Genomic DNA, 110,081 nt, shown 5'->3' on the forward strand with positions numbered 1-110,081 from the left:
TGTCGTAGAGCTGGTCGACTTGTGGATCGCCGCTGTCGCGGAAATAGCCGTTCGCATGGCCCAGAACGAGTGCCTCGCGGAATGTGCAGCCGGGCTGCCATGCCGGCTTCAAGGCCGGCAGCGTATCCTGGATCTTGCGGTTGGCGAAAACGAACCTGTCGTCGCGATCGTAGATGATCACGGCGGCCGGCAAGGATTCCAGCACGCTGGCGAGATGCTTGCGCGCATCCTGCGCTTCCGTCTCGCGGCGCTTCATTTCGGAAATATCGAACAGGAAGCCGGCAACATAGTTGCGGCCGCTGGCCATGCCGACGCGGCTCTTCCTGACGATACGCGATCGGCTGGCGCCATCGACCTCGAAATTCTCTTCCACTTCGTACGGCCGCCCGGTCGCAAGGACCTCACCTTCGCTCTGCTCGAAAAGCGCGACAGCGTTCGCCGGGAGGAAATCGCCGCCGGGTTTGCCGAGCATGGCTTGCGGCGTCTGGCCAAACAGAGCCGCGAACGCCTCGTTGACGAAGACGAAGCGCAGATGGTCGTCCTTGACGAAGATCGGATCCTTGACGGCGTTGATCACCGCCTCCGCCAGCCGCGCTTTCTCCAGCGCGTCGGCAAGTTCGGCCTCCCGGTTCTTCATGTCGGTGACGTCGACATAGGAGATCAGCCGCTTGCCGCCGGCCAGCGGCGCCATCGACGATATCAGCGTGCGGCCGTCATTGCGCGGGAACTGCCGCGCCGCGGCGATCCCGGCCCTGATTTCCGCCTCGCGCTCGGCGATATGCCGCTGCCATGATGCATCGTCGGCACCAAACGGATCGATGTCGCGGCTGGCGTCCATCAGATCGCGGAAGCTGCAGCCGATCTCGGCGCGCCGGGCGTCGATCTGCCAGAAATCATAGAAAGCACGGTTGATGATCTCGGTGCGCATATCGGCGTCGAGGACGAGGACACCGATCGGCATCTGGTCGACCATGGTGCGGAGACTGGCGAAGGTCTCGGCGATCTTGGCGTTCGCGCTTTTGATCTCCGCATCGCGTTGCTTGATCTCGGTGACCTCATAATAGGTCAACAGCCGCTTGCCGCCTGACAGCGCCGTCACCGAGAACATCATCGTCCTGCCGTTGGCATGGACAAATTCGCGCGGCGCGACGGATCCGGCGCGAATCTCCTCGAGACGAGTGGCAAGGTAGCGCTGCCATTGCCGTTCGTCGATGTCGCCATAGATGCCGCTGCGGCGGTTGAGCTCCATCAACAGGCTGAACGGAGCGCCGACGCCGACAGCGCCGTCCGGAATCCTCGAGAGGTCGCGATAGGCCTTGTTGACGATCAGCGTGTCGAGCCTGGCGTCGAGGAGCACGACGCCCATCTGCATGGCGTCCATCGTCCGCTCGAGGTCGGCCAGATGCTGGTCGGGCTCGCCGTCGGCCGATGGTTCCGGCCCCGGACCCTTGAAGGCGCCGGCCAATGCCGTGACGTTGCGGCCGATTCCGCGATAGCCGGCAAATCTTCCTTCGTCGTCGAACTTCGGAAAGCCTGATGTCAAGACCCAGCGACAGTCGGCGCTGCCACCCTTGAGTTCGTAGACGAAGTCGCGAAAAGGCCGGTGCGCCTGCAGATCCTCCAAATGCGCGGCGCCACTACGATCGCCGTTCAGGACCTGATTGAGGAAGTCGAAGCGGAACCGGCCAAGCACGTTTGCCGGATCGATGCCGGTGGCTGCCTGGTAATTTTGCGAGAGCCAGGAGAAGCGCAGTTCGGCGTCGGTCTCCCAGACCCAGTCGGAACCGGCTTCGACGAGTTGGCGAAGCGCATCGTTCGAATCCATGCAAGAGGCGGACGATGATGCATCGTCGCCATGCGCTGTGGATCTGCGAGGCGCGCGCTTGCCGCGCGCGCTGATTGTTTCGTTCGCTTCCGCCATGCCGTCCCCACCCCGAAAACCAAGGCCGAACCCTCCTCCGCGGTTCGTCGGCAAAATGTGCCCGAGAAGCATTAAGGATCCGCTAACCTTAACGGTCAGTTAGCTTCATTCCGCCCGGTTGTCGGCGGGGTCGAACCCGCTATATAAGCAACGGCAGGGGTATTGCTGATGCTTGGACGGATTGTGCCTTTTTTCATGGGGCTGGCGCTGCTTTTCGGCGGCGGTTGCTCGCGCAGTTATGACGGCACGGTCGTCATCCCGAGGCCGCTCGATGTCCGGCGCTTCTGGGACCGGCCGCCACCGAATGTCGACTACGGCCAATCCGAGGTCGAAAACGGCGCTTTTCCGGTGGCGCCGCAGCCGCCCCGGCGTTTTTCCGAGCGCAAGGTAAGCCATGCCGCACCGAAACGGCACCAGACGAGGTTGCCTGCGTCGGCGTCCCTATCGGCGCCGGCGAAGTCGCTGACCTGCAGGAACGTCAGCGAGCCTGGCAAGAGAGCTCGCATGGTCTGCGATTAGATTGGAGCTTGGTCCTAAAAGCGGGATTCGGTCAAAAAACACGATCCGCGGATAGCTCGGCGAACGGGCTTTCACAGGGAAGCAGCGCCTTTTTTCGGCTCCTTCGCTCCGAGCTTGTCGAGTGCAAGACGAACCTGACGCAGATCTTCCTGCCAACCGTCATCGTCGTCCATTGGACCCTCCGAGGCAGCCCGCTGCAACCCACGCGCCTCGGATTCGATCTCGCGCAGTTCGGCGATTTTCTGTTCGGTGGTCAGCGAGTCGTCTTCGACGATCTCCAGCACCCGCATTTCCCTGAACGTAGCCATGGCGTTCCTCCCGGCTGATGTCGATCACAACGCCGTGAGCGCCCCTCTGTTCCAGACGGATCGCGCAGCCGCATAGCAGCAGGCACGCCGCCGCCGGTGATCGCAAATCGGGGAAGACCGGCGATCATTCGGCCGGGAAAAATGCCGGGCCGACCAAGCGCACCGGCCGCTCGCCGGCCTCGATCGAAAGGTGCTGGGCGGCACCTGGGGCTTCGGCATCGATCCCGGGGACGGCCGCAACCGTGCCGAGATCCGGCTTCGCCGTCGGCAACGGAATAATGGCGTTGCGCATGTTGGCGGGCGTCACGGTCCTGGCTCGCAGTTCGGTGACCCGCTGGTAGTAGCGCTTGACGTCGCATGCCTTGAAATTCGCATCATCGCGATATCTGAAGGCTGCCGGCAGCTCGGTATAGGGTTTGCGCGTGTCGAGCGCGGTCATCTGGTCGGTTTCGAGGCTGGCGTCGTTCAACGTGTAGAGGTCGACGCCGGGGTCATCGCAGATGTAACGGCATTGATCGACCGTCTCCTTCAGATCGCCGCTGGCGGCGAATTGCGACTTTGGCGCCGGGAAGAAATATCCGTCCGACAGACGCACGCAAAACAGCATCGCATTGCCGGCGAACGTGGTGCTCGCCGATTGGGTGCTGGGCGCGGCGCGCACAGGCCGTTGCTTTGCCGAAGGCGCACAGCCAAGCGCGACGAGGCGCGCCTGCAGGCCCGCTGTGTCGCGGCCCGAATTCCCAGCGGCAGCAATCCGGCGCTGCACATCCGAGCGGCTCCTGGCGAGATCGGCGCAAGCGTTGAAGAGACCACCAAGCGAACTCTTCGCCGTGCACTGGCGCTGTCTCTCGATAGTCTGGATGGCTGCAAGTTGCCGGCGCAACTGGGCAAGCTCCGGGCTCGCCCCGCCGCTGCGGCCAGCCGAAAGCAACTGGCTTCTGATCGCGCCGCAGCTGTCCGCGTAGGACGAAAGCGTACCGAACAAAACTGCCGCCAGCGAAATAAATGCGATCACCATGGAAGGCCAGAAACGGATCATCGGGACAACTTGGTCCTTTTTGCGGAGAACCCGGAATTTAGAGTTCATGACTTCAGCAAGCTTCGGCTACATGAGTAGTTCCTAATAATCTAAAGAATTTCGACATGAATGACCTATTGTCTATTGCACTACGTCACCTCATGTAAATTCGATATTACATTTTTATTTCAAGATTGAGACGAAACTCGAAAGAAAGCGCAAGCCGACCATCGCCGAGGACCTGCAGCGCGACGGACCGAGATCAATGCGCCATTATCGCCATGCGTTCGAAACCTTTGCCCGGTCTTCCGCGTTGAAGGACCAAAAGGAGAACGCAGATGTCGATCCACTTCACCGTCTCCGACCTGACAAGAAACCTGTTTCACTCGCTGGGGCTGGACCAGCGCGCGCCAAGGCCACTCAATCCCGAGCAAAGCCTGTTGCTGGAATGCTATCTGGCCGGCCAGGTTCCTGAATCAGCCTGGAGCGACTACGTCTTCGAGACGCCCGATCTTGCCCGGCATGCCGAGGCCAGGCGCAGTCACCACTGACCCGACAACGAGGCTTACTTGGGAGAGGCGAATTGCAACGTAAACACGTTGCCAGCGATCCCTTGCGCCAGCTTCGCCGAGAAAGTCAGGGGCAGGCAATTCCGCAGGGCCGCTGTCGCGGCATCGACAAATGTTTTTTTCGCCTTGGCATCGCCATTCACCTTGATGGCCGTCGGCCTCGGCGGGCCGATCAGCGTCCCATCCCGCTTGAAGCTGAAGCTCAAGGTGACGCTGGCGGTCCCGGCGTCCGCCGGCGGTGTCCAGCATGCCTGGATCGCTGCCCCGACATCGTCCATCGTGTTGAGTTCGGCTGCACTCGAAGCATGGACAACGGCCGCCAGCATCACGCCCGCAACCGCAATCCGTCTCGCAACGCTTTTCATCGCCAGCCCTCGTCTCATGCCTGACCGACAATCCATGCCGGACTGCCGAGATGGATGGTAGGGCCAACGCCGGCAATGACAATATCTCTCGAAAAAAGTTGACGCCAAAAAAGCGACACTGGACGAGGCCTGCGTGCCAGATCGCACTTGGCGATGGCGTGCAAAAGCAAAAGGCCGGCATTGCGCCGACCTTTCCTATCGCTACGACGTTCTGCGCCAGTACATCCGTGGTCGCGGGCCGAAAGCGAATTGCCTGCAGTAGACAGGGCTTTGGTTAACGTATCCTTAACCTCAGGCCTTGGCCTGCGACTTCACATGGGCGATGTAGCCGCGCACATCGCCGGCCGGCTCGCTATAGGCCTTGCCGAGCGTCTTCTCGATCGCCGCCACATAGTCCTTCGCCCACTTGGGCAAGGCATAGTCGACGACGGCCAGGAATTCGAGCGTCGCCGCCAGGCGGATATCGGCGATCGAAGGATGCTTGCCGCCGATGAACGGCTTGCCGTCCCTGAAGAAGCTGTGAAACACTTCGAGCGGCTCGGCGATCGCCGCCATCGCCGCCTTCTGGGCCTCCGACTTCCTGTCGGGGTGCGCGTCGCTGTGGCCGACCTCGCCGGCATATTGTGGGAAGCCGAGCGCCGGATAGGTGGCGCGCGCCACATAAGGGTAGAGCGTACCGATCAGGTAGAACATGGCACTGTCGACCATCGCCCGCTTGGCCGGCGCCTTCGGATAGAATTTCTCCAGCCCGTGCTTGTTGGCGAGATACTGCATGATGGCGCAGCTTTCCCACAACACGCCTCTAGGGAGGCCCTTGTCCTCGATCATCGGTGTCAAATGGGCGGGATTTCGCGCCATGAACTCCGGCGAACGGGTGTGGCCCCAGGCATCGGTCTCGGCATGGTCGAAACCGGCCGCGCGCGCAAACACCCGCACGGTCATGTTGTTGACGCTGGGCTTCAGCATGCTGAGCTTCAACGCCGGCTTCTTGGCCGGCTTGGCCTTGGGCGCGGCTTTTGCCGTCGCCTTCACCGCAGGCTTGGCGGCCGCCTTGGCTTCTGGCTTTGCCGCAGCTTTCGCGGCCGGCTTGGCGGCAGCTTTGGCCGCGGATTTCCCGGCAGTCTTCGTCGCTGTCTTGGCCATCTTGTTCCTCCCTCTGGTCTGTTCAGTATGGGTTCTTCGGCGCCCGATCGTCCGACAAGGTGGCGCGGGAACGTTCGACGAGCGCCTGGATCGCATCGGCGAGATGCACTTCGGCGATGTTGTAGTCGCCGCGCGCGACCCGCAGCCTGTGCGCTTCCATCAGCACATCGGCGTGGGTGAAGCCCGCTGGCGGTTCGAAGCGGTAGGACGCCAGTTCGATCAGCAGGCCGAGCGGATCCTCGAAATAGATCGAATCCATGAAACCGCGATCCTTGACGCCGCTGTGCTTGATGCCGCGCTCGTCAAGCCGGGAGACCGCCTGCAGGAAGGTGACGCGCGACACCGAAAAGGCGATGTGGTGGACACAGCCCGGATCGGTCGGCGTGCGCCGCTTCTCCGGTGTGCGGCTCTCGTCGGTGAAGATGGTGATCAGCCGGCCGTCGCCGGGATCGAAATAGAGATGGCTTTCCCTCGGCTTGTCGAGGTTGGGCTGTTCGAAGATGAACGGCATGCCGAGCACGCCTTCCCAGAAATCGATAGAGGTCTGGCGCCCGGCGCCGACCAGCGTGATGTGGTGGACGCCCTGAGATTGCAGCTTCTGCATTGGCCTTCCTCCCCACGGCATCAACTGGTCGGCGAATCTGCCCGGCATCCGGCGTTCTGTGCGCCGCTGGAACCGTGCCTCAGGATCCGTGACGTGATGCTAATGCAAACAGCCCCACGGCGCCAGAAGCGACGAACGCAGCGACGCAACGGATAAGCCGGATGATTGAGAGTGCGCCGTCCGCATTTCCGATGCCGGACATCGGAAGGGCGTACACGTTACGCTTTTGGAGGCTGAGGGTCGACGATCCGGCCGACGGCCGACCGAATTGAGGTACCGACTTACGAGCCGCTGCTGTTGACCGTAGTGCCGACGTTCGTGAAGATCCCGTTGAGCGAATTGCCAACCGCCCCGGCGCCGGTGATGATCGCGAGCGCGATAAGAGCCGCGATCAAGCCATACTCGATCGCGGTCGCGCCAGACTCGTCCCAAGCGAAACGGCAGGCTATTTTCTTCATGTCAACCTCCTACAGCTAATAAAGCGACAACTAATATATCGCCGTGAGTTGCGGGGGCGTTAAGGTTCTCGGTTTCGGGTCCGTTAACGTTTACCAGACGAATGAAATGAAGGCCTGAGTGGTTGGTGCCACTGGGATTTTCAAGGCTGCGGCTACCTGTGCAGATCTGGTTTCCCAAACGCCACAGTATCGAGGTCGTCGACTTCAGAACGAAATCGACGGCATCCTGCAAATTTGTCGAAAAACTTGGTACGCCCAAGGGGAATCGAACCCCTGTTCCCGCCGTGAGAGGGCGGTGTCCTGACCGCTAGACGATGGGCGCGTTCAAGAACCGGCGATATAGGCTGAGCGCTGGGAAAAAGCAACTGGGGTTAGGCCGCTTTCCCTTGCCGGGGAAAAGCCGGCCGTCAGCCTATCGTTTTGGTTCGATCAGATCCCAGAGATTCCCATGCAGATCGGCGAAAACCGCCACCGTGCCATAGGGCTCGAAGCGCGGTGCTTCGCGGAATTCGACGCCCTTCTCCAGCATCGCCGCATGGTCGCGGGCAAAGTCGTCGGTTTCCAGGAACAGGAAGACACGCCCGCCGGTCTGGTTGCCGATGCTCCGCCTTTGCGCCTCGTCGGACGCTTCCGCCAGAAGCAGCCTGGCGCCCTGCCCGTTGGCCGGCGCGACCGTGATCCAGCGCTTGCCGCCGCCGAGATCGACATCTTCGACGAGCAGGAAGCCCAGCCGCTCGACATACCAGGCAATCGCCTCGTCATAATTGGCGACGACCAGGGCGACCGTGGCGATGCGGCGATGCTCGGCGAACCCGCTCATGCCTGAGGCTTGCTCATTGGCCTGCTGCCGTTCATCGTTGCGGCTCGGTCACTTGTTGCGGATCGCAAAGCGGCCGATCAGGCGTCGCTCGGTGATGTCGTAGACGAAGATCGTGCGGCTGCCGTCGGCAAGCTCGGCGTCGATCGAGACACGATTGCCGGACAGCGACTGGCTGACCACCGTGGCGCCGACCGGCAGCACGATGTCGCCGTTGACCGGTTCGCCGGCGGGTGTCTGGATATCGCCGGCCAGCGGCGGGTTCGCCGGCGGTGCATTGCGCGCTTTGTAGACAAGGGCGCCGATCACCACCATAAGGGCGAGGAACAGCAGGCCGAGATTGATCCCGACGAAGCGGACGAGTTTCCTGCGCACCTTTTCGACCTCGGGGTCGAGCGGCTTATCCTGGTCTTCTTCGGCGATCGGGCTGGCCATGGCAAAACAGTTCCGGAACGGTTTTTCAATGAGCGCTCATAGCGAAGAGGCCCCTGAATTGATAGAGGCGGAACCGACAGTGCTGGTGGCGGGCGCGGATGCGGCCGGCCTGCGCCTCGACCAGTGGCTGGCCGCAAGCCTTGGCCCGGACATGTCACGCAGCCGCGTGCAGATGCTGATCAGGCAGGGCGCGGTCTCGGTCGACGGCAAGCCCGTCGACGAGACCAAGCGCAAGATGGCGCCGGGCGAGAGCGTGTCGGTTACCATGCCGGAGCCGGAGCCGGCGGAGCCGCAGGGCGAGAACATCGCACTCGATGTACTCTATGAGGACGACGAACTGATCGTCATCAACAAGCCGGCCGGGCTTGTCGTGCACCCCGGAGCGGGCAACTGGACCGGCACACTGGTCAATGCGCTGATCCATCATTGCGGCGACAGCCTTTCAGGAATCGGGGGTGTGCGCCGGCCGGGCATCGTCCACCGCCTCGACAAGGAGACCAGCGGCGTCATGGTCGTCGCCAAGACCGACCGCGCCCACAAGTCACTGTCCGAGGCTTTCGCCGATCACGGCCTGACCGGCGACTTGGAGCGTGCCTATCTGGCGCTGGTCTGGGGCATACCGCAGAGGCCGACCGGAAGGGTCGACGCGCCGCTCGGCCGCGCCGCCGACCGCGTGCGCCGTGCCGTGGTGCCGGAAGGACGCGACGACGCCCGCCATGCGGTCACCCACTTCACCGTGCAGGAGCGCTTCGGCGAGAGCCAACAGGAGTTCGCCACGGCCAGCCTGGTCGAATGCCGGCTGGAGACCGGCCGCACCCACCAGATCCGTGTCCACATGGCGCATATCGGCCATCCGGTGATCGGCGACCCCGATTACGGCCAAGCCTTCCGCACCAAGGCCAACCGGCTGCCCGAACCGCTGAAAAGCCAGGTCAAGGCATTTCCCCGGCAGGCTTTGCATGCCTGGCTCCTTGCATTTCGCCATCCCACTACCCATCTAACGATGAGGTTCGAGGCGCCGTTACCGAGGGACATGGAGGAACTCGTCGGCGGCTTCCGCAAGCTCTGAACCCGTCACCGACAAGCCATCAAAAAACCTGACTGACATTGTTCACTTCACCGTGACACACTGTTTCGTGTTGAACAAATGCCTGTCTTTTCTGGTTTTGTTCCTGTATAAGATCTGATGTCGCGGGCGAGCCTTTTGGTGCTCGCGTCACATGCCCGCCGCGTTTCGGGGGCATCACTCCAATAGAGAGGGGGCGCTATCATGGCCCAGTCACTACCCAGTATCGTTTCCGGCGAAGGCGGCCTCAGCCGCTACCTGGAAGAAATCCGCCGCTTTCCCATGCTGCAGCCGCAGGAAGAGTACATGCTCGCCAAGCGTTACGCCGAGCATGAAGACACCTCCGCTGCGCACAAGCTCGTCACCAGCCACCTCAGGCTCGTCGCCAAGATCGCCATGGGCTATCGCGGCTATGGCCTGCCGATCGGCGAAGTGATCTCGGAAGGCAATGTCGGCCTGATGCAGGCCGTCAAGAAATTCGAACCCGAGCGCGGCTTCCGCCTCGCGACCTACGCCATGTGGTGGATCAAGGCCTCGATCCAGGAGTACATCCTGCGCTCGTGGAGCCTGGTCAAGATGGGCACGACCGCCAACCAGAAGCGCCTGTTCTTCAACCTGCGCAAGGTGAAGGGCAAGATCCAGGCGCTCGACGACGGCGACTTGAAGCCCGACCAGATCACCGAGATCGCCACAAGGCTGAACGTTTCCGAAGCCGAAGTGGTGTCGATGAACCGCCGCCTGTCCGGCGACGCCTCGCTCAACGCCCCGATCCGGGCCAGCGAAGGCGAATCCGGCGAATGGCAGGACTGGCTGGTCGACGACCACGAAAGCCAGGAAGAGATGCTGATCGAGCAGGACGAGCTGGAAAACCGGCGCGGCATGCTGTCGGGCGCTCTTGCCGTGCTCAACGAGCGCGAGCGGCGCATCTTCGAGGCCCGTCGCCTCGCCGAAGAGCCGCTGACGCTGGAAGAGCTGTCGTCCGAGTTCGACATCAGCCGCGAGCGCGTGCGCCAGATCGAGGTGCGCGCCTTCGAGAAGGTGCAGGACGCGGTCAAGGCCGCCGCCAAGCGCCAGACCCAGGCGCTGCGCACGATTGAGGCGCAGCCGGCGGCGTAAGGTTAGCTAAGGCAACAAAAAATCAAGGCGGCGCCAGGAAACCTGGCGCCGCCTTTTTTGTGGCTGATTGGGAGTTGGCGAACGGGGGCGACAGCCAATCTCCCCCGCAAGGGTCGAGATTGGCAGCTTCACCAACGGCCCCTCAAAGCCCGTCCAGCGGAAACTTCAGGTACCGCCGGCCATTGGCTTCGGGTTCGGGCAGCCTCCCGCCATTCATGTTGACCTGCAGCGCATGCAGGATCAGCCGCGGCATCGGCAGCGTCCTGTCGCGCGCCTCGCGCAGGGCGACGAACTCGGCCTCGCTGCAGGCGGCGGCAAGATGGATGTTGGTAGCCTTCTGTATGGCGACCGTGCTTTCCCACAAAGGTTCGCGGCCGCCGGCCTGATAGTCATGGCCGACGAACACCCGCGTCTCGTCCGGCAACGCCAATATGTCCTGGATCGAGCGCCAGAGCCGCGCGGCACTGCCGCCGGGAAAGTCCGTCCTCGCCGTGCCGCTGTCGGGCATGAACAGCGTGTCGTGGATGAAGGCGGCATCGCCGATCACATAGGTGATGGAGGCCAGCGTGTGTCCGGGCGAGAACAGCACCTTGACCGGAAGGGTACCCACTTGGAAGGTTTCGCCTTCTCTAAACAGCCTGTCCCACTGCGAACCGTCGGCGGGAAAATCCGGCCAGTTGTAGATCGCTTTCCACAGTTTCTGGACCTCGATGACCCTGTCGCCGATCGCCGTCGGCGCGCCGGTCTTCTCTCTCAAGTAATGCGCCGCCGAGAAATGGTCGGCATGCGGATGGGTGTCGAGGATCCATTCGACGCTCAGTCCCTGCTCGCTGACGAAGTCGAGCATGACATCGGCATTCGTCGTTGCCGTAGCACCGGATTTCTCGTCGAAATCAAGGATCGGATCGATGATGGCGCATCGCTTCGTCGCCTGGTCGGCGACGACATACTGGATGGCGCCGGTCGGCTTGTCATAGAAGCCGCTGACCTGCGGCCTGGCCAAAGCTACGTCCAATTCCGGCTTCCCCAACTCTCGGTCGCCAGGAATGATTTTCTCTGACGACACCCGAGAGGAGCATGGTTGTCCGCTCGGGTGAGCCAGTCAAGTATCCTTTCGCTCGCGGCGACAGGAAAGCCAAAAACTGTTCCGAGCGGTCAGGCCGACGGCTGCTTGGTCTTCCGCAGATACGGCAGGATGGTCTCATAAGCGCCGAAGCGTTTGATTGCATCCTCGTTGGAAACGGCCGCGGTGATGATCACGTCCTCGCCCTGCTTCCAGTTCGCCGGCGTCGCCACTTGATGCTTGGCGGTGAGCTGCATGGAATCGACCGCGCGCAGGATCTCATCGAAATTGCGCCCCGTGGTCATCGGGTAGGTCAGCACCAGTTTGATCTTCTTGTCCGGTCCGATGACGTAGACCGAGCGCACTGTGGCGTTGTCGGCGGGCGTGCGGCCCTCCGACGTCTCGCCGGCACCGCCCGGCAGCATGTCGTAGAGCTTGGCGACCTTGAGGTCCTTGTCGCCGATCAGCGGATAGTTCACCGAATGACCGGTCGCCGTCTTGATGTCGTCCTGCCACTTGCCGTGACTTTCGACCGGATCGACCGAAATGCCGATGATCTTGACGTTGCGCTTCTTGAACTCGCCTTCGAGCCCCGCCATCGTGCCAAGCTCGGTCGTGCAGACCGGCGTGAAATTCTTCGGGTGACTGAACAGGATCGCCCAACCGTCGCCGATCCAGTCATGGAATTTGATCGTCCCTTGCGTGGTCTCGGCGGTAAAATCCGGCGCAATGTCGTTGATACGAAGGCTCATGGTACATCTCCCCTGTAAACGGAACCGTCGGCAGCGAGGAACGGCACGCGGCAACCCACGCCACCATCAAGCTGTCCCGCCCGGCATCGTTGCATCTTAGCGCAAAAATCGTGGCTGCAAGATAATATGAAACTCTTGTCGGCGGGAGGCGAGCATTTTTATGCTGCCGAATGCGCGGCGCGCGGATGAGAGCCTGGGGCTGGACAGGAAAGGTTCTGTCTCAGCTCTTGTTGACCGCCAGCGTCACAGTCAGGTCTTCCATGCGCTGTGCCAGCGCGCCGAGCGCATTGGTGAGCACGCTATCGCTCTTGTCGGCCTTGGTCAGAGCCTCGTCGCGGGTCTTGCGCAAGGTCAGCACTTCGCTTTCCATGCCCTTGACGCGTTTCTGCAACTCCGAGAGTTCATCCATCACCATGATGCCGGCCATAACGGTCAGCCGCTGATCGCCGATCTCGCCGAACGAGTCCTTCAGGTGTGAAACATAGCGGTCGAAGCGTTCGGCAAGGTCGATCAGATGCTCTTCCTGGCCCTCGTCGCAGGCCATGCGATACTGCTTGCCGTCGATTGAAACCGTGACCTGTGCCATCGGGCCAGCTCCTATCTGTCCAACACGGCGCGGATGGTTTCCATGGCAGTCACCAAACGTCGCGAGACTTCCTTGTTGGCATCTTCCAGCCGTTCGGCGCGCGCTTCGGAATTATCGAGTTCCTGCGCCAGCCGCGAGCGATCGGCATTCATCCGCTGCACCTCGGCCTCGGCTTCGGAGTAGTCGCGTTCATGCCCGAGCTTGGCCGCGACGGCGTTTTCCAGCCCCTCGATGGCCTTGCCCAGCCTCGCGATGACTTCCTTGAGTGTGGCTTCCCCGGTCATGGCCTTCGTCCTGTGCCCTGCCCATCACCGAATCGTTCACGTTCAGAACGCGTTATCCCTGAAACATTAGGCACCGGGTGAAGGCAACGTCAACAAAGCTCTCGCGACTGTCCCCCGCTAACGCTAATGTAGGTCCGCCGCCGGCATCACAAGACCGGCAAATGTGCACCCGATTTGTTGACTAAAAGCCCGCGCCTGCTATGTGTCGCGCACCCTTTTCAAGGGCTCTCCCAAGCCCCCAAACCCCCACTTCTGGAGGAACCATGACGTCGCGTGAACAACATGACCGGATGGCCAATGCGATCCGCTTTCTCTCCATGGACGCCGTCGAGAAGGCAAATTCCGGCCATCCAGGCCTGCCAATGGGCTGCGCCGATATCGCCACGGTGCTGTTCACGCGCTTCCTGAAATATGATCCCAAGGCCCCGCACTGGGCCGACCGCGACCGTTTCATCCTGTCGGCCGGCCATGGCTCGATGCTGCTCTATTCGCTGCTGCATCTGACCGGCTACGAAGACATGACCCTCGACCAGATCAAGCACTTCCGTCAGTTGGGCTCGAAGACCGCCGGCCATCCCGAATACGGCCATGCCGCTGGCATAGAGACGACGACGGGGCCGCTCGGCCAGGGTCTCGCCAATTCGGTCGGCTTCGCGCTCGGCGAGCGCATCATGAACGCAGCCTTCGGTAACGATCTCGTCGATCATTACACCTATGTCCTGGCCGGCGACGGCTGCCTGATGGAAGGTGTTTCCCAGGAAGCCATCGCGCTTGCCGGCCATCTCAAGCTCAACAAGCTGATCGTCTTCTGGGACAACAACGACATCTCGATCGACGGTCCGGTCTCGCTGTCCGACAACACCGATCAGGTGGCCCGCTTCCAGGCCTCCGGCTGGAATGCCAGCCACATCGACGGCACCGATCCGGAAGCCATCGCCTATGCCATCGAAGCCGCCCGCCATTCCGACAAGCCGACCATGATCGCCTGCAAGACGACCATCGGCTTCGGCGCGCCGACCAAGGCCGGCACCAACAAGGCGCACGGCTCCCCTCTGGGCGCCGACGAGATCGCCGGCGCGCGCAAGTTCTTCAATTGGGATTCGCCGCCCTTCGAGATTCCGGCCGACATCCTCGACGCCTGGCGCACCGCCGGCAAGGCCGGCGTCAAGGCGCGTACAGACTGGGAAGGCCGCCTGGCCAAGGCCGATGCCAAGCTGAAGGCTGAGTTCGAGCGCCGCATCAGCGGCAAGCTGCCGTCCAATTTCGACGCGGTCATTGCCGATTACAAGAAGAAGCTGTCGGCCGACAAGCCGAAGGTCGCCACCCGCAAATCGTCCGAGATGGCGCTGGAAGTCATCAACGGCGCCTTGCCCGAGACCATCGGCGGCTCCGCCGACCTGACCGGCTCCAACAACACCAAGACCAGCCAGACCAAGAACATCACCTCGGACGACTATGGCCAGCGCTATGTCCACTACGGCATCCGGGAGCACGGCATGGCGGCTGCGATCAACGGCCTGACGCTGCATGGCGGCCTCATCGCCTATGGCGGCACCTTCATGTGCTTTTCCGACTATGCCCGGCCGTCGATGCGGCTGGCATCGCTGATGGGCATCCGCTCGATCTTCGTCATGACCCATGATTCCATCGGTCTGGGCGAAGACGGCCCGACCCACCAGCCGGTCGAGCATCTGGCCGCATTGCGCGCCATTCCCAACCACAATGTCTTCCGCCCGGCCGACGCCGTCGAAACCGCCGAATGCTGGCAGATCGCCCTTGAGTCGGAAAAGACGCCGTCGACGTTGGCGCTGACACGCCAGAACCTGCCGACGGTACGCGACGAATTCGTTGCCAGGAACCTGAGCAGCCAGGGTGCCTATGAGCTGGCTGCCGCCAGCAGTGAAGCGGCGGTGACGATCTTCGCCACCGGCTCCGAGGTCGAGATCGCGCTCGGCGCGCGCGACCTGCTGGAAAAGCACGGCCATCCCACCCGCGTCGTCTCGGTGCCCTGCTTCGAACTGTTCGACCAGCAGAGCGACGACTACCGCAAGAAAACGATCGGCAACGCGCCGATCAAGATGGCGATCGAGGCCGGCATACGCCAGGGTTGGGATCATCTGATCGGCTCCGACGGCATCTTCGTCGGCATGACAGGCTTCGGCGCCTCGGGCACGATCGAGCAACTCTATCCGCATTTCGGCATTACCGCCGAAGCCGCGGCCAAGGCGGCGGAAGCCCGCCTGCATACAAAGTAGGTTCAAGGTTCGGCGAAATCGCGATAAGGCGGTTTCGCCGGGCTGACCCAACTTAATCGATTTAAATCCACGTCGCTGCGGCTGGATTCTTTCTGCTTCCGCCGCTATGAAACTGCGGACCCCTCGTCCGCCCTCCAACTCCCAGGGAGAGAATTATGACCGTCAGAGTTGCCATCAACGGATTTGGCCGCATCGGCCGCAACATCCTGCGCGCCATCCATGAATCCGGCCGCAAGGACATCGACGTCGTCGCCGTCAACGACCTCGGCCCGGTCGAGACCAATGCGCATCTGTTGCGCTATGACAGCGTGCATGGCCGCTTCCCGCATGAAGTCTCGGTTTCCGGCGATCAGATCACCGTCGGCAAGGAAACGTTCAAGGTCACCGCGATCAAGGATCCGACGCAGCTACCGTGGAAGGAACTCGGCATCGACATCGCGCTCGAATGCACCGGCATCTTCACCGCCCGTGACAAGGCAGCGGCACACCTGACCGCCGGCGCCAAGCGCGTCATCGTTTCGGCCCCTGCCGAAGGCGCCGACCTCACCGTCGTCTACGGCATCAACCACGACCAGTTGACCAAGGATCATATCGTCATCTCGAATGCCTCCTGCACCACCAACTGCCTGGCGCCGCTGGCAGCCGTGCTGCATGAGACGGTCGGCATCGAAAAAGGCATGATGACGACGATCCATTCCTACACCGGCGACCAGCCGACGCTGGACACCATGCACAAGGATCTCTACCGCGCCCGCGCCGCTGCCCTGTCGCAGATCCCGACCTCGACGGGTGCCGCCAAGGCGATCGGGCTGGTGCTGCCCGACCTCAAGGGCAAGCTCGACGGCATCTCGATCCGCGTGCCGACCCCGAACGTCTCGGTCGTCGACTTCAAGTTCATCGCCAAGCGGTCGACCACGGTGCAGGAGATCAACGACGCGGTGATCGCCGCCTCCAACGGCAAGCTCAAGGGCATTCTCGGCGTCACCCATCATCCGAACGTGTCGATCGACTTCAACCACGATCCGCGCTCCTCGATCATGGCGCTCGACCAGACCAAGGTGATGGACGGCAACTTCGTGTCGGTGCTGTCCTGGTACGACAATGAATGGGGTTTCTCCAACCGCATGGGCGACACATCGGTCGCCTTCGGCAAGACCATCGCCTGATCACAAGCTCTCTTTTCGAGACTTGGAACGCCCGGCTTTGCCCGGGCGTTTTTCATGAGCGCAGCTTGCGCCTTCCCAATTTGTGTCCTGCGCGCCAAAACATCCGAAAATCAGCGGCATAGGCCAAAAAGCCACCCTGCCGCCTTGCACTGGTCACGTCTTCGCCCCACTCTCTCGCAAAGCAGGAGACAGACGAATTTGAGGGGCTGATTTCAGGATGGAGCATGCGATCTATCTCGTCACGCTGGTCGGCACAGCGCTTGTCGTCGCCGCCGCGTTTTCGAGCCTGATCGCCTTCCGCTTCGGCGCTCCTCTTCTGCTCCTGTTTCTCTGCATTGGCCTCGCCACCGGCACCGACGGACTCGGCATCCAGTTCGACAACGCCCGCATCGCTTATTTTGCCGGCTCACTGGCGCTGGCCGTCATCCTGTTCGATTCCGGTTTCGGCACGCCGCTCAACGCCTTGCGGCAGGCTGCGGGCCCGGCTTTGTCGCTGGCGACCTTCGGCGTGCTTGTCACCACCGGCCTGTTCGGCGTCGCCGCCCATTATCTGCTCGATCTCACCTGGCTGGAATCCTTCCTGCTCGGGGCTGCCGTAGCCTCCACCGATGCGGCGGCCGTGTTCTTCCTGCTGCGCGCCGGCGAGATCAATCTGCGCGAACGCGTGCGCTCGACGCTCGAGGTGGAATCCGGCACCAACGACCCGATCGCCATCTTCCTGACCATCACGCTGGTAGAGATCATCGCCGCCCACGCCAACCCCGAAACCAATGTCCTGGTCACCAGCCTGTTCCTCGGCTTCCTCCTCAACATGGGCCTTGGCGCTGTCGTCGGCGTGCTCGGCGGCCTCGCCATCGTGCGCCTCGTCGACCGGCTCAATCTCGACCACGGCCTGCTGCCGATCTTCGTGCTGACCTTGTCGCTGATGGTGTTTGCAGCCGCCGGCGCCATTGGCGGCTCGGGCTTCCTGGCGGTCTATATCGCCGGCCTCATCTCGGGCAATTCCGATATCCGCGCCGTCACCATCCTCAAGCGCTTCCAGGACGGCATGTCATGGCTGGCACAGATCATCATGTTCCTCATCCTCGGCCTGTTCGCGACGCCGTCGCAGTTCCCGGCGATCATGGTGCCGGCGGTGCTGCTCGGCCTGTTCCTGATGTTCATCGCCCGTCCGATCGCGGTCTGGCTCTGCCTGATCCCGTTCCGTCTGCCGCGCCCCGAGGTCGCCTTCGTCTCCTGGGTCGGCCTGCGCGGCGCGGTGTCGATCCTGCTCGCCATCACCCCGCTGCTGGGCGGGCTGGAAAACGGCCGTGTCATCTTCAACACCGCCTTCATCATCGTACTCGTGTCGCTGGTCATCCAGGGCTGGACAGTCGGACCGCTGGCGCGCCGCCTCGGTCTGATCGTGCCGGCACGGCTCGGACCGCTGGACAAGGTCGAGCTGGAACTGCCGGGCTCGGCCCATCACGAGCTTCTTGCCTATCGCGTTGCACACGGCAGCCCGGTGGCGCGCGGCGAGCGCATCCCACGCTGGGCGCGACCCTCGCTGGTGTTGCGCGACGGCCGCTCGATGCGCTTCCAGGACATGGGCCGGCTCGCCGCCGGCGACCAGGTCTACATTTTCGTGCCGGACCGCTATCCGCGCCTGCTCGACAAGCTGTTCGCGAGCCGTGCAGTGGTCGATCCCGAGGATGCCGATTTCTTCGGTGCCTTCGCCGTCGACCCCGCGCGCTCCGCCGCTGAACTGGAAGCGGCCTATACGCCAGGCCTGACCGAAGCGGAGCAAAAGCTCACCGTTGGCGCGCTGGTCACGGCGCGGCTCGGCGGCCATGCCGAATACGCCGACCGCGTCCTGCTCGGCCCGATAGAACTGATCGTCCGCGACGTCGACGACAAGGGCAAGATCATAGGCCTCGGCCTCTCGTTCGAGCCGACCGCGCCGGTGGCGCGGGTGCCGGTCTTCCTCAGCGCCGGCGAAATCGGCGATCGTCTTTCCGCCTTCATCCGCAACTGGCGCAAGCCGACCGAGACGCAGGAGGCCGAGGCGCGGGCGGACGAAAAGCAGGCCCCGGAGCCAGCGCCGGAAAAGGCAGCAACCGAAAGCTGACAAACCCGCTATTGAGCGCTGCCATTCATCCGCCCCGCCGGTGCAAGATCGTGCCCACTTCAAAATTTCGGTTCGAGCGCGCCCTAAGCCTTGCATCGACACCGATGCGGGGTATGGTCCCCCGGTTTTTCGCGAAAGGAACCCCGCATGGCCGCCTTCAAGACACTCGACGATATCGGCAACATCAGCGGCAAGCGTGTGCTGGTGCGCGTCGACCTCAACGTGCCTGTCACTGAGGGCAAAGTCACCGACACCACCCGCATCGAACGCATCGCGCCGACCATCGCCGAGCTGTCAGGCAAGGGTGCCAAGGTCATCCTGCTCGCCCATTTCGGCCGACCCAAGGATGGCCCCTCGCCCGAATTCTCGCTGGAACCGATCGCCAAGGCGACAGCCGACGTGCTCGGCCGCCCCGTCGGTTTCGCCTCGGATTGCGTCGGCGACACGGCCGGAAGCGCTGTCGCCGCCATGAACAAGGGCGACGTGCTGCTGCTCGAAAACACCCGCTTCTACAAGGCCGAGGAGAAGAACGATCCGGCCTTCACGGAAAAACTCGCCGCCAATGGCGATATCTTCGTCAACGACGCCTTCTCGGCCGCGCACCGCGCGCATTCTTCGACGGAGGGGCTGGCGCATCTGTTGCCGGCTTTTGCCGGCCGCACCATGCAAGCCGAGCTTGAGGCGCTGGAGAAGGGCCTGGGAAAACCGGTTCGTCCGGTCGTCGCCATTGTCGGCGGCGCCAAAGTCTCGACCAAGATCGATCTGTTGATGAACCTGGTGAAGAAGGTCGATGCCCTCGTCATCGGTGGCGGGATGGCCAACACCTTTCTTGCCGCGCGTGGCACCAATGTCGGCAAATCGCTGTGCGAGCATGATCTCGCCGCGACCGCCAAGCAGATCATGATCGAGGCGGCCGAGGCCGGCTGCGCCATCATCCTGCCGGTCGACGGCGTCGTCGCCAAGGAGTTCAAGGCGGGCGCGGAATGCGAGACCGTCGCCATATCGGACGTGCCGGCCGACGGCATGATCCTCGATGTCGGCGCCAAAACCGTGACGGCCATCGGCGAATGGATCGACCGCGCCGCGACACTGGTCTGGAACGGCCCGCTCGGCGCCTTCGAGATCGCGCCCTTCGATCATGCGACGGTGGCAGCTGCCAAGCACGCGGCGTCGCGCACCAAGGAAGGCAAGCTGGTCTCGGTCGCCGGCGGTGGCGATACGGTGGCGGCGCTCAACCATGCCGGTGTCGCCGACGACTTCACCTATGTCTCGACCGCCGGCGGCGCTTTCCTGGAATGGATGGAAGGCAAGCCGCTGCCCGGTGTCGATGTGCTGAAGCGCTGAGGCTCCGCGGCGATCAACACTCGGAGAGCAAACAAGGCTGCCCGAGGCTTTCAATCGATTCGAGCTTTCCGATGCCATTCCTTTGGCGGTAGACTTCCGTTAAGCGCGGAACAACCGTTTCAGGAGAAGCAACAATGAGCGAACGTCTCGAAGACATTGCCGCCGCGATCGTCGCCGATGGCAAGGGCCTGCTGGCCGCCGACGAAAGTTCGGGCACCATCAAGAAGCGCTTCGACGTCATCGGCGTCGAATCGACAGCCGACAGCCGCCGCGACTACCGCGAGATGATGTTCCGCACCAGGGAAGCGATGACCCGCTACATCTCCGGCGTCATCCTCTATGACGAGACGATCCGCCAGAAGGCCGCCGACGGCACGCCGCTGGTCGACATCATCAAGGCGGCCGGCGCCATCCCCGGCATCAAGGTCGACGCCGGCGCCAAGCCGCTGGCCGGGTTTCCCGGCGAGACCATCACCGAAGGCCTCGATGGCCTGCGCGAGCGCCTTGCCGATTACTACAAGCTCGGCGCCCGCTTCGCCAAATGGCGCGCGGTGATCGACATCGATATCGCCAAAGGCGTGCCTTCGGGGACCTCGATCGGCTCGAACGCGCACGCACTCGCCCGCTATGCAGCCCTTTGCCAGGAGGCCGGCATTGTGCCGATCGTCGAACCGGAAGTGCTGATGGATGGCGCCCACGATATCGACACCTGCTACGACATCTCGAAGGCAACGCTGATCAAGCTTTATGACGAGCTCCATGCGGCGCGCGTCGTGCTGGAAGGCACCATCCTGAAACCGAACATGGTGCTGGCCGGCAGGAAGTCGGGCAAGGTGAGCAGCCCCGAAGAAGTCGCCGAAAAGACCATAAAACTGTTCCGCGAAACCGTGCCGGCAGCGGTGCCGGGCATTGCCTTCCTCTCCGGCGGCCAGGAGGACGAGGAGGCGACCGCCAACCTCAACGCCATCAACGCCATCGGGCCGCACCCGTGGAAGCTGACCTTCTCCTATGGCCGCGCACTGCAGGCCGCGCCACAGAAAGCCTGGAGCGGCAAGGCCTCGAACGTTGCCGCCGGCCAGGCCGCCTTCACCCATCGCGCCCACATGAACCATCTGGCAGCGCTCGGAAAATGGAAGGCGAGCCTGGAACAGGCCGCCTGATCACAGTCCTTTCTTCCTCCTTCGAACCCGGGCCGATGCGCCCGGGTTTTTTTGTTTGTGACTTGCCGGGCTTGGGGCGGAGCCTCTCCGTCCTTATTTCCTCTCGGGCGATGTCGGGTTGTGCTCATCCCGAACGTCCTTGGAATGACACTTCAGGGAGAGGTTCATGCATCGCAACAAGATCGTTTCGCGCGAAGACTGGTTCCAGGCGCACAAGGCGCATCTGGCGCGCGAGAAGGAACTGACGCGGCTCCGCGAGCGGATAGCGGCTGAGCGACGTGAATTGCCCTGGCTGAAGATCCGGAAGGACTATGTCTTCGAAACCGGGCAAGGGCCGAAGAGACTGGCCGACCTGTTTGCCGGCAACAGCCAGCTGATCGTCTATCACTTCATGTTCGGGCCGGGCTGCGTCAGTCATTGCGAGGGCTGCTCATTCCTTGCAGATCATATCGACGGCGCCAATCAGCATCTGCGGCATCACGACGTGTCGCTGGTCGTGGTTTCGCGCGCTCCACTGGCGGAACTTCTGCCTTACAAGCAGCGCATGGGCTGGAAGTTCGACTGGGTGTCGTCCTATGCCTCGGATTTCAACTTCGACATGCAGGTCTCCTTCACCGACAAGCAGATCGCCGCGGGCGACACCACCTACAATTTCGAGACCCGTCCACGAACATCGAAGGAGCTTCCCGGCACCAGCGTTTTCTACCGGGACGAGGCCGGCGACATCTTCCTCACCTTCATGTCGCGCGCCCGCGGCGGCGAGGCGCAGATCGGCGCCTACAACTATCTCGACATGACGCCGAAGGGCCGCAACGAGAACGGCCCCTATCACGGACTGATGGATTGGGTGCGGCTGCACGATGAATATCAGGGCAAGCAAGCGGGGCAGGCGAGTTGCTGCGATTGAAGAGCGTTCCCGTCGACCAAAACATGCGCTAAGGCTGCCGCTGATCGTTTAACGGTACTGCCATGCGCTTCCCGTCCCTACTCACCTGGCTCGCCTTCCCGGTCTATATCTGGCAAGGCCTCGGCGTGCGACGCCGCACCACGCGCATGCTGCCGGCGCAAGGGCCGGTCATGCACGAAATATCAGGCAAGGCGCCTGATATTTCGCTTCTGGTGCTGGGCGATTCGTCCGCCGCGTCGGTCGGCATAGGCAATTCGGAACATGGGCTTGCCGCGCAACTCGCCGTGCTGATTTCACAAAGCACAGGCCGCACCGTGCGCTGGCGGGCGGCCGGCTTTAATTCGGCAACGTCGGGCCAGATACGCGACCATGTCCTGCCCAATCTGTCGGCCGAACCGTGGACGCATATCGTGTTGGCCATCGGCACCAACGACACCAAGAATTTTCACTCCGTGCCGCGCTTCAAGAAGGAGTTCGGCGGCCTGCTCTACGGCCTGCGCGCCAAATGGCCGGAAGCACGCGTGGTGTGGTCGCCGGTGCTGGAGTTCACGCGGGCTCCGGCCATGCCGCCGCTGCTCGGAAAAATCCTTGAGATTCGCGCCACCGACATGAACCGGATGGGCGAACGCCTTTGCCTGGAGCGCGGCGCGGTGCCGGCGCCGCGCCTGCCGATCACCAATCCGGAAGCCGGCTTTGCCTCGGACGGCTTTCACGCCTCGGAAGCAGGCTACCGGGCCTGGGCCGAGCATCTGGTTGGCCCGGTGCTTGGCAATTGAGCACCGACGACAAGTGCCGTCCTACGTCAAATGCCCGAGCACGGCCGCCAGTGAAATCGCAGCCATGGCGAGCAGTGCCAGCTTCCAGAAATCGCCGCGTCGCTTGAGGCCTGGCCAGCCAAGCGGCTTGATCAGTTGAATGACCATGAAACCGACGATGACAAGGGCGAGGAATTTCGTCATGCCGCCTTTGACCAGCAACGCGCCCGGCTGTCAAAGCACGTCGTTCATTGCCTGAGAAAGAACGACGCCGCGATCCTGGGTCAGAACGCGGCGCCCGCCTGCGGCTGGCAAACGATCTACTTCAGCGGCTTGAGGCCAGCCTCGATCGAAGCGCGCTTCGGTTCGAGGAATGGCGGCAGAGCAAGACTTTCCCCCAGTGTTTCCAGCGGCTCGTCGGCGGTGAAGCCCGGCCCGTCGGTGGCGATCTCGAACAGGATGCCGTTCGGCTCGCGGAAATAGAGCGAGCGGAAGTAATAGCGCTCGACCTCGCCGCTCGACGGCAGGCGGAATTCGGCCAGCCGCGCCGTCCATTGATGCAGCGTCTCCTGGTCCGGCGCCCTGAAGGCGACATGGTGAACCGCACCGGCGCCTTGCCGTGCCGGCGCCAGTCCCGGCTGCACCAGGACATGCAGCTCCGCCGCCGGCCCGCCCTCGCCCATTTCGAAGACGTGAACCTGCCCCTCCGGCGACACATAGTCGCGCGCCTTGCGCATGTTCATCACCTTGGTCACCACCGCCTCGGTGTTGGTGATGTCGGGAACGCTGATGACGATCGGCCCGAGCCCGCGTATCTGGTGCTCGACCGGTACCGGGCTTTGCGCCCAGGGATGGCTGCCGCCCTTGCCGCCATCGCTGACCAGGCGCAGACGCTGGCCCTCGGGATCTTCGAAGTCCAATGACGCATAACCGCCGGTGTCGGCGATCTCTCCTGTTGCCAGGCCTTCGTCGGTCAAGTGTTGCTTCCACCAGGCAAGGCTCTCCCGACTGCCGACCCTGAGGCTGGTCCGCACGATGCTGTGCGTGCCGCGCCGCTCGCGGCCGACCGGCCAGTCGAAGAAGGTAAGGTCGGTGCCAGGCGTCGCTTCGCCGTCGGCATAGAAAAGGTGGTAGGCCGAGGTGTCGTCCTGGTTTACGGTCTTCTTGACCAGCCGCAGACCCAGCACCTTGGTGTAGAAATGAAGATTGCCGGGCGCGTTCGCGGTGATGGCGGTCAGATGGTGGATACCTGTCAGTTGCAAGCTCATCGTCGTCTCCCTGCTGTTGGGGAAGAATTTTCTCCCTCCATATCAGACCTGCGGTCACCCCGCTGAAGGCCTCGTATTCCGACAGTCCGTCGCCGGAAGCTGAACAGCGGCGCCGAAAACTACGCCGTCGCTATGAACAATCGGAAGCCGCAAACCTGCCTTGAGATACCGGTCGATGCGGCGAAAAACGATGCCTTGCCCTGCGGCGCGCGCACTGTCCGGAACTATTGTTCGCGCCCTGCCATCCTCCTGACAGACTGCTGTCAGGAGGGGTATGCGATAGTGCCTCTACACAGAGAGAGGAGACTAGCCATGAACGGTTATACCATTCTGCGCGGCATGCAGCACTATGTCGGCAAGATCCGCACGATGCGCAACGAGATCCGCACTCAGCGGTTCATGAACTCGCTGCCGGCGGACATTCGCAAGGATATCGGCTGGCCGGACATGTATGCGGATCGTGGCCCTCGCGGCAATTAAAGCCAATTTTTCGACCCGGCGATTGGATGTCGGCGCGTCAACGCCCAGATAACAGGTCCGGTGCGTGAGGATGGGAGCGAGCTTATGCCCGAACAGAAGACGATCGGCTTCCTTTTCATCGAAGGTTTTGCCGACTGGGAGTATGGGCTGCTGGCGGCCTCGGCGGTCGAATGGTTCGGCGCCCGTGCCATGTCGCTGACGCCTGATGGCAAGCAGGTGACTGGCATTAGTGGCTTTCGGCTGATCCCCGATCGCTCAACAGGCGCCAGCGAGAATGCCGATCTCGATGCCATTGCCATCATTGGTTCCGACCAGTGGACGAGCAAGGCACAGCCTGATGTAGGCAACCTGCTTGCCGCCATTGCATCGCGCGGCGGTGTGGTCGGCGGCATCTGCGCCGGCACGCTGGCGCTGGCCCGCGCCGGCCTGTTCGAGAAGGCCAAGCATACCAGCAATGGCCGCGAGTGGATCAAGGGTCATGAAACCGGTTATGCCGGTGCCGAGAACTACCAGGATGTGCCGCATGCCGTAGCCGACGGCAAAATTGTTTCCGCGCCGGGCTCGGCGCCGGGCACCTTCGCGCTCGCCTTTCTGAAGACGCTCTACCCCGAAAGAGGCAGCGATCTCGCGCGGATGCGGACACTGTTTGCCAAGGAGTATGCTGAAGGCTCCTGACAGTATGCTGTCAGGAGTGCCGTGCAATGGTGCCAGCTTCGGACACCACGCATTGGCGTCAAAGGACGATCGATGAAGAGTTGGAAAGACAGACTGAGCACACCTGGCATCAACGGCGTGAAGCCGACGCCGCGCACGATGGCCGATGTCATCGAAGGACAGCCTATGCTGGTGCCGACGGCGCGCCAGGTCGATGATTTCATCCGCTCGATTCCCGAAGGCATCGACATGGATGTGCGTGCGCTGCGTACAGCACTTGCCGTCGAGCATGGCGCCGAAGTGACATGCCCGGTCACCATAGGCTATCATCTGCGCACTGTTGCCGAAGCCGCCAACGAGGACCTTCAGCGCGGCATGGCGCTGAGTGACGTGGCACCGTTCTGGCGCGTGCTCGATGCGAAAACACCGACGACGAAGAAACTGTCCTTCGGCGCGGAGTTCGTCGCCGCGCAGCGCAAGCGCGAAGGGCTGAAACCATGAGGCACGCCGCCCAAAAGTGTTCTGCGGTTTTGGGATAACGGCATGCGCGAAAACACGATGCCGTGCCGTCCAAAAGTGGACATCAGTTTTGGGCGACATGCATAGAGACAACGCCGAGGGACCATACGATGCGCCGCGCCGACAGGCTCTTCCAAATCGTGCAGCATCTGCGCGGTGGCCGATTGGTCACCGCCCAGAAGCTCGGCACGTGGCTCGAGGTTTCCGAGCGAACCATCTATCGCGACATTGCCGATTTGCAGTCGACCGGAGTGCCGATCGACGGCGAAGCCGGCGTTGGCTACATGATGAGGGAGGGGTTCGACCTTCCGCCGCTGATGTTCACGCGTGACGAAATCGTCGCGCTGGTCGCCGGCGCCCGCATGGTGCGTGCCTTTGGCGGTGCCGCCATGGCGAGGGCCGCAGACGAGGCGCTGGTCAAGATCGGCGCCGTATTGCCCGATGCCGAGAAAGACCGCATCGCCCGCACCGAGATCCACACACCGATGTGGGTGGTCAGCGACGCTGCCCGCGAGGCGATCGACCTGATCGAGCGCGCGGTCGAAAAACGCCAGGTGCTGACCATCGACTATTCCGACGAGGCCGGCCGCGGCACAGCCCGCGATATCCGCCCGCTCGGCCTGTGGTTTTGGGGCAAGGTGTGGACCCTGGTCGCCTGGTGCGAGATGCGCGACGATTTCCGCGCCTTCCGCATCGATCGCATTGCCTCCGTGGTCATCGCCGGCCGCATCTTCAAGCCGGAACGCGGCAAGCAGCTCGCCGACTTCTACCGCGCGGTGGAGCGCAGCGAGGATTACGGCATGGCGCCGGACCGCGCGGCGCGAAGCTGAGTTGTTGACCACATAAAAAAGCCCGCTCGAAGCGGGCTTTTTTTTGGAATGTCAGACAACCTCACTCGTCGTCGTCATTGTCCGTGTTCTTCGACTTCAAGGCCGAGAGCTTGGCGAACACGGCATTGGCGTCGAGTTCGGCATCCTCGTCTTTCGGCTTTTCGGGAGCCGGCACCAGCCGCTCGGTCAGGGCCGCCGGCAGCAGCGTGTCGCCGACCGGCTGCGCCTGTTCGCGGCCGCGCGAGGCGCGATTGACTTCCATGTCGAGGTCGATCTGCGAGGCGAGGCCCAGCGTCACCGGGTCCATCGGCTGTAGATTGGCCGAATTCCAGTGCTTGCGCTCACGGATCTGCTCGATCGTGGACTTGGTGGTGCCGACGAGGCGCGAGATCTGCGCGTCCTTGAGCTCGGGATGGTTGCGCACCAGCCACAGAATCGCGTTCGGCCGGTCCTGGCGCTTCGACAGCGGCGTGTAGCGCGGACCCTTGCGCTTGGATTCAGGCACCCGCACCTTGGGATCCGAAAGCTTCAGGCGCTGGTTCGAATCCTTCTCGGCACGGGCGATCTCGTCGCGGGTCAGCTGTCCGGTCATGATCGGGTCCATGCCCTTGATGCCTTGCGCCGATTCACCGTCGGCGATTGCCTTGACCTCGAGCGGGTGCAGCCCGCAGAACTGCGCGATCTGCTCGAAGGAAAGTGCGGTATTGTCGACCAGCCAGACAGCGGTCGCCTTGGGCATCAGCAGCGTATTGGCCATTTTACAAATCCTTCTCGTTCGCCCGCGTTCCCGCGCGGGCGGTGGTTTAGAGCCACCAAAATGGGAAATTCGCGGTCTGTATAACCGCTCTCGGGTCGTTTCGCAACGTTTTTGGAGCCAAAGACCGCACCGCGTGCGCTGCGCGCTCAAGACCGCCGGATCGCCCGGAGCGCGACCGCCCCTTGTTCGACGGACGGCGCAAAAAATCGCGCGTCGGCTTTCCGGCCTGCCGGTTATCGGCCCGACAGCTCCACCTACCCCAGGTCGAATGCCTCGAAACGGTAGCGGCCAGTTGTCATCCAGGTTCAGTAGAACGGCGAATATGGCTCCAGTCCCGCTCGCGTGAAGATGGAAATGGGGTGATCAATTCGCGCGACAACGCCCGCCCCCAAATTGATGCCCGTTCCGTCGCAGACACTAAAGACTTTCGACCGCGTTCCGATCAGCACATGGACCGGTTTCCCCGCCTGGACGGGGTATGTACTGTTGTGGATGAAAAGGACCCCGCTCGCTTGTAGCGTGTCGTGCGCATTGCCGTTGCTGCTCGAAATTTCGACGTAGTCGCGACCCGCGAATGAATTGTTCGTCCAGATGCCGACAACTCCTTCCACCGAGAGCCAACCATTCGCCCAGCCGTCGGCATCGCGAGGATAGTATTGTCTGAACAGGCGATAGGTCACGCGGTCCGATAGCCAAAAAACCGTCACGTAGCCGTCCATGTCCGGCACATAGGTGAACCAGATACCGGTCTCGCTCGTGGCGCGCAGGCTATCCGAATCGTATGGGTCCAGATTGTTGGCGCTGACGAAATCCATCGAGAGCGGTACCGGATCGGTCACGGCATGATCGTAGAGTTGGGTGAGCGTCCACCGTCCATTATAGTTGAACCACTTGTCGAAGTAGGTTCCTCGATCGACCGTGTTCAGGTCGATCCTCTGCAATTCCCCCCGTTCGACCGGACCAAAAGGAACTGGCCCCAGGTCCGGTATATCGAGGCGTGGTATCATAACCGTGCTGGTCGTGGTCGTTGCGACAATCTGCCTAGATCGAGCAAGGATCCTGTTTTGCCAACCGCCGATCGCACGTTCCGCGCAATCAGGTCCGCCCGATAGTCTCGCCAATAGTGCCCGGACCGGATCTTTTCGAACGCGACCATCTCTTCGATCAGATGGTCGACGTCTTTGGCGGAACGTCTTGTCTTGGAAAGGAAAGCATTCTGCTTGCCAAGCAATTTCTCTCGCGCCTTGGCCTCGCCTTCCAGAAGGTCCGTGTCGAATGGCAGTTTACATCCCTGCGTTGGGACAAAACCGCTTTCATGCTTGGTGTGGAAATCGACCTTTGACCTGACCATGTGACCTCCAGCAGTTTCTTGCCATTACCGTGGTGACGGTGCGCTTTTGCTGCTCGCCACCTGTTGCCGTCAGAACTTCACGGCGAGATCGACCTTTGCGCCCTGGTCGACCGTGCCGCCGCCGAATTGGCCGGTATAGGCCAGGCCCAGCGTCGCGTTGGCCGACATGTTGAAGTCGAGCCCAGCCTCGACGACCGCGCTGTCCCTGGCGATCGGCACGCCGGCGATGGTGAAGGCGTCGCCGCCGGCGAAGGCGAAGCTGGAGGTCGGCGTGACATCGCCGAAGGCATGACGCCAGCCGAGCATGCCGCGCGCGGTGACGTTCATGCCGCCAAACGCGAAGTCCGAGGAACCGCGCAGGCCGAGCGTGGTGAAGGTCGCATCGGTGGACGTACCGGCGCTGGTCAGTGCCGCATCGCCACCGTCTTCGGTGAAGCCGTCGGTATGGACGCTGACATAGGCCAGGTTGGCGAACGGTTCGAACCTGAATTGTCCGGCATCGGCCTTGTAGGCGAGTTCGCCGAAGACCTGCGCGGTGCCGGCATCGTAGTCGGCCGACAACCCATCCGTGAAGCCGTTGAAAGCAACCGAGCGTTTGGTCGAAAGACTGCTCCAGGAGTAGGCAGCGCCGGTGCGGAAAGCGATGGCGCCCCAGTTGGTGCCGCCATAGAGGCCGAGGTGATAGCTGTCGCTCTTGCCGGAGGAGTTTCGGTCGTCGGCATCGAAGCTCGAATGGCTGTAGCCACCGAGCAAACCGACACGCCAGCCGCCCACCAGCGTGTCGGCGCCCGCCAGCAGGCCCCCCGTCGAACGATCGAAGGCAGCGGCATTGCCGTCGGAGTCCGTGCTGCCCCAGGAACCAAAAGCCTGGCCCCAGACGGCAAAACGGTCGGTGTCGGCGGCGACCATTTCGGGGCCGCCTTCGCCATAGGCCATGACCGGCAATGCGGCCGCGCCAACATCGCCGAAAGCGGCGCGGATGCGGCTGGTCGCTGCGTCGCGGACGAAGCGGCTGTCCTCGACCAGCATGCCCTTGGCCGAGGCGTGGATTTCCCCCGAAAGCTGGTCGAAGGCTGCCTGGGCTTCGGCGTCGGTGGCTAGACCGGCAACGGCATTGAACACAGCCCCACCGGTCAGGCTGTCCAGCCCTTCACCGGTGGCAATCTGGTTCGGCGTCAGCCCGGCATCGGCGAAGTCGCGCACCTTGGTCACGTCGAGATAGGCGTTGTTGGCATCATAGGTGTCGGTCACAGACAGGAATGGAGTGCTGGTGACACCGGTCACACTATTGAACGTACCGGTCAGCCCGCCATTCGCCGTCAGCACTGTGTAGGTGCCGATAGCAAGGCCGCCGACACGCACCCCTAGAATCGCATCCGTGATATCGGCAGTTCCCGTGGTTGTGAATTTATCCGCGCTGGCACCGCTGACGTCGACGGCCAGCACCGAGCCGGCGGCGAAGGCCGCATTGCCACCAGTCTGCTCGGTGATGTCGCCAGCCACGTCATTCATCATGCTCAACTGGCCCTTGTTGGTGAAACTGGCCAAGCCGTTGAACGTCGTCGTCACGGCGACGGTTGCGCCGAGGTTGGCGGCATAAATGTTGTTGCCGATATTGTTGACCAACGTGCCGCCGCTGAACGCGTTGCTGCCGCCGGCGGTGGCCCAATTGCCACCGTTGGTGACGACATTGCCCACTGCTGCGCCCAGCTTGACCGTGCCGATCAGGGTCCCATTGTTGTTGAAGGCCACCGGGCCGCCCGATGCATCGATTGCCAGCGCCGCGGAGGTTTGCGCGTTGTTGCGCACCAGACCGCTGGTGGTGATGGAAATCGCCTGGCCCGCGGACGACACCGCCTTGATCGCGGCGTCGCCGCCTTCGACCGTACCTGTCGCCGTGATGGTGGTGGCGCCGGTTCCCCTGTTATCGGCATTGATACCGTTTTCGTGGCCGTTGACTGCCGTGACGTCGATCGTCAGGCCGCCCGTCGCGGTGGCGGCGTTGAAGGCGTATATGCCGTCGGTGCCTATTCCGGTCACCATGCCGGTCGCCGTCACGCCGGTGGCTCCGTTGCCGCTGTTGTAGGCGCGGATACCATTGGTCCCGCCGGTGACTGCCACGGCGTTCACTGTCAGGCCCGTACCCGTGGTATAGACATCGATGCCGTTGTCGACCGTTCCAGTCACCGTACCCGTCGCGGTCACGCTGGTGGCACCGGTCCCGTTGTTCTGGGCATAGATGCCGGCGAAGCCACCATTGACTGCCGCCGCACTCACCGTCAGTCCGGCCCCGTCTGTGTAGGCATCGATGCCGTTGTTGCTTGCCCCAGTCACCAAGCCCGTCGCCGTAACGCTGGTGAAGCCTGTGCCGTTGTTGGTGACGGCGATGCCGCCCTTGCCGCTAACCGCCGCGGCACTCACCGTCAGGTCGGTCGCCGTGGTGCCGTTGGTGGCATAAATACCGTCTTCGCTTGAGCCGGCTACGGCAGCCATCGTGGCTATGATGCTGGTGGCGCCGCTGCCGTCGTTCGAGGCAAAGATGCCGTACCGGCCGCCGGTCACCTTGCCGTAGGCGGTGACATTCAGATCGCTGCCAGCAGGGACGGTCGGGCCTGAAAAGGTCACGGTACCATTCAGAATCGTATTGACGACATCGAGTTGTTGTCCGCCATTGACGGCATGGATGCCGTCGCCGGTGCCGCCAGTCACGTCGCCATTGGCGGTGATGTTCAGGGCTGCGGTCGCCCCCTGGTTGATCGCGGAAATGCCGACATTGGTGCCGCTCACTTTTCCGGTGGTGACGTCGGCATCCGAGCCTAGCGAATAGACGACGACGCCATAGCCATTGGCGCCGGTCGCCGTGATATCGCCGGTGGCGTTGACGGCGGTGGCGCCGTCGCCGGTATTGATGGCGGCGAGGCCGATCAGGGCGCCGGTCAAGGCACCATTGGTATCGATGGTCACCGCGCCACCCGGGTTCGCTCCGTAATGGGGAGGTGCCACCTGTGGAACCAGCGACACGACGCCAAGGCCGATGCCCGTCGTCGAGCTTAGCGCCGAAGAATTGGCATCGGTGTAGCTGACCGCGCCGCTGCCCAGTATGCCGAGCGCGAAGGGATCGCTGGTGGTAACGCTGAACCCCGGATCGGTGGTGACCGAAGGGTTGGCCGGAGCAAGGGCAAGGGCGATGAAGTCGCCCAGGTCGAGCGGCAAGCCGATCGTGGTGGGTACGATCTGGCCGGTGGTGTTGACGCCGGAGCAGACATAGTTGGGTGGCGCCGCCGGCGTGCAGGCGGCGTCGGCATTTTGGCCCAAGCCGAGCAGCGTCGCCCCGGCCATCGCCGTGCTGACCAGCAAGCGGTTGCGATAGCGACGATTGCGATCGTTGAGATTCATGTAGTGCCCCAGCCCCGATCCCGACAGATCGCCCTCGGCGGGAGCCGAAGCGATCGTCAGTGTTTCCTGCCAATGGCTGATCGAATGCCGCCGGCTTTCCTAGTCGTCAAATGACGACGGTCCGCCGCTTTGTGCCGCCAATGACCGCTTGCGGTGGCCGGACTGTTACATCGAGGATACACATTCCATTCGACTAATTTACCGGCGAGTGGGGCGACAAGCCGCACGAAAACCCGTCGGCCCGAGCTACCTTGCACAGCCAGCCATGTTGCCCCTTGCACAACATGGCCGGCAGCAGCAAAGAGCCGGCTTTCGAGCTTGATCCGAAGGATCAGCTTGTCGGCGCCGACGGTCCGCCTCTAGCCCGCGCCAACTGGCCGAGCCGACCATGACAGCGGTCTCGCCACGAAGCGCAGAAGGCACGATTAATCGAGGAGCCGATTTGGCTTGCCACCATCCATCTTGCTTTTGTGGATACGCTCCAGAATTGCGCGGGCAGCCTCGGCTCGCTCCTTCGGCCGCCCGGTCAGAAGCTGGCCTCCCAGTGAAGCCGGCATCTCCATCTCGCAATCCCAGACCGTCCATGCGTTGGTCGGGTCGAGTATGCAAATGTACCTCTGGAGCCTTTTTTCATCGGTCAACTCAGGTGCTCCCGACATCGAGGCTACGCACAGGACTTGGCAGGACCAGCGCATGAACACTCCACACGCTACGGCTTGACCGGTTTGGTCTCTTTCTTCGGCTGTACGGCCATCGACGGCCCCTCCGGCGGCGGGCCGGCGGCGTCCGGCTTCGACTGCTCTGCCACCGGCGTGTCGGGCGCTTGCGGGCCACCTGATGTCAGGTTGACGGACACGCCGTAGATCTTCCACTGCCGGTCAGTTGGCTCGAACATAAGCTCGAAATTGACCTGCAAGGGCACCGACGGGAAGAAGCCAGCCATATGCAGCATACCGTTCGGCTCGATCTGAGGCAGCAAGGTCAGCTGCGGCTCGAGCACCGCGACGGCACCGAAGTCGAGTGCCTGCTTGCGCTGGTTGGCGAAGATGTCGCCGAGCCCTGCCGCACTGTTGGCCTGGAAATTCGGCGAGCCGAGATCGCGCAAAACGGTGTAGTTACCGGTCTTGTTGGCTTGGTCGAGCGCCAAAAGCGCACCGCGGATCAGGATCAGCACCCCATTGCGGTCGATACCGGCAGGCCGCGCCGTCTTTTGCCCCACCCGCTTTTCCTTGGCTTGCGCATGCGCGGGCTGCGCAGGCACCGCGGCGGCCATCAGCGCGATGGCCAATGCGGCGAAAAAACCGCGGGCGCCCGAAGTCCGCCAACCGGGCGCCCGCCACTGCAACGGCACGGAATGCTGAAGCCCCAAACCCCGCATCATCCCGGCCGCGTCAGTTCAGTGTCCATGAGGCTCCAACGCTGACGCCGACATCGCCACGGCCGGTGGTTGCCGATACGGCGGCGTTCATGCGGAACTCCTCGCTGGTGTTGTAGCCAAGGCCGAGCGCCAGCCCCGATTGCCCTTTGAAATGACCGAAGCCGCCAGCCAGCGACAGTTTGCCGGGCCTGTCGTCGTAGCGCAGCCCCGCTGTCGCCAACGCCAGCGCGGTGCCGGCACGCGCTTCCGTGCGGGTTTCGCTGATCTCGCCGCCCAGGTTCTGGAAGCCGGACTCCAACGCACCGACGCGGCCGTCGAGAGCCGCGATGTTGTTTGGCAGGTCGTTCAACGCTGCGATATCAAAGGTGGATGTCGCCAGATTGCCGGCACCGTCCGTAGTCACCAGATGCGTGACGCCAACCTGCTCAGCCCTGCTGGCATCCGAGGCAACACCCGAAAGCGTATAGGTGTTCGTGGCACTGCCGAGCTTAACCTGGTTCGTGCGGTCGGTCACAATACCCTGGCCGATGGCGACGGAATTGTCGAGATTGGCCTTCGCACCGCTGCCCAACGCCAAGGCATTCGAGGCATTGGCCGCGGCGCCAGCTCCGACCGCCGTCGAATTCACCTGCCCATCGGCGGAGATGCCCGCCGAGGCGCCGCTGCCCAGGGCGGTGTTTGCCCTGTTCTGGAAGCCGTTTATTGAAGTTCCGCCGGTAATGGCCTGCGCTCCAACAGCGGTGTTGTTGTCTCCATAAGCCGATGCGGAATAGCCATTCGAAACCGAGTAATCGCCCAGTGCCTTGCTGCTCATTCCGGTAGCCGTTGCCCCTCCCTCGCCGGTGGATCCCTTCGCCTGGCTGTCGTAGCCTGTAGCCGTTGAACCGTAGCCCAGGGCCTTGCTCGCCGAACCGGTCGCAGTCGCATAGAGCGACGTGGCCTGGGCGCCCTGTCCCGTCGCGGTGGCATCAGGGCCCGACGCTATTGCGTGGTAGCCCGTGGCGGTGGACTGCGAACTCGTTGCTTCCGCATAAGCGCCTGTCGCCGTTGAAAGTCGGCCTGTCGCCTTGGAACTTGCACCGAACGCGCTGGAACCCAGCCCATTGGCCGTTGCGAAAGTCCCCACTGCGGTCGATATGTCCCCCTCAGCCTTGGCCAAGGTTCCGACAGCCGTAGCAAAGCCAAAGGTGGGGCTCGCCGGATCAGGCGGATTGGCGCTGGCCTGGGAGCCACACGCTAAGCTGTTCGGTCCGGAAGAGGTCGCACCACCATCGGTGCCGTCGTCTATCAGACAGCGATACTGCGCAAAGCCGCTGCCGGTCGTCAGCAGCAGCATTGTCCCCGCAAGCGCTAGTGACAGGCGAATTTTCAAAGAGAAAACCAACATCCACCCCCGAGAATGACGCCGCGGGGTTGCCTTGCACCAGACTTGATGCCTCTCCAGCCACCCCACAACGATTGTTTCGGCTCAGCGTTGGAAGAGATCCAACGAGCAATAAGCCGAACCTGACAATGGCGAGGCATCCCGAACAGTCGTCATATGACGACTGTTCGTCGCTTTGTCGGGTGGTTACGACCTTGTTGAACGAGGCTGTGACTCCAAAACCACAGATTAGTTTCTTCTAATACTTCGCGGGCTTGACCTGGAACCACTACAACTTGGCTGCACAGCGTCACAACTTGCGCGAGACGATCCGCATGTTTAGGCTTTCTCCCCAACGACAATCCTTGAACGCCGGAAGGGTCAATGGCTGACGTCAGCATCGAAGCGGTCTCCGCAGTGGTCGGCAAGGTCTATGAGGCCGCCTATGACCAGGGCCGCTGGCTCGATGCGGTCAACGGCCTGCGCGATCTGTTCGGCGGCTCGCGCTCCTGCATCGTGCGCATCAGCCCACAGACCTTTGACGCTGTTGCAACCGATTTCGATCCGGAGTTCACCTCGCCAAAGGGCATCGAAGCCCTGCTGCGCGATCCGCTCGCTGCCGCATCGGCCGCCTTGCCCCTTGGAGAGGTCAGTCGGTGGCCCCTGACGGAGGAGGTGGCGGCGTTCCGCCGCCGCGAACTCTGGCAGGACTGGCTGCGGCCGCGCGACATGTATCACGGCCTCGTCTCCAACCTGCTCTCGTCGAACGACTCGCACTGGATGCTCAGCATCGATCGCGGCCCAGGGCAGGAAGCCTTCGGCGCCGAAGACATCGACCTGTTGCGCAAGATCGTGCCGCACATGCGGCGCGCCGGACAGATCGGCCAGCAGTTGGAGAAAACGTCGGCCCTGGCGTCGGCGTTTTCGCATCTGCCATTCGGCGTGTTTCTGATCAACGGCCATCAGCAGATCGCACAGATGAACGGGGCCGCCGAAGCGATGTTGTCGCGGCCCGACAGTCCGTTGCGATTAAGGGATGGCACAATCGCGGCCGCCAGTGCCGAGGATACGCAGGAGCTGGAGCGGCTGGTTGCCGACGCCTGCTCGCTGCATGACGGGGTCATACCGGGCGTCGGCGGTACACTGCTGGTGCCGTCCGATCGCCGGCAATCCGACCTGGCGCGACTGGTGCTGTCGGTGGCGCCGTTCGTCGATGCCCGTGCCTATGGCCTGGCGTCCGAACGTTGCGCGGTGGTCATGGTGACGGAGGTCGCCCGCCGTATTCCCGACGGCTTCGAGTTGTATGTCCGCGAGCTATTCGACCTGACGCCGGCCGAAGCCCGCCTGGCGACGGAACTGGCATCGGGACGCTCGCTGAAGGAGGTCGCGGCAGCGTCCAACATCACGGTAAAGACCGGCCGCACCTATCTCGAACGTATCTTCGCCAAGACCGAAACCCGCCAGCAGAGTGAACTGGTGGCGCTGCTCAAGAGCACCGAACCGCTCACCGGGCGCAGGTAGCAACCTGGTTTTTGGAACCCGACAGTCGGCATATGCCGACTGTCGGAGGCAAAGCATTCCGTGCAAGTTCCGCCCTCGATTGCAGCGGCCCGCCTTGAGGCGGCGGGCCGCTGCCGATGCGGGGAAAGTCGATGTTCGAAACCGGACACGCCGTGGTGGCGGGGTTGCTTCCGTTCGCCATTTCCTATGCGCTGGTGGCAATGCTGCCCGGCGCCAACTTCGCCGTCGTCACGCAGGCCGCGCTAACCGCTTCGCGCGCCACGGCTCTGTCTGCCGCCGCCGGTGTTGCCTTGGGCGCGAGTTCGCTGGCGACCATCGTCGCGACTGGCGCCGGAGCGTTGCCGTCAGGGGGCTTTGCACACCAGATGGCCGCCAGCCTCTACGGTGCAATGCTGGTCTTCATCGGTTGGAATTCGATGCGGCGGGCGCTGTCGATCAAGGTTGGCTTCGACGTGCCGAAGCCCGTTCCAATCACGCGATACTTTCGGCTGGGCTTTGTCACGGCAGTGGCAAACCCTGCCACCGCATTGTTCTTCGCGTCCTCCACACTGAACTTGGATGCGCGCGGGGCAATGCACCTATCCTTGGCTGTGCTGGTTTTTGCCATTGCCATCGCCTGGTTTGGCCTTCTCGGCCTTTGTATTTCCCAACCGGTCGCCCAGCGATTTTACGCACGTTTTCGAAAGCATGCAGACATCGTATTGGGAGGAACTCTGGTGGCGCTCGGCTTCTCCGCATTTGGACATTGAGCGACAGGTGTATGCGCCCACTTGTCAGCCGCGGTTGGGCAGCTCCACGTTCTTCAGCAACGCCACGAGCTGGCTTTGCTGGCGGGTTCCGGTCTTGGCGAAAATCCGTTCGAGATAGGTGCGGCCGGTTTTCACGGTGATGTTGGAACGCGCCGCCGCCTCCTTCAACGGCCGCCCTTGCGAAAGGGCGGCCGCCAGCCGCGCTTCGGCGGGCGTCAGGTCGAACAGGCCGGCAAGCAGGGTTGGCGAAGGCACCATGGAACTGGCGCTCACCGCCGTCGCGGCGATCAGGATGTCGCCCCCCGAAAAGATATCATGCGCCGAACGGAGCAGCGGCAGGACATGGACGATGATCGACTGCCTGTCTTGTCGCGCGGGTACCGGGATTGATCGGACCGAGGGTTCGATCTCGCTGCGCACGGCGGCGATGGCTTGCTGAAACAAAAGGTCTGCTTGCACATCGCCAATCGCCATGCTGCCGAAGGCGACCGGCAGGAACATCGCGGGCATGGCCTCAAGCAGCGGGTTGGTGGCCAGCACGCGTCCATTGGATGAAAGGACAGCAGCCGGCAGTCCCATTCTTTCCATTGCCGCAACTGTTCCTTGCGCGCGCTCAAGCCCGAGCCTCGCCGCAATCAGGCTGGCACGCGCCAGATGCGGCCGCAGCGCGTTCATTCGCGCGAGATCGTCTGCCGAAGGACGATCGTTGTCGCGCCAGCGCTCGGTCGAAAACAGTGCCATTTCCCCCGTCGGCATGACGATGAACGAACCAATCTGTCCGCCAATCCCCAGCGGCCGGGTGCGATCGAGGCGCAGGTGATTGCTTGCCAGAGCTCCGGCGGGGAAATAATCGGCGTCGTAGACAAAAGCCGAAGGCGGGGTCATCGAGAAGAGGAGTTGCACCTCCTCGCTCTTCTGCCATCCATTGGCAGCGTCGAAAGCCTCCAGCACTGGCGAGATCAAATCGGTCGCGATGAATTTTGGCGGGGCTCGGTCATCGAACAGGACAAGCGAGGCGGCAGCCGAGTTGGACTCGCTGCTCAACTGCTCCAGGACGTCGCGCCACATCTCCGGCACGAATGCAGCCTCGTAGATGCGGTCGGCCAGATCGGAAGTCACTTGTGCCTCGTTGGCTGCGCTACCAACTCCGCGTTCTTCACCAAGGCGGCAAGCTGGCTTTGCTGGCGGGTTCCTGTCTTGGCGAATATCCGCTCAAGATAGGTGCAGCCGGTTTTCACGGTGATGGTCAGATCGGACGCCGCATCCTTCAACGGCCGCGGTTCTGCATCAGCGACAATCAGTTGGAACTCTCCGCAGGCGGAACCGGTCGTGCCGGGCCAGAGCTCGGGAACGAAAGCCGCCTCGTAAATCGCTTCGATCAGGCCGCCGCTCATCGGAACGGCTCCGCGCTCTTCAACAAGGCGACAAGCTGGCTTTGTTGCCGTGTCCCGGTCTTGGCGAAGATCCGTTCGAGATAGGTGCGGCTGGTTTTGACGGTGACGTTGGAGCTTGCCGCTGCCTCCTTCAACGGCCGCCCTTGCGCAAGGGAGGCCGCCAGCCGCGCCTCTGCGGGCGTCAGGTCGAACAGGCCGGCAAGCAGGCTTGGCGACGGCACGGTGGCGCTGGCGCTCATCGCCGTCGCCGCAACCAGAATGTCAGCCCCGGAAAAGATCTCATGCGCGGCACGGCGCAGCGGCAGGAGATGAATGACCAGCGCCGGTTGGCCCTCCCTGGCTGGAATGGGGATGGAACGCACGACCCGATCTTGCAAATTGTGCGTAATGGCTTGCCGGAAAAGCTCATTCGCGGACACGTCGGCAAGTGCCATGCCGCCATGTGCGGCGGCGATGAAAACGGATGGCATGTTTTCCAGCAGCACATTGGCCGTCAGCACGCGTCCCGATGCAGTCATTACCGCCGCCGGCAGACCAAGGGCCTCGAGAGCCGAGACGCTCGCTTTGGCCTGCTCCATGCCCAGCCGCGCCGATACCAGGCCGGCACGCGAAAAGTGCGGGCGAAGCTGGTCGAGCCTGTCGATCGACGTCTGATCGTAGGTGCCGTCCCGCGTCCAGCGTTGAAAGACAAATGTAACCAGTTCGCCGCTCGGCATGGCAACCGCCGAACAGATATGAGCGCCGATACCTGCCGCCCTCAATTGTATCCGTACCGGATCATGCTCGAGCTCGTCGGCAGTCAGAAAATCTTCGACCTGCACGAAACTCGCCGGTTGCAGGCTGCACATGCGCTGAATCGCATCGGAGAATTTCCAGCTGTCGCCGGCAATGAATTCATCGAACAGGGAGCGGACGGTTTCAAGGGAATTGCCATGCCCGGGAGACTCGTCACTCAACCGGCCGCGAACGGGGGAGCCGTCGCTGAACAGGAAGATCGCGCCGTCAGCCGAACTCGAAAGCTCGCTGGCCGCTTCGAGCGCACCCGCCCATAAATCCGGCACGAACGCGGCCTCGTAGATCCTGTCCGTAAGATCATCGAACATGAGAGCGCACAGTCCTTTCAGAGTCAGCGTCTTGCCGGCTCGGATCGTCAACGCGCTCCCACACGCCAACCGATACCCGCAGGATCAAAATGCCATGCTGAAAGCTGAGGTCAACCTCAGATTGCTGTCGAGCCGCATGCAGTTGCCGGCCCCAAAACGACAAAACCCGCCGGACTGGGTCCAGCGGGCTCGGAACCGCGACAAAAGTCGTCTGGTGCGGCTCTGGCTTCCACGGCTTGGTCCGCCGGAGCGGACCAGACGTGGCTTTAGATAGCCCTGCGGGCGATCTTTTCGATGTCGGCGCGGTTGATGCCGAGATCGCTGAGCTGACGTGCGTTGAGACGGTTCAGTTCGCGGACGGTCTCGGTGTACATACGCCAGTTACGGAAAGCGCGGATCGGGTTCATGGTAGTCCTCCAAATTGATGTTCGTTTCGATGGTGCTCAAATAGGCGTCATCGATGAGGACTTGAATGGCTGATTTTGCATAGCAATGATGCAAATGCTGCATTGCAGCATTAAGCTTCTGTTCATCTTGTAGGCAGCGAGGCGCTGACCTCGCTCGCTGTCAGCCGACGTCGAGCACGATCTTGCCGATGTGTTCGCCGTCCTCCATCCGCTCATGCGCCCGCCAGGCTTCGCTGAGCGGGAAGATCATGTCCATGACAGGAGCAACCTTGCGCGTGCCGAGCAACGGCCACACCTGCGCTTCCAGCGCCGCCGCGATCGCCGCCTTGAACTCGACGGTGCGCGGCCTCAGCGTCGACCCGGTGTGGGTAAGCCGCTTGACCATGATTTTCGAAAAATCCGCGCTTGCGACAGCGCCGGCCTGCACGGCGATCTGGACGATCCGACCCTCGACCGCAGCGGCCTCATAGTTGCGCGCCACATAGTCGCCGCCGACCATGTCGAGGATGACGTTGGCGCCCTTGCCGTCCGTTGCCTCCTTGACCGCGGCGACGAAATCCGCCTCGCGATAGTTGATCGCCCGGTCTGCGCCGAGCTTCAGGCAGGCGTCGCATTTCTCCTTGCTGCCGGCGGTGGTGATGACATAGGCGCCGAAGGCCGAGGCAAGCTGGATCGCCGTCGCGCCGATGCCGGACGAGCCGCCATGGACGAGCAGCGTCTCGCCTTTCTTGAGGCCGCCACGCTCGAACACATTGTGCCAGACGGTGAAGTAGTTTTCCGGCACCGCCGCGGCTTCGGTATGGGTGAAGCCGGCGGGCAACGGCAGCACGCTCCCGGCATGCACCTTGACATATTCGGCATAGCCGCCGCCGGGCGTCAGCGCGCAGACGCGGTCGCCGATGCGCCAGCGCGATATGTCGTCGCCAAGGGCCGCCACTTCGCCCGACGCCTCGAGGCCCGGCAGGTCCGACGCGCCGGGCGGCGGCGGATAGGCGCCCTTGCGCTGCTGGATATCGGGCCGGTTGACGCCGGCGGCATGCACCTTGATCAGGATCTCGCCGGGGCCGGGCTGCGGCACGTCGCGTGTTTCCGGCTTCAGGACCCGAGGGCCACCCGGCTCCGAGATCGCGATGGCCGTCATCCTTGCCGGAATTTTCTGTCCGCTCGCCATGAGATTTCCCGTCTTTCCTCGCCGTTGTCCGATCGGCTGTTTGCATCGACGCCCCTGCCCTATGTATGCTGATTGCCAAATCAGGCAAATGGCCAATCTGGTCTTGGCGGAGGAGGAGCGACGATGGCGATCTTCGACGACGAACCCAAGAAGAAGTCACGCCCGCACGAGATCGGGCAGGACCTGTCACTGCTTTCCGTCAGCGACTTGACCGAGCGGATCGGTATCCTGCGCGACGAAATTGCCCGCCTGGAAGCCGAACTCAAGGCCAAGGACACCACCAAATCCGCGGCCGAAGCACTGTTCCGCCGCGGATAGGCGCGCTGGCGCAAAGCCCGCCGCCGAAAAGCCCGAATGCGGCTGTCTTCAGACCCAGCGTCCCCGCCAAACCTGAGCCGGATCAAACAATGTTCGCAACCTACCGACCGATCCTCTCGCTGCTTCGCGGCACCGCTTTCCTGCTCGCGGCATCTGGATTGCATGGACTGCTCTTGCCCCTGCGCGGTCAACTGGAAGGTTTCTCGACCGCATCGCTCGGCCTGATGGGCACGGCATGGGCCGGCGGCTTCGTCACCGGCTGCTTCTTCGCACCGCGCATCGTGCGCCGCGCAGGCCACGTTCGCGCCTTTGGCGCCTTTGCCGCATCCGGCGCCATCGTGGCGCTACTGACCGGGCTGATCATCGACGAATATGTCTGGATCCTGCTGCGCGCCTTCACCGGCTTCACCATGGCCGGTGCCTTCATGGTCATCGAAAGCTGGCTGAACGAGAAGGCCACCAACGAGAACCGCGGCACCGTCTTCGGCCTCTACATGATGGTCACTTATGCCTCGATCATGGGCGGGCAGATGATCGTCGCCGGCGGCGACGTGAAGTCCGCATCGCTGTTCATGATCACCGGCATCCTGTTTTGCCTATCGCTCATTCCGACGGCGGTCTCGACCGCCTCTCACCCCAAGCCGCTGCAGGATGTCTCACTTGATGTCAGAGGCCTTTATGCCAATTCGCCGGTGTCGGCGGTCGCTTGCGTGTTGATCGGCATCGCCAACGGCGCCTGGGGCACGCTTGGCGCCGTCTATGGCGCCCGCATCGGCATTTCCACGGCCGAGATCGCCCTGATGATGAGCCTTGTGGTCGTTGCCGGTGCCGCGATGCAGCTTCCGGCCGGGCGTCTCTCCGACAAGACCGACCGGCGTTTCGTGCTGGCGGGAGCGGCTTTCGGCGGGGCTTTGTTCGCGCTCTTGATCTTTCTGTTCGAGCCGCGCTCCGGCGTCTTCGTCATCGTCTTCACTGCCGCCTATGGCGCCTTCGCCTACACGCTCTATTCGATTGCCGTGGCGCATGCCAACGACCACGCGCGCTCGGAGGATTTCGTCAAGGTATCTGGCGGGCTGTTGCTGCTCTACGGCTTCGGCACGATGATTGGACCCTTGCTCGCCGCCGCTTTGATGGGCTGGATGCGCCCGGAAGGTCTGTTCTTGGCGACCGCCTTGGCGCATCTCTGCCTGGCAGGCTACACGCTGCTGCGCATCAGCCGCCGCGCGCCGGTGCCGATCGGCGATCGTGATGCCTTCAAGACGCAGCCGGCCGACCGTTCGGTCACCCCGGAAGCATTGCGGCTCGATCCCAGAAGAAAAGCAGAAGCAGACGGTTGAGATTCGAAAGGCTTTGCCTCACTAATACAGGCATGATGTTTTCCGACGCCTTCATGGCGATTGCCGATCCCAATCGGCGCCATCTTCTGGAAGAACTTCGCCGCGGCCCGAAAACCGTCACCGAACTGGCCGCCGGCTTGCCGGTCTCGCGCCCGGCTGTGTCGCAACATCTGAAAGTGCTGCTCGATGCCGGCCTGGTCCACGCCAAGCCGGAAGGAACAAGGCGCGTCTATACGGTAAGCGGCACCGGCTTCCTCAAACTCAACATCTGGCTCGATCAGTTCTGGGAAGCCTAACCCCGATCAACCGTTGTTGTAGGGGAAGAACTTGAAGTAGGGCTGCGCCTCCTCGATCACCCGGGCGAAGGCGGAGCGCTGCAGCAGCCGGTCATGGTAGCGTTTCACGGTCGGATACTTGTCGCCGAACGGCTCGACCTTGTTGGCATAGAACAGCGCCGGGGACGCTGCGCAATCGGCCATGGTGAAGGTGTCGCCCATCGCCCAGATCTTCGACTGCATGTCTTGTTCGATGATGGCATAGGAATTGCGAAGCTGGTCGCAGGCCTGCTCGACGCCGAACGGGTCAGTCTTGTCCTGCGGCCGCAACCGATCGCCGACGATCTTCTGCATCGGCTCCTGCACATAGAAATCATAGAAGCGGTCGGCTTGGCGAACGGCCAGCGCCAGGTCGATGTCGGCGGGAACGAGGTCGACCGGCCCCGGATAATGCGCGGCCAGATATTCGACAACAATGGTCGATTCCAGCACCGTGCGGTCGCGCGCATCGTCGCGCAGCGCCGGCATCTTGCCGGCCGGCGAAATCTTCAGGAAGGCCGCGCGCGACTGAGCATCGCCAAGATCGACGATGACAGGCTTGAACGGCGTGGCGTTCTCGTACAGCGCGATCAGCGGCTTCCAGCAGAAGGAGGCCAGCGGATGGAAATGAAGCGTCAGGGACATTTTTTGCTCGCCTGTTTCCTGGTTTATCGGTGGCCGGCGCCGGGCATGCTCGTCATAGGTAAACACTGCGGCAAGGATTGCTCGTCAAGGCCTGCTTTTGCCGCTTCAAGCGGCGTGGGCGACGATGCCGGCAACAATCATATCCCAGTCGTTTGGATGCAGCTCGTGGCCGCCACCTTCGATCCGGATGATTTTCGCGCCGGTGACCGCCTTCCCCAGCGCCTCGCCATGTTCGACCGGAAAGATCGGATCGGCCGTGCCGTGGATGACCAGCAGCGGCGCCGTCATTTCATGCAAGCGGCCTTTCCACGCGTCGCCGCCCCTGAGCATGAAATGGTTGGTCGCGCTCAGGAAGCCGCCGGAGCGGTCGTGATCCTGCTCGACAAAGGCACGCATCCGGGCCTCGTCGAATGGATGTGCGACGCTGGCGATCGCCCGCGCATCCCTGACGATGAAATCGACCACCTGGCCACGGTCCGACCAATCGACTTTGGCGCCCTCGGCCGAATGCTCGATATAGGCATCGCTCGTCTGCGGCAGGTGCGAAGTGTCGGTTCCCACGGGCGTGCTGCTGATGACGGTCAGCGATGCGACACGGGACGGGTGTTCCAACGCCACAAGCTGCGCGATCATGCCGCCCATCGACATGCCGACGACATTCGCCTTGCCGATACCGTGGTCGTCGAGAACGCGCATTGCATCGTCGGCCATATCATCGAACGTGTAGGGCGGCTCTCCCGGCTTGTATTTGGTCGAACGGCCGGTATCGCGATTGTCGTAGCGGATCACGAACAGGCCGGCATCGGCCAGTTCCCGGCAAAACGCCTCCGGCCACCACAGCATCGAGGCCATCGCTCCCATGATCAGCAACAGCGGCGGGTTCGCCGGATCGCCAAAGGTTTCGGATATGATTTCGGGGCGTTCGGTCGTCGTCACGGTGCGGCCTCCTCTCCTGCAATACTGATTGCATTTTGCAATCGGTTGCACGATAATAAAACTGATACGACAATGCAACTGGTTTTGGAGAAAAAATCTCATGAGCATGGATCGCCGGTCCGGATGTCCGATCAACCTGTCGCTGGAAGTGTTCGGCGATCGCTGGAGTCTGATCATCCTTCGCGACATGATCTTCGGCGGCAGGCGTCATTTTCGCGAGCTGCTCAACGGATCGATGGAAGGCATCGCCTCCAACATCCTCGCCGATCGGCTGAAGCGGCTGATGGAACTGGGCATGCTGACCAAAGCCGACGACCCCTCGCACAAGCAGAAGGCGATCTACAGCCTGACCGAAATGGCGATCACGCTGGTGCCGATCCTGGCCCATCTTGGCGCCTGGGGCCGCGTCTGGCTGCCGGTCAGCGAAGAACTCTCGATCCGCGCCGAACTTCTGGAAAAGGGCGGACAGCCGATGTGGGACAAATTCATGGACGAGTTGCGCCATGAACATCTCGGCAAGCCGCTCGATACCGCCTCGGGTCCTTCTGTCCGCGCCACCTTGCAGGCCGCCTATGAAGCCCTGGTTGCCAGCAAGGCTCTCGCCGCCGACTCTGCCGCTTGACCAACTTATTTTCCCGTTTGGGGGCCGGCTCTGCTAGAAGAAGCGGAAAATCACAATTCACGGGATTGGATAAGGTCTTGGTTGAGAACTCTCGGGATGCTGCCCGCGCACGCGCCGACCTGCGCTTCAAGAAGCAGGAAGAGGCGGCAACCGTCCGCCAGAAGGCGATGGCCGAATACGTCGCCGAGAGCGACGCCCGCCAGGCCAAGACCAACAAGCTGCGGGCGCTGCGTCTCGCCAAGGAAGCCGAAGACCTCGCCAACGCGCCAGCGGAACCTGCCAAGAAGCCGGCCCGCGCCAAGAAAAAATGACCTGAAGCCGCACAGGCACCAACTCCTATCCGGAGGCTGTGACGGTCGCTTCCTTCCCACCTCTTCACGCGAAGCAATTTCAACCGAAACCGGGATGTTATCTCGCCCGTCGACGGTCGATGATCGACGCCTTTCAGACAGGAGACCGCCATGACCGCACTGCCGCTCGAAAAAGCCAGGCAAATCATCGATGCCGCCTTTGCCAAGGGCTCCGATCTCAAGCTTAAGCCGCTTGGCGTCTCGGTGCTCGACGCCGGCGGGCATCTGGTCGCCTTCCAGCGCCAGGACGGCGCCTCGTTCCTGCGCCCGCAAATGTCGGCCGGCAAGGCCTATGGTGCGCTCGCCATCGGCATGGGCTCGCGCAAAGTCGAGGCTTTCGCCAAGGAGCGCCCGCACCTCGTCGCCGGCATCTCGGACGTCTCTGGCGGACGCGTGCTGCCGGTCGTCGGCGGCGTGCTGATCCGCGACAAGGCCGGAGCCATCCTCGGCGCCGTCGGCATTTCAGGTGACACGTCGGACAATGACGAAGCCGCGGCCATCGCCGGCATCGAGGCCGCCGGCTTCACCGCCGATCCGGGCTGAGCGTCGGGGACGTTACGGGCGTTTCCGACAACTGTCAGCGCAAGCGCCCGTCAAACTTCCGCCTTCCGCGCTGGGGACCTAATTCAGATTGATGTCCCGGCTGGCCGATCGCATCGACACCGCGAATCCGGCCAGCACATCGAACAGCGCGATGACCATCAGCGTGAAGAAGACGGAATGGGCGGCGCCCTTCACCAGCAGGAACTCGACCAGGAAGGCCACGAATACCAGCGTCGACAGAAGATGGTCCATGATCGAGGCATTGGTCGTGCGCACCGACTTCGCCATTTCGAGGAACAGGAAGACCAGCCCGATCAGTATCATCAGGTCGCCCAGCGTCATCGAGAACACGCCGCCCGACATCATACTGAAGGAGAAGACCTCGCTCGCCCACGGATCGTCACCGCTGCCGAAAATTCCCAGCAGTCCGAGGTTGTAGAGCACGAAAGGCACGATCAGCAGCGGAATGGCACCGAACATCTGGCGTCTCCATGTGGGGGCGATCCTTTGTAGAATGCGCCATGGCCACGTCGTCAAGATGTTTCGCCATCAGCGCTGAACACGGTCGAAGACCGCACGCAACAACCATGTCAGCCGGTTGCCGGCCGAAGGATTTGCAACGCCGGCGGTGCACGCCTCGAAATGCGCTGCCGTCCGGCCCAAACGCAAAAGGACCAGCCACCGGCCGGTCCTTATGGAAATTCAAACCTTTGAAAAAGCTGGTCTCAGCTTTCCTTGGGCGTCAACACCTGACGACCGCGATACATGCCGGTCTTCAGGTCGATATGATGCGGACGGCGCATTTCGCCGGAATTCTTGTCCTCGACATAGGTCGGGGCCTTGAGGGCGTCGGCCGAGCGGCGCATGCCGCGCTTGGACGGAGAGGTTTTACGTTTCGGAACGGCCACGGATATGCTCCACTACATGGTCAAAAGCCCCGCCCGCCCTCGTGAAAGGGCCATGTCGGGGCCTAAATCTGAGAAAGTCGGGTGCCTATACACGCCCTGTGCCGTTTTGGCCAGCACTGGCGCGAATTTTTTTGGATCGGCTAGCGGAGACAACCGACATAGGCGCCGGAGCGGCCGGCGCGCCGCTCGATCAGATTGGCGAGCCGCCTCAAGCCAGGCCCGGGTTTGGCCGGATTGCGGGCGATCGGATTTGGCAAGGAAACCGCAAGCAAGGCGGCCTGCCGTCGCGACAGCTGTTTTGCCGAAACGCCAAAATGGTGCTGTGCCGCGGCCTCGATGCCGTAGATGCCCGGCCCCCACTCGGCGATGTTGAGGTAGATTTCCATGATGCGCCGTTTCGACATCACCGCATCGAAATAGACGGCCAGCGGCAATTCGACCACCTTGCGCACCGAGCCCAGCGGCCGCGACCACAGAAACAGGTTCTTTACCGTCTGCATGGTGATGGTCGAGGCACCGCGCGTCGCTTCGCCGGCCAGCGCGTCGTCGACGACGCCTCTCAGCTCGCCGAGATCGACGCCACGATGAAAGCAGAACTGCCCATCCTCCGACATGATGACGGAATTGGCCAGCACCGGCGACACGTCGTCGATCGACACCCAGCGGCGGTCGTAACCGGAGAACGTCGCCAGATCCTTCAACATCAGCGTCGAGACAGGATGCACGAAGAACGGCAGGTAGAGAAAGGTCAGCACGACCGGAATCAAAGCCAGCACCGCGGCCACGACGATGCCGCGCCGGACCCAGCGTTTGAGACCGCGGCGATTTACGCCTCGCGATCTCGTCGCCATGTCCAGCTTTTCGGTTTCATGATCGACGATCGGTTCCGCCAAGCCGCCCAACCCGTGCCAGAGAGCTCGTTTTGAAACGCGCTCCTGTGAGTCATGTGACGGTGTTTTCGAGAACCGGAGCGGAGCGTACATTAGAGTACGCAAGCACCGGAAGCGCAGAAAACGCCCTCAGATGACCGCAGGAGCAGAGTTTCCAAACGGGCTCATACTGCTCCGGCATAATGGCGCTTGCCTTCTTGCGCAACGTCTGAGTGTCGGCTACCGGTCCCGGCCATGACGAATGACGACCAAATGGCGTTCGAAATGGCGCTCATCCGACGCGCTGCCGCCGTCGAGGTGCTGCTGCGGCGGCTGCTCGACGACCGCGCGCTTTCGGGCGAGATCGCCCGGCCTGAGCGGTTGATGGCAGCCATGCGGCACGGCGTGCTGAACGGCGGCAAGCGCCTGCGGCCCTTCCTGGTCATGGAAAGTGCCGCCCTTTTTTCCGCCGATGGCGAGGCGACACTGCGTGTCGCCGCCGCACTTGAATGCGTGCATTGCTATTCGCTGATACACGACGACCTGCCCGCCATGGACGACGATGACCTGCGTCGTGGCCAGCCGACCGTGCACAGAGCCTTCGACGAGGCGACCGCCATCCTGGCTGGCGATGCCTTGCTGACGCTGGCCTTCGACGTCATCGCCGGCGAGGCGACCGCCCTGCCCGCGGAGCGGCGGGCGGCCCTGGTGCTGGCGCTGGCCCGCGCCGCCGGACCCGGCGGCATGGTCGGCGGCCAGAAGCTCGACCTCGAAGCCGAACAGACGCCGCCGGACGAGGCCGGCATCATCCGGCTGCAGGCGATGAAGACTGGCGCTCTGATCCGTTTCGCCTGCGAGGCAGGTGCCCTCATCGCCGGCGCCCCGGCCGATGACCGCGAGCGGCTGGCCGAATTCGGCTCGGCGATCGGTCTTGCCTTCCAGCTTGCCGACGACCTGCTCGATTTGACCGCCGATGCCAGCCAGATGGGCAAGGCAACCGGCAAGGACGCCGCCGCCGGCAAGGCGACGCTGGTGGCCTTGCATGGTGCGAATTGGGCTCGCAACCAGTTGCACGGCCTCGTCGAGCAGGCGCATGCACTGCTTGATCCTTATGGCGACGACGCCCAGTTGCTGAAAGAAGCGGCAACGTTCGTGGCGACCCGCACCAGTTGAGGTTGGCGCCAGCCGAGATATCGAGCTGACTAAAGTTCGCTCATCCTCCGCCGGCCAATTCAGAAATAGAACTTGAGCGGAAGCCTGCCGAGGCAGAGGATCGACATCGCTTTGCCATCCGCACGGCACGCACGCGGTGCGGGTAGAGTTGGAGGGGTGCCATGTCGACCACCGACAAGCTGTTCAGCGGTTCCATTGCCGAGGTCTACGACCGGGCGATGGTGCCGCTGATCTTCGAGCCGTATGCACGGGATCTGGCAGAGCGGGTGTCGAAGCTCGGGCCGCAATCGGTGCTCGAAGTGGCGGCGGGCACCGGTGTGGTGACACGTGCGATGGCAGCAAAGTTGCCGGCGCAAGCCCGCATCGTGGTCACCGACCTCAACCAGCCCATGCTCGACCACGCGCGCACGCGGATGGCGGACGATCCTCGGATCACCTGGCGGCAGGCCGACGCCCAGGCGCTGCCCTTCGAGGACGCAGAGTTCGACGCCGTGGTTTGCCAGTTTGGCGCGATGTTCTTCCCCGATCGGGTGGGCGCCTACGGCCAAGCGCGGCGGGTGATGCGGCCGGGCGGGCACTTCCTGTTCAACGTCTGGAGTGCCATCGACGACAACGAGTTCGCCGAGGAAGTGACGCGGGCGCTCGGCCATTTTTTCCCGGCCGATCCGCCGCGCTTCATGGCGAGGACGCCGCACGGCTATCACGATGCGGACGTCATCCGCGCCGACCTTCATGCCGCCGGCTTCGGTAACATCACCATAGAGCCGCTGGATGCCGTCAGCGCCGCTTCGTCGCCATATGAGGCGGCCACGGCCTATTGCCAGGGCACACCCCTGCGGGCTGAGATCGAGGCGCGCGGCGGCTCGCTGGAGGAGGCGACGCGATACGTGGCGAATGCCCTTGGGAAACGGTTCGGGGAAGGCCCGGTGCGTGGCCGCATCCGCGCCCTCGTCGTGGAAGCGGTCTAGGCGCGCTGTCCATCCGGCGGTTCGCATGGCCTGCCTGCCCTCTCACGAACGAAATTTTAATGTAAATGAAGCGTAATCCCGGCCATTAAAATGGTGCGTATGTGTTGGGGTTGCGCATGCCTGAATATTCGTCCTTCATCCGGTCGGTCCGGATCCGCTATATTTCAGGGTTGCTGATCTTCGCGCTGGCTTCCGCCGGTATCGTGATTGCGCTTGACCGCGTCAATTCCTTTCGCCGCGACATCGATGCGCTGAGCAGCAATCTCGTCATCTTCACCCGCGACCTGCGCAACGCGACCAGCTTCGCCGAGACCACCGGCACCGCCTGGCGGGCGGAGACACGCGATGCCCTGACCACATCGGCGCGCGGCCATTCGGAGCGCCTGACCGGCGAGATCGAGACGCTGACCGCCCAGCTTGCGGCGATCAAGCCGCGGCTGTCGATCAAGACCGTCAACGAACTCCAGTCCGCTTCCGTCAACGGCGATCTGTTCTGGTCGCCGCGCGACATGGTGCGCAATTTCAACCTGATGTCGATGGCGCAAAAGGTCGACGAGTGGAGCTATCGCGAAATCCGCAACCAGAACGACCTGTTCGCCCAGCCGATGCTGGTCCGCGTCCGCACCGCCATGGATGATGAGCGCCACCTGGCCGATGCCTCAAGCGACAGGCTGCTGCTGTGGGCGAGCGGCATCCTGTTCGCGGCACTTGCCATCGTCGCCTTCTGGATCTTCCGCCCGATGGAAGTGGCAATCCGCCGCGCCTTTGCCGAATCCGCCGAATCCCTGTTCAAGGCCGAGGCCGCCGACCGCGCCAAATCGGAATTCCTGGCCAATATGAGCCACGAAATACGCACGCCGATGAACGGTGTGCTCGGCATGGCCGAACTGCTGGCCAAGACCGATCTGACCCCGCGCCAGAAGACCTTCACCGACGTCATCGTCAAATCCGGCAACGCGCTGCTCACCATCATCAACGACATCCTCGATTTCTCCAAGATCAATGCCGGGCAACTCACTCTCGACCCTGCTCCCTTCCGCCTTTCCGAGGCGGTCGAGGATGTGGCGACGCTGGTCTCGGCGCGCGTCGCCGAAAAGAACCTCGAACTGATCGTGCGTGTCGACCCGCGCCTGCCGGCCCATGTCGTCGGCGACGCCGGCCGCTTCCGGCAGATCATCACCAACCTGCTCGGCAATGCCGTGAAGTTCACCGAGAAGGGTCATGTGCTGATCGATGTCGGCGGCGAGATCGTCAACGACGTGGTCCAGCTCAAGGTCCGCGTCGAAGACACCGGCATCGGCATACCGGCCGAGAAACTGCAGAACGTGTTCGAGAAATTCGCGCAAGTGGACGGCTCGTCCACCCGCCGCCATGAGGGCACGGGGCTGGGCTTGGCCATCGCCGCCCGCCTCGTCGACCTGATGGCAGGCAAGATCGGCGTCGAAAGCGAGATCGGCCGTGGCTCCGTGTTCTGGTTCGCTGTGCCGCTGCCCGCGCATCAGGCCGCGGCGCGCGACGAGATCGTGCCGGTCGACGTCACCGGCGCGCGCGTGCTGGTCATCGACGACAATCCGGTCAACCGCGAAATCCTGCTCGAGCAGCTCAGAAGCTGGAGCTTCGACTGTGCCGCCGCCGAAAGCGGCGCCGTCGGCCTGGCCTTCCTCGACCGCGCCTTTCAACTCGGCGCCGCCGTCGACTGCATCATCCTCGACTACCAGATGCCGGGCATGAACGGCGCCGACGTCGCCAGAGCCATTGCTTCCGACAGCCGCCTGTCGGCCATCCCGATCGTTATCCTGACCTCGGTCGACCAGGTCGATTTCGGCAAGATGATCATCGACTTCGGCATTGCCGCGCATCTGACCAAACCGGCGCGCTCCGCGGTGCTGCTCGGCACCGTCATCTCGGTGATTCAGAAGGCCCGTTCGCAGGTCGGCAAGGCGCGGTTCGTCCGCGAACCGATCGTGCAGGCTTCCCTGGCAGCGCCGCCCGCCTTCACCGTCATCCGCGGCCCGGCAATGCCGGTCGCGGCAGCGCCGGAATCGACAACCGCGCCGAACGGACCGATCGACATCCTCATTGCCGAGGACAATGACGTGAACCAGTTGGTCTTCGGCCAGATCCTCAATGGGTTGGGCTTGAGCTACCGTATCGCCGGCAATGGCCGCACGGCGGTCGAAATGTACCGGGCGCTGCGCCCCAAGCTGATCCTGATGGACGTTTCGATGCCCGAAATGAACGGCTACGAGGCGACCCGCGCCATCCGGGCGATGGAGGTCTCGACGGGCGCCCACATCCCGATCATCGGCGTCACCGCGCACGCGCTGAAGGGCGATCGCGACAAGTGCATCGATTCAGGCATGGACGACTATCTGCCGAAGCCCGTTTCGCCCGACCGCCTAGGCACCAAGATCGGCACCTGGCTCAGCGAGACCGTCGTGGCCAAGACCGCCTGACTGCATCCATGAGGATGCGTCAGACGGCGGCAGCCTCCAGACGATAGCGGCGCATCCAGTCGAGGCTTGTCGCGTCAGCAAGCTTTGCAACGCCGGGGCTTACATCCTCCTCGTCAGGTGCTGGGACTCCCAGGGCTTCGCAGATGCCTAGCAACGTCGCAGCCGGATTGCCTGAAAGGCGCTCATAGCCGACGCGCAGCGGGGATATGCCTTGCTCTGCGAACCAAATGTTCCAGGCCGCGTCATAGGTCTCGAGTTCCGTGACCTCTCGTTTGATACGCTCGAAATCATATTGGGGCTCTTTCGGCGGTGCGACCCTTTCGATCTCGGTGCCATCGGGAGCGATATGCCAAAGACCGGTCTGCTCCGCCTTGATCAGGGAGACAGCCTGCGCGAGCTTGTTCTCCCGCGAGAGGTGTATGTAGAGGACGCGGCCAAAGGCCTTTTCAAGACGCGCTCTGTCCGACTGCAGTTTCGGGAAAATCCGGTCGAGGGTTGCCGAGAGTTCATCCAGATTTTCGCGCATCAAGCGAAGGCCGAAGAGGCCGGTCCCACCCTTGCCGGCAGCGATCGCCGCGTTGAGATAGGCGACATTGAAGTCGAGCTCACTCATCGTGTCGCGATCGGGCAGCTTCCACTCTTCAGCCCACTCCAGCACATCCTGCCGCCGATAGAATGAGTGCGGATCGCCAGTCGTCTTCGTGGATGCCAGAAGCTTGCACAGCAGCGTGCTACCGGTCCTCGGCGTGCCGCAGATGATGTATCCATCGAACATGTTGAGGCCCATGCTGCTCGTCAAAGACAGGGCCGCCGCCCAGTAAGGATGGCGGCCGCTATAGCTGAAATCTTTGCTGGATGCGACGTCACGGCTATCGCTTTTAAATGCCTCTCTCGGACAAACACCATGCCGGCAGCGGCCAAATTACCGGTTGCGCACCACCACGCACGCCCCACCGACACTTTGCAATTTCTGGCAAATAACGTTGGCATCGGCGCGGCGGTCGACACCGATCCTGACCGCGTAGATGCCGCGCCGGCCGATCGGCGTGCGCACCCGGCTGACCACCGGATCATGCCCGTTGAGCAGGGCCGGGAACCGGCTCCTTACCCTGACCCACTGGTTGATCGCGGCGCTGCGGCGAAAATTGCCGGCCACTTGGATGCCCCATGGCTTTATGTTGATCGAAGCCATGGCCACCGTCCGCGACATGATCACCGGCAGTTTTCGGCAAGCGACGGCAAAATCCGTCTTTGCGTCGAGCGGCTCGACCCTTCCGGCATAGGCCCGGTCGGTGAACTTGTCGGCTGGTTCGCCCATGATGTCTAAGACATAGCTTTCGGTTTCCATCGGCAGGAAACCGCCGGAGCTGAGCCAGCGCGACACCCGGCTCTCGCCGGCATTGTAGGCGGCGGCGGCCAGGCCGAGATTGCCGTAGCCGGTTTTCATTTCGGCCAGATATCTGGCCGAAGCCGGAATCGCCTGGTTGATGTCGAAGGAATTGGCGAGCCCGCGCATCTTGGCGGTGCCCGGCATGAACTGGGCAATGCCTTCGGCACCGACCGGACTGACGGCGTTGGGATCGAAACGGCTTTCCTTCCAGATCAGCCGGGCGAAGAAATCCCTGGACAGGCCGTTCTGGTCGGCATGCGCCTGGATCAGATTGCAGACCTTGTCGATCAGCCGCTGCTTGGCGGATTGCGGCGGATCGGCCTGCACAAGGGTCGACCAGGTCAGCCCGTACAGCAGGATCAGCGCTGCCCAAAGGAAACGCTGCATCGGTTCTACTCGGCCGCGGCCTTGCCGCGACCGAACCGTTGCTCGATATAGTCGGCGACCATTTTCTCGAAATCCGCGGCGATCGACGGCCCGCGCAGCGTCGCCGCCTTTTTGCCGTCGACGAAGACAGGCGCCGTCGGCATTTCGCCCGTGCCGGGCAGCGAAATGCCGATGTCGGCATGCTTGGACTCGCCAGGGCCGTTGACGATGCAACCCATCACCGCGACCTTGAGGTTCTCGACGCCGGGGTATTTGTCGCGCCACACGGGCATGTTCTTCCTGAGATCGGCCTGGATGTTCTGGGCGAGTTCCTGGAACACGGTGGAGGTGGTGCGGCCGCAGCCGGGGCAAGCGGCAACAATCGGCACGAACTGCCTGAACCCCATGGTTTGCAGCAATTCCTGTGACACCTGCACCTCGCGCGTGCGGTCGCCGTTCGGCTCCGGTGTCAGCGAGATGCGGATGGTGTCGCCGATGCCTTGCTGGAGCAGGATGCCCATGGCGGCCGACGAAGCGACGATGCCCTTCGAGCCCATGCCGGCTTCGGTCAGGCCGAGATGCAGCGCATGATTGGAGCGGGTGGCGAGCTCGGTATAGACGGCGATCAGGTCCTGCACGCCGCTGACCTTGGCCGACAGGATGATTTTCTCGCGGCCAAGGCCGATCTCTTCCGCCATCTCGGCCGACAGGATCGCCGACTGCACGATCGCCTCGCGCATCACCTCCTGCGCGGTCAGCGGAAAACCCTTGTCCTGGTTGTCGTCCATCAGCCGGGTCAAAAGCTCCTGGTCGAGCGAGCCCCAGTTGACACCGATGCGCACCGGCTTGTCATGCCTGATCGCCATCTCGACGATATCGGCGAACTGGCGGTCCTTCTTGTCCTTGAAGCCGACATTGCCCGGATTGATGCGGTATTTGGCCAGCGCCTCGGCGCAGGCCGGATGATCGGCCAAAAGCTTGTGGCCGATATAGTGGAAATCGCCGACCAGCGGCACGTTGATACCAAGCCGCTGAAGCCGCTCATGAATGCGCGGCACGGCGGCGGCGCTCTCGTCGCGATCGACGGTGATGCGCACGATCTCCGAGCCGGCCCGGTGCAGCGCTGCGACCTGCGCAACCGTCTGGTCGATATCGGCCGTATCGGTGTTGGTCATCGATTGGACGATAACGGGCGCGCCGCCGCCGACGACCACGCCGCCGACATCGACGCCGACCGACGTGCGGCGGGGGAAAGGAGAGGAAAAATATCCGGTCATGCCGGCAGCCTTTTGTCTCTGGAGCATCTTGTGTCCTGCATGGACGCACAACGACGCCCCGGGCCGATGCGCTGAGGTCCGGGCATGAGGTGGAGGAGCAAAGATGGCTTGTCAATGGCGACAGGTCGCCACTGGCCGGAATCGCCCGCCGCCGGCGACCAGAAACAATCGATGATCTGGCGAAACGGGCGACGGCCGAAGCGGAGATTGAGCCGGGTGCAAGTCCAGCTTCGGCTGACAGACCGGTGCTGGAAAATCAAAACCCTCCACGCCGGCGGCGGGGTGCCGCCGGGAAAAGAGGCCGCGGATATTGGGCGGCTATGTCAGGAGGGCGTCAATGCGTGGTCGGTTTGCCTCTTAGTTTTTCAATCTCGTCCTTGAGTGCCAGCTTGCGTCGCTTGAGATTCACGATTTCGAGGTCGTCGACCGATGGATGATTCATCGCGTCATCGATTTCACGTTCGATGTCGCCGTGTTTCCGCTGCAACTCATCAAGATGGGATGCAAGAGACATGATTGGTTCTCCCTTTCATGGTTTTCCTCGATTGCAACCGTCACGGCGCGTCCACCGCAGGTTCGCTTCTGTGACGGCACGGTGACAGTGTGTCACCTTCCGCGGGCGATGTCGAATGATCCGTGGTAGCATTCCACGACACCTTGAAATGTGATATGGGCTGCACGCCGGTGACAAAACACCCGGTCCCGCCCAATCAGGCCCAGTTTTGGGCGCCGCAGACGTGCAGACGGTAGAGAATGTCCGATCAGGAACAGGCCGATATTCGCCTCGAATTTTCCCGCCTGAAGCAGGAACACGCCGATTTCGATGCCGCCATCAACGCGATGATCGCCATGGCCTGCGATCCGCTGCAGATCCAGCGCATGAAGAAGAAGAAGCTGTTCCTCAAGGATCGGCTGATGGCGCTGGAAGACAAGATCATTCCCGACATTATTGCATGAACTGGCATTCGCTCGTTCGCATGCCTAGGCTGCGATCGAAAGTCTCGCGGCACGATCACGCAGCAGGCCGATAAGTTCGCCGGTCCGCTCCTCGGACGTATCGATGGGGACCACCAGGCACATGGTCGCCTCGACCTTGCCCGGCGCTGAAAACACCGGCGCGGCAAGGCACTTCGTATAGGCATCGACAAGGCCCGAAGTGACGCAATAGCCGGTGACCTGCGCTTTTGCGATGTCGGCGACGAAATCGTCGAGCCGCAGTTTGCGCCCGTCGGGCAGCACGAGATCGTCGTCCGACACCATGCCTTCGATCTCAGCCTTCTCCAGCCCCGCCAGAAGCAGCCGCCCCGAGGCCGTCCAGGGCAGCGGTATCTGCAAGCCGGTGGCGGAACTGATGCGGAACGGCCTGGTGCCGGGACTCGCATGGACGATCGTATAGCGGCCGCTCTGCAGCATGCACAGTTCGGAAGTCTCGCCGGTCTCGCGCGACAGATTGTCGACCTCCTGGCGCCCCCGCCTCAACAGGTCGTTGCCCCGCACATAGTCCATTCCGTAGAGATAGAGCTTCTTGCCGAAATAGACGCGATTGCCGTCGCCTTCCATTTCCAGCAGTCCCGCATCGACCAGCGACCGCACCAGCGTATAGGTCGTCGAACGGGGCGCGTGCACGCCCTTGGCAAGGTCGCCAATGCCGATCGCGCGCTGGGTCGTGTGAAGAAACTCCAGAATCTCGAGCACCCGGTTGAGCCCCTTTTCACGGGAGCCCGAAATCTTCTCGCCGGCTGAAAGTGCCGAGGCATTGCCATCTTGCATTGTTGATTCCCGGTGTTAGTATCTGTCCTGTACAGGATACACACGTCTCTTGTAAGAGACAATCGCTTCGACGTCACTGACGCGTGTATTGCCTGTGCAAGGGGAACACAAACGAAAGGAGGTCGCCGTGAACGACACATCCGGAAGACGTGATTTTCTGAAATTGGGAATGGCGGGACTGGCCACGGCCGGCGTCGTGGGTGCGGCGGTAGCCGTCGATGCCCAGAAGGCCGCTGCTCAGGCAGCACCCGACAGCCTGCTGCGCACCGTGCTCGATCGCGGCAAGCTGATCGTCGGTACCGGCAGCACCAATGCGCCGTGGCACTTCGAGAACGATGCCGGCGAACTCGTCGGCATGGACATCACCATGGGACGCATTCTTGCCAAGGGCCTTTTCGACGATCCGACCAAGGTCGAGTTCGTGATGCAGGATCCGGCACAGCGCATCCCCAACGTCACCACCAACAAGGTCGACATCACCATTCAGTTCATGACGATGAGCGCCCAGCGCTCGCAGCTGGTCAATTTTTCCCGGCCTTACTATGTCGAGGGCGTCGCCCTGCTGAGCCTTCCGACCGCCGAGAACAAGACCTTCGACAAGCTGCTTGCCGGCGGCTCGGCGACACGCGTCTCCATCCTGCAGAATGTCGATGCCGAGGCGCAGGTGCATTCGGTGCTGCCCGAGTGCCAGGTTATGCAGATCGATACCCAGGCCAACGTGCTGCAGGCACTGGAATCGAAACGCGTCGACGCCGCTGCCGTCGATCTGTCCACGGTGCGCTGGCTCGCCTCGCGCAATCCGGACAGATATTTCGACGCCGGCAAGAGCTGGCTGAGCATGCTTTATGGCGCGGCACTCCGGCAAGGCGACCTTGACTGGCTGACCTTCGTCAACGCGACCTTCACCATCGCCATGTTCGGCCACGAAAACGCACTCTACGATGCCGCCTTCAAGGACTATTTCGGACAGGAGCCGCCGGCGCGCCATCCCGGCTTCCCAGCCATCTGACCTGCATCGGGCGGAAGGGCGTATCCAGCGCCCTTCCGCCTCCCTAGAGCAATTCCAGGAAAAGTGTGAAACGGTTTTCGTCCGGAATTGCGTCAAAACAAAGAGTTAGAGCGGGTCGCCGTTTCCGTGAAACGGTGAACCGCTCTAAGCCTGCGGCACTGAGGCGGACGCATGGGCTATGCCCTTAATTTCAACCTGATCTGGCGGCACTTCGACAAGCTGTGGGGCGGACTGCTGCTCAGTCTCGAACTCGCCGTCATATCGATCGCCATCGGCATCGTCATCGGCCTGGTTCTGGCGGTCTGGTATGTGTCTGCCGGACGCATCGTGCGCACCATCATCGCCGCCTACGTCGAATTCATCCGCAACGTGCCGCTGATCCTGCTCGTCTACCTCGTCTTCTACGGCTTGCCGACAGTGGTCGATATCGCCTACAGCGCGCCGACCTCGTTCGTCGTCACGCTGTCGCTCTATAGCGGCGCCTATTTGGTCGAGGTGTTTCGCTCCGGGCTCGAAGCCGTTCCGCGCGGACAGCTGGACGCCGGCAAGGCAATCGGCCTGACACCCTGGCAAAGGCTGCTCAACGTGCGCCTGCCGACCATGCTGCGCATCACCTTGCCGGCATTGTCCAACACCTTCATATCGCTGTTCAAGGACACCTCCGTCGCGTCGGTCATTTCGGTGCCGGAGCTGACCTATGGCGCCCAGTGGATCAACTTCAACACCTTCCGCATCGTCGAGGTCTATCTCGTGGTCACGGCGATGTATCTGGTGACCGGCTACATCTTGCTTTTTGCGCTTCGGCTTGTCGAGCGCCGGTTCAGGGCGGCGCGCTGATATGCTGACCCAGATCGCCTATGCCTTACCTTTCCTCGCCCAGGGCTTTGCGCTGACACTGTGGGTATCCCTGCTGGTCGTGGTATTTTCGCTGATTGCCGGCGTGATCATGGGCGTCGGTCTCGTCTATGGCCCGGTGCCGTTGCAATGGGCCGTGCGCATCTTCAGCGACACCATCCGCGGCATCCCGATCCTGGTGCTCATCTTCTTTGTCTATTACGGACTGCCGGCCATCGGGCTTCATCTGCCGTCGTTCTGGGCCGCCGTGCTGGCGCTGACCCTGTTCAAGACAGCCCAGGTCGTAGAATATTTCAGAGGCGCTGTCGGCTCCATTCCGAAAGGGCAGTCCGAGGCGGCGATGGCGATCGGGCTGACCTTTCGACAGCGGCTCGCCTACGTCATCTTCCCACAGGCGTTCAGGCGCTTCCTGCCGCCCTGGATCAACGGCGTCACCGATGCGGTCAAGGGCAGCGCGCTGGTATCGCTGCTCGGCATCACCGACCTGATGCAGGCCATCAACCAGGTCATCGGCCGCACCTATGAGGCCATGCCGCTCTATATTCTCGGCGCGCTCATCTACTTCGCGGTCAACTATGCCCTTTCGCTCGCCAGCCGGCGGCTCGAGCGGCGTTTCTCCTTCATCCGGGAATAGCAATGTCCACAAGTCCGAAAAACACCCCGGCCCTTCTCGACGTCCAGGACGTTTCCAAAGCCTTTGGGACCGTCCAGGTCCTGCGTTCGGTCAGCCTGCAGGTGGCGAAGGGCGAGGTGGTGACCGTCATCGGCCCTTCCGGCAGCGGCAAGACCACGCTGCTGCGTTGCGTCAACTTTCTCGAAAGCTATGACAGTGGTTCGATCCGCATCGACGGCAAGGAGGTCGGCTTTCGCGAAGCCGGAACCCGCCAGCGTCGCAGCGAACGCGATCTCGCCGCGATGCGCGCCGAGACCGGCATGGTGTTCCAGAGCTTCAACCTCTTTCCGCACCTGACAGCCGCCGGCAACATCATGCTTGGCCTCACCAAGGTGCGCGGCAAGAGCAACGCCGAAGCGCGCACCATCGCCGAACACTGGCTCGGCCGGGTCGGCCTCGCCCACAAGGCCGACAGCCTGCCCGCCGAACTGTCCGGCGGCCAGCAGCAGCGCGTCGGCATTGCCCGCGCCGTGGCCATGGGGCCGAAGATCCTGCTTCTCGACGAGATAACCTCCGCGCTCGACCCGGAACTGGTCGGCGAGGTGCTCGAGGTCGTTCGCAGCCTGGCCGAGGACGGCATGACGATGGTGATGGTCACGCACGAAATGGCGTTTGCCCGCGATGCCTCGAGCCGCATCATCTTCATGGCCGATGGCGGCGTCAGCGCGGCGGGTCCACCCGCCGAAATCCTGGCGGCCGACACCGACAATGAGCGCCTGCGCACCTTCCTGGCACGCTTCCGCGCCTCGCATTTCTAGAACGGGACAGCGAACGCTGTCGCAAGGAGCCTTCTTTCATGACGCCTTATATCCGGCTCGCCGCGTTGGGCCTGACGCTGCCCGAGCCGCCGACACCGATCGCCAACTTCGTCACCCATGCCGAAAGCGGCCGGCTGATCTTCCTGTCCGGCCAGGGTCCGCTGCGCACCGACGGCACGCTGTTTACCGGCAAGGTGGGGGAGGATGTCAGCGTCGAGCAGGCTTATGGCCATGCCCGCCTCACCGGCCTCAATCTGCTTGCCGTCATGCACGCAGCCACTGGCGACCTTGGCCGGATCGTGCGCGTCGTCAAGCTGCTCGGCTTCGTCAACGCCATACCGACCTTCAGCGACCACCCGAAAGTGGTCAATGGCTGTTCCGACCTGTTTGCCGATGTGTTCGACAATATCGGCGGCCATGCCCGCTCGGCGATCGGCGTCGGCTCCTTGCCTGGAAACATCACCGTTGAAATCGAGGCGGTTGTCGAGATCGCCGCCTGACCTTTAGAAGAATGGAATCCGAGAGATGAAAACCACGTCCACCGACGGCTCCAACACCACCATCCGCGAACGGCTCGGCCTTCGCCCGATCATCAATGTCTCCGGCACGATGACCGCGCTCGGCGCGTCGATCATCGTCCCCGAAGCGATCAGCGCCATGGCGGAAATGGCCTCGCAATGGGTGGAAATGGATGACCTGCAACGTGCCGCAAGCACGATTGTCGCGCGCCTGACCGGCGGCGAGGCCGGTTTCATCACTGCCTGCTGCGCCAGCGGCATCACCATGGCGATCGCAGGTGCTATGACGGGGACCAATCTGCTCGCCATCGAGCGGCTGCCTGATAACACGGAGGGCCTCAAGTCGGAGGTCATCGTCCAGCTCGGGCACATCGTCAACTATGGTGCGCCGATCGACCAGTCGGTCCGGCTGGCGGGCGCCAGGGTCGTGCCGGCCGGCACGGTCAGCGTGACGCAGGACTATCATGTGCGCGACGCGATCAACGACCGCACGGCGGCGGGCCTCTACGTCGTTGCGCACCACACCGTGCAGTATGGCATGCTGTCCCTGGAGGAATTCTGCGAGATCTGCCACGCCAGGGGCATCCCTGTGATCGTGGATGCGGCTTCAGAGTATGATCTGCGCGGCTTCCTCGCGCGCGGCGCCGACATTGTCATCTACAGCGGCCACAAATTCCTGAGTGGGCCGACCAGCGGCATCGTCACCGGGCGCAAGGATCTGGTTCGCACCGCCTATCTCCAGAACCGCGGCGTCGCCCGCGCCATGAAGGTCGGCAAGGAGAGCATCGCCGGCACCATGGCCGCACTGGAAGCCTGGGAAAAGCGCGACCATGCCGGCATCCGCCGCCGCGAAGACGCCGCGCTCAACCTGTGGAAGGAGACGTTGCAGGGCCTGCCGGGCATTGTCGCGCAGATCATTCCCGATCCGACCGCCAACCCTCTCGATCGGCTTCAGATTTTTGTACTGCCCGAAAGCCGGTTCACGGCGGCCGGCCTCACCTCGGCATTGGCGACGGGCTCGCCACCGATCATCGTGCGCAACCATGAGGTGGAGCGCGGCCATTTCTTCCTCGACCCCTGCAATCTTCATCCCGGCGAGGCCGAGATCGTCGCCGAACGGCTGCGCGCCATATTGACCGCCAAGGACCGCCCGGCCGATGCGATGAAACTCGCCCGCAAGGATTCGTCCGGCGTCTTACGCTGGCCAGATTGAACACCCGGCGAATCGCTTGCTGAAATGCGCCGACCGTAACCAGCACGCGCCATCATGCGCCTATTGGCCTGACGGGCTCTCCAGGGCACCGGCCGGGAAACTGCCGGCTCCCTTTGCGCGCCTTGGCGGGTCCAGCCTGGTGGCCGCTTCGTAGCCTCTCAAAACAATAACTTTACAAATATCTTTATTTATGTGAAGTCATGACGATTGAAGGATCGATCATGACAGCCACTCGTTTCGCCACGCGCCTGAATTCCTTTGCCTCGCGACCGCACGCCGAGTGGCCCGATCTTACCGGCAAGCCGTCGCTGCTGCAGATGGCGGCGCGCGCCGCCAAGGTCGAGGGGCTTACCGATCTGGATCTCAACTTTCCTGACCATGTCAGGGAAAAGCCCACGGAAATTGCTCTGAAACTGGGCGATCTTGGGCTCTCCATCAATGGCTTTGCCATGCGCTACTACTCCAACCCCGCCTTCAAGCTCGGCGCTTTCACCAATCCGGATCCGGCGGTGCGTCGCGAGGCCATCGACCTGACCAAGGCCGGCATCGATGCCGTGCGTGAGGCCGGCGCCAGCCTGATGACGCTGTGGCTCGGCCAGGATGGCTTCGACTACGCCTTCCAGGCCGACTATTCGACGCTTTGGCAACACGAAATTGATGGGATTCGTGAAGTTGCGGCACATGATCCCGACTGTCAGATCAGCCTTGAATACAAACCGAACGAACCACGCTCCTACAGCCTGATGCCGGATGCGGCGACGACCTTGCTGGCGATCCGCGATGTCGGCCTGCCTAATCTCGGCGTCACGCTCGATTTCGCTCATGTGCTCTACGCCGACGAACAACCGGCCTTTGCCGCGGCCCTGGTGGCGCGTCACAGCAAGCTGCTCGGCGTGCACCTGAACGACGGCTACGCCAAGCGCGACGACGGCCTGATGGTCGGCGCGGTGCACACGCTGCAGACCATCGAGATGCTCAGGCAGATTCGCCGCGACGGTTACGCCGGCGCCATCTATTTCGACACGTTCCCCGATATGACAGGGCTCGATCCGGTGCGCGAGTGCGAAGTCAACATCGCCACCGTCAATCGCATGCTGCGCGTCGTCGACCGGCTGGAGCAGGACAATCGCCTGTCCGCCGCCATGGACAGCCAGGACGCGGTGACGTCGCAGGCCATCATCCAGGAAATCATGCTCGGGCCGGATAGCTGAGGCATCCGCGCCATCGCCGTTTTTCAACCAGGGAGGAATACAATGAAACTTCTGCTTGCCACCGCTACCGCCGCATTGATGGCGCTCTCGATCGGCTCTGCCTTTTCCGCCGACCTCGCGCCGCTCAATTCCGACACGGAAAAGGACCGCATCGACTGGTCGCAGGTCGAGGCCAAGTTCGGCGCGTTCCCCAAGCTGCCCGAAGGCACCAAGGCAGGCGCGGTCTCCAAGACGCTGACCAATGAATACTGGCGCTCGCTGGGCGAGGGCTACACGGCATTCGGCGCCAAGGTCGGCGTTCCCGTCGTCTATCAGGCAGCGCAGAGCGAGGGCGACCAGCTCGGCCAGCTCACCATCGCCGAAGGCCTGGTGACGCAGGGCTACAACGTGCTGCTCGTCTCGCCGCAGACGGATGCCAATCTGCAGCCGATCATGGAGCAGGCCAAGGCCGCCAACGTGCCGGTGGTCAATGTCAATGACGCCGTCATCCCGCAGGCCGAGCATTATGTCGGCAACGTCCAACGCGACAATGGCGTGCGCGTCGCCAAATGGTTCGTCAAGAATCGTCCGAATGGCGGCAAGGTCGCCATCGTCGAAGGCCAGGCTGGCGTCTATGCCGCCGTGCAGCGCACCGATGGCTTCAAGTCGACCATTACCGAGGGAGGCAAGTTCGAGGTTGTCGCCAGCGTTCCCGGCAACTGGGACCGCCAGACCTCCTATGACGCGGCCACCAACATCCTGCAGCAGCATCCCGACCTGATCGGCTTCTATGCCAACAATGATGGCATGGCGCTGGGCATCGTCGAGGCTGTCAAGGCCGCCGGCCTGCAGGACAAGGTTGCGGTCTTCGGCACCGACGGCATTTCCGATGCCTATGCCTCCATACGGGCCGGCGAACTGACCGGCACGGTCGACAGTTTCCCCGTTCTGACCGGCGAAGTGGCGTTGGAAACAGCTCTGCGTCTCGTCGCGGGACAGAAGCTGCCGCGCGTCGTCGCCACGCCCCAGGCGCTGATCACCAAGGACAATGCCGACCGCTATTCCGGCGCCGGCGCGCGCAAGGCGCTGCTCGAGGACGCGGCTGCGGGCCAGTAAGGCCAACCAACAGTGCCGGTCAGGGCAATTCGCTTCTGTCCGGCACCATGGCCCGGAGATAGAACTCGATGTCACCCCGGCTGCAATTCCAGGGCATTTCCAAGCTGTTTCCGGCCGTACGGGCGCTTGACGGCGTTTCGTTCTCGGTCGGGGCCGGTGAAATCCATGGCCTGCTCGGCGAAAACGGCGCCGGCAAGTCGACGCTGCTGCGCGTCCTGTCTGGCGTCTACAGGCCGACCGCGGGAAGCGTCCTCATCGACGGCAAGCCGGTTACACTCGCCAACCCGGTTGCCGCGCGCGCTGCGGGCGTCGCCATGATCCATCAGGAATTGCAGCAGGTGCCGCGCCTCAGCGTCGCCCAGAACATGTTCCTCGGCCATCCGCTGACGCGCGGCGGCATCTTCGTCGCCAGCAGAGAGCAGGAGCGCCGCGCCGCCGAGGCTCTTGCAGCCATCGACCCTTCCATCGATCCAGCCGCCCCGCTCGGCACCCTGAAGGTGGCGCAGCGGCAGATTGTCGAGATTGCCAGGGCATTGCTCGATCGCGCCCGCATCGTCGCCATGGACGAGCCGACATCGAGCCTGACGCCGAGCGAATTCGAACGGCTCGCGCAAGTCATTACAGGTTTGGCGCGCGATGGCGTCGCCGTCGTCTATGTCTCGCACAAGCTGGATGAGGTGTTCGGCATCTGCCGGCGCGCCACCATCATGCGCGATGGCGTCGTCGTCGATTCCGTCGATCTGAAAGACCTGTCGGAGAAAGCGGTCGTGGCGATGATGGTCGGCCGCGAACTGGCGCAGGAACACCATAATTCCCATGCCACGAACAAGGTCATGCTGAGCGCGCGTGGCCTCTCCTCGGCGACGAAGGTGCGCAACGTGTCGTTCGATCTGCATCGCGGCGAGGTGCTGGGGATTGCCGGCCTGGTCGGTTCCGGCCGAACTGAACTTTTGCGGCTCCTGGCCGGCGCCGATCGCGCCACGGCCGGCACCATTGCAATCGACGGCAAGGCGGCGCGCTTCGCCGGCCCGCGCGATGCGATTGCCGCCGGCATCGGCCTGGTGCCGGAGGAGCGCAAGCGCGAAGGCATCGTGCCGCTGCGCTCGATCACCAGCAACATGGCGCTGGCCTCGATGAACGTATTCGCGCCGCGCGGCGTCATCGATCACACCAGGCTGAAACAGGTGGCGGTCGACAGGATGAGCCGCGTCAATCTGCGCCCGTTCCTGCTCGACCGGCCGATCCGCCTGTTCAGCGGCGGCAACCAGCAGAAGGCGATCATCGGCCGCTGGCTGGCCGCGGGAACGCGCATCCTCTTGTTCGACGAACCGACACGCGGCATCGATGTCGGCGCCAAGGCGGAGATCTATCATCTGATCGAGGAACTCGCCGCCGAGGGCCATGCCGTGATCGTCGTCTCCTCCGAACTCCCCGAAGTGATCCGGCTTGCCGACCGCGTGCTGGTCATGCGCGACGGCACGATCGCGGCCGAACTCCACAGAGACGATATCAGCGAACAGGCGATCGCGGCGCACGCCATCCCACAAACGCAAACGCCGGCCGCGCAACAGGCAAGGCAGTAGGTGACGGATATGTCGGATACCACTCTGGTGCGACCACGCGCCGAATTCCTGCGCGGCGTTTCCATGCGCGACGCCGGCACGCTGATCGGCCTTGTCGTGATCCTGGCAGTATTCGGCACGCTGGTGCCCGGCTTCTTCGCCGAGCGCAACCTGATCAACATCCTGCAGCAGTCGAGCATCAATGCCTGTTTGGCGCTGGGCATGACGCTGGTCATCATCTCCGGTGGCATCGACCTGTCGGTCGGGCCGACGGCGGCACTCTCGGCCGTCATCTCGGCCTCTATGATGGTCGCCGGCGTGCCGTTTCCGTTGGCCATCGCCGCCGGCTTCGCCATTGGCCTTGCCTGCGGCCTCGTCAACGGCGTGCTCGTCGCCTATGTCGGGCTGCAGCCCTTCATCGTCACGTTGGGAACGCTCAGCACCTATCGGGCGCTGGCGCTGATCTACACCGGCGGCAATCCGGTGCTCGGCCTTCCGCCAAGCTTTCGCGCCATCTTCAACGGATCGCTGTTTGGACTGCCTCTGGCGGTCATCATCGTCGCCTGCGTGGCTGTCGTCGCCTGGGTCGTTTTGAAGAAGACGCCCTTCGGCGAATATCTGCTTGCCGTCGGCGGCAACGAGGAGGCGGCCTACATCGCCGGCGTGCCGATTGCCCGCACCAAGATCGCCGCCTACATGATCTCGGGCCTGCTGGCGGCGCTTGCCGCGCAGATCCTGGTCGGCCGGCTCGGCGCCGCCGAGCCCATCCTCGGCAATCTCTGGGAACTCGACGCTATCGCGGCTGCCGCCATCGGCGGCGCCTCGCTGATGGGCGGCAAGGGCAGCATCGTCGGCACCATCCTGGGCGCCGTCATCCTCGGCGCCATGCGCAACGGTTTGACGCTGATGAACGTCCAGTCCTTCTATCAGCTTCTGGCAACTGGTCTTATAATCCTCGCCGCGATGCTTATCGATCGCGTGACGAGGGGGCGTGGATGACCTTGAGCGGGCTGGACCTGAAAGCGGTAGGACCGCGCATCCGCATGATGATGCCGCATCTCACCCCGTTGGAGGCGAAGGTGGTGGAAACCGTCTTCGGCCGGCGCGGTTTCGACGAGAGCATTCCGCTGAAACAGATCGCCGAAGAGTCCGGCGTGTCCGAGGCGATGGTGGTCAAAATCGCCAAGAAGCTCGGCTTTTCCGGCTATCGCGACTTCCGCACCGCCGTCTATGAATACAGTCGCCTGCCGACCGCCGAGATGCACCAGGAACTGTCATCCGACGACAGTTCGGCCGAGATCGTGCAAAAAGTGTTTCGCACCTCCATCCAGGCGCTGGAGGAGACGCTGGCGATCCTCGACATCGAGGATTTCGACCGGGCCGCCGAGCTGCTCTTCCGTGCCAAGAACCGGGATTTTTATGGCGTCGGCGGCTCGGCGCAGATCGCCCGCGATGTCTCGCACAAGTTTCTGCGCATCGGCATCCGCGCATCCGTCTATGACGATTCGCATATGATGCTGATGTCGGCCTCGCTGCTCGGCGGCGACGACATCGCCGTCGGCTTCTCGCATTCGGGAAACACGTCGGCCGTCATCGACGCCATCCAGCTGGCCCGCAAGAACGGTGCCCGCACGCTGGCCATCACCAACTACGACAACTCGCCGCTGGCTGCGGTCGCCGACATCGTGCTTTGCTCGACCGCGCAAGGCTCGCCGCTGATGGGCGAGAACGCAGCGGCGCGCATTGCCCAGCTCAACATCCTCGACGCGCTGTTCGTGGCGGTGGCACAGCGCGATTATCAGGCGGCGGAGCGCAATCTCGGCCGCACCATGTCCGCGGTGACATCGAAACGAAAAGACCGGGGCTCATGACGACATCGCCGCTGGTCACCGTGTTCGGCAGCTTGCACTACGACATCATGGTCGACGCGCCCGACCGCCCGCGCAAGGGCGAGACGGTGACCGGCCATGCCTGGCACCCGAAATGCGGCGGCAAGGGCGGCAATCAGGCTGTCTCGGCGGCGCGGGCCGGCGTGCGCGCGGCGATGATCGGCGCCGTCGGCGACGATGATTTCGGGCGGGCGTTGCTGGCCAATCTCAATCGCGCAGTGGTCGACCACCGCTTCGTGCGGGTGGCCGCTGGCGCCGGCTCCGGCATGAGCGTGGCGATCTTCGACGCGGGCGGCGACTATGGCGCGGTGATCGTCTCGGGCAGCAATCTGACACTGGGCCATGCCGACATTGCCTCTGCTTCCGATGTGATGGTCCAAACGGCAGTGCTTTTGTTGCAGAACGAAGTGCCGGAAGCCGGCAACATTGCCGCCGCACGCGCCGTCAAAGCACGGGGCGGCCGCGTCGTGCTCAACGCGGCCCCCGCGCGCGAACTCTCCGACGAGTTGATCGCGCTGGTCGACATATTGGTGGTCAACGCCATCGAGGCTGAATTCCTGGCTGGCACAGCAGTGTTCGAGACGCTGGACGGGGCCGCCCAAGCCGCACGGCTGCTGGCCGATCTTTATCCGGTGGCGATTGTCACGGCGGGCGGCGAGGGCGTCGCCTGTTGCGATCGGAGCGGTGAGGCGTTTGCTCTGTCCGCCATCCCCGTCAAGGTCGCCAGCACGCATGGCGCCGGCGATGAATTCGTTGGCGCGCTGGCCGCGGGACTTGCCCGTGGGCAGACCATGCGGGCGGCCATCACCGCCGCCAACGCGGCTTCGGCCTTGCTGGTCTCGACGCCAGAGGCCGAGCGCGACGGCATCTGATGGCCTGATTCAACGTTGCAAAGAGCTGCGGCCGCCGCCTGTCCTTGCGGCCTCGCGCGAATTCCGCTAAGGCGCGCCTTTGTCGCCGGGGAACACGGACTTGGACGATCAACGCGCCGACGTCGCCATCATCATGGGCAGCCAGTCCGACTGGGCGACGATGCGCCATGCGGCCGAAACGCTGGAAGCACTCGGCATCCCGCACAAACGGCTGATCATCTCCGCGCATCGCACCCCAGACCGGCTCTATGATTTCGCCAAGGGCGCCAAGGCGGCCGGTTATCAGGTGATCATCGCCGGCGCCGGCGGTGCAGCACACCTGCCCGGCATGACGGCGGCGATGACGCCATTGCCGGTGTTCGGCGTGCCGGTGGAATCGAAAGCGCTTTCCGGGCAGGATTCGCTGCTGTCCATTGTCCAGATGCCGGCCGGCATTCCCGTGGGCACGCTGGCCATCGGCAAGGCGGGCGCTGCCAACGCAGCCCTTCTAGCCGCCGCCGTGCTGGCCCTGAACGATAACGAGCTTGCCGTCCGCCTGGATGCCTGGCGCGCCGCGCAGACCGCCAAGGTCGCGGCAGAACCGACGGATACGCCGTGAGCCTGCCCGCCGGATCGACCATCGGCATCATTGGCGGCGGCCAGCTCGGCCGCATGCTGGCTGTTGCTGCCGCCCGCCTCGGCTACCGCACCGTGGTGCTGGAGCCGCAAGCGGATTGCCCCGCGGCACAGGTCGCCAACCGGCAGATAACAGCCGCCTATGACGACCCGGCCGCCCTTGCCGAACTGGCAGGCTCGAGTTCCGTCGTCACCTACGAGTTCGAGAACGTGCCGGTTGCAGCCGCCAGTGCGCTGGCCGCCAAGGTTCCGGTCTATCCGCCGGCGCGTGCGCTGGAAGTGGCGCAGGACCGGGTGGACGAAAAAACATTCCTCAACGGCATCGGCATTGCCACCGCCGATTTCCACGCCGTCGACAATGATGACCAGCTGATCGCGGCGCTGAAAGCATTCGACGGCAGCGGTGTCCTGAAGACCCGGCGCATGGGCTATGACGGCAAAGGCCAGCGCGTCTTCCGCAACATGGAAGCCGGCGGCTTCGCCGGCACATGCGAGGCGATGGGCAATGTGCCTCTGATCCTGGAGGCCTTCGTGCCGTTCGAGCGCGAGATATCGGTGATCGCGGCGCGTGGGCTGGACGGTGCGGTTGTCGCTTACGATCCAGCCGAGAATATCCATCGCAACGGCATTCTCCACACATCGACCTTGCCGGCCGCCATTATGCCGGAGACGGCGGAAGCGGCCCGAACGGCCGCATCGAAGATCCTGTCGGCGCTGAACTATGTCGGCGTCATCGGCGTCGAGTTCTTCGTGCTGGCGGACGGCTCGCTGCTGGCCAACGAGATCGCGCCGCGCGTGCACAATTCCGGCCATTGGACGGAAGCCGCCTGTATCGTCTCGCAGTTCGAGCAGCATATCCGCGCCATCGCCGGCCTGCCGCTCGGCGCCCCGGACCGCCATTCCGACTGTGTGATGGAAAACCTGATCGGCGACGATGTGCTGCGCGTCCCGGAGCTTCTCGCCGAGCCCGATCTGATGCTGCATCTCTACGGCAAGGCCGAAGCGCGGCTCGGCCGCAAGATGGGGCATTTCACTCGGATCAGCCGTCGCGCCTCATAGGGTTGCCTACTGCAAATCGTCGCTCTCGTCCTCGCCTGGATTGGCGCAACTCACATCGCCTTCCTCGCAATTGGCCGCGGCAGCGAGCTGCTTGATGCGATCATTGGTCAATCTGGTCAGGCATTGCGATACTGCCATCGGATGGATCGAGCCGCCTTGACTGGCGGCGGTGGAATGCGCGCATTCGGCATCGCGAAAAGTGATCCAGGCGCGCTGCGCCACCTGCAGCAATCTCTTGCCGCCGGCGTCATCCGAGCTGGTAAGGTCCTGATAGGCCTTGTTGAGCTTGGCGTCGGCCGCCTGATAGTCTTCGCCGGCACAGATGTTCATCATCTGCTGGCTATCGTCGCTGCGGTCGCATTCCTGCGCGCGAGCAACCGAAGCTGCCGCCAGCAGGACAAGGCAGGCGGACAGGAACATTCGGCGCATGGTTCTCTCCAAATCACTTCACGGCGACCGCATCATCCCAGCCGGCCCCAGGGCCGCGCAATGCCGCAAGGCCGACATGGCGGATAATTGATGACAGGGACGATTCACAGCCGCTATGGAGCACGCTTGCGGTTGACAGGGACAAGGCTCCTCGTTTATGAGCCTCCCACAGTTCAAAGGCGCGTCTTCTGGCGCGCCTTAAAATTTCGACCCGGACCGGGTCCACACCGACAGGCAAGACCATGAAGATCAAGAATTCGCTCAAGGCGCTGAAGGCGCGTCACCGCGACAACCAGTTGGTTCGCCGCAAGGGCCGCGTCTACATCATCAACAAGACCGCCCCGCGCTACAAGGCACGCCAGGGCTGAGTTTTCGGGCAGGAGGCTGTTGCCTCCCCCCATTTGATGCTTGTTGCCGCCTGCCGGCATTTTCACGCCAAATTCAGTTTGACGTTCCGTCGCCCGGGACTAGAGTCCGGCGATGCGGATTCTTTTTGCATTTGTGACATCTCTGCTTGTTTCCGGCGTCATTTATGGCCCGGCATGGGCGGACGATGCTGTCGCGCCGCCGGCCACTCAGGACGCGCCGCCCGCCGCAACGACGAAACAAGCCCGCCTCGACCAGTTGTTCAGCGATCTGAAACGCGAGCGCAACGAAAAGGCGGCCGAGCGCATCGCCGGCAACATCTGGAGCGAGTGGTCGCAATCCGGCAGCGCCTCGATCGACCTGATGATGCAGTGGTCGCAAAAAGCCGTCGAGGGCCAGAAGTTCGACGTCGCGCTCGATTTCCTCGACCAGGTGGTGACTTTGCAGCCGACTTATGCCGAAGGCTGGAACCGGCGTGCCACCGTCCATTTCATGATGAAGAACTACGGCAAGTCGATGTCCGACATCGACCAAACGCTGCAGCTCGAGCCGCGCCATTTCGGTGCGCTGTCCGGCCTGGCGCAGATCATGGCGCTGACCGGCCACAAGCAATCGGCGCTCGAGGCCTGGCAGAAGGTGCTGGCCATCTATCCGATGATGCGCAGCGCCCAGGACCAGGTCGGCACGATTTCGGAGGAACTTGCCGGTGAAGGCATTTAAGGGAATAGGCAGTAGGGATTAGGCAGTAGGTCCAGACCGCTCTGCGGAACACACATGCCTACTGCCTACTGCCTACTGCCTACTGCCTACTGCCTACTGCCTACTGCCTACTGCCTACTGCCTACTGCCTACTGCCTACTGCCTACTGCCTACCCTACAACTTATCCCCCTCCACCTCGTATCTCCCCCATGAACCTGATCTACGCCGCCCTTGCCTTCCTGATGGCGCTTGTCTTCGGCTTTGTCGGCGTCACCCGCGTCGGGTCATGGCTGATCGAGCGTCGTAATCCGCCGATCGGCGAGTTCGCCGACATCGACGGCGCCCGCATCCACTATGTCCATGTTCCGGCGCCCGCCAATGCCGAGTTGCCGCCGATCGTCTTCATCCATGGCGCCAGCGCCAATCTCAGGGACCAGATGCTGCCGCTGCGCCCCTTGCTCGAAGGCCGCGCCGAAATGCTGTTCTTCGACCGGCCAGGCCATGGCTGGTCGGGTCGCGGCACCAACAACGAGAACCCGTCGGCGCAGGCCAACACCATTGCCGCACTGATGGACCATCTCGGCATCAAAAAGGCTGTCATCGTTGGCCATTCCTTCGGCGGCGTGGTGACATCGGCCTTTGGCCGCGAACATCCAGACAAGACACTCGGGCTCGTCTTTCTCGCACCGGCGACCCACCCATGGCCGGGCGGCGCAACCGCCTGGTACTACGATCTGACCACCATGCCGGTGCTCGGTTGGCTGTTTTCCGAAACGCTGACCTATCCGGCCGGAACCCTGCAGATGGCCGACGCCACCACCTGCGTCTTTTCGCCCAACAAGGTGCCGGACAATTACCTCAGCTCGGTCTCTATCCCGCTGGTGCTGCGACCAACAGCCTTTCGTGCCAACGCCACCGATGTCGCCGGGCTCTATCGCTACGCGCTCGCCACCGCACCGCGTTACGCCGAGATCAAGGCGCCGACCGTGGTGATTTCAGGCGATCGCGACAAGGTGGTCTATGCACATATCCATTCGGTCGGCCTGGCGCGCGACATTGCCGGTGCCGAACTCGTGTGGGTGCACAATCTCGGTCACAAGCCAGACTGGATCGCGACCGACCTGACCGTCGGCGCCATCGAGAAGGTCGCTGGCAAGAATATGGACCTGCCGGCGATGGCCAGGACCGTGGAGGCGCGCATCGCCGGCGACGCCTACGGCGCCGGCAGATGCGCCGATATCAAGGTACCGCAGGCCGAACTCGCGCCGACCTAAAGCGGGCCGCCTGAATCCGTTCAGAGGCGACACGCTTCAGGAATCTAGCGGCTGACTTGTGTGTCCGAACCGATATAGGCGATGCGCAGCATGTTGGTCGAACCCGGTGTCCGCAGCGGCACGCCCGCGGTGATGATGACGCGGTCGCCAGGCTTGCCGAAGCCTTCGTCGAAGGCGATGCGGCAGGCGCGATTGACCATGTCGTCGAGATCGACGGCGTCGGGTGAGACGACGCAATGCGTGCCCCACAAAAGCGACAGCCGCCGCGCCGTGTTGAGGATCGGCGACAGCGCGATAACAGGCACCTGCGGCCGCTCGCGGGCGGCGCGCAGGCCTGTGGTGCCCGATGCGGTGTAGGTGATGATCGCCGACAGCTTCAGCGTTTCGGCGATCTCGCGCGCGGCCAGCGAAATGGCGTCGGCGCCGGTCGCCTCCGGCTCGGAGCGCTGGGCGTTGATGATGCCGGCATAGGTCGGATCGGTTTCGACCTTGGTGGCGATACGGTTCATCATTGCCACAGCCTCGACGGGATAGGCACCCGCCGCCGATTCCGCCGACAGCATGATGGCATCGGCGCCTTCGAAGACGGCGATCGAAACATCGGACACTTCGGCGCGGGTCGGCACCGGTGCCGTGATCATCGATTCCAGCATCTGCGTTGCAACCACCACCGGCTTGCCGGCGCGGCGTGCGGCGCGCGTGATCTGCTTCTGGATGCCGGGCACCGCCTCGAGCGGCATCTCGACGCCGAGATCGCCGCGGGCGACCATCAGCGCGTCGGACAGTTCGATGATTTCGGCCAGCCGGGCGACAGCCTGCGGCTTCTCGATCTTGGCCATGATCAGCGCCCGCCCGCGTGCGATCTTGCGCGCTTCCGCCAGATCCTCCGGCCGTTGCACGAAGGACAGCGCCACCCAGTCGACGCCTGTGGCCAGCACGGCATCGAGGTCCTTGCGGTCCTTCTCGGTCAGCGCGCCGACCGGCAGATCGGTGTCGGGCAAGCTGACGCCTTTCTTGTCGGAAATCGTGGTGCCGGCGACGACGGTGCAGACGATCGACTTGCCGTCGCTCTTCACCGCCTTCAGCTCGAGCTTGCCATCGTCGATCAGCAGGCGATGGCCGGCTTCGACCGAGCTCAGGATTTCCGGATGCGGCAGATAGACCCTGGTCGAGGTGCCGGGCTCGGGATTGTCGTCGAGGGTGAAGGTCTGGCCTTGCGTCAGCACTTCCTTGCCATTGGCGAACTTGCCGACGCGCAGCTTTGGTCCTTGCAGGTCGGCCAGGATGCCGATCGGCCGGCCAACCGCTTCCTCGACAGCGCGGATGCGTCCGACCAGCGTGCGCATCAGTTCATGGTCGGTATGGCTCATATTGATGCGGAACACATCGGCGCCCGCTTCGAACAGTTTCTTCAGCATCTCCTCCGACGAGGAGGCCGGACCGATGGTGGCTAGGATCTTGACCTTGCGGCTACGTCTCATTGACTGTTTGTTCCCGGGGCGGCTGGAGCGCCTCCCGTTGTGGACTCATCGGTCAGCTGGACCATCCAGCTTGCCTGTTCGCCCGTGTCATATTCCTGGAATCCGGCGCGCTGGAAGCCCCGGGCAACGCAGTCGGTCACGCCTGCGATCTTGAACTCTTTTTCAGCCACGCACATGTTGATCGGGCCGTCCCAGCGTCCGCCGCGTTCGGCGTCTTCTGCATAAAGATAGTAAAACCTTGATGACAGCGGCCCTTCGATCAGCGTCTTGCAGCTCGATCCCTCGATGTGCCACCAGCCTTCGGTGATCCAGCCGGCCTTGGCGCGATAGCCGATGCCGACGCCGACCAGGTTCTGCGTGGCGTTGCAGACGCGGAAATCGGCACGCGCCGGCGAAGCCACGACCATGGCCGACAGGCCCATGGCAAGAGTGAGGAGCGGCATGGCAAAGGCAGAGCGCATGCGCTGCCCGCCGGCGGAACTCATCCGAAAACCCCTCAAAAACCACATCAGCATCTCTCTGCGCCCCTTTTCGGAAAAGTCCGGGCGCATGTCAACGCACCGTTTTGTCCAATTCCAATCGATTTAGAAAGGCTCCGGCGCACAATTCGCCGACGTGTGCCAGATTTCCCGGGAAACCTTGGCCAAACAACGGCATTGCGCAAGCGTCGTCTTCGTGGAATGACGATAGCACCCTCCCCGGAAGCCCGCGAACAGACCATTTCCCGCCAATGACCCGATCCACAGTTTTCGCGCCTTTCGACATCATCGAGGGCGACCGCAAGCGAGGCATCGTGCTGTTGGGCGATCATGCCCGTCGCGACCTGCCCGACGACTACGGCAGCCTCGGCCTGCCCTCGGCCGAGTTCGACCGGCACATCGCCTATGACATCGGCGTCGAGGCGGTGACGCGCGAACTGGCTGCCCTGCTCGGCGTGCCGGCGGTGCTCGCCAATTTTTCGCGACTGCTGATCGATCCCAATCGCGGCGAAGACGATCCGACGCTCATTCGCCAGCTTTATGACGGCACTGTCGTACCTGGGAATTACCCCATTACTGCCGATGAGCGCGAGAGGCGGCTCGACGGGTTCTACCGGCCCTATCACGACGCCGTCGGCGCCATGATCGCATCGGTCGCACAGGCTTCCGCCCAGACGCCCTTCATCTTTTCGGTGCATTCCTTCACCCCGGCCATGCAAGGAATCCAGCGTCCTTGGCACGTCGGCATCCTGTGGGACCTCGACGACCGCGTGGCGCGGCCGTTGATAGACATGCTGGCGCAGGACAGGAACCTCGTCGTCGGCGACAACGAACCCTATGACGGCGCGCTGCGCGGCGACACCATGTACAAGCATGCCATCGTCAACGGCTTCGCCCATGCGCTGATCGAGATCCGACAGGATCTGATATCGGACCAGAAGGGCGCGCTCGCCTGGGCCGAACGGTTGGCGCCGATCGTTGACGCGATCGACCGCCGTCCCGATATACATGTGGTGAAGATGTTCGGCTCGCGCACCGGGCCGCTATGACGGAGGTTTCGATGACCGAACTCAGCGACGAGCAGCAACGCGATTTCGAAGCGGCCGCCTTCCGCCGGCTGGTCGAGCATCTGCGCGAGCGCAACGATGTGCAGAACATCGACCTGATGAATCTTGCCGGCTTCTGCCGCAACTGCCTGTCGAACTGGTATCGCGAGGCAGCCAATGCCGAGGGCGTCGATCTCACCAAGGATCAGTCACGCGAGATCGTCTACGGCATGCCTTATGGGGAATGGCAGGCGCTGAACCAGACCGAGGCCTCCGACGCCAAGAAGGCCGAATTCGAGGCAAGGCGCCCCCAGGACCATTGACGCCGTCGCCCCAGCGATCGCTTAAGGCTATGTTTGGCCCAAAATGCTTCCCGAAAGAGCCTTGACTGAAAATTGAATCGATCTAATTTGCCGCGCGAAGCCATTTTCAGCGGGATTCGCCTCATGAACGCGTCAATTGCCAAGCTGACTGCCATTCGCGGACGATGGGCGCTCGCGGCCATTTTTCTCGCCAACGGCTTCCTGACGGGCAGCTGGGCGCCGCAGATCCCGGTGTTCCTGACCCGGCTGGAGATTTCGAAGTTCACGCTCGGCCTGCTGATTCTCTTATTCGGCGTCGGTGCCGTCGTCGCGATGACCTGGTGCGGCCATTTGATCTCCAGACATGGCTCGCGCACCGTACTGCGCTGGTTCGCCCTGTGCGGCAGCCTCGGTCTGATGGTCGTGGCGCTGGCGCCCAACGTACCGCTGGCGGCCGCGGCCATGATCATCTTCGGCGGCTCGATCGGTGGCATGGACGTTGCCATGAATGCCAATGCCGTGGTGGTCGAACGGCGGCTCTCCCGCGCCGTCATGTCGTCCTCGCACGGCTTCTGGAGTCTCGGCGGCTTCGCCGGCGGCGGCCTCGGCGGCTTTGCCATCCAGCACTACGGCCACCTCGCCCACGCGGCGGCGGTAACGGTGTTTGCCTCCGGGGTGATCGCGGTGGCCGTTCGCCATCTCCTCACCGAAGACAGACCGCAGGCGGCAGAGCACCACAAATTCGCACTGCCGGCAAACCCGCTGGTTTATCTGATCGGACTGATGGCGCTGCTGGCGATGATCTCCGAAGGCGCGGTGCTCGACTGGGCAGCCCTGTATCTGCGCCAGGAGCTCGGCGCCGATCTTGCCGTTGCCGGCCTCGCCTACGCCGGATTTTCGGGCGTCATGGCGGTTACGCGGTTCTTCGGCGACGGCATACGCAATCGCTTCGGCGCGGTGACGACGCTTCGCGTGTCGGCCCTCGTAGCCGCGGTCGGCATGCTGGTGGCTGGCCTGGCGCCCTCGCCCTGGCTCGCCATTGCAGCCTTTGCCTTTTGCGGCTTCGGCATCGCCAATATGGTGCCGATCATCTTTTCGGCCGGCGGCAACCAGGAAGGCATGTCTTCTGGCACCGGCATGAGCGTGGTCACCACTATCGGATACTGTGGCATACTGGTGGCGCCGTCGGCGATCGGCTTCGTTGCCGAGCACTCCAGCTTTGGCCCGATCTTCATCACCATGTCGGGACTGCTGATCATCGTGTTGCTGATGGCCGGGCTCGCTCACCGCGCCGAATTCGCGCCAGCACCCGCCGAATAGCGTTTCAGCTCCTCGTGGAGAAAATCCACCACCCGGCGGATGCGCACGCTGGTACGCACGTCGCGATGCATCGCTAGCCACACCGGCAGAACTGGCAGCGGCAGATCTGGCAGAACCTTCTCTATCAAAGGATCCCTGTCGGCCAGCGGCTCCTGACCGAGGCCGATGCCGTTTCCCGCCCGCACCGCTTCCCACAAAACGATCTGGTTGTCGGCCCTGAAGCGGAAGCTGCTCCGGGTGACGGGGATGCCATGCTGGGTAAAGCCCCTGATGATCTCGTCGCCGCGGTCGAAGCCGACCAGGTCGTGGTCGACAAGATCGGCAGGCTTCAGCGGACGGCCGCGCCTGTCGAGATAGGATTTGGCCGCGCAGGCGCAGAGCTCGATATCGCAGACCCTGCGTGCCATCAGCTCGTTCTGCGCCGGCTTGACCATGCGGATGGCGATGTCGGCATCCCGACGCAGCAGGTTCTCGACCTGGTTGGAGGCGACGATCTCGACCTCGATGCCGGGCTCCTCGATCCCCAGCCGCATCGTCATCTCAGGCAGGACATAGGCCGCCACCACCTCGCTGGCGGCGATGCGCACCGTGCCTTCGATGGCCTCGACCGAACCCAGCGCCAGCAGTGAGAAGGCGCTTGCCTGCTCACTGACCGCCTTGCCGCGTTCGAACAGCGTGCTGCCGGCCTCCGTCAGTTCGTAGCCGTGCCGTCCTCGACGGAACAGTGTGACGCCGAGTGCCCGTTCCAACTCGCCGATGTGACGGCCAAGCGTCGGCTGGCTGGCCGAAAGCTTTCGCGCGGCGGCCGACAGGCTGCCGGATTCCGCCACGGCGACAAAGCTCTTGATCAGGTTCCAGTCGATTTCAGCCATTCATTTATGAATATCAGAACGCCATCTGTAGTCAATTTCCATTCGCGTTCAGAGCGACCATATTCCGGCTGCAGACACCAACACGGACTGCAAACACCACCAGGAGAACTCAGATGAACAAGATCGCTCTCACCACCGCCGCCATCCTCATTTCCGTCAGCGCCGCCTTTGCCGGCAGCGACAAGTTTGGGTCGAACGACGCCAGCCGGCCGGCTGTCACCAGCACCGACAACACGACCACCGCTTCGATCCACAACCCGGATGCGGCCGTCCGGCAGCCGGTCACGCAAGGCAGCAACCGCGACCTCTTCGGCAGCCGCTGATCTCGATCGCGCTTGTCGCTGATCCCGATCGCGCCTTGCGACCGACCACGCAAATCCCAACCCCGGAGTGCTTCCAATGACCAGTATCGCAATTCTCGGTGCCAATGGCCGGCTCGGCCGCGTGGTCGCCAAGGCCTTCATCGACGCGGGCTACGAGGTCCGCGCCGTCACCCGCAACGGCAAGGTGCCGGCCGAACTCAAAGGCGCCACAGCCGTTGCCGGTGACGCGCTCGACCGCGAGGCCCTCATCCGCGTCACGCAAGGTGTCGACATCATCTTCAACGGCCTCAACCCGATCTACACCGAATGGGCCAAGTGCCTGCCGATCGCCGAGAATGTCATGGCCGCTTGCCGTGCCAACAACGCACTGCATCTCTTTCCCGGGACCGTATACAATTACGGGTCGCCGATGCCGGAGGTGATCACGGAAGACACGCCGTTCCGCCCGACGACCGAGAAGGGGCGCATCCGCGTCGCCATGGAGGACCTGTTTCACCGCGAGGCCGAAGCGCGCCGCGTCCGCACCATTATTTTGCGGGCCGGCGATTTCTTCGGCGGCACCGGCAGCGGCTCGTGGTTCGACCTGGTCGTCGCCGCCAAAATCAACAAGGGTGTCTATACGGCGCCCGGCCCGGTCGACCTCGTGCATGAATGGGCCTACCTGCCGGATCTGGCCAGGGCTTTCGTCGGACTGGCGCAGAACCTGGACAAGCTCGGCGCCTATGAAGCCCTCAACTTCCCGGGCCATCCCGTCACCGACCTGGAGATCAAGGCGGCCGCGGAGAAGGCGCTTGGACGCCCGCTCAAGATGACCTCGATGGCGTGGTGGGTGCTGCGCGCCGGCAGCCCGTTCGTGGCGATGTGGCGTGAGATCGTGTCGATGTCCTATCTGCGCTTCGAACCGCACCAACTGGCGTCGGCAAGGCTGGAAGGCATCATCGGCGCGATCCCGCACACGCCGCTGGATCAGGCCGTCACTGAAGCTCTCGGGGATATCGGCATTGCCACCGTGACCGGCGTTGCGAAAGCTGCCTGACCTCCGCGATGGCGGGCGATACTCCTCCGCACATTAACAATCTCCGCAGACTGAGAGGGCGCCTCAGAGCCGTCCCATCAACAGCAGCACCATAAGCACCACCAGCACCACGCCGACAATACCCGAGGGCCCATAGCCCCAGGAGCGCGAATGCGGCCAGGCCGGCACCGCGCCGATGAGGATAAGGACCAGGACGATGATGACTATGGTGGTGATCGGCATGAGAACCCCGCAATTCGACTTTTCGCCTAAGAACAATGCAAAAGGCCGCCCGGTTGTTCCGGGCGGCCTTTGCCGGTCAAATCGGCAATGATCTATTCGGCGGCTTTCGGAAAGGCGATATCCGGCCCGGCTCCGGCATCCCGCCCTGGCGCATCGGTCGATGAAATCTCGACCTTGCCGCGCCGGAACAGACGGCTGATCAAGCCGCGCCGTGCGCCCGGCTTGACCTTGGCGCGGGTGAACACCATCAGCATCGACGGCGTCACCACCAGCGTCAGCACCGTGGCGAAGGACAGGCCGAAGACGATCGCCGAGGACAGCGAAATCCACCATTGCGTCGACGGCGCGTTGATCGTCGTCTCGTGATGGAAGATTTCCAGCCCGAGGCCGAAGGCGATCGGCAGCACGCCGAGAATGGCCGACACAGCCGTCAGCACGACCGGGCGGGCGCGCTCGCGGCAAGTCTGCAGCACCGCCTCGACCTTGTCCCAGCCTTCTTCACGCAGCCGGTCATAGGTGTCGATCAGCACGATGTTGTTGTTCACCACCACGCCGGCCAGAGCGATGACGCCGATGCCCGACATGACGATGCCGAACGTCTCGCCGGTTATCAGCAGCCCGAGGAACACGCCGATCGTCGCCATGACCACGCAGGACAGCACCAGCCAGACGCTGGTGAACTTGTTGAACTGCGCCAGAAGCACCAGGAAGATCAGGAAGATCGCCGCCCCGAAGGCCTTGCTGAGGAAGGCGCTGGCTTCGGCGCTGTCCTCGTTCGAACCGGCCAGCTTCCAGCGGATGCCGCTGCCGAGATCCATGTCGGAGACGGCCTTGGTGACCTGCTCCTGCACAGCCGCGACCTGAGCGCCGGCGGCGACGTTGGCCTGGACGACCACCGTACGCGCGCCGTCGATGCGGTTGAGGATGCCGACCGTCGGCTCCGGCTTGCGCACGACGAAGTTCGAGATCGGCACCGAGCCTTGTGAGGTCTGCACCCTGAGTTCGTCGAGCGTCGACAGCGTGCGCCGGTCTTCGGGCAGCCGCAGCCTTATGTCGACCGCGTCGTCGGCTCCGGCAGGCCGGTATTCCGAGAGTTTCAGCCCGTTGGTCACCAGTTGCACCACCGTCCCGACCGAGGTTGGGCTGATGCCGTACTGCGCCGCCTTGGCACGATCGACCTCGAGCGCCCAGTCGACACCGGGCGGCGGCAGGCCGTCGGAAATATCGATGACGCCGGGCACCTTGCCGATGCGCGCCGCGACCTCACGGGCCTTGTCGTCGAGCCCCTTGGGGTCGACGGCCGAAAGCCTGATCTGGATCGGCTTGCCGGTCGGCGGACCGGCTTCCGGCACGCGCACCTCGACATCGACGCCGGGAATGCCGGCCATGACGCCGCGCAGATCGTCCAGGATGTGGTTCGCCGACTTGCGCTCGCGCCAGTCGATAAATTCGTACTGGATGACGCCGACGACGTCTTCGGGAATATCCTGGCCGCCGCCTTGCGTCTTGCCGACGCGGGTGTAGACCGACTTCACACCCGGCCAGCCGAGCAGCCTGTCTTCCGCGATCTTGGTCGCGGTATCCATTTCGGCCAGCGAAAGATTGCCGCGCGCATGCACGTAGAGCAGGCCATAATCCGGCTCGACATTCGGGAAGAACTCGACGCCGGCGCCGTATTTCGAATAGGCAAAGCCGACGCCGAACAAGAGCGCGACGGTCAGCACCAGCACGGTGATGGGGAAGCGCACCGCCTGCTTGACGATCGCCATGTACCAGCCGTCGCGATTGTCATCCTCATGATGCGGCGGCGCCTTGGCGAAGATCGCACCCAGCGTCGGCGCGAAGACAAGCGCGTAGAGCATCGAGGCCGATAGCGTGACGATCAGCGTGATCGGCATGTACTTCATGAAGTCGCCGATGATGCCCGGCCAGAACAGCAGCGGCGAGAAGGCGGCGATGCGCGTCATCGTCGCGGCGATGACCGGACCGGCCATGCGCTTGGCGGCGAGCGCGAAGGCTTCCTCCTTCGGCATGCCTTCGCTCATCCGTCGTTCGGCGAACTCGGTGACGATGATCGCATCGTCGACCAGCATGCCGACGGCCAGGATCAGGCTGAACAGCACGATCATGTTGATCGTGTAGCCCATCATCGCCAGCAGCAGGATGCCGATCAGGAAGGACGACGGAATCGCAAGCCCGATGAGCAGCGAGGCGCGGCCGGACAGCGCGTAGAGGATGACGATGAACACCAGGATGACGGCGATCATCACATGGTTCTGCAGGTCGCCGAGCAGCTGGTTGACGAAGACCGACTTGTCCTGCGTGTAGGTGACGTTCATGCCCTCGGGCATCGACTTGACAAACTCGTCGGACACCGTTCGCACCTTGGCGATGGTGTCGATCAGGTTGGAGCCGATGCGCTTCTTGACTTCGATGGCGATGGCCGGCTTGCCGTTGAGACGGGTCACCGTCTCGGCATCCTTGAAGGTCGAACGGATCGTCGCGATGTCCTTGGCCTGCACCACGGCATTGGGGCCGGCGACCACCGGCAGTGCGGCGACATCCTCCGGCGTTTCGATCAGCGACGGTACCTTGACGGCGTATTTGCCCTCCGAGCCTTCGATATTGCCGGCGGCGACCAGGCTGTTGGAGTTGCCGACCGCACCGATCAGTTGATCGAGTTGCAGCCCATAGGAAGACAGCTTCATCGGATCGATGACGACCTCGACGAGATCGTCGCGCGCACCCTGCAGCGAGCCCTCGAGAACACCGGGAACCTCCTCGATGCGGTCGCGCAGTTCACGCGCGGCGGCGGTCAGCACGCGTTCAGGCAGATTTCCCGAGAGGGTGACGACGAGCACGGGAAATTCGGAAATGTTGACTTCGGTGACGACAGGTTCTTCCGCCGCCTGCGGCAGGTCGGCCTTGGCGTCCTGCACCTTGCTGCGCGTGTCCTGCAGCGCGGTGGCCAGATTGGTCTGCGGCTGGAATTCGACCAGCACGTAGCCGCCGCCCTGGAAAGCGGCCGAACGCATCTCCTTGAGGCCCTTCAGGCTTTTCAGCTTGCTTTCCATCGGCCGCAGCAGAAGCCGCTCCGAATCCTCGGGCGAAATGCCCTGGTAGATCAGGCTGACATACATCATCGGAATCGGAACGTCGGGCTCCGCTTCCTTTGGCGTCGCCTGATATGCGACCCAGCCCGCCAGCAGAAGGAAGACGAGGACCGAAATGGTCAGGCGGGCATTGTTGATTGCGAGTCTGACGATATCCATGGCTAACGCCTGTTCTTGAATTTTCACGAGCTGCGTCGCAGCCGATTGTCCCCGCCCAGGGCTAGTCCGTCGCGATCTCTTGCTACTGCGTGCCGGCCGTCGCTTCGCCGAGCAGCTTCTTGATGATCGCTTGGTCGGCCTCGACCGGATTGACCAGATCGCCTTCCTTCACCAGTTCCTGGCCGGCGACGATGATGCGGGCGTCGGCCGGTATGCCGCCGAGGACGAGGCCTGTCGGCGTGTCGTCGACGAGGTCGATGGGGAAGAACGCCACCTTGTTGTCCTTGCTCACGGCACGGATGCCGAGGTCGCCCTTGTCGCCGAGCGTCACAACCGAGCGCGGCAGCAGCACCGCGTCGGTCGGCTGTGCGTTGAGCGCGATTTCCGCCGTCATGCCGGCCGGCACGGAGCCGTCGGCATTGGGGACGGCAACCTCGACGCGGAAGGTGCGGGTCGCCGACGAGGCGTCGCGGCTGATGTAGCGCACGGTGCCTTGGACGGTCTGGCCGCTGACCAGCCGTATGGTGGCCTTGTCGCCGAGCTTGAGGTAGCCGAGATCGCGCTCGCTGACTTCGCCGCGAGCAATCACCGGATCGAGCTTGAGGATGGTCGCCACCTCGCCGCCTTGCATGATGGAGCTGCCAAGTTCCACCGGCACCCGGTCGATAACGCCGTCGAAAGGCGCCTTCACCTCGTTGCGGTCGAGTTCGGCCTGTGCCGTTTCCAGTTGCGACTGCGCCGAGGTCAGGTTCGAGCGCGCGGTGTCGAGCTGCAGCTTCGGCAGATTGCCTGATTTCATCAGCCGCAAGGCTGCGTCCAGCTCGGCCTGACGCTGCACCACCAATTGCTTGGCGTTGTCGACCATCGAGATCTTTTCTTCCGCCGCAAGCATCAGCACCAGATCCCCCGTCTTGACGTGATCGCCTTGCTTGACAGGCAGCTTGTCGATGACACCGGCGACGCGCGTCGCCAGCACCGCCCGCTTGTCGGCTTCGGTCAGCCCGGAAATGCGGATGGCGCGTGCATAGGTCTTGCGTGGCGGCGTCACCACAGCGACCGTGCGCAGCGGTGCCTTCGGCTCGGCTTCCGCCTGCTTCGGCTTCGCCGCATCGGGCGCCTTGGCCTGTTCGGCTTCGGCTGCCTTGGCTTTGTTGGCGGCTACGCTGCCGACTGACGAAAACTCGCCTGTCGCCATCCACGCCGCGAAACCAATGAGCACAACAACGGCTGCAAGCTTGTGAAACCTGATTCTCATCGTCGTTTTTTCCACTGCGGGTTCGGCCAGCGTCCTCATAACGCGGGCGCGTCGCCGATATGGGTGCGCGCCGGGCCGTGTTCAATTTGCCGTGATCGGCGAAGCGCGCTTCTACATCAAAGTTGCACCGCAATATAGTCTGAAAGTTGCAAGATCATTGCGCCACCGGGCAAGATGCGCCCGCCGCCGCCCAGTTTTCGATCGCTTGATAGGTCGCTTCGGCGGAGCCCGGAGCCGGTTCACGACCCGATCCCGGCGCCCAGCCCCAGGCGACCAGTCTGTCGTCGCGAACATGCACCGCGATGTCCTTCAAGCTGCGGTTGCCATTGCGCAAGGGATCCTTGATCTGGGCGCAGATTTCGGCCGAGGACTTGCCGAACCAGGCCATCTCGGCTGGCGCCAGATGCCAGTTCTCGGCCCCGGGCGGCCCGTGCAATGCCTTGGAATTGCTGGAGAAATGGCAAGTCATGCAACGCAGGCCCGGACTGCCGAAGCCCGGCCCGTCAGCACCGCGCTGGACATTGAAGGCGTGCACGCGCGTGCCGCCGTAATGCGCACCCGACCAGCGCGGTCGCTCGTCCGCGACATGACAGTCAGCGCAGCGCGGATGCGAGAACACCGCATAGACCTTGTCCCATTCGGACAGGGCTTTTGCTGTGTCGACTGCCACCGGCGCCGGCGTCTGGCTCTCTTGCGCGATCGCAAACGGTGCTGCGAGCACAAGCATGGCAGCAGGCGTCAGCATGATGACGAGCTTCTTCATGCGAAGGCTACCGCTTTCGACAGCGGCAGCGTGCGGATGCGCTTTCCGGTGAGCGCGAAGATGGCGTTGGCGAGCGCCGGAGCCGCCGGCGGTGTGCCGACCTCGCCGAGGCCGCCCATCCTGTGGAAGTTTTCCAGGATGGCAACTTCGAATACCGGGCACTGGAAGATCCGCATGGCGTCGAAATCGTGGAAGTTCGACTGTTCGACCATGCCGTCGGCGAAGGTGATTTCCTGCCCCATCGCCGCCGAAAGACCGTAGATGGCCGCCGAGATCAACTGCGCCTCGATGATGCCGGGATCGAGCGCGGTGCCGACATCGGCGGCGATCCACACCTTCTCGATACGGATTCCGGCCGGCGTGTCCGCCACCTGGACGATCTCGCCGACCCAACTGCCGAAGGACAGGGTGAAGGCCATACCCCTGGCCTTGCCGGCGGGCAGCGCCTCACCCCATTTCGCCATCGCGGCGACTTTCTCCACCACCTTCACCGCCGAAGGATAGGCAGCCATCAGTCTCTTGCGCATCTCGACCGGATCGATTTTCCCGGCGACGGCGATCTCGTCCATGAAGCCCTCATGGAAGAAGCCGTTGACCGAACTGCCGACCGAGCGCCAGGAGCCGACGGGGATGGAGACCGGCGCCGCGACACCGCTGACCCGGTAATTCGGGATGGTGTAGGGCTGGTCATAGGCGCCGTCGACGATGCTCTTGTCGGGACCGAGCGGCGATATCGAGGGAAACAGCCGGCGCAGCATGCCGGCAATCACCGATGGCGAGGCCATCCTCATGTCGAGCGCGACCGGCATGCCATCGTCGCCGAGCCGCGCCTGGAACTTGCCGATAGCGGCCGGCCGGTAGGCGTCGTGGCGCATGTCTTCTTCACGCGTCCAGGTCACCTTGACCGGACGCCCGCCCGTCTCCCTGGCCATCAGCGCGGCGCACAGTGCGTAATCCACCTCGACGCGCCGGCCGAAACCGCCGCCCATGAAGGTGGTGTGCACATTGATCTTGTCCTGCCCGATGCCGACCGCGTTGGCGCAAAGCTGCCGCACCAGGGTCGGCGCCTGGTTGCCGCACCAGATGTCGAGCGCGCCGTCCCTGAGCTGCGCCGTGGCGTTCATCGGCTCCATCGTCGCATGCGCCAGATAGGGCACGGCATAGTCGGCCTCGACGATCCTTTCACGCGGCGCGTCGGCAAAGGCGGTGTCGACGTCGCCATTGTCGCGCATCACCGAGCCCTTGGTGCCGAGCGCCTGCTTCACGACATCGGATATGCCGGCGCTGCTGAGCGGATATTCGGGATCGGCCCACTGGGCGTCGATCGCCTCGGCGGCCTTGAACGCCGCCCATGTGTTGTCGGCGATGATGCCGAAGCCATGGCCGTAATTCGTCTCGAGCGGCACGATCTTGATCACGCCGGGCATTTTTTCGGCCCTGGAAAGGTCCGCCTTGACCGGCTTGGCCCAGAAGCGCGGGCTCATCTTGACAGTGCCGTAGACCATGTCCGGCAGCCTGACATCGATGCCGAAGATCGGCGCCCCGGTCACCTTGGCCAGCATGTCGATGCGCTTCTGCGGTTTTCCCAGCAGTTTCCAGTCGGCCCGGTCCTTGAGCCTGACTTCGGCCGGCGACGCCATCGCGGCGGCGGCCGCGGCGACCGCGCCATAGGTCAGCGACTTGCCCGACGCCTTGTGCAGGATCGAACCGTCGGCCGTTTCCAGATCGGCTGCGGCAACACCCAGTTCTTGCGCCGCAGCCGCGATCAGCATCTGCCGGGCAGCGGCACCCGCTTGCCGCATCTTGTCAAAACCATCGCGTGTCGAAGCCGAACCGCCGGTGCCCTGCAGGGCAAGGAACTTGCCGGCCACGCCGAGACCCGAGCGCACCGCCTGCGCGGTCATGCTCTCGTCGAAGAAGGCGAACGGACCGCCCTCCTCGAGGATCGCGGCGTTGTAGTAGGCATGGGATGCTGGTCCATGCTCGACCTTGACCCGGTCAAGGCCGACATCGAGCTCTTCGGCGACCATGGCGGCAAGCGTCGTCGAGATGCCTTGCCCCATCTCGGCGCGCGGCGCGACGATGGTGATGGTGTTGTCGGCGCCGATCTTCACATAGGGGTTGAACGTCGCCTCGCCCTTGCCGAGTTCGGCCTCGAGCGGGTTCGGAAAAGGCTTGCGATAGTAGTAATAGCCGACGGCAACGCCGCCCGCGACGGCGGCAGCGCCGATCAGAAACGTGCGGCGGGCGATCTTTCCGACACTGGCCATGGTCAGAGACCCGCCGTCTTGAGCGCCGCGGCCTTCTTGATGGCCGAGCGGATTTTGGGATAGGTGCCGCAGCGGCAGAGATTGCCGCCCATGGCATTGTCGATGTCGGCATCGCTTGGGTTGGCGACTTCGTCGAGCAGCGCCACCGCGCTCATGATCTGGCCGGCCTGGCAGTAGCCGCATTGCGCGACCTGTTCCTCCAGCCATGCCTGCTGCACCGGATGCAGCTTCCCCGCCGTGCCGATGCCTTCAATGGTCGTGATAGCGCCGCTGACCTGCCCAACCGGGAGCGAGCAGGAACGCACCGGCTGACCGTCGACATGAACTGTGCAGGCGCCGCAGGCGGCGATGCCGCAGCCGAATTTCGGCCCTGTCTTGCCAATGAGATCGCGCAGCGCCCACAGCAGCGGCATGTCAGGATCGGCATCGATATCGAAAGACTGACCGTCGACGGTAAGGCGCATGGGGATACCCTTTGTTGTCGTCCACTGCCAAGGCGAAGCGTCCTCTCGACCGTTTCGCTCCGATACAGATTGACAAATTTCGTCATTTTGTCAAATAGGATTTTGCAGGATAGAATTGCTCCATGAACCGGATCGAAGACATCGCCGCCACAGATCCCAAACGCGTCCGCATCCTGGATGGCGCGATGAAGGTGTTTTTGGCCTATGGCTTCACTCGCACCACCATGGACGACATCGCCCGCGCCGCAGACATGTCGCGTCCGGCGCTCTATCTCCTGTTCAAGAACAAGACCGACATTTTCCGCGCCATCGCCATGATGATCCTGTCACGCTCGGTCGAGGCGGCAAAGATTGCCCTATCCGGCGACGGCCCTTTCACCGAGCGCATGATGCGGGCCATCGACGAGGCATTCATCTCGATGATGGGCGCGGTCGTTGCTTCGCCGCACGGCGCCGAATTGCTGGACATGAAATCGAGCCTTGGCGATCTGGTAGGCTGCTGGCGCGGCGGGCTTGGCCAACACATCGGCACCGCGATAGAGCGCGAGGCAGCCAGGAACGGCGTCGACCTGGCGGCCAGAGGCCTGTCGGCGCAACTGCTTGCCGACATGCTGCTCGACGGGCTGGAAGGCATGAAGGCGCGGATCAGAGATCCGGAGGGACAGCGGCAGGCGGCCGCTGCCCTGATCAGGGTGATCGACCTGACCTTGAAGGCATGATTGCGGACCAATCGATGCACATTGATTGGTCGCTCAGGCGCGCCGGCGCTCTGCCTCCGGGTTCTTGCGCGCCGCAAGAAATTCCTTGACCCGCCGGCCAGGTGCCGGACCGCGCACCGGCTTGAAGCCGTCATCGAGTTCGCCGGAGAGATCGAGCGTCGGTCGCTTGCCGACGGCCTCGTAATTCTCTTCCAGCCAGTCGCTGGCGGCGGTGCGGCCGAGATCACGCAGGTAGGTCAGAAACGCCCATTCGGCGTTGACCTTCGAGGACGCCGACAGGTCCTTGAACGCCTCGTCGGCATCGATGCGGTGCATGCGGATATCGCGATACTCGCCATGCGGCAGACGGCCGGCGGCGATCAGTTCCTTGACGAAGGCGATCGAGCGGAATTCGCGCAGCAACCCGGCGTTGAAGGCGATCTCGTCGATGCGGTTCTGGATCTCGTTGGCGCTTCTTGGTGTTCCCTCCCGCACCACCGGATTGATCTGCACCAGAAGCACGTCCTCGGTCGCAGCCGTCTTGAAGAACGGATAAAGCGCCGGGTTGCCGCCATAGCCGCCATCCCAATAGGGCACCCCCTTGATCTCGACAGCACGGAACAGTTGCGGCAGGCAGGCCGAGGCCATCACCGTGTCGAGGTCGATCTCGCCATCGGAAAAGACGCGCAACTGTCCGGTCTCGACATTGGTCGCCGAGATGAACAGTTCCATTGACTTGCAGGCGCGGACATTGTCGAAATCGATCTCCTGCTGAACCACGTCGCGCAGCGGGTTGAAGCCGAGCGGATTGGCGACATAGGGCGAGAACACCCGCGACATGGTGTCGAAGAAGACATAGCCAGGCGTATTCTCGATCGACCAGTTGCCCCAGGCGACATCCCACGGCATGCGGTGTACCGGGCTGAACCGGCCCTTGGCCGCCACCGCGCGCCAGAAATCGTCAAGTTTCTGCCGCGCTCCCTCGACACCTCCGCGCACATATCCGTCGGCCAGCGCCACTGCGTTCATGGCGCCGGCGCTGGTGCCGGACACTGCTGATATCTCCAGCCGTCCGTCCTCCAGCAGGCGGTCGAGCACACCCCAGGAAAAGGCCCCGTGCGAGCCGCCGCCCTGAAGCGCGATGTTGATCTTCTTCTTTGTCTCCTCCGCCTTGCCGTTTTTGGTCATGGCGTCGTCCTTGGTTCGTTTTGGATAGATGAGAAGATTTTGCGCCTCACGCGGCGGTCCAGCCGCCATCGACCGAGAGATGCGTGCCGTTGACCTGCGCTGCCGCGTCCGAGCACAGGAACACCGCCGCTGCCGCGATCTGCTCCACCGTGACGAATTCCTTGGTCGGCTGCTTGTCCAGCATGACCTCACGGATGACGGTCTCGCGATCCATCTGATGGGCTTTCATCTGGTCGGGGATCTGCGCCTCGACCAGCGGCGTCAGCACATATCCGGGGCAGATGGCGTTGCAGGTAATTTTTTCACGCGCCAGTTCGAGTGCAACGGTCTTGGTCAAACCCATGATGCCATGCTTCGCCGAGACATAGGCCGATTTGAACGGCGACGCGACCAGGCCGTGCGCCGAGGCGATGTTGACGATCCGGCCACCGCCGGCCTCCTTCATCAGCGGGATCGCGGCTGCAATGGTGTGGAACGCCGACGACAGGTTGATGGCGATGATGGCGTCCCATTTCTCGATCGGAAAGTCCTCAACCGGCGCGACATGCTGGATGCCGGCATTGTTGACGAGGATATCGACCGATCCGAATGTCTCAGCCGCCTTGGCGACAAGCGCCCGGCATTCCGCCGGTTTCGACATGTCCGCCTTGATGTAGGCGGTTTTCACCCCGTGGTGTTTGGCGATCGCATCAGTGATGGCGTGGTCGGCGGCCGTGTCGGAGAAAGAGTTGACGACGACATTATGGCCTTCGGCCGCCAACGCCTGGGCGATGGCCAGGCCAATGCCCGATGTGGAGCCGGTGATGACTGCGGTTTTTCTGGCGGCCAAGGGCGGAGTCCTCTGGTTGCGGCAAGAGCGAGCTTATGTTGCACTGCAGCATATATGCTCAATGCGACGCAATAACAGCGGCCAGAATTTTTGAGGAGATGAAATTTTCGTCATGAGCGGCCACACGGCCGCTCACCAGGAGGATATCGTTTGGATCGCCGGTCGCTCGCCAGGCGCCGATAAGCCTCAGGCAGCCAGCTCCGGCACCGGCCCGACATAGTGCGACTGCGGGCGGATCAGCCGCCCGGTCGTCTGCTGTTCGCGCGCATGCGCGATCCAGCCGGCGACGCGCCCAGCGGCAAAGACATTGCTGAAGGTTTGTGGCGGAAAGCCCGCCGCCTCCAACAGCAGCGCGGTGTAGAACTCGACATTGGTCTGCAGCGAGCGCGACGGCTTGGCGATCCGCAGCACGTCGAGCGCTACCTGTTCCACTGTCTCCGCGAATGCCAGCCGGCGGCCGGTTTCGCCCTCGCCGCCGAGTTGCCGCACGACGGCCTTCAGCACATCGGCGCGCGGATCGCGCACACGGTAGATGCGGTGCCCGAAACCCATGATGCGCCTGCCGTGCGAGATCTCGTCGCGAAGCCAGCCGGCGGCATCGCCATGCGCCTGGATCGCATCCAGCATCTCGATCACCGGACCGGGCGCCCCGCCATGCAGCGGCCCCTTTAGCGCGCCGAGCCCGGCCAGCACGGAGGATGTCAGGCCGGCCTGCGTCGAGGCCACCACGCGCGTCGCAAAGGTCGACGCATTGAGGCCATGATCGCAGACGGTCACGAGATAGGTATCGAGCGCCTTCGCCAGCGCCGTCGAGGCGACGCTGCCGCTCAGCATCCTCAGCATGTCGGCGGCATGATCGGCGCGGCTGTCCGGCGCGATCGGCTGCTCGCCGCGCTGCAGGCGCAGCAGGGCCGGCGTCAGCACGGCGGGCGCTGCGATGAGCAGCAAGGCATCGGTCAAGGTCTCGCCGTCCGGCAGCAGCGCCATGCCGGCGCGCATGGCGCTGTAAACATCGAGCGACGCCAGCAGGGGCAGCGAGGGCAAGAGCCGTTCGAACACCTCAGCGCGTGCCTGGCCCAGTGCCCGCGTCAGTTGCGCCTCATCGGGAAGGTCGTCGAAGAAGCCGTCGAGCAGCAGCCGCATCACCTGGGCATAGTTCAAGCGGCCGGCCAGCTCCGGCAGCGAATGACCTCGGATCGTCAGACGGCCACCAAGACCATCCACATCGGAAAGCACGGTTTCCGCCGCCACCACGTCATCGAGCCCATTCGCCATAGCCTGTCTCCTTGAAGCATTTCCGGATCGGAGATAGAGATGGGCAACGTTTCCATCAATCTTGATCAATAGAATCAATATCAGGGCTCGATATGTCCGAGTGGTTGTCCCGGGAAGAGGCGCTTGAGCGCCTCAAGGTGCGGGCGCAGACGCTGTACGCCTATGTCAGCCGTGGGCGCATCGGCATGCGGCCCGACCGCGCCGATCCGCGCCGCAGCCAGTACCGCGCCGACGATATCGCCGCACTGGCGACCCGCCGGGCGCGCGGACGGAGCCCATCAGTCATCGCTGAAAGCGCCATTGCCTGGGGCGAACCCTCAATCGCAACGGCGATTTCGACCGTCTCGCACGGTCGGCTCATCTATCGCGGGCAGGACGCCGCAGTGCTCTCCGGGCACGCCACACTGGAAGAAGCCGCCGCCATTCTCTGGGCTCTGCCGGAACCGGTGGCTTTCGAAGCACCGTCGCCGGATGTGCCCCATCAAGCCGGCCGGGCCTCGGCTTTTGCGCAACTTGCCGTGCTTGCCGGCCAAGGGCGCCCGTCGCTTGGGCGCAACCGGGCCTCGCTGCATGCCGATGCCGCGCACGCTGTCGGCGTGCTGGTCGCCGCGCTGGGCGCACCGGCAGGACCAGATCCCGTCCATCAGCGGCTGGCGCAGGCCTGGTCGGTGGACGCCGGCGGCGCCAATGCGATCCGCCGCGCGCTTGTCCTGCTTGCCGATCATGAACTGAATGCGTCGACCTTCGCCGCGCGCGTCGCAGCCTCGACCGGCGCGCCGCTGGCCGCTTGCCTGCTGGCCGGGCTCGCGACGCTGTCAGGCCCTCGCCATGGCGGTGCCGGCGAGGCGGTGATGCAACTGGCCGAGGATGCGGCCCGACATGGCGCCGATGCGACGATCCGGCGCTGGCTCAGCCACGACCGGCCATTGCCGGGGTTCGGTCATCAGCTCTATCCTGACGGCGATCCCCGAGGGGCGGCGCTTCTGTCGGTGATCGAGGTTGACGGCACACTATCTTCGCTGCGCGATGCTGCCCTTGCGGCGACCGGCGCGCTTCCCAATATCGACTTTGGGCTGGCAGCGCTGACGCGCAGCCTCGGCTTGCCGCGCGATGCGCCGTTTCGCCTGTTTGCGCTCGCACGCAGCGTCGGCTGGGCCGAGCACACGGTCGAACAGATCACAAGCGGAAGTGTCATCAGGCCGCGCGGCCGCTATGAGGGCGTGCTGGTGTAGGGTTGCAAGAGCGCCAAGCGCTCAGGACATCGTGTCGAGCTTGCGCTGCATGGCCGCGATCTGGTCCTTCAGTTCCTGAAGATCGTCGGGTTTTTCTGACGTTTCCTTCCTGGCCGGCTCGGGCGATGGCGCGGCGGCTGGCGCGGTGCCGGCGGGCGGGAACGGCGTGAACAGCCGCATCGCATTCTGGAACATTTCCATGTTGCGGCGTGTCTGTTCCTCCAGCGCCTTGATCGGCGTGGTGATCTTCATCATGTCGAGCGGCGACTTGCCGATCGCCCCCTTCATCTGCTCGCGAAAGCGCTCCTGCTCCTTGGAAAAGGCAAGCATCGACTGTTCGAGGAAGCTCGGCACGATCATCTGCATCTGGTCGCCGTAATAAGCGATGAGCTGGCGCAGGAACGGGATCGGCAGCATGTTCTGCCCGTCCTTGTTCTCCAGTTCGAAGATGATCTGTGTCAGCACCGGATGCGTGATGTCGTCGCCGGTCTTGGCGTCCTGGACGGTGAACTCCTCGCCCTTCTTGACCATCTCGGCGAGGTCCTCGAGCGTCACATAGGTGCTGGTGCCGGTGTTGTAGAGGCGGCGATTGGCGTATTTCTTGATGATGATCGGATCGTCTTTAGCGGCCATCTACATCCTCCCGGGGACACCGGCGCGCCTCTGAGCAAGCCGCCGATAACGATTGTGCCTTTTTTTTGAGGATATGCGCAAAAGCTTCACAATTCCAAGCAGTTTGTGCAGTGCGGGATCACTAAATGCTGCATAGCAGGCAAAATATGCTGCGCAGCAATGGACGAATGGTCGCCCTGGCAAGGCACGGCCTGCTTGCGGCGCATGGGCGCCATGCCCATTTCCGGTTTGACTTGGGGTTGGGAAAGGGCAAGAAAAGTCCCCAACGACAGAGCAACACCCTTGAAGTCTGGAGAAGAAAATGTCCGCTTCCATCGTCATTGCCAGTGCGGCGCGCACGCCGGTCGGCTCCTTCAACGGCGCCTTCGCCGCCACCCCTGCGCATGAACTCGGCGCCGTCGTCATCAGGGAATTGCTGTCGCGTGCCGGTGTCGAACCAGGCGAGGTCGACGAGGTCATCCTCGGCCAGGTGCTGACCGCCGCGCAAGGCCAGAACCCGGCCCGCCAGGCATCGATCAATGCCGGCCTGCCCAAGGAAACCACAGCCTGGGGCCTCAATCAGGTTTGCGGCTCGGGCCTGCGTGCCATTGCGCTCGGCATGCAGCAGATCGCCATCGGCGACGCCAAGGTGATCATCGCCGGCGGCCAAGAATCGATGTCGCTTTCGACGCATGCCCAGCACCTGCGCGCCGGCGTCAAGATGGGCGACTTCAAGCTGATCGACACCATGATCAAGGACGGGCTGTGGGACGCCTTCAACGGCTATCACATGGGCAACACCGCCGAAAACGTCGCGCGTCAGTTCCAGATCACCCGCGAAGACCAGGACCAGTTCGCGCTCGCCTCGCAAAACAAGGCCGAGGCCGCGCAGAAGGCCGGCAAGTTCAAGGACGAGATCGTCGCCGTCACCATCAAGGGCAAGAAGGGCGACACCATCGTCGACCAGGACGAATACATTCGCCACGGCGCCACGATCGACGCCATGACCAAGCTGAAACCGGCTTTCGACAAGGACGGCACGGTGACCGCCGCCAACGCCTCCGGCATCAATGACGGTGCCGCCGGCGCGCTGCTGATGAGCGAGGCGGAAGCGGTGAGGCGCGGCATCACCCCGCTGGCACGCATCGTGTCCTGGGCAACCGCCGGCGTCGATCCGCAGATTATGGGCACCGGCCCGATCCCAGCATCGCGCAAGGCCTTGGAAAAGGCCGGCTGGTCGGTCGGCGATCTCGACCTGGTCGAGGCCAACGAGGCCTTTGCGGCACAGGCCTGCGCCGTCAACAAGGACATGGGCTGGGATCCCTCGATCGTCAACGTCAATGGCGGCGCCATCGCCATCGGCCACCCGATCGGTGCGTCCGGCGCCCGCGTCTTCAACACGCTGGTCTTCGAAATGCGCCGGCGCGGCGCCAAGAAAGGCCTCGCCACCTTGTGCATCGGCGGCGGCATGGGCGTCGCCATGTGCATCGAAGCACTCTGAAAAAGAAGTGAGTAGCAAATAGGGAGTAGTCAATAGGGAAGAATTGCGTCAGCGCGACGGGACGTAGATCCCTACTCGCTATTCGCTACTCCCTATTCGCTCTCCCGACCAAAGGGAGGGAACACGCATGACCAAGGTAGCAATCGTCACAGGCGGATCGCGCGGCATCGGCGCGGCGATCTCGATCGCATTGAAGACCGTCGGCTATTCGGTTGCCGCGAACTATGCCGGCAATGACGCCGCAGCGGCGAAATTCAAGGCCGAGACCGGCATTCCGGTCTACAAATGGTCGGTCGCCGACTATGATTCCTGCGCCGCCGGCATCAAGCAGGTCGAGGCCGATCTCGGCCCGGTCTCGGTGCTGGTCAACAATGCCGGCATCACCCGCGACGCCATGTTCCACAAGATCACGCGCGAGCAGTGGAAAGAGGTCATCGACACCAACCTGTCCGGCGTCTTCAACATGACGCATCCGCTGTGGAGCGGCATGCGCGACCGCAAGTTCGGCCGCGTCATCACCATTTCCTCGATCAACGGCCAGAAGGGCCAGGCCGGCCAGGTCAACTATTCCGCCGCCAAGGCCGGCGACATCGGTTTCAGCAAGGCTCTCGCTCAAGAGGGAGCACGCGCCGGCATCACCGTCAACGTCATCTGCCCTGGCTACATCGCCACCGAGATGGTCAAGGCGATTGACGAGAGGGTGCTCAACGACCGCATCATCCCACAAATCCCCGTCGGCCGCCTCGGCGAACCGGAAGAGATCGCGCGCTGCGTCGTCTTCCTCGCATCCGAAGATGCCGGCTTCATCACCGGCTCGACCATCACGGCCAATGGCGGCCAATACTTCGCCTGACGACGTGGCGATGTAGGAGATCGACGGGCCGGCACACCGGCCCGTTTCCGGCACGGTCCCTTTGACGTGCTCGCGACCGTAGCTGACCCAATTCGGCACGCAGAGGTTAACAGCCACCCGCCGCCCTGTGCGAAAGCTGCTTCGTAACCTGTGGATTCTCGGTGGATAAGCTGTTCACAACACAAGATATTGGGGTGAACAAATCGGGAAAATCGCGCCATCGCTGATTCGTCGCCGATTCGTTCCGGCTATGAGCCGAACGTTAACGACGACAGCCGGAATCGTCTGCCCAACTGCTTAACGCAGGTTAAGAAAGATCAACAATTTCATCATGTTGGTTGAGGCGCGCCTAGCCGCCGTGATTGTTTCCAGGCAAAGGTTAACGGCAACACCCTCTTAGCATGAAACGGGCCAGTTCAGCGATTCAGCATGTGGTGCGACTCGCGGCCGCGAAATCCACATGTAGCCGTGAACAAAAGCTGAATCTGCAGGAGTCACTGATTCGTCGCCGATTCGTTCCAGACTCGTTCTATCCGTTAATCCGCAGCCGATTGGAAGCTTGACAAAACCACCTTCTCGCCGCCGGCGGAACATTCCGCTTTCGCTTCGCGCCCGAAATCCCTATGTGTCGCCTGTCATACGCGCCATTTGAGGCACGCTCCCGACAACCAGAGGCCAGAAGCCTTATTTCCAGGTCCCAGAAGCCTTATTCTAGGTTGATGAACATCCAGCCCAAACACACAGAGCCGCTGATCCTGTCGGGCCGCGACGTGACCGCCGTGCTCGGGCCGACCAACACCGGCAAGACCCATCTCGCCATCGAGCGCATGGTGGCGCATGAGAGTGGGATCATCGGCCTGCCGCTCAGACTTCTGGCGCGCGAGGTCTACGCCCGCGTCTGCGAAAAGGTCGGCGCCCACAAGGTTGCGCTGATCACCGGCGAGGAAAAGATCCAGCCGCCGGGCGCCAGATATTCGGTCTGCACCGTCGAGGCCATGCCGCGCGAGACCGACGCCGCCTTTGTCGCCATCGACGAGGTGCAGCTCGCCGGTGACCTCGAGCGCGGCCACATCTTCACCGATCGCATCCTGCACCTTCGCGGCCGTCAGGAAACGCTGCTGCTGGGTGCTGCCACCATGCATGGCATCCTGCAGCGCCTGCTGAGGGGTGTCTCGGTGGTGACGCGGCCGAGGCTGTCGCATCTTGCCTATGCCGGTTCCAAGAAGCTGACCCGCCTGCCGCGGCGCACGGCGATCGTCGCCTTCTCCGCCGACGAGGTCTACGCCATCGCCGAGTTGATCCGCCGCCAGCAGGGCGGTGCCGCCGTCGTGCTCGGCGCGCTCTCGCCGCGCACCCGCAACGCCCAGGTGGCGCTGTTCCAGTCCGGCGATGTCGACTACCTCATCGCTACCGACGCAATCGGCATGGGTCTCAATCTCGATCTCGACCACGTCGCCTTCGCCCAGAACCGCAAGTTCGATGGCTTCCAGTACCGCAACCTGACCGCGGCCGAGCTCGGCCAGATCGCCGGCCGCGCCGGCCGGCATCTGCGTGACGGCACCTTCGGTGTCACCGGCCAGGTCGACCCGCTCGACGAAGAGCTGATCAAGAAGATCGAAGGCCACGATTTCGATCCGGTGAAGGTGCTGCAGTGGCGCACCGCGCATTTCGACTTTGCCAGCCTCGACGCGCTGAAGCGCTCGATCGAGACCAACGCTCCGGTCGAGGGACTGACGCGGGCATTGCCTGCCGTCGACGCACAGGCGCTCGAGCATCTGTCGCGCGACGAAGACATCCGCGCGCTCACCACCAATGCCAAGCGCGTGGCGCTGCTGTGGGAAGCCTGCGCGCTGCCCGACTACCGCAGGATCGCGCCGGCGCAGCATGCCGACCTCATTGCCTCGATCTACACGGACCTCGCACGCCACGGCCATGTCGACGAGAATTACATGGCCGAGCAGGTGCGCCGCGCCGACACCACCGAGGGCGACATTGACACGCTGTCGCATCGCATAGCCCAGATCCGCACCTGGACATTCGTGTCGAACCGGCCCGGCTGGCTGGCCGATCAGGCACACTGGCAGGAAAAGACGCGCGAAATCGAAGACAGATTGTCGGATGCGCTGCATGAGCGGTTGACGAAACGCTTCGTAGACCGCAGGACTTCCGTCCTCATGCGGCGCCTTAGAGAAAATACCATGCCTGAAGCCGAAATTAGCCCTACCGGAACCGTCCTTGTCGAAGGCCACCATGTCGGCGAGTTGCAAGGGTTCCGCTTCACCGCCGACCAGACCGCCGGCGGCGAAGACGCCAAGGCGGTGCGCACCGCTGCCCAGAAGGCGCTGGCCGCCGAGTTCGAATCGCGCGCCGAACGCTTCGGCGCCTGCGCCAATGGCGACATCGCGCTCGGCTCGGACGGCACGCTGCGCTGGATCGGCGCGCCGATCGGCACGCTTGTATCAGGCGAAGACGCGCTGAAGCCGCGGTTGGTGCTGCTGGCCGACGAACAACTGACCGGCCCGGCGCGCGACAAGGTTGCCGCGCGTGCCGAGCGTTTCGTCAATTTCCAGATCGAGTCGCTGCTGAAGCCACTGGTCGACTTGAAAAACGCCGACCAGATTTCCGGCATCGGCCGCGGCATCGCCTTCCAGCTGGTCGAGAATTTCGGCCTCATCAACCGCCGCGACATCGCCGAGGAGATGAAGTCGCTCGACCAGGAAGGCCGCGCCACCCTTCGCCGGCTTGGCGTGCGCTTCGGCGCCTACCATGTCTTCGTGCCGGCGCTGATCAAGCCGGCGCCTGCCGGACTGGTGACGCTGTTGTGGGCGCTGAAGAACGACGGCAAGGACAAGCCGGGTTTTGGCGACGTGGTCCATGCGCTCGCCTCGGGTCGCACCTCGGTGGTGATCGACCCTGCTTTCGACAAGACGTTCTATAAGCTTGCCGGCTACCGCAATCTCGGCCGTCGCGCCGTGCGCATCGACATACTGGAACGGTTGGCGGATCTGATCCGTCCGGCGACCAACTGGAAGCCCGGCCTCGGCCAGCGCCCGGACGGCGCCTATGACGGCCAGTCCTTCATGGTGACGCCGCCGATGATGTCGATCCTCGGCGCCACCGCGGACGACATGGAAGAAATTCTCAAGGGTCTCGGCTATCGTGCCGAGCCTAAGCCGGCCGTCGAGGTCAAGGCGCGGCTCGAAGCGCAGGACAACGCCGCCCGCGAAGCGGCGGTGGCGAAACTGGCGACGGAAGAAGCTGAACGAGCCGAGCAGGCCAAATCGGCCGAAGCCGCGGCAACGGATGCCGCAGCAGAGGCAGCCGTCGAAGAGTCGGAGGCGGCATCGGACGCAGTGGCCGTTTCGGAAACCGCGGCCGAAATTCCCGCCGAAATCACCTCCGACGCCGCGGCGGAACCTGCTTCGCCTGCCGTGGAAGAACAGGCGGACGCTCCGGTCGAAACCGTGCAAGACGAAGCGCCTGTTGCCGAGGCTGCTGCTGAACCGGCACCGGCTGAACCGCAGGCAGAGGCTGAAGCTGCCGAGACTGAAGCCGCAGCGGCAGAAGAAGCCGCAACGGCCGACCTGGCGGCAAATGCCGCGCCCGCAACGGACGCCGCGCCGGACGAACCTGTGGCGGTGACTGAAGCAGCTGTCGGCGAACCCGCGCCGGAAGCCGAAGCACCAAAACCCATCCTGTTGTGGCGTCAGGGCCGCTTCGAACAGCGCCCGCGCAACCGCGATGACAACCGCAGGAACAATCGCCCGCGCAACGGACAAGCGCGCGGCCGAAGCGATGCGCCTGCGGATGCCGCCGGCGCACCGGCCGCTGCTGCACCCGGAGAACGCCCGGCCCATGAAGGACGGCGCGATGGAGCCGGCAAGCCGCGCTTCGACCGCTCGAAATTCAAGCCCAAGCCGCAGGCCGAAGGCGAACAGCGACGTGATGGCAGGCCGCAGGGCGAACGTCCCGACCGCCGCGAAGGCCGTCCCGACTGGAAGGGTGGCAGGCCTGATGGCAAAGGTGGTCCGCAAGGCGGCAAGCCGGCCTTCCAGCCGAAGCCGCGCGAGGAGCGTCCGGTGCGTTTCGATCCGGATTCGCCCTTCGCCAAGCTCGCCGCTCTCCGCGACCAGCTGAAGAAGTAGAACCCGGCTCGCTTCGATGGTTGCCGAAGGCCGCCAGCGCATCGACAAATGGCTGTTCTTCTCCCGCGCCGTGAAATCGCGCTCGCTGGCGGCGAAGTTGGTCGTCGCCGGCCGGGTCCGCATCAATCGCGACAAAGCAGCGCAGGCCTCCGACCAAGTCAAGCCAGGCGACGTCCTGACCATCACGCTCGAGCGTCGCATCTTCATCTGGAAGGTGCTCGGCGCCGGTGCACGGCGCGGCCCGGCCGAGGAGGCCCGGACGCTCTACGAGGATATGTCGCCACCGCCCGCACCGAAGGGCGAAGCCCCTCCCGATGCAATTCCGGGGCTGCGCGAGGCCGGCAGCGGCCGCCCGACCAAGAAGGAACGTCGCCAGACCGACCGATTGCTCGGCGAAGATTGATGCCTGGCGTCCAAAAACACGCAGTGGTTCTGGGACAACGGCACGCCTGAGGCGAGAACTGAGCCCGGCAAACAGACGCTCTGCGGGACATGACTGACTTCCGCCGGGCCTGCAGTCTGGAATTCCATTCCGGAAACACCGGCACCGTCCGCAATGGCTACCCTTGCAAGCGGTCGACAAAGGCGTTACCTGACGGAAAAAGCCCAACAAAATGGGACGTCCCGGAGCCGACCGATGACCTATGTCGTGACCGACAATTGCATCAAATGCAAATACATGGACTGCATCGAAGTCTGTCCGGTCGACTGTTTCTACGAAGGCGAGAACATGCTCGTCATCCACCCCGACGAGTGCATCGACTGCGGCGTTTGCGAGCCGGAATGCCCGGCCGACGCAATCAAGCCGGACACCGAACCCGGCCTCGACAAATGGCTGCAGGTCAACACCGAATACGCCGAGAAATGGCCCAACATCACCGCCAAGAAGGAACCGCCGGGAGACGCCAAATCCTTCGACGGCGAGGCCGGCAAGTTTGAGAAATACTTCTCGGCCGAGCCCGGCGAAGGCGATTGACAACACGGCCGCAAAGGCCGGTATTACGCTGGGTAAGAGGCACGTCACATTAACCGGCTTGACAGCCGGCGCTGACCTGTGGCCTTCGCGTATGCAGCAAAACCTTGATTCTTCCGACTTTTTGTGTTACATCAGCGAAACATGCCGGTGACACAACGTCGATTTATGGCGCAGACGCCCCAAATCACTGAAAGGTGAAAATCCCATTCGGACCAGAGCGATCTGGGCCAGGCGGTCGCGATGTTGCGGTTTGCCGGTCCGGCCTTTCCGATGGGTTCATCTGTTGTGCGGCTAACGATCGGCTTCCCCGATCGCGCGAGTTCGGACCGGCAGGACGCCGGTGCCACAACAAGGAGTTCAGGGCGTAATGGCAACGATCACCCCGCAGAAGAAGTCCACCGCTGCGCGTCACGGTTTCAAGACCGGCGAGTACATCGTCTACCCGGCGCACGGCGTCGGCCAGATCGTCTCGATCGACGAGCAGGAAGTTGCTGGACACAAGCTGGAACTGTTCGTCATCGACTTTTCGAAGGACAAGATGCGCCTGAAGGTGCCGGTCGCCAAGGCGACCTCCATCGGCATGCGCAAGCTGTCGGAGGAGGATTATGTCGAGCGCGCGCTGAAGGTCGTGCAGGGCCGCGCCCGCGTCAAGCGCACCATGTGGTCGCGCCGCGCCCAGGAATATGATGCGAAGATCAATTCGGGCGACCTGATCTCGATCTCGGAAGTCGTGCGCGACCTCTACCGCGCCGACAACCAGCCGGAGCAGTCCTATTCCGAGCGCCAGCTCTATGAGGCGGCGCTCGACCGCATGGCCCGCGAGATCGCGGCCGTCAACCGCATGTCGGAAACCGAAGCCGTGCGCTTGATCGAGGTCAACCTCAACAAGGGCCCTAAGCGTGGCGCCAAGGCCGACAATGAAGAGGCCGAGCAGGAAGAAGCTGCCTGATCCTTCTCGCCTTTTCGAGAGATCCTGCCTGAAACGATTGGAGGCTCCGGTTTGACCGGGGCCTCTTTTGCTTTTGGGCGGCAGCTTCGATGTTGATGATGTACTGCGCACCAGCGTGCTGCATCGCGGCTTGCCGGCGCGCCGAACCGTGGTGCCGTCCAGCGCGCATTTTCGTTTAACGTGTGTCCCCACTTGTCGCCTTGCCAGCAAAGCAGGCCGCAGCAATGGTTTCGCGCAATTCCTCGTCGGCGATCGGCTTGTGCAGGATGCGGCTGCCGCTGGCGCTGATCTCCTTGAGGCGCGAAGGCGAGGTATCGCCGGTGATGATGATGGTCGGGACAACGCGGCCGATATGGGCGTGAAGCGCACGGATCGCGTCGGTGCCGGTGGTGTCATTCTCGAGACGGTAGTCTGCGATGATCAGGTCGACCGGCGCATCGCCGGCAGCCAGCGCCGCCGCATGGGCCTTCCGTGCCTCTGCGGCGGAGCGGCCGGGATAGACACGATGTCCCTCCAGGTTGAGCAAGCGCACCATGGCATCGAGAACGTCGCCCTCATCCTCGACCACCATGATGCCGGCGGCACTGCTGGCCGGCGATGTCGTGTCGACCTCTAAGCGAGCTTGCACCGCGCCGGCCTTCGCGACGGTGATGGAAAACAGGGAACCGCGTCCGGACGTCGAAGCCAATTTCAGCGGGTGCCCCAACAGGTCGGCGGTGCGGCGAACGATGGCGAGCCCGAGTCCCAGGCCTTGCGTGCGGTCCCGCGCCGGGTTCTGCAACTGCACGAACTCCTCGAAGACCATCCCCTGCTGATCGGCGGGGATGCCGGGGCCGCTGTCGAGGACCTGTATCTCCACACATGCGCCGCGCCGGCGACAGCCCAACAGGACACCACCTTGCTTGGTGTAGCGAAAGGCATTCGACACCAGGTTGTTGAGAATGCGCTTCAGCATCATCGGGTCGCTGTCGACGCAGAGGCCGCTGTCGACCACGCGCCACGTAAGTCCGCGCTGTTTCGCCTCGGCGGCGAATTCATTGCGAAGATCACCAAAGAGGTCGCGCAGCGGCACCGCCTCGCTCGCGACCGTGACGATGCCCGCATCGAGCCGGGAGATATCGAGCAAAGCGTTGAGCAGCCCACTGAAGTTGCTGACAACCGATTTCGCCCGGCTGGCCAGGTCGCGCGCCTCGCCGGAGGGTACGTCGCCGCGCTGCCCCAAAACGGCAAGCGTCGAGACCAGCAGGCTCAGGGCATGGATCGGTTGGCGCAGATCGTGACTCGCCGCCGCCAGAAAACGCGTCTTGGCACGGTCGGCGGTCTGCGCCCTGTCACGTTCCTCTTGCAGATGCTCGACCAGCGTTTCGTTCTCCAGTCGCAGGCTGACGGTTTCGCGCAGCATGCGGTAGGTGATACGGCAGTAGTAGAAATTGATCGCCACCAGCGACGCGAGCAGGAACAGGAAGGCGCCGGAAATATCGCTTTGGGTGGTCAGGCAGCGCAGGGCGACCGGCACCACCGTTGCCAGGATGGAACCAACCAGCGCCGGCGGAAAGGCCGACAGAGACGGCACGGTGCCGCAGACGAGACCAGTCAGGACGATGACCGTGAAGGACAGCACGATCGGCGCCTCGGGCATGAATCCGACCCAGCCAAGCACACCCCACAGAAGGCCTGACATGCAGGAAAATGCCGTCGCCAGCCATGCCCAGCGCAAGATCGAGTGGCGATCCCGGGCGCGGCTGAAAAAACGGCGCGACGCCAGCACCCGGATAGCCGTCAGCAGATACAGCGCCGCTAGCCAGCCGATCAGCCAATGGGTGGAAACGGCCGTTCTCAGCACATAGACCGCCGCCATCGAGATCACGATGTTGGAGATGACCACGCCGTAGGAATTGCGATACAGGAGTCCGATCAGGGCCTGGCGTATCTTGTCTTCCTGCATCGAATCCCCCCAATTGCCCCAAGTATTCTCCGGGCGGTCTTCCCCGGTACCGTTGATCTACCGGCAACCTGTTTCGCATAAGTTGGCGATTGATCCATATACGCCGCTGCAGTCCTGGATGGTGCCCTGATGAATCGCCCGCTCACCGCCATACTCGCCGACGACCATGCCATCGTGCGCGAGGGGCTGAAGCTGCTCATCTCGGCGATGGACAATGTCTCGGTCGTCGCCGAGGCTGCGGATGGCGAGGCGCTGCTTGGCCAACTGCGAAGCACGCGCGCCGACCTTTTGATCCTCGACCTCGGCATGCCAGGCGTCGCCGGGATGCAGTTCATCGCCACCATCAGGACCTTGGCGCCACACCTGCGCATCGTAGTGCTGACGGCCAATATCGAGCCGAGGACGGTGCGCGCCGCGCTCAGTGCCGGCGCCAACGCCTACCTGACCAAGGACGGCGATCCCGAGGAACTCGGCGCCGCCATCGAAGCGGTCAAGAAGGGGGGCACCTATCTGGCGAAAACCGTTCGCTTCGCCGTCAGCGATATGGGCAGGGGCAGCGAGCCGATAGCCGCACAGGAAATCCTCTCCCCGGTGCCGCTGACGCGGCGCGAACGGCAGATCCTTCAACTGGTGGCGCAAGGCATGATCACGCGCGACATCGCCGAACGGCTGGGTATCAGCCTGCCGACCGCTCGCAAGCATCGCGAAAACCTGATGGGCAAGCTCAATCTCCACAACACCGCCGAACTGACCGCCTACGCGGTTCGTCTGGGATTGCCCGCCGGCTGACATCGCAGCCGCTCGGCAACGTCCCCTTAACCATCGGCAGATTAGCCAAGCCCGATCACGATCCAAATACGGCATCTGCCGTATGTTTTCGGCCTGACCCCCAGCCTACTCCTCCCACGGCTTGATCACATGGGAGGAGCCGTCATGCCGTCGCTGGATCTTTGGATTCCGTTCGCCCTCGCAACGCTCGCCTTCGCCTGCATGCCAGGGCCGGCGATTCTCTACATGACCGCGCAGACGCTGGCCCATGGCCGTCAGGCGGGATTGATGGCGGCACTGGGTGTTCATCTCGGCTGTTACGTGCACATCCTGGCCGCGGCGGTCGGACTCGCCGCACTGATGGAACACGCGCCGGTCGCTTTCTCGATGATCCGATTGGCGGGCGCCACATATCTCATTTCGCTGGGCCTTGCCATGTTCCTGGGCTGGAACCGGATGGGCGAGGACGGTGCCAGGCCGGCCCCGAACACATTCCGCGACAGCATGGTCGTCGAGATCCTCAATCCCAAGACAGCACTGTTCTTCCTGACCTTCCTGCCGCAGTTCGTGGATCCGTCAGCCGCCATTGCCGTAGGGTTGCAATTCCTCATCCTCGGCATCGTCGTCAATCTTATCTTCTCGATGGCCGACCTGGCGGCGGTCGGCATCGCCTCGCTCGCCGTTGGCCGGTTCACCGGCGGCGGCGCCGGATGGGTGATCCCCAAGACATGCGGTTCGATCCTCATCGGACTTGGCGTGGCGCTCGTCAGCCATCATATCTGAACCTGCAAATGAAAAGCCGCGGCGTCAGGGGAGAGCCGACGGTGAAATTTTAGCGGCTGCCGGCAGCAAGGGCCAGTATGCCGGAGGGCGGCTGACGGCCTGCTCGCGCACGGCAAGATATCCCGGAAACCGGCGCCCCTTTTGGGCCATCACCCGAATTCAACACACTCTGGGCCGCGCTCTTACGCGCCGCCGCCTTCCTTCTCAGCCTCCTGCTTCAGCGTTGCGATGAACCGCTTCGTCCGTTGCTGCTGCGGATTGTTGAACAGCACCGCGGCCGGCCCCTTCTCGACGACGACGCCGGCATCGAGGAACACCACTTCCTGGGCGATCTTGGAGGCGAGGCGCAGATCATGCGTCGCCATCACCATGGTCGTGCCTTCGCTGGCGAGCTTGCCAAGCACCTCGACCACCTCTTGCGCCAGTTCCGGGTCGAGCGCCGAGGTCGGCTCGTCGCAGAGCAGCACTTTCGGCGACGGCGCCAAAGCGCGGGCGATCGCCACGCGCTGTTGTTGGCCGCCCGACAGCGTCGCTGGCCAGGCGTCTGCCTTGTGCACCATCCCGACCTTCTCCAGCAGAGCCAGTGCCCGCTCGCGTGCCCTCTCAGGCGACCATTTCAACACCGTCACCAGCCCTTCCATGACGTTCTCGATCGCAGTGCGATGCGGAAACAGCTGGAAGTTCTGGAACACCATGCCAGTCTGCAGCCGCAGGCGCTGGATATCCCTGGCCGGAACCCTGCCGCCGGGGTGGAATTCGAGCGTCTCGTCGCCAATGCGCACCGTGCCCGAGGTCGGGATCTCCAGGAGGTTGATACAGCGCAGCAGGGTGCTCTTTCCCCCGCCCGACGGACCGACCAGCGCCGTGACGCTGCCTTCGGCAATGGTGACCGTCACGCCCTTCAACACGAGATTGTCGCCGAAGCGCTTTTCGATGTTGCTGAGGCCGATCATGAGCGCGCCTCCAGGAAGCCGCCATAGCGGTTGAGCCGGGTCTCCAACCGCGTCTGCAAGGCCGACAGCACCGAACTCAGCGCCAAATAGAGGATCGCCGCCTCGACATAGAGGATCAGCGGCTCATAGGTGGTGGCGACGATGCGCTGCGCCGCCTGGAACATCTCCGGCACGGTGATGGCGGCGGCCAGCGACGTGTCCTTGACCAGCGAGATGAAGGTGTTGGAGAGCGGCGGCACCGCGACCCGGCCGGCTTGCGGCAGAATGGTACGCCGCATCGCCTGGCCCCAGGTCATGCCGATCGAATAGGCGGCTTCCCACTGGCCTTTCGGCACCGAGCCTATTGCCGCGCGGATGATTTCCGACGTGTAGGCGCCGATGTTGAGCGTGAATCCGATCAACGCCGCCGTGAAGGCGTCGAGCAGGATGCCGACCGACGGCAGGCCGTAGAAGATGAGGAACAGCTGCACCAAAAGTGGCGTACCCCGGAAGATCCAGACATAGAAGCGCACAAGCGCGACCAGCGGCTTGGGGCCGAACAGCCGGGCGAGTGCAGCACCCAACCCAACGGCCAGCCCCAAGGCGAAGGACAACAGCGTCAGCGGCACGGTGAAGATCAGCGCCGCCCACAGCAGCGAAGGCAGCGACTCCAGCATCAGTTGCAGCCAGTGCGGCACGTATGACCCTCCAGATTGGTCGAAGCAGCTTGGTCAAGGCGAGAATGCGTCTGCCATATCACGACAAAAGCGGCGGGCCGTCAAAGACGGCTCGCCGCTCTATGTGTCTCATGGCCGCGGAGCGGCTCGCCTCGTAGATTACTTCGAAACATCCTGGCCGAAATAGGTGTCGGCGATCTTCTTATAGGTGCCGTCGGCCTTGATGTCGGCCAGCGCCTTGTTGATCGCGGCGACCAGCTCCGGATCGCCCTTGCGCACGATGACGCCGGAATAGTCGGCGTTTTCCTCTTGCGCGGCAATCTTCACATTGGCGTCGGGCTTGTGCTTCTTGAAGTCGAGGAACGACAGGCTGTCATTGATCGTGGCGTCGGCGCGGCCGGTCAGAAGCAGCTGGATCGACTGGTCGAAGCCATCGGTGCCGACCAGTTCAGCGCCGTTCGTTTCGGCCAGCTTGCCGAAATTCGAGGTCAACGACTGCGCCGACTTCTTGCCCTTGAGATCGGCGAAGCTCTTGATGTCGGTGTTGTCGCCGCGCACGATCAGCACCGCCTTGGAGGCGATGTAGGGATCGGAGAAGTCGTACTTGGCTTTGCGGGCATCGGTGATGCCCACCTGATTGATGACGGCGTCGTAGCGATTGGCGTCGAGGCCGGCGATCAGTCCATCCCACTTGCCTTCGAGGAATTCGGCCTGGACACCAAGCTTCTCGGCAATCGCCTTGGCGATTTCGACGTCGAAGCCGACCAGTGCACCGGACGTGTCATGGTAGGTGAACGGCGCATAGGTGCCTTCCGTGCCGATCTTGATGACACCGGCGTGCTTGATCTGGTCGAGATTGGGGCCGGCATGACCTGAAGCGACAGCCAGGGCCTGCAGCGTTCCGGCGATAATGAGCGACTTGAGCCATTTCATTTTTCTGTGATCCCGTCCTTGGCCGGCTGGCCGGCATATTTGTGAGCGCTGGAAACTGACAGATGCAAGCCGAAAAAATAAGGAACAGGATTTCAAAAACGGCGGGTTTATGAAACCATATTCTCTAAACGGCACTTTCCACTCGTGATCGCTGCCATCTCAGACCTTCTGAGAATCCTTCAGGCAACACAATCGCGCCGCCGCGGTCGCGGAACCTTTCCCGCGCATGGCAGTTCTGGCTGTTCTAGGGCACGACGCCGGCATTTCAACCCGGGCGGCAGCCAACTTTGCAAAGTCATTCGCACCACCCAGGGAGCGCCTCATGATGGAAGACACGGCAGGACGGATCATGGTCCGCGCGGCAATGAAGGCTCCCTACCTCGAGCGTGACGAAGAGCATCGGCTTGCATTGCTCTGGAAAGAGGACAACGACCAGAACGCGCTGCACTCAATCACCGTCGCCCATATGCGGCTGGTCATTTCCATGGCCTCCAAGTTCCGCCATTACGGCCTGCCGCTCGGCGATCTGGTCCAGGAGGGTCATGTCGGATTGCTCGAGGCCGCCGCCCGCTTCGAGCCGGAGCGCGAGGTGCGGTTCTCGACCTATGCGACATGGTGGATCCGCGCCTCGATGCAGGACTATATCCTGCGCAACTGGTCTATCGTGCGTGGTGGCACCAGCTCGGCTCAGAAGGCGCTGTTCTTCAACCTGCGACGCCTGCGCGCGCGGTTGGCGAATGGCACGGAGCCGCTCTCCAACGCCACGCTCTATCGCGAAGTGTCGGAGGCGCTTGGCGTCTCCGAAGCCGATGTGGCGATGATGGATTCGCGGCTCTCGGCGCCCGACTCCTCGCTCAACATGCCTATTGCCGACGATGCGGGTTCGACCGAGCGCATGGATTTCCTGATTTCGGACGATCCGCTGCCCGACGAGATCGTCGGCGACAAGATCGATGTCGCGCGCCGCTCGCTCTGGCTGAGGGAGGCGCTTCGCGCGCTCAACGCACGGGAGCTGAGGATCATCGAGGAACGGCGGCTGAACGACGAGGGCGCGACACTCGAAGCGCTCGGCGAAACCCTCGGCATCTCCAAGGAACGCGTCCGCCAGATCGAGGCCCGCGCCATGGAAAAGCTCAAGGTCGCATTGGTGAAGCAGAATCCGGAGTTCATGGCGACTGCCGCCTGAACGGCGGCAGGCGTCCAGCGGCGCCTACTTGTCGGTGACGATCTTGACCTTGTCGCCGGCCGAAACCGCGGCACCGGGCGACAGCGCGTTGAGGA

At 63.3% G+C, this 110,081-nt stretch carries 116 protein-coding genes and 1 tRNA gene (2 of these 117 running past the window's edge); 60 read left to right on the top strand and 57 right to left on the bottom strand.

Annotated features, from left to right (window positions below; translation table 11 throughout):
- On the bottom strand, nt 1–1,921 hold the 5' portion of the coding sequence (locus tag NP503_RS19585) for a PAS domain-containing protein (RefSeq protein ID WP_164748826.1). The gene continues 2,645 nt to the left of window position 1, outside the view; only the first 1,921 of its 4,566 coding nucleotides appear in the window; its start codon is at nt 1,919–1,921; its stop codon lies off the left edge, out of view.
- 168 nt (nt 1,922–2,089) lie between these two features.
- Here NP503_RS19585 and NP503_RS19590 point away from each other — a divergent pair, with 168 nt between their 5' ends.
- Entirely contained in the window at nt 2,090–2,440 is a 351-nt protein-coding gene (locus tag NP503_RS19590; RefSeq protein ID WP_127268024.1) for a hypothetical protein, read from the top strand.
- A gap of 71 nt (nt 2,441–2,511) precedes the next feature.
- Here the strand turns inward: NP503_RS19590 and NP503_RS19595 are convergent, their stop codons facing one another.
- Nucleotides 2,512–2,748 (bottom strand): hypothetical protein, encoded by a 237-nt coding sequence (locus NP503_RS19595; protein WP_013529265.1) that lies wholly within the window; start codon nt 2,746–2,748, stop codon nt 2,512–2,514.
- Between the two features lie 124 nt (nt 2,749–2,872).
- Nucleotides 2,873–3,787, bottom strand: coding sequence for a DUF2865 domain-containing protein (locus NP503_RS19600; RefSeq protein WP_127268025.1), 915 nt, complete (start codon nt 3,785–3,787; stop codon nt 2,873–2,875).
- A gap of 317 nt (nt 3,788–4,104) precedes the next feature.
- Between NP503_RS19600 and NP503_RS19605 the strand changes: the two genes are divergently transcribed.
- The gene (locus tag NP503_RS19605) at nt 4,105–4,317 is read left to right on the top strand and encodes a hypothetical protein (protein WP_023810978.1); all 213 of its coding nucleotides are present in this window, start codon (nt 4,105–4,107) and stop codon (nt 4,315–4,317) included.
- A 14-nt stretch (nt 4,318–4,331) separates the two neighbouring features.
- Here the strand turns inward: NP503_RS19605 and NP503_RS19610 are convergent, their stop codons facing one another.
- The 7 genes from NP503_RS19610 to NP503_RS19640 form a co-directional block, all read right to left on the bottom strand.
- Nucleotides 4,332–4,700: a hypothetical protein gene (locus NP503_RS19610; protein ID WP_127268026.1), complete on the bottom strand. Its 369-nt coding sequence runs from the start codon at nt 4,698–4,700 to the stop codon at nt 4,332–4,334.
- A 291-nt stretch (nt 4,701–4,991) separates the two neighbouring features.
- On the bottom strand, nt 4,992–5,843 hold the full coding sequence (locus NP503_RS19615) for a glutathione S-transferase family protein (protein ID WP_127268027.1): 852 nt from the start codon (nt 5,841–5,843) through the stop codon (nt 4,992–4,994).
- Nucleotides 5,844–5,865: 22 nt separating this feature from the next.
- A complete protein-coding gene (locus NP503_RS19620; RefSeq protein ID WP_127268028.1) occupies nt 5,866–6,447 on the bottom strand; it encodes a VOC family protein in 582 nt (193 codons plus the stop codon).
- 281 nt (nt 6,448–6,728) lie between these two features.
- Nucleotides 6,729–6,905 carry a Flp family type IVb pilin gene (locus tag NP503_RS19625; protein WP_127268029.1) on the bottom strand — a complete coding sequence of 59 codons (177 nt, stop codon included), beginning with the start codon at nt 6,903–6,905 and terminating at the stop codon, nt 6,729–6,731.
- 247 nt (nt 6,906–7,152) lie between these two features.
- Nucleotides 7,153–7,227, bottom strand: a tRNA-Glu gene (locus NP503_RS19630).
- Nucleotides 7,228–7,317: 90 nt separating this feature from the next.
- A complete protein-coding gene (locus NP503_RS19635) occupies nt 7,318–7,725 on the bottom strand; it encodes a VOC family protein (RefSeq protein WP_127268030.1) in 408 nt (135 codons plus the stop codon).
- A gap of 48 nt (nt 7,726–7,773) precedes the next feature.
- Nucleotides 7,774–8,157 (bottom strand): fimbrial protein, encoded by a 384-nt coding sequence (locus tag NP503_RS19640; protein ID WP_127268031.1) that lies wholly within the window; start codon nt 8,155–8,157, stop codon nt 7,774–7,776.
- A 28-nt stretch (nt 8,158–8,185) separates the two neighbouring features.
- On the opposite strand from NP503_RS19640, the gene NP503_RS19645 reads away from it, so the two are divergent.
- Together NP503_RS19645 and rpoH are read left to right on the top strand one after the other, a co-directional pair.
- Nucleotides 8,186–9,226 carry an RluA family pseudouridine synthase gene (locus tag NP503_RS19645; protein WP_127268032.1) on the top strand — a complete coding sequence of 347 codons (1,041 nt, stop codon included), beginning with the start codon at nt 8,186–8,188 and terminating at the stop codon, nt 9,224–9,226.
- Between the two features lie 201 nt (nt 9,227–9,427).
- Complete coding sequence (rpoH, locus tag NP503_RS19650) at nt 9,428–10,339, top strand: RNA polymerase sigma factor RpoH (protein ID WP_127268033.1); 912 nt, start codon at nt 9,428–9,430, stop codon at nt 10,337–10,339.
- Between the two features lie 142 nt (nt 10,340–10,481).
- Here rpoH and NP503_RS19655 read toward each other — a convergent pair whose 3' ends face one another.
- From NP503_RS19655 to NP503_RS19670, 4 genes are all read right to left on the bottom strand, one after another.
- Nucleotides 10,482–11,354, bottom strand: a complete 873-nt coding sequence (locus tag NP503_RS19655) for an MBL fold metallo-hydrolase (RefSeq protein WP_127271973.1) — start codon at nt 11,352–11,354, stop codon at nt 10,482–10,484.
- A 140-nt stretch (nt 11,355–11,494) separates the two neighbouring features.
- Entirely contained in the window at nt 11,495–12,154 is a 660-nt protein-coding gene (locus NP503_RS19660) for a peroxiredoxin (protein WP_127260439.1), read from the bottom strand.
- A 220-nt stretch (nt 12,155–12,374) separates the two neighbouring features.
- Nucleotides 12,375–12,740: a cell division protein ZapA gene (locus NP503_RS19665; RefSeq protein WP_023810969.1), complete on the bottom strand. Its 366-nt coding sequence runs from the start codon at nt 12,738–12,740 to the stop codon at nt 12,375–12,377.
- An 11-nt stretch (nt 12,741–12,751) separates the two neighbouring features.
- On the bottom strand, nt 12,752–13,024 hold the full coding sequence (locus NP503_RS19670) for a DUF4164 domain-containing protein (RefSeq protein ID WP_127271149.1): 273 nt from the start codon (nt 13,022–13,024) through the stop codon (nt 12,752–12,754).
- A 263-nt stretch (nt 13,025–13,287) separates the two neighbouring features.
- On the opposite strand from NP503_RS19670, the gene tkt reads away from it, so the two are divergent.
- The 7 genes from tkt to NP503_RS19705 all read left to right on the top strand — a co-directional run bounded on the left by tkt (nt 13,288) and on the right by NP503_RS19705 (nt 22,739).
- On the top strand, nt 13,288–15,279 hold the full coding sequence (gene tkt / locus NP503_RS19675) for a transketolase (RefSeq protein WP_127273136.1): 1,992 nt from the start codon (nt 13,288–13,290) through the stop codon (nt 15,277–15,279).
- A gap of 155 nt (nt 15,280–15,434) precedes the next feature.
- Entirely contained in the window at nt 15,435–16,445 is a 1,011-nt protein-coding gene (gene gap, locus NP503_RS19680) for a type I glyceraldehyde-3-phosphate dehydrogenase (RefSeq protein WP_023810967.1), read from the top strand.
- Between the two features lie 217 nt (nt 16,446–16,662).
- Entirely contained in the window at nt 16,663–18,552 is a 1,890-nt protein-coding gene (locus NP503_RS19685) for a potassium/proton antiporter (protein WP_127271761.1), read from the top strand.
- 147 nt (nt 18,553–18,699) lie between these two features.
- On the top strand, nt 18,700–19,896 hold the full coding sequence (pgk, locus tag NP503_RS19690) for a phosphoglycerate kinase (protein WP_127270749.1): 1,197 nt from the start codon (nt 18,700–18,702) through the stop codon (nt 19,894–19,896).
- 134 nt (nt 19,897–20,030) lie between these two features.
- Entirely contained in the window at nt 20,031–21,056 is a 1,026-nt protein-coding gene (locus tag NP503_RS19695) for a class I fructose-bisphosphate aldolase (protein ID WP_127271757.1), read from the top strand.
- Between the two features lie 166 nt (nt 21,057–21,222).
- Nucleotides 21,223–21,963, top strand: coding sequence for a thioredoxin family protein (locus NP503_RS19700; protein ID WP_127271085.1), 741 nt, complete (start codon nt 21,223–21,225; stop codon nt 21,961–21,963).
- A 62-nt stretch (nt 21,964–22,025) separates the two neighbouring features.
- Nucleotides 22,026–22,739: an SGNH/GDSL hydrolase family protein gene (locus NP503_RS19705; protein ID WP_127271755.1), complete on the top strand. Its 714-nt coding sequence runs from the start codon at nt 22,026–22,028 to the stop codon at nt 22,737–22,739.
- 21 nt (nt 22,740–22,760) lie between these two features.
- On the opposite strand, the gene NP503_RS19710 is transcribed toward NP503_RS19705, so the two are convergent.
- Together NP503_RS19710 and NP503_RS19715 are read right to left on the bottom strand one after the other, a co-directional pair.
- Nucleotides 22,761–22,922: a hypothetical protein gene (locus tag NP503_RS19710; protein WP_023810961.1), complete on the bottom strand. Its 162-nt coding sequence runs from the start codon at nt 22,920–22,922 to the stop codon at nt 22,761–22,763.
- A 116-nt stretch (nt 22,923–23,038) separates the two neighbouring features.
- On the bottom strand, nt 23,039–23,986 hold the full coding sequence (locus tag NP503_RS19715; protein WP_127271596.1) for a ring-cleaving dioxygenase: 948 nt from the start codon (nt 23,984–23,986) through the stop codon (nt 23,039–23,041).
- A 312-nt stretch (nt 23,987–24,298) separates the two neighbouring features.
- On the opposite strand from NP503_RS19715, the gene NP503_RS19720 reads away from it, so the two are divergent.
- The 4 genes from NP503_RS19720 to NP503_RS19735 all read left to right on the top strand — a co-directional run bounded on the left by NP503_RS19720 (nt 24,299) and on the right by NP503_RS19735 (nt 26,469).
- The gene (locus tag NP503_RS19720) at nt 24,299–24,466 is read left to right on the top strand and encodes a hypothetical protein (RefSeq protein ID WP_013529241.1); all 168 of its coding nucleotides are present in this window, start codon (nt 24,299–24,301) and stop codon (nt 24,464–24,466) included.
- 84 nt (nt 24,467–24,550) lie between these two features.
- Nucleotides 24,551–25,141 (top strand): DJ-1/PfpI family protein, encoded by a 591-nt coding sequence (locus tag NP503_RS19725; RefSeq protein ID WP_127271753.1) that lies wholly within the window; start codon nt 24,551–24,553, stop codon nt 25,139–25,141.
- Nucleotides 25,142–25,213: 72 nt separating this feature from the next.
- Complete coding sequence (locus tag NP503_RS19730) at nt 25,214–25,621, top strand: hypothetical protein (RefSeq protein WP_127271751.1); 408 nt, start codon at nt 25,214–25,216, stop codon at nt 25,619–25,621.
- A 128-nt stretch (nt 25,622–25,749) separates the two neighbouring features.
- Nucleotides 25,750–26,469, top strand: coding sequence for a YafY family protein (locus NP503_RS19735; protein ID WP_013529238.1), 720 nt, complete (start codon nt 25,750–25,752; stop codon nt 26,467–26,469).
- A 61-nt stretch (nt 26,470–26,530) separates the two neighbouring features.
- Here NP503_RS19735 and NP503_RS19740 read toward each other — a convergent pair whose 3' ends face one another.
- The 7 genes from NP503_RS19740 to NP503_RS19770 form a co-directional block, all read right to left on the bottom strand.
- Nucleotides 26,531–27,226 (bottom strand): DUF1013 domain-containing protein, encoded by a 696-nt coding sequence (locus NP503_RS19740; RefSeq protein WP_127269986.1) that lies wholly within the window; start codon nt 27,224–27,226, stop codon nt 26,531–26,533.
- A 305-nt stretch (nt 27,227–27,531) separates the two neighbouring features.
- Nucleotides 27,532–28,167, bottom strand: coding sequence for a hypothetical protein (locus NP503_RS19745; protein WP_164748827.1), 636 nt, complete (start codon nt 28,165–28,167; stop codon nt 27,532–27,534).
- A 62-nt stretch (nt 28,168–28,229) separates the two neighbouring features.
- Complete coding sequence (locus NP503_RS19750; RefSeq protein ID WP_164748828.1) at nt 28,230–28,577, bottom strand: hypothetical protein; 348 nt, start codon at nt 28,575–28,577, stop codon at nt 28,230–28,232.
- A 69-nt stretch (nt 28,578–28,646) separates the two neighbouring features.
- Nucleotides 28,647–31,973, bottom strand: a complete 3,327-nt coding sequence (locus tag NP503_RS19755; protein ID WP_127271749.1) for an autotransporter domain-containing protein — start codon at nt 31,971–31,973, stop codon at nt 28,647–28,649.
- 425 nt (nt 31,974–32,398) lie between these two features.
- The gene (locus tag NP503_RS19760; protein ID WP_127271747.1) at nt 32,399–32,614 is read right to left on the bottom strand and encodes a hypothetical protein; all 216 of its coding nucleotides are present in this window, start codon (nt 32,612–32,614) and stop codon (nt 32,399–32,401) included.
- A gap of 68 nt (nt 32,615–32,682) precedes the next feature.
- Nucleotides 32,683–33,342, bottom strand: a complete 660-nt coding sequence (locus tag NP503_RS19765; RefSeq protein ID WP_372958888.1) for a hypothetical protein — start codon at nt 33,340–33,342, stop codon at nt 32,683–32,685.
- A 22-nt stretch (nt 33,343–33,364) separates the two neighbouring features.
- Entirely contained in the window at nt 33,365–34,687 is a 1,323-nt protein-coding gene (locus NP503_RS19770) for a YadA-like family protein (protein WP_245456832.1), read from the bottom strand.
- Between the two features lie 411 nt (nt 34,688–35,098).
- Here NP503_RS19770 and NP503_RS19775 point away from each other — a divergent pair, with 411 nt between their 5' ends.
- Both NP503_RS19775 and NP503_RS19780 read left to right on the top strand, forming a co-directional pair.
- On the top strand, nt 35,099–36,235 hold the full coding sequence (locus tag NP503_RS19775) for a helix-turn-helix transcriptional regulator (RefSeq protein ID WP_127271745.1): 1,137 nt from the start codon (nt 35,099–35,101) through the stop codon (nt 36,233–36,235).
- 131 nt (nt 36,236–36,366) lie between these two features.
- A complete protein-coding gene (locus NP503_RS19780) occupies nt 36,367–36,984 on the top strand; it encodes a LysE family transporter (RefSeq protein ID WP_127271743.1) in 618 nt (205 codons plus the stop codon).
- Between the two features lie 24 nt (nt 36,985–37,008).
- Here NP503_RS19780 and NP503_RS19785 read toward each other — a convergent pair whose 3' ends face one another.
- The 5 genes from NP503_RS19785 to NP503_RS19805 form a co-directional block, all read right to left on the bottom strand.
- Nucleotides 37,009–38,103, bottom strand: a complete 1,095-nt coding sequence (locus tag NP503_RS19785) for a helix-turn-helix transcriptional regulator (protein ID WP_127273828.1) — start codon at nt 38,101–38,103, stop codon at nt 37,009–37,011.
- Nucleotides 38,100–38,378: a hypothetical protein gene (locus NP503_RS19790; protein WP_127270922.1), complete on the bottom strand. Its 279-nt coding sequence runs from the start codon at nt 38,376–38,378 to the stop codon at nt 38,100–38,102. Before NP503_RS19790 ends, NP503_RS19785 begins: the two co-directional genes overlap by 4 nt.
- A complete protein-coding gene (locus NP503_RS19795) occupies nt 38,375–39,481 on the bottom strand; it encodes a helix-turn-helix transcriptional regulator (protein ID WP_127270920.1) in 1,107 nt (368 codons plus the stop codon). The genes NP503_RS19790 and NP503_RS19795 overlap by 4 nt, the downstream gene beginning before the upstream one ends.
- A 266-nt stretch (nt 39,482–39,747) precedes the next feature.
- The gene (locus NP503_RS19800) at nt 39,748–39,888 is read right to left on the bottom strand and encodes a DUF1127 domain-containing protein (RefSeq protein ID WP_013529236.1); all 141 of its coding nucleotides are present in this window, start codon (nt 39,886–39,888) and stop codon (nt 39,748–39,750) included.
- A gap of 160 nt (nt 39,889–40,048) precedes the next feature.
- Nucleotides 40,049–41,059 carry an NAD(P)H-quinone oxidoreductase gene (locus NP503_RS19805; protein WP_127272530.1) on the bottom strand — a complete coding sequence of 337 codons (1,011 nt, stop codon included), beginning with the start codon at nt 41,057–41,059 and terminating at the stop codon, nt 40,049–40,051.
- Nucleotides 41,060–41,182: 123 nt separating this feature from the next.
- On the opposite strand from NP503_RS19805, the gene NP503_RS19810 reads away from it, so the two are divergent.
- From NP503_RS19810 to NP503_RS19820, 3 genes are read left to right on the top strand one after another with little or no spacing between them, the layout of a single operon-like run.
- Complete coding sequence (locus tag NP503_RS19810) at nt 41,183–41,377, top strand: DUF1192 domain-containing protein (protein WP_127269295.1); 195 nt, start codon at nt 41,183–41,185, stop codon at nt 41,375–41,377.
- Nucleotides 41,378–41,382: 5 nt separating this feature from the next.
- On the top strand, nt 41,383–42,714 hold the full coding sequence (locus tag NP503_RS19815; protein ID WP_329608556.1) for an MFS transporter: 1,332 nt from the start codon (nt 41,383–41,385) through the stop codon (nt 42,712–42,714).
- 32 nt (nt 42,715–42,746) lie between these two features.
- Complete coding sequence (locus NP503_RS19820; RefSeq protein WP_013529232.1) at nt 42,747–43,010, top strand: helix-turn-helix transcriptional regulator; 264 nt, start codon at nt 42,747–42,749, stop codon at nt 43,008–43,010.
- A 6-nt stretch (nt 43,011–43,016) separates the two neighbouring features.
- On the opposite strand, the gene NP503_RS19825 is transcribed toward NP503_RS19820, so the two are convergent.
- Entirely contained in the window at nt 43,017–43,673 is a 657-nt protein-coding gene (locus NP503_RS19825; RefSeq protein ID WP_127269297.1) for a glutathione S-transferase family protein, read from the bottom strand.
- Between the two features lie 105 nt (nt 43,674–43,778).
- Nucleotides 43,779–44,609: an alpha/beta fold hydrolase gene (locus NP503_RS19830; RefSeq protein WP_127269298.1), complete on the bottom strand. Its 831-nt coding sequence runs from the start codon at nt 44,607–44,609 to the stop codon at nt 43,779–43,781.
- A 100-nt stretch (nt 44,610–44,709) separates the two neighbouring features.
- On the opposite strand from NP503_RS19830, the gene NP503_RS19835 reads away from it, so the two are divergent.
- From NP503_RS19835 to NP503_RS19845, 3 genes are all read left to right on the top strand, one after another.
- Nucleotides 44,710–45,231 (top strand): helix-turn-helix domain-containing protein, encoded by a 522-nt coding sequence (locus NP503_RS19835; protein ID WP_127269299.1) that lies wholly within the window; start codon nt 44,710–44,712, stop codon nt 45,229–45,231.
- A gap of 77 nt (nt 45,232–45,308) precedes the next feature.
- A complete protein-coding gene (locus tag NP503_RS19840) occupies nt 45,309–45,542 on the top strand; it encodes a hypothetical protein (protein WP_027037125.1) in 234 nt (77 codons plus the stop codon).
- 150 nt (nt 45,543–45,692) lie between these two features.
- Nucleotides 45,693–46,124 (top strand): heme-binding protein, encoded by a 432-nt coding sequence (locus tag NP503_RS19845; RefSeq protein WP_127272531.1) that lies wholly within the window; start codon nt 45,693–45,695, stop codon nt 46,122–46,124.
- Between the two features lie 78 nt (nt 46,125–46,202).
- On the opposite strand, the gene NP503_RS19850 is transcribed toward NP503_RS19845, so the two are convergent.
- From NP503_RS19850 to NP503_RS19860, 3 genes are all read right to left on the bottom strand, one after another.
- Nucleotides 46,203–46,604, bottom strand: a complete 402-nt coding sequence (locus NP503_RS19850) for a hypothetical protein (protein ID WP_023810946.1) — start codon at nt 46,602–46,604, stop codon at nt 46,203–46,205.
- 245 nt (nt 46,605–46,849) lie between these two features.
- Complete coding sequence (gene rpmF / locus NP503_RS19855) at nt 46,850–47,032, bottom strand: 50S ribosomal protein L32 (RefSeq protein WP_008834724.1); 183 nt, start codon at nt 47,030–47,032, stop codon at nt 46,850–46,852.
- 140 nt (nt 47,033–47,172) lie between these two features.
- Nucleotides 47,173–47,934: a transglycosylase domain-containing protein gene (locus NP503_RS19860; RefSeq protein ID WP_127271462.1), complete on the bottom strand. Its 762-nt coding sequence runs from the start codon at nt 47,932–47,934 to the stop codon at nt 47,173–47,175.
- A gap of 222 nt (nt 47,935–48,156) precedes the next feature.
- Between NP503_RS19860 and NP503_RS19865 the strand changes: the two genes are divergently transcribed.
- The 3 genes from NP503_RS19865 to NP503_RS19875 all read left to right on the top strand — a co-directional run bounded on the left by NP503_RS19865 (nt 48,157) and on the right by NP503_RS19875 (nt 52,498).
- The gene (locus tag NP503_RS19865; protein WP_127276505.1) at nt 48,157–49,074 is read left to right on the top strand and encodes a polyprenyl synthetase family protein; all 918 of its coding nucleotides are present in this window, start codon (nt 48,157–48,159) and stop codon (nt 49,072–49,074) included.
- A 161-nt stretch (nt 49,075–49,235) separates the two neighbouring features.
- Nucleotides 49,236–50,042, top strand: coding sequence for a class I SAM-dependent methyltransferase (locus NP503_RS19870; RefSeq protein WP_127267511.1), 807 nt, complete (start codon nt 49,236–49,238; stop codon nt 50,040–50,042).
- A 116-nt stretch (nt 50,043–50,158) separates the two neighbouring features.
- Entirely contained in the window at nt 50,159–52,498 is a 2,340-nt protein-coding gene (locus NP503_RS19875; RefSeq protein ID WP_127272344.1) for a response regulator, read from the top strand.
- A 19-nt stretch (nt 52,499–52,517) separates the two neighbouring features.
- Here the strand turns inward: NP503_RS19875 and NP503_RS19880 are convergent, their stop codons facing one another.
- The 4 genes from NP503_RS19880 to NP503_RS19895 all read right to left on the bottom strand — a co-directional run bounded on the left by NP503_RS19880 (nt 52,518) and on the right by NP503_RS19895 (nt 56,045).
- Nucleotides 52,518–53,273, bottom strand: a complete 756-nt coding sequence (locus NP503_RS19880) for a Stf0 family sulfotransferase (RefSeq protein WP_164748832.1) — start codon at nt 53,271–53,273, stop codon at nt 52,518–52,520.
- A 147-nt stretch (nt 53,274–53,420) separates the two neighbouring features.
- Nucleotides 53,421–54,275: a lytic transglycosylase domain-containing protein gene (locus NP503_RS19885; RefSeq protein WP_127267513.1), complete on the bottom strand. Its 855-nt coding sequence runs from the start codon at nt 54,273–54,275 to the stop codon at nt 53,421–53,423.
- Nucleotides 54,276–54,280: 5 nt separating this feature from the next.
- A complete protein-coding gene (ispG, locus tag NP503_RS19890; protein WP_164748833.1) occupies nt 54,281–55,531 on the bottom strand; it encodes a flavodoxin-dependent (E)-4-hydroxy-3-methylbut-2-enyl-diphosphate synthase in 1,251 nt (416 codons plus the stop codon).
- 334 nt (nt 55,532–55,865) lie between these two features.
- Nucleotides 55,866–56,045 (bottom strand): YdcH family protein, encoded by a 180-nt coding sequence (locus tag NP503_RS19895; RefSeq protein WP_013529217.1) that lies wholly within the window; start codon nt 56,043–56,045, stop codon nt 55,866–55,868.
- 239 nt (nt 56,046–56,284) lie between these two features.
- On the opposite strand from NP503_RS19895, the gene NP503_RS19900 reads away from it, so the two are divergent.
- The gene (locus NP503_RS19900) at nt 56,285–56,488 is read left to right on the top strand and encodes a YdcH family protein (RefSeq protein ID WP_013529216.1); all 204 of its coding nucleotides are present in this window, start codon (nt 56,285–56,287) and stop codon (nt 56,486–56,488) included.
- A 24-nt stretch (nt 56,489–56,512) separates the two neighbouring features.
- Here the strand turns inward: NP503_RS19900 and NP503_RS19905 are convergent, their stop codons facing one another.
- A complete protein-coding gene (locus tag NP503_RS19905) occupies nt 56,513–57,301 on the bottom strand; it encodes an IclR family transcriptional regulator (protein WP_127267515.1) in 789 nt (262 codons plus the stop codon).
- A 127-nt stretch (nt 57,302–57,428) separates the two neighbouring features.
- Between NP503_RS19905 and NP503_RS19910 the strand changes: the two genes are divergently transcribed.
- The 14 genes from NP503_RS19910 (at nt 57,429) to NP503_RS19975 (ending at nt 70,630) form a co-directional block, all read left to right on the top strand.
- Nucleotides 57,429–58,310, top strand: a complete 882-nt coding sequence (locus NP503_RS19910; RefSeq protein ID WP_127267516.1) for a transporter substrate-binding domain-containing protein — start codon at nt 57,429–57,431, stop codon at nt 58,308–58,310.
- Between the two features lie 171 nt (nt 58,311–58,481).
- Entirely contained in the window at nt 58,482–59,147 is a 666-nt protein-coding gene (locus NP503_RS19915) for an amino acid ABC transporter permease (RefSeq protein ID WP_127267517.1), read from the top strand.
- 1 nt (nt 59,148) lies between these two features.
- The gene (locus tag NP503_RS19920) at nt 59,149–59,799 is read left to right on the top strand and encodes an amino acid ABC transporter permease (RefSeq protein ID WP_127267518.1); all 651 of its coding nucleotides are present in this window, start codon (nt 59,149–59,151) and stop codon (nt 59,797–59,799) included.
- Between the two features lie 2 nt (nt 59,800–59,801).
- Nucleotides 59,802–60,596: an amino acid ABC transporter ATP-binding protein gene (locus NP503_RS19925; protein WP_127272345.1), complete on the top strand. Its 795-nt coding sequence runs from the start codon at nt 59,802–59,804 to the stop codon at nt 60,594–60,596.
- A 38-nt stretch (nt 60,597–60,634) separates the two neighbouring features.
- Nucleotides 60,635–61,096 carry a RidA family protein gene (locus tag NP503_RS19930; protein WP_127271288.1) on the top strand — a complete coding sequence of 154 codons (462 nt, stop codon included), beginning with the start codon at nt 60,635–60,637 and terminating at the stop codon, nt 61,094–61,096.
- A 25-nt stretch (nt 61,097–61,121) separates the two neighbouring features.
- The gene (locus tag NP503_RS19935; protein ID WP_127271290.1) at nt 61,122–62,327 is read left to right on the top strand and encodes an aminotransferase class V-fold PLP-dependent enzyme; all 1,206 of its coding nucleotides are present in this window, start codon (nt 61,122–61,124) and stop codon (nt 62,325–62,327) included.
- A 221-nt stretch (nt 62,328–62,548) separates the two neighbouring features.
- Nucleotides 62,549–63,538 carry a TIM barrel protein gene (locus NP503_RS19940; protein WP_127269387.1) on the top strand — a complete coding sequence of 330 codons (990 nt, stop codon included), beginning with the start codon at nt 62,549–62,551 and terminating at the stop codon, nt 63,536–63,538.
- Nucleotides 63,539–63,580: 42 nt separating this feature from the next.
- A complete protein-coding gene (locus tag NP503_RS19945; RefSeq protein ID WP_127269388.1) occupies nt 63,581–64,633 on the top strand; it encodes a substrate-binding domain-containing protein in 1,053 nt (350 codons plus the stop codon).
- Between the two features lie 68 nt (nt 64,634–64,701).
- Complete coding sequence (locus NP503_RS19950) at nt 64,702–66,216, top strand: sugar ABC transporter ATP-binding protein (RefSeq protein ID WP_127269389.1); 1,515 nt, start codon at nt 64,702–64,704, stop codon at nt 66,214–66,216.
- Nucleotides 66,217–66,225: 9 nt separating this feature from the next.
- Nucleotides 66,226–67,194, top strand: coding sequence for an ABC transporter permease (locus NP503_RS19955; protein ID WP_127269390.1), 969 nt, complete (start codon nt 66,226–66,228; stop codon nt 67,192–67,194).
- Complete coding sequence (locus NP503_RS19960) at nt 67,191–68,066, top strand: MurR/RpiR family transcriptional regulator (protein ID WP_013529211.1); 876 nt, start codon at nt 67,191–67,193, stop codon at nt 68,064–68,066. Before NP503_RS19955 ends, NP503_RS19960 begins: the two co-directional genes overlap by 4 nt.
- The gene (locus NP503_RS19965) at nt 68,063–68,956 is read left to right on the top strand and encodes a ribokinase (protein ID WP_127272233.1); all 894 of its coding nucleotides are present in this window, start codon (nt 68,063–68,065) and stop codon (nt 68,954–68,956) included. The genes NP503_RS19960 and NP503_RS19965 overlap by 4 nt, the downstream gene beginning before the upstream one ends.
- A gap of 100 nt (nt 68,957–69,056) precedes the next feature.
- A complete protein-coding gene (gene purE, locus NP503_RS19970; protein WP_127272234.1) occupies nt 69,057–69,554 on the top strand; it encodes a 5-(carboxyamino)imidazole ribonucleotide mutase in 498 nt (165 codons plus the stop codon).
- Nucleotides 69,551–70,630, top strand: a complete 1,080-nt coding sequence (locus tag NP503_RS19975; protein ID WP_127271005.1) for a 5-(carboxyamino)imidazole ribonucleotide synthase — start codon at nt 69,551–69,553, stop codon at nt 70,628–70,630. The genes purE and NP503_RS19975 overlap by 4 nt, the downstream gene beginning before the upstream one ends.
- Nucleotides 70,631–70,636: 6 nt before the next feature.
- Here NP503_RS19975 and NP503_RS19980 read toward each other — a convergent pair whose 3' ends face one another.
- Complete coding sequence (locus NP503_RS19980) at nt 70,637–71,059, bottom strand: lysozyme inhibitor LprI family protein (protein ID WP_127271006.1); 423 nt, start codon at nt 71,057–71,059, stop codon at nt 70,637–70,639.
- A 242-nt stretch (nt 71,060–71,301) separates the two neighbouring features.
- Here NP503_RS19980 and ykgO point away from each other — a divergent pair, with 242 nt between their 5' ends.
- From ykgO to NP503_RS19995, 3 genes are all read left to right on the top strand, one after another.
- Nucleotides 71,302–71,427: a type B 50S ribosomal protein L36 gene (gene ykgO, locus NP503_RS19985; protein WP_006327841.1), complete on the top strand. Its 126-nt coding sequence runs from the start codon at nt 71,302–71,304 to the stop codon at nt 71,425–71,427.
- A 112-nt stretch (nt 71,428–71,539) separates the two neighbouring features.
- Entirely contained in the window at nt 71,540–72,145 is a 606-nt protein-coding gene (locus NP503_RS19990) for a tetratricopeptide repeat protein (protein ID WP_127271008.1), read from the top strand.
- Between the two features lie 189 nt (nt 72,146–72,334).
- Nucleotides 72,335–73,399 carry an alpha/beta fold hydrolase gene (locus tag NP503_RS19995; protein WP_127272236.1) on the top strand — a complete coding sequence of 355 codons (1,065 nt, stop codon included), beginning with the start codon at nt 72,335–72,337 and terminating at the stop codon, nt 73,397–73,399.
- 44 nt (nt 73,400–73,443) lie between these two features.
- Here NP503_RS19995 and pyk read toward each other — a convergent pair whose 3' ends face one another.
- Both pyk and NP503_RS20005 read right to left on the bottom strand, forming a co-directional pair.
- The gene (gene pyk, locus NP503_RS20000; protein ID WP_013529204.1) at nt 73,444–74,880 is read right to left on the bottom strand and encodes a pyruvate kinase; all 1,437 of its coding nucleotides are present in this window, start codon (nt 74,878–74,880) and stop codon (nt 73,444–73,446) included.
- On the bottom strand, nt 74,877–75,365 hold the full coding sequence (locus NP503_RS20005; RefSeq protein ID WP_127266899.1) for a DUF1036 domain-containing protein: 489 nt from the start codon (nt 75,363–75,365) through the stop codon (nt 74,877–74,879). The genes pyk and NP503_RS20005 overlap by 4 nt, the downstream gene beginning before the upstream one ends.
- 245 nt (nt 75,366–75,610) lie before the next feature.
- Here NP503_RS20005 and NP503_RS20010 point away from each other — a divergent pair, with 245 nt between their 5' ends.
- The 3 genes from NP503_RS20010 to NP503_RS20020 all read left to right on the top strand — a co-directional run bounded on the left by NP503_RS20010 (nt 75,611) and on the right by NP503_RS20020 (nt 78,027).
- Nucleotides 75,611–76,408, top strand: coding sequence for an N-formylglutamate amidohydrolase (locus tag NP503_RS20010; protein WP_127266900.1), 798 nt, complete (start codon nt 75,611–75,613; stop codon nt 76,406–76,408).
- Nucleotides 76,409–76,419: 11 nt separating this feature from the next.
- Entirely contained in the window at nt 76,420–76,728 is a 309-nt protein-coding gene (locus tag NP503_RS20015) for a DUF1244 domain-containing protein (RefSeq protein WP_027037142.1), read from the top strand.
- A gap of 123 nt (nt 76,729–76,851) precedes the next feature.
- Entirely contained in the window at nt 76,852–78,027 is a 1,176-nt protein-coding gene (locus NP503_RS20020) for an MFS transporter (protein WP_127266901.1), read from the top strand.
- On the opposite strand, the gene NP503_RS20025 is transcribed toward NP503_RS20020, so the two are convergent.
- The gene (locus NP503_RS20025) at nt 77,991–78,899 is read right to left on the bottom strand and encodes a LysR family transcriptional regulator (RefSeq protein WP_127272235.1); all 909 of its coding nucleotides are present in this window, start codon (nt 78,897–78,899) and stop codon (nt 77,991–77,993) included. The two genes, NP503_RS20020 and NP503_RS20025, sit on opposite strands and share 37 nt — an antisense overlap.
- Nucleotides 78,900–79,012: 113 nt before the next feature.
- Between NP503_RS20025 and NP503_RS20030 the strand changes: the two genes are divergently transcribed.
- Together NP503_RS20030 and NP503_RS20035 are read left to right on the top strand one after the other, a co-directional pair.
- Nucleotides 79,013–79,222, top strand: coding sequence for a DUF680 domain-containing protein (locus NP503_RS20030; RefSeq protein ID WP_127266903.1), 210 nt, complete (start codon nt 79,013–79,015; stop codon nt 79,220–79,222).
- A 76-nt stretch (nt 79,223–79,298) separates the two neighbouring features.
- Complete coding sequence (locus tag NP503_RS20035; RefSeq protein WP_127266904.1) at nt 79,299–80,258, top strand: SDR family oxidoreductase; 960 nt, start codon at nt 79,299–79,301, stop codon at nt 80,256–80,258.
- Between the two features lie 63 nt (nt 80,259–80,321).
- On the opposite strand, the gene NP503_RS20040 is transcribed toward NP503_RS20035, so the two are convergent.
- From NP503_RS20040 to NP503_RS20065, 6 genes are all read right to left on the bottom strand, one after another.
- Nucleotides 80,322–80,480 (bottom strand): DUF3309 family protein, encoded by a 159-nt coding sequence (locus NP503_RS20040; protein WP_023810914.1) that lies wholly within the window; start codon nt 80,478–80,480, stop codon nt 80,322–80,324.
- 92 nt (nt 80,481–80,572) lie between these two features.
- Nucleotides 80,573–83,752: an efflux RND transporter permease subunit gene (locus NP503_RS20045; protein ID WP_127266905.1), complete on the bottom strand. Its 3,180-nt coding sequence runs from the start codon at nt 83,750–83,752 to the stop codon at nt 80,573–80,575.
- Nucleotides 83,753–83,834: 82 nt separating this feature from the next.
- Nucleotides 83,835–85,007 carry an efflux RND transporter periplasmic adaptor subunit gene (locus NP503_RS20050; protein ID WP_127266906.1) on the bottom strand — a complete coding sequence of 391 codons (1,173 nt, stop codon included), beginning with the start codon at nt 85,005–85,007 and terminating at the stop codon, nt 83,835–83,837.
- Between the two features lie 154 nt (nt 85,008–85,161).
- Complete coding sequence (locus NP503_RS20055; protein ID WP_127266907.1) at nt 85,162–85,770, bottom strand: hypothetical protein; 609 nt, start codon at nt 85,768–85,770, stop codon at nt 85,162–85,164.
- Nucleotides 85,767–88,040: a molybdopterin cofactor-binding domain-containing protein gene (locus NP503_RS20060; protein WP_127270169.1), complete on the bottom strand. Its 2,274-nt coding sequence runs from the start codon at nt 88,038–88,040 to the stop codon at nt 85,767–85,769. Before NP503_RS20060 ends, NP503_RS20055 begins: the two co-directional genes overlap by 4 nt.
- A gap of 2 nt (nt 88,041–88,042) precedes the next feature.
- Nucleotides 88,043–88,504, bottom strand: a complete 462-nt coding sequence (locus NP503_RS20065) for a (2Fe-2S)-binding protein (protein ID WP_127266909.1) — start codon at nt 88,502–88,504, stop codon at nt 88,043–88,045.
- 122 nt (nt 88,505–88,626) lie between these two features.
- Between NP503_RS20065 and NP503_RS20070 the strand changes: the two genes are divergently transcribed.
- Nucleotides 88,627–89,223, top strand: coding sequence for a TetR/AcrR family transcriptional regulator (locus tag NP503_RS20070; RefSeq protein WP_127266910.1), 597 nt, complete (start codon nt 88,627–88,629; stop codon nt 89,221–89,223).
- Nucleotides 89,224–89,256: 33 nt separating this feature from the next.
- On the opposite strand, the gene NP503_RS20075 is transcribed toward NP503_RS20070, so the two are convergent.
- The 3 genes from NP503_RS20075 to NP503_RS20085 form a co-directional block, all read right to left on the bottom strand.
- A complete protein-coding gene (locus NP503_RS20075) occupies nt 89,257–90,390 on the bottom strand; it encodes a patatin-like phospholipase family protein (RefSeq protein ID WP_127270167.1) in 1,134 nt (377 codons plus the stop codon).
- A gap of 46 nt (nt 90,391–90,436) precedes the next feature.
- The gene (locus tag NP503_RS20080) at nt 90,437–91,219 is read right to left on the bottom strand and encodes a 3-hydroxybutyrate dehydrogenase (RefSeq protein ID WP_127270166.1); all 783 of its coding nucleotides are present in this window, start codon (nt 91,217–91,219) and stop codon (nt 90,437–90,439) included.
- Between the two features lie 186 nt (nt 91,220–91,405).
- Complete coding sequence (locus NP503_RS20085; protein ID WP_127270164.1) at nt 91,406–92,494, bottom strand: citrate synthase/methylcitrate synthase; 1,089 nt, start codon at nt 92,492–92,494, stop codon at nt 91,406–91,408.
- Between the two features lie 92 nt (nt 92,495–92,586).
- Here NP503_RS20085 and NP503_RS20090 point away from each other — a divergent pair, with 92 nt between their 5' ends.
- Entirely contained in the window at nt 92,587–93,726 is a 1,140-nt protein-coding gene (locus NP503_RS20090; RefSeq protein WP_127270162.1) for a citrate synthase, read from the top strand.
- Between the two features lie 21 nt (nt 93,727–93,747).
- Here NP503_RS20090 and phaR read toward each other — a convergent pair whose 3' ends face one another.
- Nucleotides 93,748–94,359 (bottom strand): polyhydroxyalkanoate synthesis repressor PhaR, encoded by a 612-nt coding sequence (gene phaR / locus NP503_RS20095; protein WP_027037157.1) that lies wholly within the window; start codon nt 94,357–94,359, stop codon nt 93,748–93,750.
- Nucleotides 94,360–94,660: 301 nt separating this feature from the next.
- On the opposite strand from phaR, the gene NP503_RS20100 reads away from it, so the two are divergent.
- From NP503_RS20100 to NP503_RS20125, 6 genes are all read left to right on the top strand, one after another.
- Nucleotides 94,661–95,839 (top strand): acetyl-CoA C-acetyltransferase, encoded by a 1,179-nt coding sequence (locus tag NP503_RS20100; RefSeq protein WP_127270160.1) that lies wholly within the window; start codon nt 94,661–94,663, stop codon nt 95,837–95,839.
- 127 nt (nt 95,840–95,966) lie between these two features.
- Nucleotides 95,967–96,692 (top strand): acetoacetyl-CoA reductase, encoded by a 726-nt coding sequence (phbB, locus tag NP503_RS20105; RefSeq protein WP_023814310.1) that lies wholly within the window; start codon nt 95,967–95,969, stop codon nt 96,690–96,692.
- Between the two features lie 719 nt (nt 96,693–97,411).
- Nucleotides 97,412–100,837: a helicase-related protein gene (locus tag NP503_RS20110; protein ID WP_127270158.1), complete on the top strand. Its 3,426-nt coding sequence runs from the start codon at nt 97,412–97,414 to the stop codon at nt 100,835–100,837.
- A gap of 16 nt (nt 100,838–100,853) precedes the next feature.
- A complete protein-coding gene (locus NP503_RS20115; protein ID WP_023814308.1) occupies nt 100,854–101,240 on the top strand; it encodes an RNA-binding S4 domain-containing protein in 387 nt (128 codons plus the stop codon).
- A gap of 234 nt (nt 101,241–101,474) precedes the next feature.
- The gene (gene fdxA / locus NP503_RS20120; protein ID WP_127267257.1) at nt 101,475–101,813 is read left to right on the top strand and encodes a ferredoxin FdxA; all 339 of its coding nucleotides are present in this window, start codon (nt 101,475–101,477) and stop codon (nt 101,811–101,813) included.
- A 367-nt stretch (nt 101,814–102,180) separates the two neighbouring features.
- Nucleotides 102,181–102,762 (top strand): CarD family transcriptional regulator, encoded by a 582-nt coding sequence (locus NP503_RS20125; RefSeq protein ID WP_013529179.1) that lies wholly within the window; start codon nt 102,181–102,183, stop codon nt 102,760–102,762.
- A 175-nt stretch (nt 102,763–102,937) separates the two neighbouring features.
- On the opposite strand, the gene NP503_RS20130 is transcribed toward NP503_RS20125, so the two are convergent.
- Nucleotides 102,938–104,707, bottom strand: coding sequence for an ATP-binding protein (locus NP503_RS20130; protein WP_127267256.1), 1,770 nt, complete (start codon nt 104,705–104,707; stop codon nt 102,938–102,940).
- 129 nt (nt 104,708–104,836) lie between these two features.
- Here NP503_RS20130 and NP503_RS20135 point away from each other — a divergent pair, with 129 nt between their 5' ends.
- Nucleotides 104,837–105,496 (top strand): response regulator transcription factor, encoded by a 660-nt coding sequence (locus tag NP503_RS20135; RefSeq protein WP_127267255.1) that lies wholly within the window; start codon nt 104,837–104,839, stop codon nt 105,494–105,496.
- 144 nt (nt 105,497–105,640) lie between these two features.
- Nucleotides 105,641–106,258, top strand: a complete 618-nt coding sequence (locus tag NP503_RS20140) for a LysE family translocator (protein ID WP_127267254.1) — start codon at nt 105,641–105,643, stop codon at nt 106,256–106,258.
- 182 nt (nt 106,259–106,440) lie between these two features.
- On the opposite strand, the gene NP503_RS20145 is transcribed toward NP503_RS20140, so the two are convergent.
- The 3 genes from NP503_RS20145 to NP503_RS20155 form a co-directional block, all read right to left on the bottom strand.
- Nucleotides 106,441–107,211 carry an amino acid ABC transporter ATP-binding protein gene (locus NP503_RS20145; RefSeq protein ID WP_127267253.1) on the bottom strand — a complete coding sequence of 257 codons (771 nt, stop codon included), beginning with the start codon at nt 107,209–107,211 and terminating at the stop codon, nt 106,441–106,443.
- Nucleotides 107,208–107,888 (bottom strand): amino acid ABC transporter permease, encoded by a 681-nt coding sequence (locus tag NP503_RS20150; RefSeq protein ID WP_127267252.1) that lies wholly within the window; start codon nt 107,886–107,888, stop codon nt 107,208–107,210. Before NP503_RS20150 ends, NP503_RS20145 begins: the two co-directional genes overlap by 4 nt.
- 138 nt (nt 107,889–108,026) lie before the next feature.
- Nucleotides 108,027–108,800 carry an amino acid ABC transporter substrate-binding protein gene (locus tag NP503_RS20155; protein WP_127267251.1) on the bottom strand — a complete coding sequence of 258 codons (774 nt, stop codon included), beginning with the start codon at nt 108,798–108,800 and terminating at the stop codon, nt 108,027–108,029.
- A gap of 322 nt (nt 108,801–109,122) precedes the next feature.
- Here NP503_RS20155 and NP503_RS20160 point away from each other — a divergent pair, with 322 nt between their 5' ends.
- Nucleotides 109,123–109,986: an RNA polymerase factor sigma-32 gene (locus NP503_RS20160; protein ID WP_023814301.1), complete on the top strand. Its 864-nt coding sequence runs from the start codon at nt 109,123–109,125 to the stop codon at nt 109,984–109,986.
- A 24-nt stretch (nt 109,987–110,010) separates the two neighbouring features.
- Here NP503_RS20160 and NP503_RS20165 read toward each other — a convergent pair whose 3' ends face one another.
- A protein-coding gene (locus NP503_RS20165; protein WP_127267258.1) for a M48 family metalloprotease crosses the window boundary here: on the bottom strand, nt 110,011–110,081 show its 3' end. The gene runs 1,399 nt beyond the window's last position; the window shows 71 of its 1,470 coding nt (coding positions 1,400–1,470); its start codon lies off the right edge, out of view — the gene reads right to left on this strand; the stop codon is at nt 110,011–110,013.

The sequence above is a fragment of the Mesorhizobium sp. SEMIA396 genome, assembly GCF_024518615.1.
Lineage (GTDB): Bacteria > Pseudomonadota > Alphaproteobacteria > Rhizobiales > Rhizobiaceae > Mesorhizobium.

What these genes read in the sequence shown, in the direction of transcription:
- NP503_RS20085 (WP_127270164.1), bottom strand. Translation starts at nt 92,494, where the DNA reads ATGGCGAATGGGCTCGATGACGTGGTGGCGGCGGAAACCGTGCTTTCC.
- NP503_RS19685 (WP_127271761.1), top strand. Translation starts at nt 16,663, where the DNA reads ATGGAGCATGCGATCTATCTCGTCACGCTGGTCGGCACAGCGCTTGTC.
- NP503_RS19620 (WP_127268028.1), bottom strand. Translation starts at nt 6,447, where the DNA reads ATGCAGAAGCTGCAATCTCAGGGCGTCCACCACATCACGCTGGTCGGC.
- NP503_RS19960 (WP_013529211.1), top strand. Translation starts at nt 67,191, where the DNA reads ATGACCTTGAGCGGGCTGGACCTGAAAGCGGTAGGACCGCGCATCCGC.
- NP503_RS19865 (WP_127276505.1), top strand. Translation starts at nt 48,157, where the DNA reads ATGACGAATGACGACCAAATGGCGTTCGAAATGGCGCTCATCCGACGC.
- ispG (WP_164748833.1), bottom strand. Translation starts at nt 55,531, where the DNA reads ATGACCGGATATTTTTCCTCTCCTTTCCCCCGCCGCACGTCGGTCGGC.
- pyk (WP_013529204.1), bottom strand. Translation starts at nt 74,880, where the DNA reads ATGAGACGTAGCCGCAAGGTCAAGATCCTAGCCACCATCGGTCCGGCC.
- NP503_RS19735 (WP_013529238.1), top strand. Translation starts at nt 25,750, where the DNA reads ATGCGCCGCGCCGACAGGCTCTTCCAAATCGTGCAGCATCTGCGCGGT.
- NP503_RS19665 (WP_023810969.1), bottom strand. Translation starts at nt 12,740, where the DNA reads ATGGCACAGGTCACGGTTTCAATCGACGGCAAGCAGTATCGCATGGCC.
- NP503_RS19995 (WP_127272236.1), top strand. Translation starts at nt 72,335, where the DNA reads ATGAACCTGATCTACGCCGCCCTTGCCTTCCTGATGGCGCTTGTCTTC.
- NP503_RS20135 (WP_127267255.1), top strand. Translation starts at nt 104,837, where the DNA reads ATGAATCGCCCGCTCACCGCCATACTCGCCGACGACCATGCCATCGTG.
- NP503_RS20130 (WP_127267256.1), bottom strand. Translation starts at nt 104,707, where the DNA reads ATGCAGGAAGACAAGATACGCCAGGCCCTGATCGGACTCCTGTATCGC.
- fdxA (WP_127267257.1), top strand. Translation starts at nt 101,475, where the DNA reads ATGACCTATGTCGTGACCGACAATTGCATCAAATGCAAATACATGGAC.
- NP503_RS20160 (WP_023814301.1), top strand. Translation starts at nt 109,123, where the DNA reads ATGATGGAAGACACGGCAGGACGGATCATGGTCCGCGCGGCAATGAAG.
- NP503_RS19635 (WP_127268030.1), bottom strand. Translation starts at nt 7,725, where the DNA reads ATGAGCGGGTTCGCCGAGCATCGCCGCATCGCCACGGTCGCCCTGGTC.
- phaR (WP_027037157.1), bottom strand. Translation starts at nt 94,359, where the DNA reads ATGGCCGCTAAAGACGATCCGATCATCATCAAGAAATACGCCAATCGC.
- NP503_RS20030 (WP_127266903.1), top strand. Translation starts at nt 79,013, where the DNA reads ATGAACAAGATCGCTCTCACCACCGCCGCCATCCTCATTTCCGTCAGC.
- NP503_RS19715 (WP_127271596.1), bottom strand. Translation starts at nt 23,986, where the DNA reads ATGAGCTTGCAACTGACAGGTATCCACCATCTGACCGCCATCACCGCG.
- NP503_RS19950 (WP_127269389.1), top strand. Translation starts at nt 64,702, where the DNA reads ATGTCACCCCGGCTGCAATTCCAGGGCATTTCCAAGCTGTTTCCGGCC.
- NP503_RS19800 (WP_013529236.1), bottom strand. Translation starts at nt 39,888, where the DNA reads ATGAACCCGATCCGCGCTTTCCGTAACTGGCGTATGTACACCGAGACC.
- NP503_RS19915 (WP_127267517.1), top strand. Translation starts at nt 58,482, where the DNA reads ATGGGCTATGCCCTTAATTTCAACCTGATCTGGCGGCACTTCGACAAG.
- NP503_RS19775 (WP_127271745.1), top strand. Translation starts at nt 35,099, where the DNA reads ATGGCTGACGTCAGCATCGAAGCGGTCTCCGCAGTGGTCGGCAAGGTC.
- NP503_RS19905 (WP_127267515.1), bottom strand. Translation starts at nt 57,301, where the DNA reads ATGCAAGATGGCAATGCCTCGGCACTTTCAGCCGGCGAGAAGATTTCG.
- NP503_RS19770 (WP_245456832.1), bottom strand. Translation starts at nt 34,687, where the DNA reads ATGCTGCTGCTGACGACCGGCAGCGGCTTTGCGCAGTATCGCTGTCTG.
- NP503_RS19820 (WP_013529232.1), top strand. Translation starts at nt 42,747, where the DNA reads ATGATGTTTTCCGACGCCTTCATGGCGATTGCCGATCCCAATCGGCGC.
- tkt (WP_127273136.1), top strand. Translation starts at nt 13,288, where the DNA reads ATGACGTCGCGTGAACAACATGACCGGATGGCCAATGCGATCCGCTTT.
- NP503_RS19795 (WP_127270920.1), bottom strand. Translation starts at nt 39,481, where the DNA reads ATGTTCGATGATCTTACGGACAGGATCTACGAGGCCGCGTTCGTGCCG.
- NP503_RS19780 (WP_127271743.1), top strand. Translation starts at nt 36,367, where the DNA reads ATGTTCGAAACCGGACACGCCGTGGTGGCGGGGTTGCTTCCGTTCGCC.
- NP503_RS20010 (WP_127266900.1), top strand. Translation starts at nt 75,611, where the DNA reads ATGACCCGATCCACAGTTTTCGCGCCTTTCGACATCATCGAGGGCGAC.
- NP503_RS19755 (WP_127271749.1), bottom strand. Translation starts at nt 31,973, where the DNA reads ATGAATCTCAACGATCGCAATCGTCGCTATCGCAACCGCTTGCTGGTC.
- NP503_RS19895 (WP_013529217.1), bottom strand. Translation starts at nt 56,045, where the DNA reads ATGTCTCTTGCATCCCATCTTGATGAGTTGCAGCGGAAACACGGCGAC.
- NP503_RS20115 (WP_023814308.1), top strand. Translation starts at nt 100,854, where the DNA reads ATGGTTGCCGAAGGCCGCCAGCGCATCGACAAATGGCTGTTCTTCTCC.
- NP503_RS20040 (WP_023810914.1), bottom strand. Translation starts at nt 80,480, where the DNA reads ATGCCGATCACCACCATAGTCATCATCGTCCTGGTCCTTATCCTCATC.
- NP503_RS20065 (WP_127266909.1), bottom strand. Translation starts at nt 88,504, where the DNA reads ATGCGCCTTACCGTCGACGGTCAGTCTTTCGATATCGATGCCGATCCT.
- NP503_RS20015 (WP_027037142.1), top strand. Translation starts at nt 76,420, where the DNA reads ATGACCGAACTCAGCGACGAGCAGCAACGCGATTTCGAAGCGGCCGCC.
- NP503_RS19605 (WP_023810978.1), top strand. Translation starts at nt 4,105, where the DNA reads ATGTCGATCCACTTCACCGTCTCCGACCTGACAAGAAACCTGTTTCAC.
- NP503_RS19940 (WP_127269387.1), top strand. Translation starts at nt 62,549, where the DNA reads ATGACAGCCACTCGTTTCGCCACGCGCCTGAATTCCTTTGCCTCGCGA.
- phbB (WP_023814310.1), top strand. Translation starts at nt 95,967, where the DNA reads ATGACCAAGGTAGCAATCGTCACAGGCGGATCGCGCGGCATCGGCGCG.
- NP503_RS19660 (WP_127260439.1), bottom strand. Translation starts at nt 12,154, where the DNA reads ATGAGCCTTCGTATCAACGACATTGCGCCGGATTTTACCGCCGAGACC.
- NP503_RS19810 (WP_127269295.1), top strand. Translation starts at nt 41,183, where the DNA reads ATGGCGATCTTCGACGACGAACCCAAGAAGAAGTCACGCCCGCACGAG.
- NP503_RS19730 (WP_127271751.1), top strand. Translation starts at nt 25,214, where the DNA reads ATGAAGAGTTGGAAAGACAGACTGAGCACACCTGGCATCAACGGCGTG.
- NP503_RS19750 (WP_164748828.1), bottom strand. Translation starts at nt 28,577, where the DNA reads ATGGTCAGGTCAAAGGTCGATTTCCACACCAAGCATGAAAGCGGTTTT.
- NP503_RS19640 (WP_127268031.1), bottom strand. Translation starts at nt 8,157, where the DNA reads ATGGCCAGCCCGATCGCCGAAGAAGACCAGGATAAGCCGCTCGACCCC.
- NP503_RS19645 (WP_127268032.1), top strand. Translation starts at nt 8,186, where the DNA reads ATGAGCGCTCATAGCGAAGAGGCCCCTGAATTGATAGAGGCGGAACCG.
- NP503_RS19610 (WP_127268026.1), bottom strand. Translation starts at nt 4,700, where the DNA reads ATGAAAAGCGTTGCGAGACGGATTGCGGTTGCGGGCGTGATGCTGGCG.
- NP503_RS19885 (WP_127267513.1), bottom strand. Translation starts at nt 54,275, where the DNA reads ATGCAGCGTTTCCTTTGGGCAGCGCTGATCCTGCTGTACGGGCTGACC.
- NP503_RS19825 (WP_127269297.1), bottom strand. Translation starts at nt 43,673, where the DNA reads ATGTCCCTGACGCTTCATTTCCATCCGCTGGCCTCCTTCTGCTGGAAG.
- NP503_RS20035 (WP_127266904.1), top strand. Translation starts at nt 79,299, where the DNA reads ATGACCAGTATCGCAATTCTCGGTGCCAATGGCCGGCTCGGCCGCGTG.
- NP503_RS19945 (WP_127269388.1), top strand. Translation starts at nt 63,581, where the DNA reads ATGAAACTTCTGCTTGCCACCGCTACCGCCGCATTGATGGCGCTCTCG.
- NP503_RS20045 (WP_127266905.1), bottom strand. Translation starts at nt 83,752, where the DNA reads ATGGATATCGTCAGACTCGCAATCAACAATGCCCGCCTGACCATTTCG.
- NP503_RS20070 (WP_127266910.1), top strand. Translation starts at nt 88,627, where the DNA reads ATGAACCGGATCGAAGACATCGCCGCCACAGATCCCAAACGCGTCCGC.
- NP503_RS19965 (WP_127272233.1), top strand. Translation starts at nt 68,063, where the DNA reads ATGACGACATCGCCGCTGGTCACCGTGTTCGGCAGCTTGCACTACGAC.
- NP503_RS19700 (WP_127271085.1), top strand. Translation starts at nt 21,223, where the DNA reads ATGCATCGCAACAAGATCGTTTCGCGCGAAGACTGGTTCCAGGCGCAC.
- NP503_RS20100 (WP_127270160.1), top strand. Translation starts at nt 94,661, where the DNA reads ATGTCCGCTTCCATCGTCATTGCCAGTGCGGCGCGCACGCCGGTCGGC.
- NP503_RS20145 (WP_127267253.1), bottom strand. Translation starts at nt 107,211, where the DNA reads ATGATCGGCCTCAGCAACATCGAAAAGCGCTTCGGCGACAATCTCGTG.
- NP503_RS20020 (WP_127266901.1), top strand. Translation starts at nt 76,852, where the DNA reads ATGAACGCGTCAATTGCCAAGCTGACTGCCATTCGCGGACGATGGGCG.
- NP503_RS19935 (WP_127271290.1), top strand. Translation starts at nt 61,122, where the DNA reads ATGAAAACCACGTCCACCGACGGCTCCAACACCACCATCCGCGAACGG.
- NP503_RS19695 (WP_127271757.1), top strand. Translation starts at nt 20,031, where the DNA reads ATGAGCGAACGTCTCGAAGACATTGCCGCCGCGATCGTCGCCGATGGC.
- NP503_RS20060 (WP_127270169.1), bottom strand. Translation starts at nt 88,040, where the DNA reads ATGGCCAGTGTCGGAAAGATCGCCCGCCGCACGTTTCTGATCGGCGCT.
- NP503_RS20025 (WP_127272235.1), bottom strand. Translation starts at nt 78,899, where the DNA reads ATGGCTGAAATCGACTGGAACCTGATCAAGAGCTTTGTCGCCGTGGCG.
- NP503_RS19870 (WP_127267511.1), top strand. Translation starts at nt 49,236, where the DNA reads ATGTCGACCACCGACAAGCTGTTCAGCGGTTCCATTGCCGAGGTCTAC.
- NP503_RS19955 (WP_127269390.1), top strand. Translation starts at nt 66,226, where the DNA reads ATGTCGGATACCACTCTGGTGCGACCACGCGCCGAATTCCTGCGCGGC.
- NP503_RS20125 (WP_013529179.1), top strand. Translation starts at nt 102,181, where the DNA reads ATGGCAACGATCACCCCGCAGAAGAAGTCCACCGCTGCGCGTCACGGT.
- NP503_RS19590 (WP_127268024.1), top strand. Translation starts at nt 2,090, where the DNA reads ATGCTTGGACGGATTGTGCCTTTTTTCATGGGGCTGGCGCTGCTTTTC.
- NP503_RS19710 (WP_023810961.1), bottom strand. Translation starts at nt 22,922, where the DNA reads ATGACGAAATTCCTCGCCCTTGTCATCGTCGGTTTCATGGTCATTCAA.
- NP503_RS19930 (WP_127271288.1), top strand. Translation starts at nt 60,635, where the DNA reads ATGACGCCTTATATCCGGCTCGCCGCGTTGGGCCTGACGCTGCCCGAG.
- NP503_RS19725 (WP_127271753.1), top strand. Translation starts at nt 24,551, where the DNA reads ATGCCCGAACAGAAGACGATCGGCTTCCTTTTCATCGAAGGTTTTGCC.
- NP503_RS20050 (WP_127266906.1), bottom strand. Translation starts at nt 85,007, where the DNA reads ATGAGAATCAGGTTTCACAAGCTTGCAGCCGTTGTTGTGCTCATTGGT.
- NP503_RS19720 (WP_013529241.1), top strand. Translation starts at nt 24,299, where the DNA reads ATGAACGGTTATACCATTCTGCGCGGCATGCAGCACTATGTCGGCAAG.
- NP503_RS19875 (WP_127272344.1), top strand. Translation starts at nt 50,159, where the DNA reads ATGCCTGAATATTCGTCCTTCATCCGGTCGGTCCGGATCCGCTATATT.
- NP503_RS19920 (WP_127267518.1), top strand. Translation starts at nt 59,149, where the DNA reads ATGCTGACCCAGATCGCCTATGCCTTACCTTTCCTCGCCCAGGGCTTT.
- NP503_RS19600 (WP_127268025.1), bottom strand. Translation starts at nt 3,787, where the DNA reads ATGATCCGTTTCTGGCCTTCCATGGTGATCGCATTTATTTCGCTGGCG.
- NP503_RS19615 (WP_127268027.1), bottom strand. Translation starts at nt 5,843, where the DNA reads ATGGCCAAGACAGCGACGAAGACTGCCGGGAAATCCGCGGCCAAAGCT.
- NP503_RS19845 (WP_127272531.1), top strand. Translation starts at nt 45,693, where the DNA reads ATGACCGCACTGCCGCTCGAAAAAGCCAGGCAAATCATCGATGCCGCC.
- NP503_RS19705 (WP_127271755.1), top strand. Translation starts at nt 22,026, where the DNA reads ATGCGCTTCCCGTCCCTACTCACCTGGCTCGCCTTCCCGGTCTATATC.
- NP503_RS19880 (WP_164748832.1), bottom strand. Translation starts at nt 53,273, where the DNA reads ATGTTCGATGGATACATCATCTGCGGCACGCCGAGGACCGGTAGCACG.
- NP503_RS20155 (WP_127267251.1), bottom strand. Translation starts at nt 108,800, where the DNA reads ATGAAATGGCTCAAGTCGCTCATTATCGCCGGAACGCTGCAGGCCCTG.
- NP503_RS20055 (WP_127266907.1), bottom strand. Translation starts at nt 85,770, where the DNA reads ATGAAGAAGCTCGTCATCATGCTGACGCCTGCTGCCATGCTTGTGCTC.
- NP503_RS19595 (WP_013529265.1), bottom strand. Translation starts at nt 2,748, where the DNA reads ATGGCTACGTTCAGGGAAATGCGGGTGCTGGAGATCGTCGAAGACGAC.
- NP503_RS19925 (WP_127272345.1), top strand. Translation starts at nt 59,802, where the DNA reads ATGTCCACAAGTCCGAAAAACACCCCGGCCCTTCTCGACGTCCAGGAC.
- NP503_RS19835 (WP_127269299.1), top strand. Translation starts at nt 44,710, where the DNA reads ATGAGCATGGATCGCCGGTCCGGATGTCCGATCAACCTGTCGCTGGAA.
- NP503_RS19900 (WP_013529216.1), top strand. Translation starts at nt 56,285, where the DNA reads ATGTCCGATCAGGAACAGGCCGATATTCGCCTCGAATTTTCCCGCCTG.
- NP503_RS20075 (WP_127270167.1), bottom strand. Translation starts at nt 90,390, where the DNA reads ATGACCAAAAACGGCAAGGCGGAGGAGACAAAGAAGAAGATCAACATC.
- rpoH (WP_127268033.1), top strand. Translation starts at nt 9,428, where the DNA reads ATGGCCCAGTCACTACCCAGTATCGTTTCCGGCGAAGGCGGCCTCAGC.
- ykgO (WP_006327841.1), top strand. Translation starts at nt 71,302, where the DNA reads ATGAAGATCAAGAATTCGCTCAAGGCGCTGAAGGCGCGTCACCGCGAC.
- NP503_RS19850 (WP_023810946.1), bottom strand. Translation starts at nt 46,604, where the DNA reads ATGTTCGGTGCCATTCCGCTGCTGATCGTGCCTTTCGTGCTCTACAAC.
- NP503_RS19740 (WP_127269986.1), bottom strand. Translation starts at nt 27,226, where the DNA reads ATGGCCAATACGCTGCTGATGCCCAAGGCGACCGCTGTCTGGCTGGTC.
- gap (WP_023810967.1), top strand. Translation starts at nt 15,435, where the DNA reads ATGACCGTCAGAGTTGCCATCAACGGATTTGGCCGCATCGGCCGCAAC.
- NP503_RS20090 (WP_127270162.1), top strand. Translation starts at nt 92,587, where the DNA reads ATGTCCGAGTGGTTGTCCCGGGAAGAGGCGCTTGAGCGCCTCAAGGTG.
- NP503_RS20110 (WP_127270158.1), top strand. Translation starts at nt 97,412, where the DNA reads ATGAACATCCAGCCCAAACACACAGAGCCGCTGATCCTGTCGGGCCGC.
- NP503_RS19790 (WP_127270922.1), bottom strand. Translation starts at nt 38,378, where the DNA reads ATGAGCGGCGGCCTGATCGAAGCGATTTACGAGGCGGCTTTCGTTCCC.
- NP503_RS20005 (WP_127266899.1), bottom strand. Translation starts at nt 75,365, where the DNA reads ATGAGTTCCGCCGGCGGGCAGCGCATGCGCTCTGCCTTTGCCATGCCG.
- NP503_RS19990 (WP_127271008.1), top strand. Translation starts at nt 71,540, where the DNA reads ATGCGGATTCTTTTTGCATTTGTGACATCTCTGCTTGTTTCCGGCGTC.
- NP503_RS19980 (WP_127271006.1), bottom strand. Translation starts at nt 71,059, where the DNA reads ATGCGCCGAATGTTCCTGTCCGCCTGCCTTGTCCTGCTGGCGGCAGCT.
- pgk (WP_127270749.1), top strand. Translation starts at nt 18,700, where the DNA reads ATGGCCGCCTTCAAGACACTCGACGATATCGGCAACATCAGCGGCAAG.
- NP503_RS20140 (WP_127267254.1), top strand. Translation starts at nt 105,641, where the DNA reads ATGCCGTCGCTGGATCTTTGGATTCCGTTCGCCCTCGCAACGCTCGCC.
- NP503_RS19625 (WP_127268029.1), bottom strand. Translation starts at nt 6,905, where the DNA reads ATGAAGAAAATAGCCTGCCGTTTCGCTTGGGACGAGTCTGGCGCGACC.
- NP503_RS19670 (WP_127271149.1), bottom strand. Translation starts at nt 13,024, where the DNA reads ATGACCGGGGAAGCCACACTCAAGGAAGTCATCGCGAGGCTGGGCAAG.
- NP503_RS19805 (WP_127272530.1), bottom strand. Translation starts at nt 41,059, where the DNA reads ATGGCGAGCGGACAGAAAATTCCGGCAAGGATGACGGCCATCGCGATC.